The following is a 112,270-nucleotide window of genomic DNA, read 5'->3' as shown; positions in this document are numbered from 1 at the left end:
CGATCAGGAATTCGGCAGGCACCACGCGGGTACCCTGATGCAGCAGCTGGTAGAAGGCGTGCTGGCCATTGGTGCCGGGTTCGCCCCAGACGATGGGACCGGAGTTGCGTGGCAGCGGGCTGCCATCCAGTGCGACGCTCTTGCCGTTGCTCTCCATGTCCAGCTGCTGGAGATAGGCCGGGAAGCGGGACAGGCGCTGGTCGTAGGGCAGAATGGCGCGGCTGCTGTAACCGCAGGTATTGTGGTGCCAGATCCCTGTGGCGGCCAGCATCACCGGCAGGTTCTCGCGAAACGGTGCGGTGCGGAAATGGCGGTCCATCGCCGCCCCGCCCGACAGGAACTCGCGGAAATTCGTGGCCCCGATGGCGATCATGATCGGCAGGCCAACCGGCCCCCAGAGCGAATAACGCCCGCCCACCCAATCGGCAAAGCCAAAGACCCGTTCGGGAGCAATGCCAAAGGCACCGGTTTTGTCCAGCGCGGTGGAAACGGCCGCCAGATGCGCAGAGGTGTCATCCCCCAGTGCGGCCCGCAGCCAGTCCTGCGCGGTGCGGGCATTGGTCATCGTCTCGATGGTGGTGAAGGTTTTGGAGGCGATGATCACCAATGTGGTCTGCGGATCCAGAGCTTTCAGCGTGTCGGCGATATGGGCACCATCGACGTTGGAGACGAAATGGCAGCGCGGACCGTCGTGGTAGGGCGCCAGCGCCAGCGTGGCCATCGCCGGGCCAAGGTCGGAGCCGCCGATGCCGATATTGATCACATCGGTGAATTTGGCGCCGGTGCTGGAGCGCAGGCTGCCATCGCGCAGCGCCTCGGCAAAGCTTTCCATCTGTTGCAGGGTCTGACGCACCGGCGGCAGGATATCCTCGCCATCGACCAGGATCGGCGCGTCAGTCTGTGCCCGCAGGGCGGTATGCAGAACGGCGCGGTCTTCGGTGGTGTTGATCTTCTCGCCCCGGAACATCTGGCTGATGCGATCGGCAAGACCGGCCTCGGCGGTGAGACGCTCCAGCAGCGAGAGCGCGGTGGCGTCCAGCGCGGTTTTGGAATAGTCCAGCAGCAGCCCGTCGGTTTCGGCGGAGAAGCTCTGAAACCGGTCTGGCGTCTCGAAGAGCGACAGGAGCGGGATATCGGCGGTCTCTGTCCGGTGCTGTTCCAGAAGCTGCCAGATCTGCGTCCGGGTCTGCGTCATCGTCGGTCTCCCTCGGTTGTCCTTGCCCCGTTGCGAATCACTCAAGGGCACCGCTGCCGATTAGTTAGCGCTAACATGTGCATTTGTAACGCCCTAATATAGCAGGCCGCGCGAATAGGCCCAAATCGGGCTGTCACGGGTGAACACGGGAGCCGGAATGAGGGGCGTGCCGGATCAGACCCGCTGACCCGCAGCATCAAAGGCGAGGCAGTTGGCGGGATCAAAGTCAAAGGTCAGCGTTTCGCCCACATGGGTGTCATGCTGACCAAAGAGGCGGGCGGTAAAGGTCAGATCCTCGCCCATGTCGACCAGAATATTGGTGTCGCCGCCCAGTTTTTCCACGTGAATCACCTCGCCTGTGAGTGGGCCATCCGGGCTGATGCGGGCATATTCCGGGCGAATGCCGATGAACTGTCCGGGGTTGCCGCCGAGACGCGGGGCGGGGACAAAATTCATGGCTGGTGCGCCAATGAATTCCGCCACAAAACGGTTGGCAGGATTGTTGTAAAGCTCCATCGGGGTGCCGACCTGTTCGATACGGCCGTCGCGCAGCACGACGATTTTATCCGCAAGGGTCATCGCTTCGATCTGGTCGTGGGTGACGTAGATCATGCTGGCCGACAGCTGACGGTGCAGGCGGGCGATTTCCAGACGGGTGTTCATGCGCAGGGCGGCATCGAGGTTGGAGAGCGGTTCGTCAAACAGGAACAGCTTGGGTTCGCGCACCACGGCGCGGCCAATGGCGACGCGCTGCCGCTGACCGCCCGACAGTTCCGAGGGGCGGCGATCAAGGTAGTCCTCCAGCGACAGCATCCGGCTGGCTTCGGCGACGCGGGCGGCGATTTCCTCCTTGGGCTGGCGTTCCTGTTTCAGGGCGAGCGCCATGTTTTCGCGCACGGTGAGATGCGGATAAAGCGCATAGGACTGGAACACCATGGCGATGCCGCGTTTGGCGGGGGGCGTGGTGGTGACGGTCTGGTCGCCGATGGTGATCTCACCCGCCGTGGCGTCCTCAAGCCCAGAGATCACCCGCAGAAGGGTGGATTTGCCACATCCCGACGGGCCGACAAAGACCACGAATTCGCCGTCCTCCACGGTGAGGTTGATATCTTTCAGCACCTCGACCGGGCCGAAGGATTTGCAGACATTGGTAAGCTGTAGGGCGGTCATGGCGGGGATCCTTCAGGTCTTCGGGTTCGCAGAGGGCGAGGTGGGCGCTGTCGCCGCGGCCTCGGTCCGTTCTGTCTGTACTGTGGTCAGGTCAACGGGCGCGCCGCTGCGGATGCTCTGGTCGGCGGCCAGGCAGATTGCCAGCGAGGCAACGGCGTCCTGCATGTGCCGCTCCATGTCGATGTCCTCGGCAATGACCCGCAGCATATGGGTCTGTTCGGCAGCGCAGAGCGCCTGATGGTCGGGTTCCTCGGGCAGGTCGATGCGGCGGTCCGGGGTGTCTTGCGTGCTGCGATGCACGATCAGGCTGCCGACGGCGGTATGGCCATCGACATCGTCCGAGCCAGCCTTGTCTGTTTCGGTGATCGAGACGGATCCGTTGGGGGAAATCACGTCTTTTACGAAATACGCGGTTTCGGACATCATCGGTCCCCAGCCTGCCTCGTACCAGCCGACGGACCCGTCAGAGAAGGTCACCTGAAACTGGCCGTAATTATACATATCCTCGGCAATTTCATCCGACAGGCGCAGGCCGATGCCATGGACGCGCTGGGGTACGGCATCGGTGATCTGGCACATCACATCGACATAATGCACGCCGCAGTCCACGATTGGCGAAGTGGTCTGCATCAGTGCCTTGTGGGTCTGCCATGTAGGGCCATCGGACTGCTGGTTGAGGTTCATGCGGAACACATACGGGGGCCCGAGATCGCGGGCCTCGGCAATCAGGCGCTGCCAGCTGGGATGGTGACGCAGGATATAGCCCACCATCAGCTTGCGCCCCAGACGGCGGGCGGCGTCGGTCACTGCGCGGGCATCGGCAACCGTGGTGGCCAGCGGCTTTTCGACGAAGACATCCGCGCCGGCCTCCATTGCGGCAATGGCATAGGCGGCATGGCTGTCGGAATAGGTGGCGATGACCACCAGATCGGGTTTGGTCTGCGCCAGCGCCTGATGGAAATCGCTATAAACCGGATAGTCCTGCAAGGGGGCCTGTGCAGGCGCGCCGGAGCGGTTGACGAGGCCGACGATCTGCGCGGTTTCGTCATTGTGGTGAGCCAGCGCATGGGCAAAGCCCATATTGCCAAGGCCTGCGATCAGTACGCGGGTCATTTGAGGCCTCCGCTGTGGTGAGGATGGCTGCTGTGACGATGGCGAGAGGACAGGCTGAGCGCCGGGCCAACAAGCGGCTGAAGACTGCCGCTCCGGGGGGCTGGCCCGACGCAGCCCGGCACTGCTGCCGGACGAGCGCATAGCGTGATATGTCGGATCATTTCACCGCTCCTGAGGTGATACCGCGGATCAGCTGGCGCGAGAAGATCACATAGAGCACCATGACCGGCAGGATCGCCATCGACAGCGCCGAGAGCACGGCGTTCCAGTCTGTCACGAACTGGCCGATGAAGACCTGGCTGCCCAGTGTCAGCGTCTTGGTTTCCTCGGCCGGGGCCAGGATCAGCGGGAACCAGAGATCGTTCCAGATCGGGATCATGTTGAAGACGGCGACGGTGGCCATGGCCGGGCGCACCAGCGGCAGCACCAGGCGGAAGAAGATGGTGTATTCCGAAAGCCCGTCGATGCGGCCTGCGTTCTTCAGATCATCGCTCACCTGTTTCATGAATTCCGACAGGATGAACACCGCCAGCGGCAGGCCCTGCGCGGTATAGACGAGGATCAGCGCAGTCAGCGTATTGACCAGCCCGGTGTCCACCATCAGCTCCAGAATGGCGACGGTGCCGATGCGGATCGGGATCATGATGCCAAGGGCGAGGTACAGGCCGAGCAGCATATTGCCCTTGAAACGGTATTCGGCGAGGGCGAAGGCGGCCATGGCGCCAAACAGCAGCACCAGCGCCAGCGACACCACGGTGACAATCATCGAGTTCTGAAAGTAGAGGAAGAAATCCCCCTGCTTCAGGACGGTCTGATAGCCGACCAGCGAGAATGTGTCGGATGTCGGCAGGCCGAGAGGGTCGCGAAAGATCGCTTTGCGGGTTTTGAAGCTGTTCACCAGGATCACAAACACCGGAAACAGGGCGATCAGCGTGTAGGTGATCAGCGCACCGTGGGCGAGGATGCTGTTGAACGGGTTTGAGCGGGATTTATGCATCATCGGATCCTCAGAACTGGTAGCGGCGCAGACGGGTCTGGATGCCGAAGAGATAGATGCAGACACCGATCAGGATGATCGCGAACATGGCGGTGGCAATGGCGGACCCCATATGCGGATCGCCCAGTTGCAGCTGAAAGCCGAAGAAGGTGCGATACATGAAGGTGCCGAGAATATCGGTGGAGAAATCCGGCCCGGCAAGCGCGCCTTGGGTGGTGTAGATCAGGTCGAAGGCGTTGAAGTTGCCTACAAATGTCAGGATCGAGATGATCCCGATGGAGGGTAGGATCAGCGGCAGTTTGATTTTCCAGAAGGCGGACATGCCGGTGATGCCATCAACCTCGCCGGCTTCGATCACCTCTTCGGGGATCGACAGCAGGGCTGCGTAGATCAGCATCATCGGGATGCCGACAAACTGCCAGACAGAGATCAGCGCCAGCGTGGTCAGCGCGTAGTCTTCCTTGCCCAGCCAGGGGGCAAACAGCCACTTCAGGCCAATGGCGTCGAGGAGGTCGGGGGTGATGCCCCAGATCGGCGAGAGGATCAGTTTCCAGGCGAAGCCGACGATGACAAAGCTGAGGATGGTCGGCACGAAGATCGCGGTGCGATAGAGTGCGGCAAACCGGAGCCGGGGATGGCTGAGGATCGCCGCCAGCGCCACCCCGATTGGGTTCTGCACCAGCATATGCACGATGAAGAACCAGAAATTATTGCCAAGCGCATTCCAGAACTGTTCCGACCAGTTGGGGTCGCCGAACAGGGTCTGAAAATTGGCGAGGCCGACGAACTGGCGGATCTGGTCGCTTTCGCTATAGAGCGCGAGCCGCAGGGTATTGAACAGCGGGAAGATCATGATGGCCGTATAGACCAGCACAGCGGGCGCCAGAAAAACGGCGATATGCCAGCGTCTGCGCGGTTTATGAGGGGTGTTTTGCATGATGTGTCCCATCTGTCGACGGGTCCGGGCCGCGTGAGGCCGCCCGGACGCCTGAGTCTGTGGTCAGTCAGATCGCGGCGCGCTTATTTCTGCGGCTCGTACCAGCTGGCCAGACCCTCTTGCAGTTCAGCGCCGAGATCAGCAGCGGCCTTGGTGCCCTTGATTGCGGCAACGGAGGCCCCCCAGGTTTCGTTTTCGAGGTTCGGCGTACCGCGCGACAGGATCTGATAGGTGGAGCGGATGGTGCTCTCACACTCGCCACGCCAGGAGACGAATTCCTGCGCCAGCGGATCATCCATCGCGACCTCATGGTTTGACAGCGAGAAGAAGCCCGGCAGCGCGTTGGCGTAGATTGCGGCGAATTCAGGCGAGCCGACCCAGTTCAGGAAGGTCTTGGCAGCTTCTGCATTGGGGGAGGCGGCATTCAGGCCCACCGCGATATCGGTGTGATCCGAGATGTAGCAGGTGTCGCCCGCCGCTTTGACTGGCGGTTTGAAGGCGCCCATGGCGAAATCGGCCTGGGTGTTGAAGCCGGAGATTTCCCAGCTGCCTGCCGGATAGATCGCGGCGCGGCCCAGGGTGAAGATGTTCTGGCTGTCGGGATAGGTCTGGGCTTCATAGCCGTCGCCCATGTAGGCACCCCATTTCGACAGGGTCTCATAGGGGGCAACCCACTGCTCGTCGGTCAGTTTCTGCTCGCCTGCGATCAGGGCAAGACGGCCTTCCTCGCCTTTCCAGTAGTTCGGGCCGATGTTGTTATAGCCCATGGTGGCGGCTTCCCACTGGTCGTTTGTGCCCATCGCCAGCGGAATGTAATTGCCGTCCTGTTTGATTTTCTCCAGCGCCGCGAAGAACTCGTCTTCGGTTTCCGGTACGTCCACGCCCAGCTCGGCAAAGGCGTCCTTGTTGTAGATGAAGCCGTGGATCACCGAAGCAATCGGCACGCAGAAGGTGGCGGAGCCGTCATCTGTCTGCCAGGCGGATTTGGCCACATCGGAGAAGCTGCTCATCGCCTCAAGATCGGACAGATCGGCCAGCTGGCCCTTGTCATACAGACCAAGCGAGGCATCAAAGGGGCGGCAGGTGATCAGATCGCCGGCGCTGCCCGCATCCAGTTTGGAGTTCAGCACGGCGTTATATTCCGCCGGGGCAGAGGGGGTGAACTTCAGCTTGATGCCGGGGTTGGCGGCCTCAAAGGCGGGGATGATCTTGTCCTGCCAGAGGGCGAGGTCATCGTTGCGCCAGCTCTCAATCGTCAGCGTGACGTCTTCGGCAGCGGCTGCGCCGCCGAGCACGGTCGAGCCGAGCAGCGCGAGGGTAAAGAGTTTGCGTGTCATTCTGTATCTCCCAGTTTGCATGTTTGGTATTTGAAATCAGGGTCTTGGTGACCTCTTGGGTGGCGCGTGGCCGACCGTTACACCTGTGCGAGCGCGGCTCGCAGGTTGTCCTTGTTATGGCGCAGCAGCGTGTCCGCCGCAGTGGGGGAGGCCGCACCCTGCAACAGCAGAATGGCGGCTTTCACCGCGCCGCCGGTCTGATCCAGCGCGCGGGCGGCGGCCTCGGCGTCCTGCTGTGTGAGGGTGCAGACTATGCGGATCGCGCGTTGGCGCAGCTTGGCGTTATCTGCGATCAGATTGACCATCATGCCGTCCATCACATGCCCCAACCGGATGCCTGCCAGCGTCGACATCATGTTGAGCGCGGCCTTCTGCGCGGTTCCGGCGCCCATGCGGGTGGAGCCTGCGATGACCTCCGGCGGTGTTGGCAGGCAGATTGCCACATCGGCCAGTTGCAGCAGTGGCGTGTCGGCGTTGTTGGCAATCGCGATGACCTTGGCGCCGGCGGCCTGTGCGGTTTTTGCAAAGCCGATCGGGAATGGCGTGGTGCCGCTGGCGGAAAGGGTGATCGCCACATCACCTGCGGTCACTGCGGCGGCAGCCTTGCTGCCGGCCGCGCTGTCATCTTCAGTATGGCCGGGCATCCGCCCGTCGGATGGGATGCCGCCGGCCATGTGAATGGAGATCTGATCGGCGCTGATGCCGAATGTGCCGGGCAGTTCGGCGCCATCAGCCAGCGCCATAAGGGCCGAGGAACCTGCCGCCGCATAGTGCAGGTGACCAGCGTTGCGCAGGCATTCCGTCAGCAGAGCGGCGCCTGCGGCGATGGCGGGGCGGGCGCTGTCTACAGCTGCCAGTGCGCGCGATTGCCCGTCGAGAAGCGTGTCGAGGATATCGGCATCGGCGCGCAGATCGAGCCCCCTGGCGCGGGGGTGCAGCGTTTCCGTCTGCGCATCGGTGGGCGCCGATATACGTGCTGCGGACGGTTGTTGGCTGGTCGATGCCATGTGATTCCTCCCCCTCAGGTGAATGAGAAGTATTTAATACCTATACAATACCACTTGTCTACCATTTAATTATTTTCTTGGTCTGGTGTAGGTTTTTCAAGGAGTTATCTACTGTGGCGCCAATACTTGCGGCCGATAGGTCTTTCTTTTGGTTAAAAGGTATCTTATAGGTATTGCATGACTGACTCGTGCTTTCCATATCTGATCGCCGTGGATGGAGGGGGGACCTCCTGTCGCTTTGTCCTGCTGGGGGCGGGCGATCCCGCGGCTGATCTGCCTGATACCTCCGCGCCCAAGAGCTGCGGGGCGTCGCCGCGCCGGCTGGTGGTCACCGGGGGAAGCGCCAATGTCTATACCGCGCCCGAGCTTGCGGTTGAGACGCTGCGCGCGGGATTGAGCGATCTGCAACGTCAGGCGGGCCTTGACGATGAGGCTTTTCACCAGATCCCGGTCTATGCAGGACTGGCAGGGGTGATTGATGCCGGGTCGGCAGCCTTTGTCGCCTCGGCCCTGCCGCATCGGCATATCCGGGTCGAAGATGACCGGATGCCTGCGGTTGTCGGGGCGCTTGGCGAGGGCACTGCCTGTCTGATCGGTGTCGGCACCGGGTCATTTCTGGGCCGTCAGGTGGCGGGGCAGGTCACGCTTATTGGTGGTCACGGGGCGGTTCTTGGCGATGAGGCCTCGGGCGGCTGGCTGGGGCGGCGTGTGTTGCAGCTGACGCTACAGGCGGCCGAAGGGATCGAGCCGATGACGCCGCTGCTGCGCAGCTGTCTCAGGGATTTTTCCAATCAGACTGCCGAGATTGTCCGGTTTGCCCAGACCGCGCGTCCGGCGGCCTTTGGCGCCTATGCGCCGCGGGTGGCGCAGGCTGCCGCTGCGGGCGATTCCGTAGGGCGGCGGCTGATGGCCGAAGGCGCGGAGTATCTGTGCCACGGGTTGCAGGCGCTGGGACGTCGGCCGGAGGAACCGGTTTATCATATCGGCGGTGTGGCGGCGCAATACGCCGCCTATCTGCCTGCTGATGTGGCGGAGTACCTGCAGGCGCCGGAGGGCTCGCCGCTGGACGGGGCGCTGGAGCTGGCGCGCCGCTTTGCCCGCGAGATCCGGCAGGAGGCGCTATGACGGTCGAGGAATTCCTGAAACCGGCCGCCTGGCTGGAGGACGCCGCCGGGCCACGCTATGTGCGGCTGCGCCAGCGTATCGAGGACGGCATCGAGACCGGGCTGCTGCCCAAGAGCGCGCCCTTGCCCGCCGAACGAGAGATTGCAACGCTGACCGGACTGTCGCGCGTCACCGTGCGCCGCGCCATGCAGGATCTGGTGGATCGGGGCATCGTGGTGCAGCGGCAGGGCTCGGGGAGTTTTGTGTCCGATGGCACGCCCAAGGTGGAGCAATCGCTGTCGCAGCTCACCTCGTTTACCGAGGACATGGAGCGGCGCGGCTATGACACCAGCGTCGAATGGCTGGAACGCGGCATCCATACCCCTTCGCCGGAGGAGGTGATGGCGCTGGCGCTGACCTCGGGGGAGGCGGTTGCGCGTATTGCCCGTCTGCGGCGTGCCAATGGGCGTCCGATGGCGATCGAGCGGGCCTCGCTTCCGGTGGATATCCTGCCCAATCCGCAGGCAGTCCGGGGGTCGCTTTATGAGGTGCTGGAGCAGACCGGCAGCCGCCCGGTGCGGGCCTTGCAGCGGATTTCGGCGATCAACCTGCCGGAGTATGAGGCGCAGCTGCTGGGGGTGGAGCCGGGAATGGCGGGCCTAAGCATCGTGCGGACGTCTTACTTGCGCAACCGTCGCGTGGTGGAGTTCACCCGCTCGATCTATCGCGGCGATGCTTATGATTTTGTCGCCGAGCTGCGGCTCGGGACGAGCTAACCTGGCGACCCTGAGGAGGGAACCATGACAGATATCACCAAGATGCGTCGCGAGATCGACGAGATCCCGACCGCCGTGGATCGGCTGCTGAGCCAGGGCGAGGCGGATATTGACGCGGTGGCCGAGGCGGTGCGCCGCCTTGATCCGAATATTATGGTGACGGTGGCACGCGGATCGTCCGACCATGTCTGCACCTATCTGAAATATGCCAGCGAGATCCTGCTGGGAGTGCCTGTTGCCTCGGTCGGGCCGTCGGTTGCGTCGATCTACAAGGCGCCGTTGCGGCTGCAGGGGGCGCTGAGCCTGGCGGTGTCGCAGTCGGGCAAAAGCCCGGACATCGTGGCGATGGCGGAAAGCGCGCGCCGTGACGGGGCGCTGGCGGTGGCGCTGACCAATGATCCCGCCTCGCCGCTGGCGGCTGCGTCGGACCATGCGCTGGATATTCACGCAGGGCCCGAGTTGAGCGTGGCCGCGACGAAGACCTTTGTCACCTCGGCGGTGGCGGGGCTGTGGCTGCTGGCCAAATGGGATCGCAACCAAGCGGTGCTTGCGGCGCTGCACGCCTTGCCGGAGCAGTTGGAGCGCGCCTGCCGCATTGACTGGCCCGAGGTGCGCGAGGCCATCGGCGCGCGGTCATCGCTGTTCACGCTGGGGCGTGGTCAGGCGCTGGCGGTGTCGAATGAGGCGGCGCTGAAGTTCAAGGAAACCTGCCAGCTTCATGCGGAGAGCTATTCCTCGGCGGAGGTGCTGCATGGGCCGGTGTCTATTGTGGAAGAGGGGTTCCCGGTGCTGGGCTTTGCGGCGGCGGATGCCGCTGAGGACGCGCTGGCGGGTATCGCCGATCAGATCGCGGGCAAGGGCGCGCAGGTCTTTGCCACCAGCGACAAGGTGACGGCGGCGCGGCGTGTGGATCATATCCGCACGGACCATGCGCTGACTGATCCGATCAGCCTGATCGTGTCCTTTTATGCGATGGTTGAAGCCTTTGCCGCCTCGCGCGGGATTGACCCCGATGCGCCCCGCCACCTGAAAAAAGTGACGGAAACGGTATGACCGGCGACCGGCAACCGCTGCGTGCGCTGACCGGTGCCCGCATCCTGACCCCGGTGGGCTGGGAGGAGGACAGCGCGCTGGTCCTGCGCGGCGACCAGATCGCGGCCGTCCTGCCCGTCGGCAAACTGCCCGAGGGGGCGGAGGTGACGGAGCTGACCGGTGGGATCCTGACGGCGGGGTTTGTCGACCTGCAGGTCAACGGTGGCGGCGGGGTGATGTTCAACGACGCGCCCGAGCTGGAGCAGTTGCAGGTCATTGCGGCGGCCCATGCGCAGATTGGCGCGACCTCGATCCTGCCGACGCTGATTACCGATACGCCGGATTTCGTCGCCCGCGCCATCGACGCCGTGGACGCCGCGATTGCCGCCGGGGTTCCGGGCATCATCGGGCTGCATCTGGAGGGGCCGCATCTGGCGGTGTCGCGCAAGGGCGCGCATGATGCGTCTTTGATACGCCCGATGAGCGAGACCGATCTGGAGATGTTATGCGCAGCGGCCACCCGGTTGCCGGTGCTGAAGGTGACCCTGGCTTGCGAAGCGGCGACCCCGACGCAGATCCGGCGGTTGAGCGAGGCGGGCGTGCTGGTGTCGCTGGGTCATACCGATGCGAGCCACGCCGATTGCGTGGCGGCGGTTGCGGCAGGCGCGCGCTGCGTCACCCATCTGTTCAACGCCCAGAGCCAGCTTGGCAATCGCGAACCCGGTGTTGTCGGCGCCGCCCTTGATCTTGGCGGGCTGTCAGCGGGGCTGATTGCGGACGCGGTGCATGTGCATCCGGCATCCATGCGGGCGGCGCTGGCGGCCAAGACCGGGCCCGGGCAACTGTTTCTGGTCAGCGATTCCATGGCCACCGGCGGCTCCGATATCGACCGCTTTACCCTGAATGGTCGCGAAATCCGCCGTGACGGCAATCGGTTGACGCTGGCTGATGGCACCCTTGCGGGCGCCCATCTGGAGCTGGCAACGGCGGTGCAGATCCTGGTCGAGACCTGCGATCTGCCGTTGGAGACGGCGCTGGAGATGGCCACGAGCCGGCCGGCGGATTTGATCAGGCGGCCCGATCTGGGGCGCTTGCAACCCGGCGCGCGCGCCGATGTGCTGCATCTGAACGACGCGCTGGAGCTGCAGCAGGTCTGGCAGGGCGGCCTGGCGCTGTAGCTGCTGTTGCATCGTGTCGCTCAGCGATGCCTCATACGGTGAAACTTGGCGCCAACTGTTCTGCTGGGGCAGGAAGTCCTGCTGGTCTGCTCTGAGGTCATGCTGACCGATCCTGCACGACCCACGAACGGCAGAAAAGCGCGGATAGTGTGCGTTGCAAAGTCGGTCATTTGACGCAACCAGCCGAGGGTTTCTGCTGCGCCGCAGCCGGCCGTTCGCTGCGACTGCGAGGTTTTGCAGCCGGTGAGCTGACACAATGCGGGACGGACCCGACTTTTGCTAATGCAGCCAGTGCTTACACAGCAATCTCTCGCGGTTGCAGCAAAAATAATTCTGCGATGCGGCCCGTGTTGGACCTGTCACGTTTTAGTGCCGCCCCAGGTGCTCGTTTAAGCCACCTTCCGTTCGAATGCGACTGGGATCGGAATATCGCATTCATCGTGCAGCGCCTCTGCTCCATCTGGGGCATAGGTGCCGCCTTCAATCCCGCTGCCCCCCAGGGGTTTGTCGGTATCACAGGCCAGGCCGTTGATATCTTCGGGATTCTGGCGCCGGTATTCATCGGCGATCCACATCATGGTCAGTTCATTGGTGTCCCTATCGGGTGCCGGAACATTCATGCCTGAGTTCAGGAACCCATGGCGGATCAATTCCTGGGCAAAGCGCCGGGTGATTTTTTCCAGCTCATGTTCTTCCCGGTGGCGTGGGTCGATCCGCAGGGCGCCCTTGGAGCCGCCGAACGGCGGCCCCAACAAAGCACATTTATGAGTCATAAGCGCCGCCAGCGCCTCAACCTCTTCCTGATCGGTATCCGGAGAATATCGGATGCCGCCCTTTGCCGGAGGGTTTTGGGTGGAATGCACCGCGCGCCACCCTGTAAAGGAGTGCATTTTGCCACGCAGCCGCACACCGAAGCGGGTCACATAGGTCGCGTGGCAGATGCGGATTATTTCTCATCCAGCCCTTCTGGCAAATCGATTGTGGATGCTATGTCGTTAAACATGGCATTCACATCAGGCAAGAACGCACGACTCATCGGATGGCCCCCAGCAGGCGGGACATCAAAGATGCCTTTGCGATGCCAAAGCCGCCTCCGCCTGGGGTTTTCATGATGAAGACGTCATCGACCCCCATTTGAGTTTCATCATTCCCTTTCAGCATTTCGACATCCCCGTTGCTGCGCTTAACCGAGTTTTCACCGGGTTTGCCCGGTTCACCACCTGCTGCGCCATGGGGCACGGTTTCCCGATGCGAAGACAGCACCGTGACGGTCATCGGAGTGAGGAACCGCAGCTTGCGGATAATCCCGTTGCCGCCCGTGGTTTCTCCCGCGCCGCCAGAGTCCTGCCGGATCGAGAATTCATCCACGCGCACCGGGAACCGAGTTTCCAGAACCTCCGGGTCCGTCATGCGGGTGTTTGTCATATGGCTGTGCACCGCACTGGCCCCGTCAAAACCATCCCCTGCGCCTGTGCCACCGCAGATCGTTTCATAGTTTTGATACTCATCGTTCCCGTAAACGAAGTTGTTCATAGTGCCCTGCGAGCCGGCGATAACACCCAAAGCACCATAAAGCGTATCGGCAATGGCCTGGCTGACTTCGGTATTACCGGAGATCACCGCAGCTGGGAATTCCGGGTTGATCATTGATCCCTTTGGCGTTCGAACCTCCAGCGGCTTCATGCAACCTTCGTTCATCGGAATATCGGACCCGACCAGCGTGCGGAAAACGTAAAGAACAACTGCGCGGCAAATCGAGTAAGGAGCATTGTAATTCAAAGGACTCTGATCAGAGGTGCCTTCAAAATCGATGATCGCCTTGCGCTCGACTCGGTCCACCGAAATGCTGACACAGATCTTTGCACCACCGTCCAGTGGATATTCAAACGAGCAATCCTTTAGAACATCCAGAACCCGGCGTACGCTTTCTTCGGCGTTGTCTTGCACATGGCCCATATAGGCGTGCACGACACCAAGCCCAAACTGCTCTACGATATTCTGCAACTCTTTGACGCCCGTGGCATTTGCAGCCACCTGCGCTGCCAGATCAGCCATATTCTGATCGATGTTCCGGCAGGGATATGGTCCGCTGCCCAGCAAAGCGCGCGCTTCTGCTTCGCGCAAAGTGCCGCGATCCACCAGCAGGAAGTTGTCGATCAGGATACCTTCCTCATCAATGGTCTTGCTGTCTGGCGGGGCTGAACCCGGGGTTTTGCCACCAATATCTGCATGGTGACCGCGGGATGCTGTGACGAAGATGATGTTTTTCCCATCGGCATCAAACACCGGAGTGATGACTGTGACATCCGGCAGGTGTGTGCCGCCATTAAAGGGATTGTTCATCATGAACACATCGCCCGGGCGGATCTTGTCTGTGTTTTCGCTGAGGATAGATTTGACGCTGCCGCTCATGGACCCAAGGTGGACAGGCACGTGTGGTGCATTGGCCACCAGGTCGCCGTTGGCATCAAAGATCGCACAGGAAAAATCAAAACGTTCCTTGATGTTTACCGAATAAGCGGTGTTGGCTAAAGTTGCCCCCATTTGTTCGGCAATCGACATGAGCAGGTTGTTAAACACCTCAAGCATTACTGGATCGACCGTCGTGCCAATCGCCTCTTTGCGTTCCAATGGCACAATCCGCGTCAGCACAAGGTTGCCACCTTCGCGGCATTCTGCTTGCCAACCATCTTCGATGGCATTGGTCCCAGTGGGCTCAAAAATGATTGCTGGTCCGGTGACCTTGTCACCAATGGTCAAGCCGGTTCGATCCACCATTGGAACATCTTGCCAACGGCCATTGTTATACATGGAGGCGTTCAGGTTCTTACCACGCCCTTCTTCATTGACAGGAAGCGTTACATCTTCGCCAGTGGATCCGATGGATTCTGATGTCAGAAGGTCGATGATTAGCTGATTGTAGTCCGGCACAAAGCCGAAGCGCTGCTCGTGCGCTTCCTCAAATCCTTTACGCATCTCCTCGACGGTTCCAAAAGGAACGTCCAGGGTCTGATGTGAGCCATCGGTCCTAATATGAGCTGTGCGAACAATTTGAATCGCCTCTTTGGATACACCCTGTTCCAGAACTTCGTTATGCGTTTCAGCATCCAGCCCTTTCAGAACAGTTTCCGCTTCAGAGACATTATTGATGGGCTGCGCAAACTGGTATTCCCGCAGGGCACGTACATCCGCCAACCCCATACCGAATGCTGAGAGAACGCCCGCAAACGGGTGAATGAAGATACTCTCCATGCCCAGGACATCCGCAACCTGACAGGCGTGCTGCCCCCCCGCACCACCAAAACAGTTCATGGTGTATTGGGTCACATCATAGCCGCGCTGAACACTGATCTGCTTGATCGCATTTGCCATGTTTTCCACGGCGATGCGCAGGAAACCTTCGGCAAGTTGTTCCGGGCTGCGCTCTGGTTCCCCGGTTTCTGCCGATATTTCTTTGGCAAGCGCTGTAAATTTCTCACGCACGACCGCCACGTCCAGCGGCTCGTCGCCATTGAGGCCAAACACATGCGGGAAGTGATCTGGTTGAAGCTTGCCAAGCAAAACGTTGCAGTCGGTTACGGCAAGCGGGCCGCCACGGCGGTATGAAGCCGGGCCTGGGTTTGCACCGGCGCTCTCGGGACCCACTTGCATGCGTCCGTTTGAGAAGCTGAGGATCGAGCCACCGCCAGCTGCAACAGTGTGGATGCTCATCATCGGTGCTCGCATCCGCACGCCTGCGACCTCGGTTTCAAAGGAACGTTCGAATTCTCCCGCATAGTGGCACACATCGGTAGAAGTGCCGCCCATGTCAAAACCGATGAGTTTGTTAAAACCAAGGGCTTCTGCACTGCGCACCATGCCGACCACGCCGCCAGCAGGGCCAGATAGGATTGCATCCTTACCTTGGAACAGGTTTGCATCGGTCAACCCACCATTGGACTGCATGAACATCAAGGACCTACATCCACCGCGTGTGGCACCAAGCGCATCGCTGACTTGCTGAACATATCGGCGAAGGATTGGCGACAGATAGGCATCCACAACGGTTGTATCCCCACGGGAGACAAGCTTGATCAGCGGGCTAACCTTGTGGCTAAGCGAGACCTGGGTGAAGCCGGATTGCTTTGCCATCTCGCCGATCTTTAGCTCGTTGTCGTGGAATCTGTAGCCATGCATCAGTGCCACCGCGACAGAGCGGTACCCGCGCCCGTAGGCCTGAGACAGCGCGTCGCGGACTTGACGCAGGTTCAAGGGTTCGATGACATTGCCATCGGCATCGACGCGCTCTTCAACTTCAATGACTTCTTCATAGAGCAGCTCAGGCAGCTGAATGTTCAGATCAAATAGGCGCGGCCGGTTCTGGTAGCCGATGCGCAGCAAGTCTCTCATTCCTTTGGTGATGAGCAGGATTGTCCGATCGCCTTTGCGTTCCAGAAGCGCATTGGTTGCGACGGTTGTCCCCATCTTGACTGCATCGATCGTGCCTTCGGGGATAGGGCTGTCCGCGTCCAAGCCTAGAATTTCTCGGACCCCTTGAACTGCCGCGTCTTTGTAACGCTCGGGGTTTTCGGAAAGTAGTTTATGGGACTGAAGCGTTCCGTCCGGTTTTCGTGCGACGATGTCGGTAAACGTACCGCCTCGGTCGACCCAAAATTGCCACATGGCATAGCTCCTTTGTTTGCCGGGCAACTGCCCGGCATGTTTTCTTTGGTGAAATGCGGCCCCTTAGGGCCGCGGTTATCGCTGGATGGATTCCGGAAGGTAGAGAGCGATCTGAGGGAACGCGAGTAAGGCCGCTACCATAAGCAGCATCACAAAGACGAACGGGATGGTACCCAGCATCACGTCGCTCAGTTTCCCGCTCTTACGTGCGCCTTGCACGACATAGAGGTTCAAGCCGACCGGGGGTGAGATAAGAGCCATTTCAACGAGAACGATCATCATTATCCCAAACCAAATCACATCGTACCCAAGCGCCGTGACCAGGGGCACGATGATCGGGATCGTTACAACCATCAGCGACAAGGTCTCGATGAAAAATCCGAGTACAATGTACATGCAGACAATCACCAGCATGGTCATCAATGGTGAAAACCCAAGCCCATTGAGCAGAGCCTGAAGTTCCGCGCCCAGACCGGCCGAGGCCAGTGTGAAGTTCAGGAAAGACGCCCCAATGATAACCAGCATGATCATGGAGGTGATCTTGATGGTGCCAACGATGCTCTCACTGATCATCTTGATTGAAACGCCACCAAAGGCTGCTGCGATGAGCACTGCGCCTGCAACACCAACTGCCGCTGCCTCTGTCGGAGTGGCCCACCCCATGTAGATGGTCCCGATGATAGCACCGAAAAGGATGACGATGGGGATGAGCTGAAAAAGTCCGCGGATCATCTCAGAGATCGGGAACACCCGTCGAACACCGCCCAATTCGGGTCGGATCATACAAATGAGCACAGTGATGAGCATGAAGCCCACCGCAAGCAAAAGACCTGGCATGAGACCCGCGAGAAAAAGTTGCGGGATAGATGACTGCGTCAGGAAACCGTAGACGATAAGGTTGATTGATGGCGGGATCATGATGCCAAGTGTACCGCCAGCGGCGATAGCCCCTGAGAAGAGCTTTGGGTCATACCCGAGCTTTTCAGCCTGTGGCATGGCGACCGTTGCGACGGTCGCGGCCGTCGCGACAGACGAGCCCGAAATGGCCGAAAACATCGTCGAGGTAGCCACATTCGCGTGGACCAGCCCCCCTGGCATCCAAGACACCCAACGGTCCAGCGCGGCGTAAGTTCTGTTGGCGATACCGCTGCGGACCAGGACCTCACCGAGCAAGACAAAGAATGGAATGGCGATCAATGTGGCATTGTTTGATGTCGACCAGACCAAGTTTCCGAGTCCTTTGGTCAGCGGAAAAGGGCTGAAGAATGCGTCGATTCCGAATCCAAGGAGGAATAACACGATCCCAACAGGGATTGAGAGCGAAAGCAGGGCCAGCAGGCCGACTGAAATTGACCAAATCATGTGTGGATCTCCGCGTCTTCTTCGCCGACGATCCCGACAGCAGCTTCGGATTTTTCAAATTCACCGCGCAAGACCAGCATGACTGCGGCGACCAACGTGAGCCATGCGATGACGGCAAACCAAAGCCAGCCCGCAAACCACGGTAGTTGAACCAGTGCCAGAGGTGTCTCCAGCGGTGTATTGGCGCGCGAACTGTTTATGATTGACCGCTCAACGACAGGCCAGGACCTGATGGCAATCACGGTGACGGTGCTCGACAAGACGAACAGAGAGAACAGGTCAAAGAGGGACCGTCCGAGGGCGTTGACACGCCCCCGGAGAATATCGATCCGAATGTGACTGAGTTCGAGCAGGGCAAATCCCATACCCCAGGACGTAACAACAGCCATGACGTAGCCACTTATTTCATCAGTTCCGCCGAGAGTGCCTCCCAACTGCCTGATCATGATTTCAGCGATGATGAACACGACACATGTCAAGAGCAGAACACCAATCAGCATTGCTACTGCTCGATTGAGCCGCTTCATCGTCGCAAGTATTTTCTCGGGCATTGGAAGCACTCCCAGGGAACTATCTGTTATTCTACGGCAACAGACACGCCGACGACTTGACCGACGCTAGTGTTCCACCGCTCGGCCCAATCAGCACCGGCGCGTTCAGCCCACGCCGGGAGAACTTCGCTGACCAGGGTTTCCCTCGCGTTGTTGAAGTCTTCTTCCGAAACTTCGACAAGCTTCATGTTACGCGTTTCGCCAGATGGGCACTCGCCATTCCCTGTCAAGCAGGCGATGTCATTGACCAGCGCGTCTTGAGCGACTTCCCATGCAGGCTCCTCAAATTCGGCTGACACCTGGGTTTGGATCAATTCCTGAGTTTCGGTGCTTAGAGAATTCCATTTGTCCAGATTGATGGCGGTGACCACCGGATCCCAACCACCCAAGGGGATGGCCAAAAGATTGGTAGATACTTCCCACCACCCAGAGCTGTAGCCAGATCCGGCACCAGTTACCGCGCAATCGACCACCCCTTTCTGGAGAGCACCAGGTACTTCGGCAAAGCTGACGTTGACACCCTCAGCTCCAAGGGCTTCGAGGAACTTGGCGGTCATACGCCCAGAGGCACGGACCTTTAGGCCTTTGAGGTCAGCAAGAGAGTTCACGTCACCATTGCAGAATACGACCTGTGGTGGGTAGGGCGCGATCGCCAGAACGTGACTGTTGAAGCGGTCCCGATAGATGTCGCTAACCATCGGACGTGCAGCATCGACCATCGCGCGGGCTTCGTCGGCCGTAAGTGCAAGCAGCGGGACATCCAGACCTTCGAGTTCTGGCGCATCGGCCACTGCATAGTCGCCAACTGTCATTGCAACGTCATAAACGCCGTCCCCGAGCAGACGGAAAACGTCTCCAACCCCAAGGTTCATTTGGTTGTGCGTGGTCAGGCTTACGTTGATTGATCCACCGGAAGCTGTTGGAAGGGTTTCCGACCAGAAAGGTGCTTCAAATTGTTTGTGAAGTGGCAAGCCGGACCAACTGCCGACGACAGCCAAATCTTCTGCGATTACAGGCGATGCAAGCAATGCGGTTGCCGCCAGATATGCAGTGAATTTTCTCATCTTAGTTCTCCTGTTTGGACTTAGTTTGATTGATGATTGTCGGGTGCTAAGATCGGATTCTCTGCATCCTGCGGTATATCGGTAATCAGCATATGACCCGGCTTATGTGTGATGCAGAGAGGGAGTTTGGCCTGCTCGATAGCTGCCTGTGGAGTAACGCCGCAGGCCCAGAAAACGGGTATAAACCCGGCTTCCACTGGCGCTGGATCGCCCCAATCAGGGAGGTTAACGTCTTGAATCCCGATTTCCGCAGGATCGCCCCAATGCACTGGTGCCCCATGCGCAAGGGGGTAGTTCTTAGAAATGGCGATTGCGGTTTTTAGCTGATCTTCAGGAATTGCCCGCATGCTGACGACCATCGGACCGCCAAACGGGCCCGATGGAACGGTTTCGATTGATGTGCGGAACATTGGCACTGTTTTGTTATTATTAATGTGCCACAGTTGGATGCCTGCATCATTGAGTGCATGCTCGAATGTGAAAGAGCAACCCAGAGCAAATGCGACCAAGTCGTTGTGCCAGATGTCTCGAATGTTCCCGACAGTGCTTTCCAGCTTCCCGTCACGATAAATATTGTAAGCCGGAACATCAGTACGAATATCGATGTCCCTGCCCATGGTGAACATCTTTGGATTCCCAGTGTCGGAGACACCGGTCAACGGACATGGCTTGGGGTTGCGTTGGCAGTAGCGCATGAAGTCCAGGGCGGACTCTGAGGGCATGATTGCGATGTTGGCTTGAAGAAATCCGTTACCCAGCCCAGCTGTGTGAGAGTGGTAGCTGTCGCGGCGAATAACGTCTCGAATTTCTGCTAGAGGTTTTTGGACAAGTTCTGCATGTGAGATTGGCAAAGTACGATTCCTCCCAGTGGTGGGAGTATCGATCTGGGCTAACATAAAAACAAATTAAAAAGATCTTCGCAATCCCATTAAAGTTTTTTATCGTCGAAGCTTTGTGCAGTGGCGCTTGCGATGGCCGCTGCGGTTTCTAGTAGATGGCTCTTTGGTTCACCGAGGAAAGACGCTGAGAATTTCAGGGGGTTTGGGCGCCACCCAGGATCGAACTCGCAAATTCGCCCTTCAGATACGAAGCGCTGCCCCAAGACACGCGGCAATGCAGCGACGCCCAAGCCAGATTCAACTAAGCGAAAGCAAGCTGACAGCGAAGAGGAGGGGAAGAGTGAGTAGTTTGGACCCAAATGTTCAAGAAGTTCAGAGCGCAATTCCCGAAAAGGACGCGTATTTCTTGCATATGTAAATATGGGCTTTTCTAGGTATCGAGACGGGTGGTCGTTGGAGCTTTGGTCACTTTCGGCTCGGTACCAGGCAAGATCCACTTCTGGTAACTCGACGTTGTCGACAGAGTACTCAGAAATTGGCCCTAGTAAGACGGCAAGGTCGATCTCTCTATCAAGCAACATTGTACGGAGGTTGACCGATATATCGACGTTGATCTCGATTTCGAGGGCAGGATACATTCGATGAAGCTCTTCAATGAATAACGGTAACCAGCATTGAACGATAGTTTCGGAAACTCCTAGGCGAAGATGGCCCTCGATACCTGAGGGATCCATAACATCTCGTTGCACGAGCTCTGAAAGCTGTTCGAACTGTTTTGCATAGCGGGCGAGAATATCCCCTCTCTTGGTCAAAAGAACGCCTCCACTCGTTCTTTCAAACAACTCCACGCCCAAGGTGTTTTCTAGGTTTTTGATCCGCGTAGTCACGGCTGGTTGTGTCAAGCCTAGCTCATCGGCTGCCTTGCTAAATCCACCGAGGCGCACGACGGTCAGAAATGCCCGTATTTGTTCTAAGTTGAGACGAGTGTTCATTTGGTTCTGTTCCTGTCTTCTCCGATAGAGGTCGTTCGGAAAATGCTTCATTGAGGCTTACTGTGTTCGCCGCGCAAGGTATCGTATAAATTTCATTTATGAAATTTGAGATTTTTTTTGATTTTTATTGATGTTCGGCAACGTCGATAGGTTCGAGGGGCAGTCATCTAACCTTCGTCACAGCAAAGGATCACATTCATGCCCCGGAAAATACTAGTACCGATCGCACCGGATCACCCGACCTCCAGTGACGAAGTGCTCAGTCGGGCCAAAAAGCTTGTTAAAGAGTGGGGGAAACATTGCCTTGACCGTGATGGAGATGTGGCCCGAGATATATGAACAGTTGAGCTAGGTGGATTTCCCGTTCCTCATCCGGCAGTGTGCCGGGACGAAGGAACAACGATGGCAAGACGACCCAGACGGAACCACAGCCCTGCATTCAAGGTGAAAGTCGTATTGGCAGCTTTGAAGGCGTTGTTGCAGAACTCTGAGTGTTAAGGATTCACATCACGAATCCATGCGGTTAGACGGGGCAGATGAGCAAGCCCGCACCTGCCCGCTACCGTACGACGAATTGGTTCAGCTACAACGATGCGCTCAGAAAGCGCGGGTCGCTTCTGATCTGGTTGGACAAAGAGATGACCTGGCTCGCGCCGCATGATGGCAGCCCCGGTCGCCCATCTGGAGCTGGCCACGGCGGTGCAGATCCTGGTCGAGACCTGCGATCTGCCGTTGGAGACGGCGCTGGAGATGGCCACGAGCCGACCGACGGATTTGATCAGGCGGCCCGATCTGGGGCGCTTGTAACCCGGCGCGCGCGCCGATGTGCTGCATCTGAACGACGCGCTGGAGCTGCAGCAGGTCTGGCAGGGCGGCTTGGCGCTGTAGCTGCTGTTGCATCGTGTCGCTCAGCGATGCCTCATACGGTGAAATTTGGCGCCGATTGTTTTGCTGGGGCTGGAAGTCCTGCTGGTCGGCTGTGAACCTAGAGTCACCGATTCTGCACTGCAATCGAATGTCGGCCTATAAATTAGTCAAATGTGCCGCGAACAAGTTAGCAAATTACTCGCCTAGCAGCGGGGAGTTCGTGAAGGTTTTGCCGTCGAATTCCACAAGCAAAACTCCTTGGAACGACAAAGGTAATCTTGCTGTGACCAACATTGATGTGGTGCCGTCTTCGCAGACCCAAAGTTTGGAAGCTTCTTTGAGTGCACAGAGATAGTTGCCGAGCCCTCCGGCCCAGCATAGGTAATAATATCACGGTTGAGGGCGAAAGTTGATCCATCTTGCGATGTCATTTCGGGAATTGATGAGCAACCTGCCAGAAAAACGGCCGCCATTCCTATACGAAGCGTTTTCGACTTGAGCATCTTATGGCGCTAGCACGTGAGTAGGCGTGAAGGTACCAGAAATGAACGGCAAGTTTGTCGGCCTGGCCACTCTCTTCTTAAGACACTCCGCATGTTTTGATCAAATTATTTGCCCGCAGAGGAATGGATAGGCTAAGTCTCTGTCAGAACACTCTGCCGTGCCTTGGCAGGGGGATGTCCCGCAGATCGCGGGCGGACTGACAGGAGTGCCCATGACACCGCTTGCAGGTTTGAAGGTGGTCGAGCTGGCCCGTATTCTTGCGGGGCCATGGATTGGCCAGTCGCTTGCCGATCTGGGGGCGGAGGTCATCAAGGTCGAGAGCCCCGAGGGGGATGATACCCGTCGCTGGGGCCCGCCTTTTATCGAGCGCGACGGTGATAAAACAGCGGCCTATTACTATGCGGCGAACCGGGGCAAGTCCTGCGTCACTGCGGATTTTCGCACTGAAGACGGCAAACAGACGGTGCTGGAGCTGATCCGGGATGCCGATATCCTGATCGAGAATTTCAAGGTCGGCGGGCTGGCGAAATACGGGCTGGACTATGGCAGCCTGAAAGCGGTCAATCCACGTCTGATCTACTGTTCGGTGACCGGCTTTGGGCAGGATGGGCCTTATGCGACGCGGGCGGGCTATGATTTCCTGTTGCAGGGCATGTCCGGGCTGATGTCGATCACCGGCACGCCGGATGGTGAGCCGCAGAAGGTTGGGGTGGCGATCACCGATATTGTCACCGGGCTTTATGGCACCATCGGCATTCTGGCAGCGGTGGAGCAGCGCCATAGAACCGGGCGGGGGCAGCATATCGACATGTCTCTGCTGGATTGCGCCACCGCCATGCTGGCCAATCAGAACATGAACTATCTGGCAACCGGCACCAGCCCGACCCGGATGGGCAATGAGCATCCCAATATTGCGCCCTATCAGGTGATGGCGGTGCGCGACGGGCATGTGATCCTTGCCGTTGGCAATGACGGCCAGTTTGCGCGGCTCTGCGAGGTTTTGAACATGGCGGCGCTTGCGGTTGATCCGCGCTTTACCTCCAACCAGCTGCGGGTGGCCAACCGGGGCGAATTGACACCGATGCTGGCGGCAGCGCTGGCGCAATGGGGGCAGGCGGATCTGTTGGCGGCGCTGGAGGCCGCGACCGTGCCTGCGGGGCCGATCAACACCATTGGGCAGGCGTTTGACGATCCGCAGATCAAGCACCGCCAGATGCAGATTGCGCCGGAGGATGTGCCGGGCGTGCGTGGTCCTTGGGTGTTTTCCGATGCGGAGCTGGCGCTGGCGAAATCCGCGCCAATCCTGCCGGTGGCGCAGGATATGTCGCAGGGAGACTAGACCTCCGGATCGCCGACCGTTTGGGTGGGCGGCAACAGCTTGAGATTGAACCAGACAGGAAGAGGGCGCGCCATGGCGATGGAGATCACCGGAGTTGAACATCTGTGGATCCCGCTGCCAGATGGGCGTCGGCTGGCGGCGCGGATGTGGCGGCCAGCGGCAGAGGGGTGTTATCCTGGGATCCTCGAATATCTGCCCTATCGCAAACGAGACGGCACCGCGCCGCGCGATGCCACTACGCATCCGGTCTTTGCGGCTGAGGGCTATGTCTGCCTGCGGGTGGATATCGCCGGCACGGGCGATAGCGAGGGGGTGTTTGACGATGAGTATTCCGAACAGGAGCTGAGCGACGGCGAGGCGGTGCTGGCCTGGCTTGCGGCGCAGGCCTGTTGCGATGGGAATATCGGCATGATCGGGATTTCCTGGGGCGGCTTCAACGGCTTGCAGCTGGCCGCGCGTCAGCCAGAGGCGTTGAAGGCGGTGGTCAGCGTGGCCTCAACCGTGGATCGCTATGCCGATGATATCCATTTCATGGGGGGCTGCCTGCTTAGCGATAATGCCAATTGGGCGTCGCAGATGTTTGCCTATCAAACCCGCCCGCTGGATCCCGAGCTGCGCCCGGATTGGCGCGAGGCCTGGGTGGAGCGGATCGAGACGCTGCCGTTTATGGCCGCAGACTGGCTGCGTCACAGTCGGCGGGATGATTTCTGGAAACATGGATCGGTCTGCGAGGATTGGTCTGCGATCAAGGTGCCAGTGCTGGCGATCACCGGCTGGGCCGATGCCTATGTGAATGCACCACCTGCACTGGCGGCCCATATGCAGGCGCCCGCCAAGGCGCTGATCGGCCCGTGGGAGCACCGCTATGCCCATATTTCCAAGCTGGAAGGGCATGATTTCCACGGCGAGGTGCTGCGCTGGTTTGATCGCTGGCTGAAGGGCGTAGACAGCGGCGCGGAGGATCTGCCGGATTATCGCACCTACATGCAGGAGCATTTCAATCCGACCAAGGAAAACAAACCCCGGCAGGGGCGCTGGATTGCTGAGACTGCATGGCCCTCCCCGAATGTGCGCGAGGTGGCGCATCATCTGGGACAGCAGGGTACGTTGCAGGCGGTGCCGGGTGCGGGGGAGGTTGTGGTATCCAATCCAGCAACCCTGGGCATGGGGAGCGGGTATTTCTGCGCAGGTATGCGGATCGACAATGAACTGCCGGGCGATCAGGCGGGTGATGATGCGCTGTCGGCCTATTTCGATACGGCGCCGCTTGAGACCCCGCTGGAGTTGCTGGGTCGGGCGCGGCTGCGGCTGGCGTTCTCTGTCGACAGACCGGTGGCGCAGGTGATGGCGCGGCTGTGTGATGTGGCCCCGAATGGGGTGTCGCAGCGCATCACCTATCGGGGACGCAACCTATGCCATGATGAGAGCCATGAGAACGCGGCGCGGCTGGTTCCCGGCAGGCGCTATGAGGTGGAGTTTGCGCTTAATGAATGCGCGCATCGTCTGAGGGCTGGGCATAAGCTGCGGCTGGCGCTGTCGACCTCCTATTGGCCGATCATCTGGCCCGCGCCCGAGCCTGTGGCGCTGACCCTGCATCTGGTGGGCTGCGCGTTGATCCTGCCGGAACGTTTGGTCGCTGAGGAGGTCGAGGCGCAGGCGCCAAGCGCCGCGCGGGATTATCCGACCTATCAGGCAGAGGTCACCCGCGCGCCCTCCGGCACATCGAACACCTATGAAGAGGCCGACGGCACGCTGGTGCTGGAAACTTTTGATGACTATGGCGCGGCCATTGACCCGGTGCATGGGATGGAGGTCGGCAGCCATGTCGCCATGCGCTATGCGGTGCATCCGGATGATCCGGCCAGCGCCACCTTTACCAGCCAGTGGCGGTTTACATTCGCGCGCGGTGACTGGCAGGTGCAGGTCGATACCGACAATGAGATGCGCGGTGATCGGGAGAATTTCCATCTCTGGCGCAGGGTTGTCGCCTGCGAAGGTGCCGGGCAGACCGAAGTCTGCGTTAAGGAATGGAGCGAGAGCCTGCCGCGCGATTGTTTGTGATTTCGCATCAAATCCTGTTAAAAATCGCTGTTTTTCCCCGGATTGACCCCCAGTTCGCCACGGTTTGGCCACGTTCTGTGACCAAAAACGGAACTGCGCGTTAACCATTTCGGGTGAGAATACCCCCCTTGAGATGTTTTCATCGCGCTGGAATGCCGGGCGGGTGGTCCCCCGGTTGTGAGCAGACGATAAACAGAATTGGGGCGAGAAGGTGCATCTATCCGTTGTTGTACCCTGCTATAATGAGGAAGAGTCCATCCCCCTGCTGGTGGATCGGTTGGTGCAGGCAATCGAACCCTGGGCGGAGCGGGCCGAGATCATTTTGGTCGATGATGGTTCCAGCGATGAAACCTGGGCCGCTATGGAAGCGGCGCATAAGCGTCATCCGGTGGTGCGGGGCATCCGTCTGTCGGCCAATCGCGGCCATCAGGTTGCGTTGACGGCTGGGCTGGAGGCGGCGACCGGCGCGCGGATTTTCATGCTGGATGCCGATCTTCAGGATCCGCCGGAAATTCTGCCCGACATGATGATGATGATGGATCGCGGCTATGACGTGGTCTACGGCCGCCGCGCCGAGCGCCAGGGGGAAACCCTGTTCAAGAAGGCGACGGCCTATCTGTTCTACCGTTTTCTCAATACGCTGTCGGATGTGGATATCCCCAAAGACACAGGCGATTTCCGCCTGGTCAGCCGTCGCTCGCTGGATGCGGTGCTGAAAATGCCGGAACGCGCGCGGTTTATCCGCGGCATGTTTGCCTGGGCCGGATTTCACCAGATTGGTCTCGAATACATCCGCGAAGCCCGTGTCGCGGGGGAAACCAAATATCCGTTCAAGGCGATGCTGCGCTTTGCCACCGATGCGCTGACCGGGTTCTCCACCAAACCGCTGAAAATGGCCACACGGCTGGCGTTTTTCAGCCTGTTGGTGACCGTGCTGATGGCGATTTATGTCTTTGGCTCGCTGATCCTGTTCAACACCGTTGCCGGTTGGGCCTCGGTTCTGCTGGCGATCTCTTTCTTCTCCGCGATCCAGCTGCTGACGCTGGGGATCCTCGGCGAATATGTCGGACGGCTTTATATGGAGAGCAAACAGCGCCCGCTGTATTTCCTGTCGCAGCAGACCGGGCATCCCGCCGCCCATGCGGTCGATTTCATCGGCGACAGCCGCGCCGTAGCGGCGCCACTGGCTGAACCGGACCAAAAAGAAGCGTCATGATCCGCGCTGCCGTTCAGAAAGATCTCGGCCAGTTGATCCGCTTTGCTATTGTCGGCGTCTCGGTTGCAGCGCTCTATGTGCTGGCGTTCCTGGGGTTCCTGCATATCGGTCTGGCGGCGGGGCTGGCCAATGCGCTGGCTTTTGGCCTGGCGGTTCTGGCGCAATATGTCGGCCAGACCGTCTGGACGTTCCGCCAGAAGCTGGGCCAGCCGGACCAGGCGCTGCGGTTTGGCTGCACGGTCGGCCTTGGGTTTGTGACTTCGGCGCTGCTGACGGGTGTCATCGGTCCGATGCTGGGCTGGCCGGAGTGGCTGGCGGCAACCACCGCCGCAGTCTGGCTGCCGGTTCAGAACTACCTGTTTTTCAAGATCTGGGTCTACGCCGGACACGGCGCGTAAAGAGGAGTGGCAAGAAATGTCGCATGTGTATTCAAATGAATTCTACGATTACATCGAGGCCGGCGCGCGCAGCTCGGCGAAGGCGCTGATCGCGGCGGTGCAGCCCTGGCTTGGCGCGCGGAGCGTGCTGGATCTGGGCAGCGGTCGCGGTGTCTGGCTCAGTGAATGGGCGAATTCCGGCGTTGCTGACATCGCCGGGGTGGACGGCGATTATGTGGATCGTAACCGTCTGGCGATCCCGGCGGCGTGTTACCATGCGGCGGATCTGACTGGCGAGTTTGATCTGGGTCGGCGGTTCGAGCTGGCGCAGAGCCTGGAGGTTGGTGAACATCTGCCGACGGCGGCCTCCGCAACCTTGGTTGCGGGGCTGACGCGCCATGCCGATCGGGTGCTGTTTTCGGCGGCTGTTCCGGGGCAGGGCGGCGAGTTTCATATCAATGAACAGCCGCTGTCCTTCTGGCAGGATCTCTTTGCCGCGCGGGGCTATCGGGCGTTTGACTGCGTACGCCCGGCGCTGAGAGAGGCCGAGGGGGTAGAACCCTGGTATCGCTACAATACCTTGCTCTATGTGAATGAAGCGGGGCGTGCGGGTCTGCCGGAGGAGGTTCTGGCAACGGAGCTTTTGGCGGGGCAGCCGGTGCCGCCTGCGGGCAGTCTTGGCTGGCGGCTGCGCCGGGGTGTGGTGTCGCTGATGCCGCAATTGATGGTGACCCGGATCGCACAGATCCGCGCTGCGATCATCGCGCGGCAGGCGCGGGCGGCAGGGCTGGTGGGTGCGGATACGGCAAAGGGCACGATATAATGACACTGGTGATGGACAGCCCGGTTGTGGCGCGCCGGGACGCTGCAACGCCCCTGCTGGCGACAATTGCGGTGGCCTTTTTCGGGCTGCTGATCGCGGCGGTGTTCCAGCTGCCGGATCCGCTGATCCGTCACGATGATTACCCTGCGCTGTTTGGCGATGCAGAGACCTATTATGTCAAAACCCTGATGGAGGGGCGCTGGGTCAATTACCTGTGGCACCTGCGCGAGACACTGTTACCGAGCTGGGCCAACTATCTGATCTACAACGGGTTATGGGCGGTGGTGCTGGGCTGTCTGGCGCATAATGCGCTGGGGGCCGGGGCGGCGCTGTGGCGCAAGGGCGCGGTGGCGCTGATTGCGGGGCTGTCGGCGCCTGCGCTGCTGATTTCACTGTGGTTCAACACGCTGATCCCGGGCATGGCGATCCTTGCCATCTATGCGCTGGCGACCACGCAACTGTCGGATCGGGCCTGCCGCTGGCTGCTGGTGCCCTTTGTGCCGCTGGCGCTGACCGCCTATACGACCTATCCGTTCTTTCTGCTGGCGCTCTGTCTGACCCGTGCGGACACGCAGCGCTCTGCCCGGGATCTGGCATCGCTGCTGGGGCTGTTTATCCTGTGTTTTGCGCTGGCGATGGCGTCGATCTATACGCTGAACTACCTGTTTCACGGTGTCTTCGGGATCCCGATGGCGGAGTGGCGGATGCCGAAGCCGGCGCATGATCTGGCATCGCTGCTGGCAAATATCGGGCTGATTGGTGATTTCCTCGGCAGCTCGGCCTCGCTGGTCTCGTTCCACTTCCTGCCGCTGACCGTATTTCAGGTGGCGCTGTTTGGCTGGGCCGTCTGGCTGGTCGGCAGATCCGACCCCTGGCGCGCGATCTATCCGCTGGCGGGGATCTGCCTCGGGATGGGGCTGATCTTTGTGCAGACGATCAAGACCGGCATCACCCTGCCGCCGCGTGTCTCCGGCTTTGTATGGCTGTATTACGCGGTGCTGCTGGGGCTGCTTTCGCAGGAATTGGCGGCGCGGGGCGGCGTCTGGGACCGCATCGGACGCAATCTCCTGGCCTTTGTGGCGCTGATCTACCTGGCGTTCAACCTGCTCCAGCATCGCGATGTGACCGCCTGGCAAGCCGACAGCCGCAGGATGGCCGATCAGATCCTCCCGGTGGAAGGTCCGATCTATGTCACCGGCACCTATCTGTCGCTGCCATCGGGCAAGAAATCCGGCTTGCAGCACGATCTGTCGGTGGCCTTTCGCCTGACGCAACTGACCGGGCGTGATGTGGTGATCTGCGCGATGACACCGACGGCCTGCGCCCATCTGCCGACGGAGGTCCAGGCCGGTGCCAAGGGGCCCGACTATGAGGTGCGCAATCTGGACGTGGGCAGCGTGGTGATGTTGTCGGCAACGCCGATCCGTGCGGCGGCGCATAACGTGCCTGCGGGCGGCTGAGGACGGCGCAAAGAACATCGAACGAGAAACGGGGGCGTGCAGGCCCCCGTTTTTCTGATCAGGTCTGGTCAAGAAACCAGAAGGTGCGAAGACCTCAGAAATCGAGACCGAGATCCAGCGTCTGCGCCGAATGGGTCAGCGCGCCGGAGGAGATATAATCAACCCCCGTGGCTGACACCTCGGCAATGCGGTCGCGGCGCATATTGCCGGAGGCTTCGGTGACCAGATGACCTTTGGCCATCGCCACGGCCTTCGTCAGGGTTGGCGTGTCCATATTGTCGAGCAGCACCACATCGGCGCCGCCCGTCTCCAGCACCTCCTGCAACTGTTGGAGGGTGTCCACCTCGATCTCGACCTTCATCATGTGGCTGACGTTGGCCGTGGCTGCGCGCAGGACGGCGGCGACACCGCCTGCGGCGGCGATGTGATTGTCCTTGATCAGGATCGCATCGGAGAGACCGTAGCGGTGGTTGTAGCCGCCCCCATGCAGCACGGCCTGCTTTTCGACCATACGCAGACCGGGTGTGGTCTTGCGGGTGCAGGTGATGCGGGTGGCGGTCCCCTTGGTCTCTGCCACGAAGGAGGCCGTCAGGCTGGCGATGCCAGAGAGGCGGCCTGCAAAATTCAGCGCCACACGTTCGCCCGAGAGGATCGACGCGGCTGATCCTGCGATGGTCATCAGGGTCTGACCGGGAGTGCAGGGGCTGCCGTCAGCCACGCGCGTTTCGATCTTCAGCGAGGGATCAACCAGATGAAAAGCGATACGGGCAATCTGCATACCGGAGATAACGCCGGTATCGCGCGCATTGAGCCGGGCCTCATAGGTGGTGCCTGCCGGGATCACCGCGCGGGTGGTGATATCCCCGCTCTGGCCGAGGTCTTCCAGCAAGGCAGCGCGGACCAGCGGTTCCAGGATCAGGTCGGGCAGAGTGGCAAAGGACGGGGTCATAGCGGATCCTTGACGGCGGCGGCGCGGATCGCACGCGCCTCGGTGAGGGTAATACGAGTGCGATGGGCCTGCGCCGGGTCGGCCTCAGGATAATCGTCGCGGAAATGGCCGCCCCGGCTTTCGCGGCGGTCCAGCGCGGCGGCAGCAATCAGGGTGGCGGTGGCGCACATATTGGCAAAGCTCTCGTCGTCGCCGAACTCTGCCAGCAGCTCCTCGATCGTTCTGAGGGCGGTTTTCAGCCCGGCTTCGTCGCGGCGAACGCCGACATGGGCAGTCATGGTTTCGCGCAGGCGGGCGATGGCGCTGGCCGGGGCGGCGGGCGTTGTGGCAGGGGCGAAACTGAGGGACAGTGCAGGCGACGTGCGCATCTGGTCCGGTTGCGGGCCAAGTGTTGCGGCAATGTCCCGGGCAGCGGTGCGGGCATAGACCAGAGCCTCCAGAAGCCCGTTGGAGGCAAGCCGATTGGCGCCATGCAGCCCGGTCGAGGAGGCTTCGCCACAGACCCAGAGACGGCCGAGGCTGGCCCGCCCCTGCATGTCGGTGTCGATCCCGCCCATGTGATAATGGGCGGCAACCGCCACCGGGATCGGGTCCGCAACGGGATCAATACCGGCGCGGGCGCAGGTCTCAGCCACGGTTGGAAAGCGGGTCAGCACCTCGGCGCCAAGAGCTTCGCGGGTGTCCAGCATCGGGCGGCGGCCGGCCTGGGTTTCGGCAAAGATTGCGCGGGCGACGATGTCACGGGGGGCCAGTTCAGCGTCCGGGTGCGCGGCCAGCATGAAGCGGATGCCATCCTTGTTGATCAGCGTGGCGCCATCGCCGCGCAGCGCCTCGGTGGCGAGGGGCGCGGGGTCTTCGCCGATGTCAAAGGCGGTGGGGTGAAACTGGACAAATTCAGGATCGGCAATGCGGGCACCGGCGCGGGCGGCAAATCCGATCACTTGGCCCCGGATGCGGGGCGGGTTGGTGGTATGCGCAAACAGCCCCCCGGAACCGCCCCCCGCCAGAAGGATTGCAGGGGCGCGGATCAGCACGGGCACCGAGGTGCCGCCAGCATCGCTGACCCAGACGCCGGTGACGCGGTCGTCTGCCACCTCCAGCCGCACGGCCTGGGTGCCTTCGTGGACCTGAACCGAGGCTGTGGCGCGCACGGCGGCAATCAGCGTTTCCATGATCTGCCGACCGGCCTGATCGCCTTTCACCCGGACGACACGAGCCATGGAATGGGCGGCCTCGCGGCTCATGACAAAGCCGCCGTCAGCGGTGCGATCAAAGGGTGTGCCAAGGTCGGTCAGATCGAGAATATGATCCTGGGCAACCTGTGTGACCATGGCGGCGACCTCGGCGTCGACAGTGCCAGCACCGGCGCGCACCGTATCGGTGGCGTGGGCGGCAGGGCTGTCGGCCTGATCCATCGCAGCGGCAACGCCGCCCTGCGCCCAAGCCGAGCTGGCGCCCTCGCCAAGTGTTTCGGGTGAGATCATCAGCACCGGCCGCGGGGCCAGTTCGAGGGCGGCATAGAGCGCGGCCATCCCCGCGCCAACGATCACCACGCGATCAGTGTCACAGGCGGCGGTGGCTTCGGTCAGAGCCTGCACATCCAGCTGGGCCTCTGCCGTGTTGTCGGCCTGATGGTCAGAGACGACCTTGGCGCCGGGGGTGTCCAATGATCAGATTCCCAGTTTCTGGCTGAGATCAATCATCCGCTGCACCGCCACACGGGCCTTTTCGGCGACCTCGGGATCGACTTCGACCGGTTCGGACATCGTGTGCAGCGACCAGAGGATTTTCTCCAGCGTGATTTTCTTCATGTAGGGGCACATGTTGCAGGGGCCGACGAATTCAACCTCCGGCAATTGGTCGGCAATGTTCGAGGCCATCGAACACTCGGTGATCAACATCGCCTTTTCGGGCTTTTCGTCGGTCACATATTTGATGATGCCACTGGTGGAGCCGGAGAAATCGGCCTCATTCACCACATCCGGCGGGCATTCGGGATGCGCAATCAGCCGGGTGCCGGGGTTCCATTCGCGGAAATCGCGCAGGTCCTTGGCGGTGTATTGCTCGTGCACGATGCAGGAGCCTTCCCACCAGACCACGTTCTTTTCCGGCACCTGCTGAGCGATGTTCTGCGCCAGATACTGGTCCGGGGTCATGATCACCGTGTCGGCGTCCTGTGTGGCCACGATCTGGGCCGCGTTGGAGGAGGTGCAGCAGATATCGGAGGCGGCTTTGACCTCGGCCGTGGTGTTCACATAGGTGACAACCGGCGCGCCGGGATATTTAGCCCGCATCTGGGCAATGCCCTCTGCGGTGATCGATTCCGCCAGCGAACAGCCGGCCTCCATATCGGGGATCAGCACGATCTTGTCGGGGCTGAGGATCTTGGAGGTTTCAGCCATGAAATGCACACCGCATTGCACGATGACGTCGGCCTCCACCTTGGTGGCCTCCATGGCGAGCTGGAGGCTGTCGCCCACCACGTCGGCGACCCCGTGGTAGATTTCAGGCGTCATGTAGTTATGTGCCAGAATCACAGCGTTGCGTTCTTTTTTCAAGGCGAGGATGGCGGCGACATAGGGCGCGTAGGTGGCCCAGTCGACGGGGTTCACCACCCGGTCCATCTTGGCGTAGATCTCTGACATCTCTGCGGCCAGAGCAGGATTTGGCGCAAGGTCATAGTGATTGGCGAGCTGATCGCGCATGGTTTGCAGATCGAACATGGCATTTCCTCAAAGCTGCGCCTGACGTGGCACTTTGGGGAATTCTTGTTTCATGTTCACATTTAGCACGCAAGCGAGTGCAGCCGCTTTGTTGCGTAAAAACCGGAAATCCTGGTGCAAATCGGTGGCAATCGGGGCGCATCGGCAACCTGACGCTGGGGGCGGCGCCAAGACCATCTGACCATCGGGCGATGTCAGCGCAAACAGTGCGCGGTCAATTTGTCCAATTTTCACACCCGGTGTCGTTTTTGTCTATTGGGCGGGCTGATATTGTGGTTTGCAGATAGCGTTCACATAGTATCGGGAAGCGGTAAGACCGGTCCCGCAAGGGAGAAAATCCGCCTCCATGTCTGATCTCTGGGAAGGATTGGTCCAGGCCTTTTGGCTGGTGGTCACGCTGGATGGCGATCTGGTCGAGATCACGCTGCGTTCGTTGCGGGTCACTTTGACCGCGTTGCTGGTTGCCTCGGTGATTGCGCTGCCGCTGGCGGCGCTGCTGTCGGTGCGCCGGTTTCGCCTGCGTCGGGTCACTATTGCGGTGCTCAACGCCCTGATGGGGCTGCCGCCGGTGGTCGTGGGGCTGGTGGTCTATGTGCTGCTGTCGCGGGCCGGTCCGTTCGGGGTACTGGGGCTGCTGTTCACCCCGACCGCGATGATCATTGCGCAGGTGATCATCATCGTGCCGCTCATCGCCTCGATCGCGCATCAGTCGCTGCGCGATCTGTGGAGCGATTACCACGATCTGCTGATTTCGCTGAATGCCAGCCAGAGCCAGCGCATTGCCACGCTGCTGTGGGACGGGCGGCGGGCGCTGCTCACGGCGGCGCTGGCCGGGTTTGGTCGCGCGATCGGTGAGGTTGGGGCGATCATGATCGTTGGCGGCAATATCGACCATGCCACCCGGGTGCTGACGACGGCGATTGCGCTGGAGACCGGCAAAGGGGATTTTGCCATGGCGCTGGGGCTTGGCTTTGTGCTGATCGCATTGGCGGTGGCGGTGAATCTGACCATCCACTGGCTGGGTCAGACCGAGAGCGAGGGCCGCTGGTGAGCAAGGTGAGCAGTCTTTTTCCGCTGGTTGTCGAGGCGGCGCAGGTGCGCCGCCGTGGCAAGACACTGATCGGTCCGGTGGATCTGCGGCTGGACGGGCAGGGGACGACCATCGTGATCGGGCCGAATGGTTCGGGCAAGACCTCCCTGCTGAAGATGCTGCATGGCATCCTGCGACTGGGGCAGGGGCGGATCAGCTGGGGCTGCGCCATGGCCGAAGCCCAGCGGCGCCAGGCCTTTGTGTTTCAGACGCCGGTGATGATGCGCCGCTCTGTGGTGGAAAATATCGCCTATCCGCTGCGGCTGAACCGGGTGCCCCGCAAGGTGGCGCTGGCCGAGGCCGAGATCTGGGCTGAGCGGATCGGTCTGGGCGGCGATGCGCTGCACCGGCCTGCGGTGCTGCTGTCGGGCGGTGAGCGGCAGAAACTGGCGCTGGCACGGGCCCTGATCCGCAAGCCGCAGCTGCTGTTCCTGGATGAGCCTTGCGCCTCGCTCGACGGGCGCGCCACTCGCGAAATCGAGGAGATCCTGACCGAAGCGGCAGCGGCAGGCACCCGGCTGATCATGTCGACCCACAATATGGGTCAGGCGCAGCGTCTGGCGGATGAGGTGCTGTTTGTTCTGCACGGTCAGATTGCCGAGTTTTCAGCGGCGGAGGCATTTTTTACCCGGCCCCATACCGAACAGGGCCGCGCATTTCTAAGAGGAGATATTGTCGAATGAAACGGATTGTGCTGGGGGCACTGGCTGCGCTGACAATGGGGACGGCGACGCTGGCGGAGGAGATGAAGCTGGCGGTGACCACATCCTTCCACAACTCCGGTCTGGCAGAGGTTCTGCTGCCGCAGATCAAGTCGGATCTGGGGCTGGAGGTGCAGCTGTTGGTGGTAGGCACCGGTCAGGCGATCCGTCTGGGCGAGGCGGGCGATGTGGATGCGATTCTGGTGCATTCGAAGAAGGCCGAGGAGGCGTTTTTGGCAGGCGGCAACGGCACCCATCGCCGCGAGATCATGTATAATGATTTCGTCTTTGTAGGCCCCAAGGCGGACCCGGCGGGCATTGGCCGCGCGCAGTCGGCAGCGGAGGCACTGCAAAAAGTGGCCGTATCCGAGGTGGCTTTTGTCAGTCGCGGCGATGACAGCGGCACCCACAAGAAAGAGCTGAGCCTGTGGGCCGCGGCGGATCTGTCACCTGACGGATTTGGCGGCTGGTACAACGCTGTTGGCGCAGGCATGGGGGCAGCGCTGAATACAGCCTCTGGCATGGGGGGCTACATCATGTCGGACCGCGCAAGCTGGCTCAATTTCGCCAACAAGGGCGATCTGGCGCTGCTCTATGCGGGGGATCCGGTGTTGTTCAACCAATATGCCTATCTGCCGGTCAACCCGCAGAAACACCCCCATGTGAAGGCAGAATCCGCAGCCCGGCTGGAAGGCTGGCTGGTGTCGGATACCGCCAAGGAGCTGATCAACGGCTACCAGATCAATGGCGAGGCGCTGTTTGTGTTCAACGCGGCGCCATAGGCGATAGCGGCATCCACAGCGGTTGCAATGTGCAGACGCCGCGCCTGAGCGCGGCGCCTGGCCCAACGGGAGCGGGGGGCTTTGACCCGCCGCACTCCGGGCGGGAGGGGCCGGTTGCGGGCTTCGCGCCGTGCGTGGTCAATCAGTCGTCGGTCACATGGATGGCGAATTGTTCCAGGCCCGCCTCCTGCGGCTCGATGCTGCGATAGCTTTCCTTGACGCCCGCCGCTGTCAGCTCGCGCATCACCGTCAGCAGCGTATTGGGCGCGTGATCGGCGCAGAGTTCCGCCATATGTGCCAGCTCTTCCGCAGCCACCGGGTGGGCGGCGGCCAGATCCGGGGCGCCGTAGTAGCTGACGAAATGCGCGGCCAGCAGATCGGTGAGGCCTGCCAGCTCGCTCTCCTCGATCCGCGTCACCGCAACAAAGGTGACACGCCCGCCGGTTTCCAGCCCCATCCAGCCATTGGCAAAGGCCTGGCGTTGCTTGCCGATCAGGTCGGCCTCTTCCCAGTTGGAAAACTCAAACCCGCCCGAAATACACCATTCGCCGGTGCGGGCCGGGCTGGCAAAGACGTTCTGATCGCTCTCGTCGAAATGAATGGCGCGGGCAAGCTGCATCACGGTGTCTCCAGTAGGGTGGTCAGGGGGATCAGATGGGTTGTCGCCTCGTCCCGCAACAGCAGGCCGAAATCTTCGTCCACGCCGAGGAAGGTGCCATTCAGGCCCGCATGGGTGACGGTTTCGCCAATATCCTGGGCAAGGCCGCGCCAGGTCGTGTGCACCGGCTCCGTGCCGTCCTCTTCCCAGCGGTTGATCCAGTGCAGCGCGTGGCGGGCCCAGCTTTCCAGCAACTGGCCTGCATCCACATCGGCGCAGCCCTCGGCATAAAGCGCGGTATCCTCGGGACGATCGCCGGTTTCCCCGTCGCTCGGCGGCCAGAGCGGCAGGTCGAGGCCGATGACCAGCCAGTCTGGCACCTCTGATGGCGCGGTTGTACTGGCGGCGGCACGCAGCCGGCCGCAGCGCCCGCCGTTGATGCGCAGACCGCCGTCCCATTGCAGATGCACCGCCACCTCGGGCGGGGCCAGCGCGCCAAGGGCGTTTTGCAGTGCAATACCGCAGACCGGAAGCATGGTCATGGCCTGCCGCAGGGCAACCTCGGGTGCAAAGACAAAGGCCGCCTGAAGCCGGTCATGCAGCAGGTTATGCACCACCAGACCTGCGTCGCAGCCCAGAACCGCCTTCTGACAGGCGATGGCAAAGGGATCGTCGGCCCCGCTGAGCGCGAGCCCCTCCATCAGGGGGGGGAAGCTGAGGTCGCTCATTTCGGCCATCGGATCAGGCCTGACCCTTGGCGATCAGATCTGCCGCCAGATCGTGGAACGCCTTGGCCTGCGCGCTGTCGGGTTTGCTGACCGCAATCGGCGCGCCACCGTCGGCGGCAACGCGCACATCCAGATGCAGCGGGATCTCCGCCAGCAGCGGCACATTCAGTTTCTCAGCCTCGGCAGCAACGCCGCCATGGCCAAAGACATGTTCCTCATGCCCGCAGTTGGAGCAGATATGCGTGGACATGTTTTCCACCATGCCGATGATCGGCACGTTGAGTTTCTGGAACATGTCGATGCCCTTGCGGGCGTCGATCAACGCCACGTCCTGCGGGGTGGACACCACGATGGCGCCGTCCACATGCGCCTTTTGCGCCAGCGTCATCTGCACATCACCGGTGCCCGGCGGCAGGTCCACGATCAGCACGTCCAGCGCGCCCCATTGCACCTGCATCATCATCTGCTGGAGGGCCCCCATCAGCATCGGGCCGCGCCAGACAACCGCCTGATCCTCGTTGGTCATCAGGCCGATCGACATCATGGTGACCCCGTGGTTGCGCATCGGCAGGATGGTTTTGCCATCCGGGCTGGCGGGGCGACCGGAGACCCCCAGCATCCTGGGCTGCGAAGGGCCGTAGACATCAGCATCAAGCAGGCCGACACGGCGGCCCTGAGCGGCCAGGGCACAGGCGATATTCGCCGAAACCGTGGACTTGCCGACGCCGCCCTTGCCGGAGGCAACCGCGATGATCCGGTCGACGCCGGGAATTTTCTGCGGCCCCTGCGGCTGGGCGGCCGGTTTGGGCTTCAGGTCCGGCGGCGCCTTTTCGGAATGGGCCGTCAGCATGGCCGAAACCTTGCCCGCGCCGGGCAGCGCCGTCACCTTTGCGTCGGCTTCATCGCGCACGGGCGCGTAGATATCGGATTTGGCCGGGTCGATTTCCAGCACAAAGCGGACTGTGCCCTCTTCGATATTGAGCGCGCGGACGATGCCGGCGGCGACGATATCGCTGCCGGACACCGGGTCTTTGATGGTCTTGAGCGCCTCTAGGACAGTTTCACGAGTGAGGGACACGCCGGGGTTGCTCCTTATTGGGGCGAGCTTGGTCTAAGCTGGCTTGATTGTTTTTGATGGCCTGCGGGGCTTTTGGCCCCGGCTGTAACGGCTCTTGACGGGGATGTAGGTGGTTTCCTAGCATTTCATATGGTCTGGGTATGTACTCTTTTGCGCGGTTACGCGGGAATACTGGCGATAATTCTGCTTGCGCTGATCCTGCGACCGGCCAGCGGACAGGCCGAGAGCGATCCGGCAAAGCTGCGACTGGCCGTGCCTGCGCCACTGGTGGAGACCGGGGTGCTGGGGTTTCTGTTGCCGCGGTTTTCGCTGAAGACGCAGGTGCGGATCGAACTGGTCGACAGCAATGATGTCGCCGAGATGATGCTGGGCACGACCGGCCAGCCCGTGATGGAGGGGGACGGGACCGTCTGGCATCTGGAGCTGATCGCGCCGGATCACGCCGGGGCGCGGCGCTTTGCAGACTGGCTGACCTCTGATGTGGGCGCGCGCACGATTGCCGCCTTTGCCCCCGAGGGGCGCCAGATGTTCCGGGTGCCGAAGCATGCACAGGCCGCGGTGGCTGTGACCACATGGGACGGCGACGCCGGACGCGGATACGATCTGTCCAAATCCCACTGCGGGCGCTGTCACGCGGTGGAGGAGGCCGGACGGATCAACAGTATCGGCTCGACCCCGTCGTTCTATGTGTTGCGCAGCCTTGCCAATTGGGAGGAGCGGTTTCAGGCCTTCTACGCGCTGAACCCGCATCCCGCCTTTACCCAGATTGCCGAGATCACGCCGCCCTTCGACGAGGCACGCCCCTCGCCGATTGTTCCGGTCGAACTCACGCTGGACGAGCTGGAGAATATCCTCGCCTATGTGGCCGTGCTCAGCCCCGCGGATCTGGGGGCGCCGTTGGAGCATAAGTAGCGTCATCATCTTATCGCGGCATTTCGGGATCAGTGATCCTTGCGTTTGCTGAGGTAGTCCTCGGTGGTGCGGACACGGGGGCGCTCCGCGCCTGCAAAGGGCGAGTTCTTTTGATGGAACTGCGCGTTGACCCGGCAGTTGTCACACATCTGGATCATCCGGGCGGCATCCGGGTTGGCGAACATCGAATGTTTCCCGGCCAGTTTCTCGGTGATCTTGTCGATGGTGGATTTGACGCCGAAGAGCGAACCGCATTCGACGCAGGCAAAGGGTTCTTCCTCGTGCAGGACCACCTGTGACAGCGCGTCGGATGTCAGGTTCAGGCGTGGCTCGTAGCGGATCGCGTCCTCCGGGCAGACATTGGCGCAGAGACCGCATTGCAGACAGGCATCCTCCTGAAAGCGCAGCTGCGGCAGGTCCGGGTTGTCCCCCAGCGCGCCGGAGGGGCAGAGCGAGACACAGGAGAGGCAGAGCGTGCATTTGTCGGCGGCGACCAGAACAGCGCCATAGGGGGCGCCTTCGGGCAGGGGCAGCGTTTCGGCTTCGGGCAGCAGAGCCTTGGCGGCCTGACGGGTGATCTGGCGCCGGGTGCCCATCGGGCGCTGCGGGGTTTCCACCCGCGCCTGAGCGCCGCTGCGGTCAAAGAGGCGGTCGCTCAGCTGATCCGGGTCGTTCAGCTCCAGCAGATGCAGGTAGGGCCCGGCAATCGCCGTGGCCAGAGCCAGCTCGTGGTCCTGCACGTCGCGCTCAGCCCTAGGCGAGAGCAGCACCGAAACCTCGGCGAAACCGGCAGCGAGGGCGGCGAGGGCTTCGGCGTGACCAAAACTGTTGAGCGCCTCAACCGACAGGGGGATCACATCCGCCGGCAGGCCGCGGCCGTGGCGGGCGGCCAGCTCGACCATCTGATCACCGTGCTGATCGACCACCAGCAGGCGGGGGGCGCTGCCACCAGCCTCTGCATATGCCTTGGCCAGGGTCTGGATCCGGCGCATCAGCGCATCGGTTGGCGGCGCGTCATAGGTGATTGCGCCGGAGGGGCAGAGCACGGCGCAGGAGCCACATCCGGCGCAGATCATCGGGTCAATGCTGACATGATCGCCGGCCGGGCTGATGGCACCGGTCGGGCAGACATCGAGGCAGCGGGTGCAACCGGTCTGCTCGGCGCGCGAATGGGCGCAAAGCAACGGCTCGCTGCGCACGTAGAGGGGTTTTTCGAAAGTGCCGACCAGCTGGCTAGCGCTCAGCGTGGCCTCGGCGACGGCCGGGGCGGACTTTGGATCGGCGCGCAGGTAGCCGTCACGTTTTTCGGGCGCGGGAAACAACGGCTGGACGCCGCGCAGGTCGAGAATGATATCGCAGACCGACTGCCCGCCGTCGCGGGCCTCGTCCCAGGTCCAGCTGCGCCCAGTGACGTCCAGCTGTTGCAGCCGGTCGATGGTGACGGAAAACTGTCCCAAGGCGCCCCGCGCGTGGCGCAGCTGGCCGGAAATCACATCGTAGGCGCGGCTATGAGGGGGGGCGCTCGGCGTCTCGAGAAGCACGGTCACCGCGAGGCTCTCCTGCAGCCGCTCGGCTGCGGCATAGGCCACCTCCGGCGCGCCAAGGATCAGGCAGAGCCCCTCCGAATGCAGGTCTATGGTCTTTGACAGGGGCGGTGTCAGCGTTGCCTCAGCAATCAGCGCGGTCATTTTGGGCAGCGTCGAGGCCGTATCGGCGGTCCATCCGGCCCGGTCGCGCAGGTCGACAAAGGCCGGGGCCGGCTGGTCGATTTCCTGTGCCAGCGCCTCGAAAATCCGGTGCTCTTGGGCGCAGCAAATAATTGCGTCCCCCTGCGAGATGGCCTGTGCCGCCTGTTCGATCTGATCGGTACAAAGCGCTGAATGCAGCTTTGAACAGGGCAGGCCTGTGCTACGCGACAATGCCTCGGAATCGATTGATTGCGTTCCGGCACAATCACATAGAATCAATTGCTTAGACATGTTTTCTCCGCGTGTTTCTCGCTTGGTGAAAGCAGCAAAAATCCGCCGCTCCGGGCTTAGACTAGGCATGTTTGCGCAAGCAGGTAAACCGCAATTTGCCGGTCAGCCGTGCCGCCGGGTGGCTTAGATGAGGCAAGTGATTCGCCGTGGCAAGGCATCGCGCTTCCCCTGCGTTAAGCCTGAGTGAATTAGTCGAATTAGACTTTTCGTCCGCACTGTCCAAAGGGGGCATATCGGGCTGGTCAAATTGACCTTTGATGTTGATTTAACGCGCCATCAGCAAAAGTTATCTTCCCGTGTGGTCGCAGAATGCGGCACTGTTTTGTCAACCGAACTGACCAAATAGGGCGTTGACGTGTCTGAGACCGGGGATCGCAGTGCAAAGACGGATGTGATGCCGCTGGGTATCGTCCTGCGGCGTCAGCCGGGGGTGACCCGTTGGGCGCGCTGGTCGTGGAAGGCAACCTCGGTGCTACCGGGCGCGGCGCAGGCGGACTGGCAGCTGTTACGCGAAGCGGGCGAGGTGCGGGAGTACCACGCCGCCACCCTGCCGCTGGAGCTGCACCGGAGCGAGGCCGAGGCCTATCTGCACGGGCTGACCGCGGAACCACCCTGCATCTATGTGGTCCTGCGCGACGGCGTGTCGGACGATCGGCCGCTTGAGGTGCTCTTGGTGACGGCCTCGCCCTATGAGGCGCAGGATTACGCCGACAACGGCGAGGATCTGGTGGAAAAAGTACCGATGCCGGACGGGCTGATTGCCTGGGTCCGCGATTTTGCGCAGCTGCATTTTCACGACGAGCCGTTCAAGAAACGGCGCCGGGACCGGGTCAAGACCGACGCCAGCGAGGACGGAATCGGCGATCCGCGCATCTCGCAGATGACCGATGTCTATCGCTCGCCCGCCCTGAAGAAGGCGCGCCTGTCATGAGCCGGGATGATTTCTGGTCCCGCCGCCGCGCCCGTGTTGCGGCCGAACAGGAGGCCGAGGCTGCCGAGGTCGCTGCTGCCGCACGTCAGGCCGCCGAAGAGGCGCTGGAGGAGAAAAGTGACGCCGAGATCCTGCAAGAGCTGAACCTGCCGGACCCCGATGAGATGCAACAGGGCGATGACTTCAGCGTGTTCCTGAAAGAGACCATTCCGGCGCGGATCCGTACCCGCGCCCTTCGCCGTTTGTGGACCAGTAATCCGGTTCTGGCCAATGTCGACGGGCTGTTGGATTACGGCGAGGATTTCACCGACAGCGCCATGGTGATCGAGAATCTTCAGACCGCATATCAGGTCGGCAAGGGCATGACCGCGCATGTAGAGGAGCTGGCGCGGCAGGCAGAAGAGGCCGCAGCCACGACCGCTGACGCCGAGCAGGAGGCCGAAGCGCTGGCCGCTGAGGAGACGGTCGCGGCGGTCGCGCCGCATGAGGCAGCCTCATGCGACTCTTTGCAGGCCGGTGCTGGGCAGGCCGAGACAGCGCCGCTCGAATCCGTGCGCCGCCCGACCATGGGCTTGCAGTCGCCGTCAGATGGTGCCGGTCCAGACCATGCACAGGAGGCGGCGGCCCGGATGCCGTCAATGCCGACAGCGGCTGATCCCGTCTTTGCCGCTGTTGCTGATCCCGTTCCCGATCCGGTGGCGTCAGCGCCGAGGCGTATGCGCTTCACCTTTGCCGCTGACACCAACGCACCCGTCACCTGATCCGCCCGAAACCCAGACCAAGACCCCTGCGAGGAGACACATATGACCGCCGAGCACGCCCAGACAGAGACAGCCGAACAGACGGCCGGTCCTGCCATTCCGCAGGATGAAGACCGTCTGCGTGCGGATCTCTACAATTTTCTGGGCCTGATGCTGTCGGGGCCGCCGGATGAGATGCTGTTGGCGCAGGTGGCCGGTTTATCCGGGGATGACACCGACTTGGGCACGGCGATCAACGCGCTGGCGAAAATCGCGCGGCTGACCAAACCTGCGGCCGCTGAGCGGGAGTTCAACAAGCTGTTCATCGGTCTGGGCCGTGGCGAGCTGCTGCCCTATGCCAGCTACTATCTGACCGGATTTCTGAACGAGAAACCGCTGGCAGCCCTGCGGCAGGACATGGCCGCGCGGGGCATGACACGGGCCCAGAATGTCTATGAGCCGGAGGATAATATCGCCTCCCTTATGGAGATGATGGGGGCGCTGATTGCCGGACGTTTCGGCACGGCAGCACCGCTGGGTGACCAGAAACAGTTCTTCAACAAACACATAGGCCCCTGGGCCGGGCATTTCTATTCCGATCTGGAGGCGGCGAAGAACTCGGTTCTTTATGCCGCCGTCGGTGCCGTGGGCCGGGTCTTCATGGAGATCGAGGCCGAAGGATTTCGAATGAGTGCGGAGCAATCCGCCTGAGCCGGGACGGCGTGCCGTCCTTAACCCACGTGAGCCAACCAACTGAGGAGGAGGATCACATGACCAGAAAGACCGAGGAGGCCCAGAGCCGCCGCGACTTTCTCAAGCTGGCAGCGACCACAACGCCGATTGCGGCGATTGCGGTGGCGACGACCGGCGGCACGGCCGAGGCGGCCGAGCCTAACCTGACATCGGAAGTGATGCAGGATACCGCGCACACCCGCGCCTATTACGACAGTCTCCGGTTCTGACCGACCGGTGATGTTTTGAACGCCCACGGCGACTGGTTGCGTGACGCCCGACTGCCAAAGGCCCCCGATAACCCAGCGAACCCGTAAGGGAAGCAAGGGAGGAACACATGCTTAGGAAAAAGACCAACGGGGTTGCGCGACGCCCCCAGCGGACCAGTATCCTGTCCAAGGTTGCAGAAAGCTCCGTTGACCGCCGCGCGTTTCTGCGCGGATCCGGCCTCGCGATTGGTGGGCTTGCCGCCATCAGCGCCACCGGTGGATCCGTCACCAAGGCCAATGCCGCCACGGCTGCGGCTGGCGCGGTGGAAACCGTCAAATCCGTCTGCACGCACTGCTCGGTCGGCTGTACCGTCGTAGCAGAGGTGCAGAATGGCGTCTGGACCGGTCAGGAACCCGGTTGGGACAGCCCGTTCAACCTCGGCGCCCATTGTGCCAAGGGGGCCTCCGTGCGCGAACACGCCCACGGTGAACGCCGTCTGAAGTACCCGATGAAGAAAGAAGGCGGGGAATGGAAGCGCATCAGCTGGGAACAGGCGATCAATGAGATCGGCGACGGCATGATGCAGATCCGCGAAGAGAGCGGACCCGACAGCGTCTATTGGCTTGGCTCGGCCAAGCATAACAACGAACAGGCCTATCTGTTCCGCAAGTTCGCCGCCTATTGGGGCACCAATAACGTCGACCACCAGGCGCGGATCTGTCACTCGACCACGGTTGCGGGTGTTGCGAATACATGGGGCTACGGCGCCATGACCAACAGCTACAACGATATCCATAACTCCAAGGCGATCTTCATCATCGGCGGCAACCCGGCAGAGGCGCATCCTGTCTCGCTGCTGCATGTTCTGAAGGCCAAGGAGCAGAACAACGCGCCGCTTATCGTCTGCGATCCGCGTTTCACCCGCACGGCAGCCCATGCCGATGAATATGTGCGTTTCCGCCCCGGCACCGATGTGGCGCTGGTCTGGGGGATCCTGTGGCATATCTTCGAGAACAGCTGGGAAGATAAAGAATTCATCCGCACCCGTGTCTGGGGCATGGATCAGATCCGCGAAGAAGTGGCCAAGTGGACGCCCGAGGAGGTCGAGCGTGTGACCGGCACCCCCGGCAGCCAGCTGAAGCGCGTGGCGCGGACAATGGCCAACAACCGCCCCGGCACCGTGATCTGGTGTATGGGTGGCACCCAGCACACCACCGGCAACAACAACACCCGTGCCTACTGCATTCTGCAGCTTGCGCTGGGCAACATGGGCACATCGGGCGGCGGCACCAATATCTTCCGTGGCCACGACAACGTGCAGGGAGCAACCGACCTTGGCGTTCTGAGCCATACATTGCCGGGTTACTATGGCCTGTCGGCGGGCGCATGGGCGCATTGGGGCCGTGTCTGGGGTGAGGATAGCGAATGGCTTGCCGGTCAGTTCGATACCACCAAAGGGGCCGATGGCAAGGACAAGTCGATGCAGAACCTGACGGGTATTCCGGTCAGCCGCTGGATCGACGGCATTCTGGAAGACAAGGCGAACATAGACCAGCCCAATAACGTGCGGGCCATGGTCCTGTGGGGCCATGCGCCGAACTCTCAGACCCGTATGACGGAGATGAAGACGGCGATGGAGAAGCTGGACATGCTGGTCGTTGTCGACCCGTATCCCACCGTCTCTGCGGTGCTGCATGATCGCACCGATGGTGTCTATCTGCTGCCCGCCTGTACCCAGTTCGAGACCCGGGGTTCGGTCACCGCGTCCAACCGGTCCTTGCAGTGGCGCGACAAGATCGTCGATCCGCTGTTCGAAAGCCTGCCGGACCATGTGATCATCGCCAAATTCGCCAATAAATTCGGCTGGGGCGACCGGTTCTTCCGCAATATCGAGATGGAAGATGCCGAGACCCCGAATGTCGAAAGCGTCACCCGCGAATTCAACCGTGGTATGTGGACGATCGGCTATACCGGCCAGTCGCCGGAGCGGATGAAAACGCATATGGCCAATCAGCACACCTTTGACCGCACCACGCTGCGGGCGGTGGGTGGTCCTGCTGACGGCGATTACTACGGGATGCCCTGGCCCTGCTGGGGAACCGCTGAAATGGGTCACCCGGGCACGCCAAACCTCTATGACATGTCAAAACCGGTCTCCGAGGGCGGCCTGACCTTCCGCGCGCGCTTTGGTGTGGAACGGGATGGCGACAACCTGCTGGCAGAAGGTGTCTATTCCGCAGGCTCCGACATTCAGGATGGTTATCCTGAGTTCACCTATCAGATGCTGAAGGATCTGGGCTGGCACACCGAGCTGACCGCGTCCGAGCGGGCCTTTATCGCCAAGGCTGCCGGGGTGGATGGGTTTGCCGATTACACCCACGAAGTCGGCGAGCAGAGCATGTCGCCCTTCCCGTCGGACTATGACGACAAGGTGGCCAAGGTGAACTGGAAAACTGACCTGTCGGGCGGCATCCAGCGGGTTGCCATCGCGCATGAATGTGCGCCCTTCGGCAACGCCAAGGCGCGTGCCGTGGTCTGGACCTTCCCGGATCCGGTGCCAATCCATCGCGAGCCGCTCTATACCAACCGCCGGGATCTGGTCGAAGACTACCCGACATATGAGGACCGTCACGCCTACCGGCTGCCGACCCTCTATGCGTCGATCCAGAAGAACGACGTCTCCAAGGAATATCCGATCATCCTGACCTCAGGTCGTCTGGTCGAATATGAAGGCGGCGGCGAAGAAACCCGGTCCAACCCGTGGCTTGCGGAATTGCAGCAGGACATGTTCGTCGAGATCCACCCGCGCGATGCCAACAATATCGGCATTCGCGATGGCTCTCAGGTCTGGGTCGAAGGCCCGGAAGGCGGCAAGGTCAAAGTCATGGCAATGGTCACAGAGCGGGTCGGAGAGGGCGTTGCCTTCATGCCGTTCCACTTTGGCGGTCACTACCAGGGCACGGATCTGCGCGACAAATACCCGGATGGGGCTGACCCCTATGTTCTGGGCGAAAGCTGCAATGTCGCACAGACCTATGGCTACGACAGCGTGACCCAGATGCAGGAGACCAAATGTACTCTCTGCAAAATCAGCGCAGCATAAGGAGAAAGAGATATGGCAAGAGCGAAGTTTCTCTGTGACGCCGAACGCTGCATTGAATGCAACGCCTGCGTGACGGCCTGTAAGAACGAGCACGAGGTGCCCTGGGGCATCAACCGGCGTCGGGTGGTGACCATCAATGATGGCAAACCCGGCGAGCGGTCGATCTCGGTCGCCTGTATGCATTGCTCGGACGCACCCTGTATGGCGGTGTGCCCGGTCGATTGCTTCTACCAGAACGAAGAAGGCGTGGTCCTGCACTCCAAGGATCTCTGCATTGGCTGTGGCTATTGCTTCTACGCGTGCCCCTTTGGTGCGCCGCAGTATCCGCAGGCAGGCAACTTTGGCAGCCGCGGCAAGATGGACAAATGCACCTTCTGCGCCGGTGGTCCCGAGGAGACGCATTCCAATGCGGAATTCTCCAAATACGGGCGCAACCGGATTGCAGAGGGTAAGCTGCCCATCTGCGCCGAGATGTGCTCAACCAAGGCGCTGTTGGCCGGTGACGGCGATGTCGTGTCTGCGGTCTACCGCGAACGCGTTGTCGCCCGTGGCTTTGGCTCGGGTGCCTGGGGCTGGGGGACAGCCTATGACCAGAAGGGCGGCTGATCAGCCCTCTTTGACATGAAGGGATGGCCCGCCCGCGCGGGCCGTCCTGTTTTCCTGTTCAGTTTCCAAGACAACCCATGAAGGAGTGTGGCCCATGCTGCGCATCGCCTTTGCAATTCTGATGCAACTGACGCTGATGGCGGGGATCGCTGCGGCGCAGGACACCCAGGGTGCCCCTGCGGCGGAGGCGGTGCCGGATCGCAGTGCCACGGGTGGGGCGCAGACGCTGGAGGATATCCTGGCCCGTCAGCGCGGCGAAAAAATCGACGACAGTTTCCGCAGCGACGATACCGGTGCGGGCGCGATTGGCGCCGGGATCACGCAACAGCTGGGCACGCTCGGTGGGGCCTCCGATCCCGAACTCTGGCGCGCAATCCGCTACAACGCGGCAGATCTGCGGGTCTCGGCGGGGGGCGATGTTGCCACTGTTCTGGTGCAGGATGGCGGTATGCGCTGGCTGACTTTCCGCGATGGGCCGCTTCGCACCTATGGTGGCTGGCTATTGCTGGGCACGATAGGCTTTCTGGCGCTGTTCTATCTGCTGCGCGGCCGTATTCGCATAGACGAGCCCTCCACCGGACGCACTGTCACCCGCTTTCAGTTCATCGAACGCTTTGCCCATTGGATGCTGGCGGGATCCTTCATTCTGCTGGGCGTTACCGGACTGGCCAGCCTGTTTGGCCGGATGGTGATCGCCCCCTATCTGGGCAAGGAGATCAACGCGGGCCTGCTGATCTGGAGCAAATGGGTCCACAACAATGTTTCCTGGGCGTTCATGCTGGCGCTGATCATGGTGTTTGTCATGTGGGTGGCCCACAATATCCCCAACCGTACGGATCTGGTGTGGATCCGCCAGATGGGCGGCATTGTCGGCAAGGCCCATCCGCCCGCTAAGAAGTTCAACTTTGGCCAGAAGCTGATTTTCTGGTCGGTGATTGTTCTTGGAACCTCCATTTCGGTTTCGGGCCTGTCGCTCCTGTTCCCGTTTGAGATGCCGCTCTTTGCCAAGACCTTTGCCATCTTGAATGATCTAGGCCTGCCGCAGTTGGTGGGTTATGGCACCCTGCCGGTTGACCTTGCACCGCAGGAAGAAATGCAGCTGGCCCAGAGCTGGCACGCCATTATCAGCTTTGTGCTGATGGCGATTATTCTGGCGCATATCTACATCGGCTCGCTGGGCATGGAAGGTGCCTTTGACGCGATGGGAACCGGCGACGTGGATGAGGCTTGGGCGCATCAGCACCACTCCATCTGGTTGGAGGAAATGCGCGAAAAGGGCGAAGTCACGCCAGAGGGCAGCAGCGGCAGCGCCAAGGGCGCAACACCGGCGGAGTGACCGGCGGTGTGGTGCCGCCTGTCAGCGCTGGTCCTGCGGATGGGCTATCTGTGGGCCGCCTGCGCTGCGACTGTTCTGGCGCTGCCCGCAGGTGCCGATCCGGCCGACGGGGATGAGTTCACCACGTTGAAAGGCCACGGCGGCCCGGTGATGGCCTTGGCGGTGTCGCCTGAGGGTCAGGTGGCCACCGGCAGTTTCGACAATGCCGTGGGCCTGTGGAGCGATCGCACGCCACGCTGGCTTGAGGCCCATGATGCAGCGGTCACCGCTCTGGCCTTTGTGGATGCCGGTCGTCTGGTCACGGCGGGGGATGATTTCGCGCTCTACCTGTGGCCGAAGGGCGGCCAGCAGGCCGAGCTGATCGGCCGCCATCTGGGCAAGATCCGGGCGCTGGCCATTGCCCCTGACCGCGAAATGCTGGTGTCGGCGAGCTGGGACGGCAATATCGGCCTCTGGCCATTTGACGGAGGAGCGGAACAGCGCATAGCGGTTGGCAGCGGCATCAATGACGTGGCAATCGGACCAGGGGGGGCGATTTATGCCGCGACGATGGAGGGGCAGATACTGGTCTACGAGGACGCAGGCCAACCGCCCCGGCGCCTGGTCGATCAGGGCTTTGGCATCAACCAGCTGGCGCTTGACCCCGGTGGCGACTGGCTGGCCTATGGGGCTGTGGATGGTGCGACGCGCGTTGTCGACACACAGACCGGCGAGCCTGTAGCCGATTTCACGCTGGAGCGACGGCCTATCCTTGCAATGGCCCATCATGAGGGCACTGCGCGGCTCGCCGTCGGGGACGGGCAGGGCTATATCATGATGGTGGACACCGAGACCTGGCGCATCAGTGCCGATTTTCGCGCCACCCGCGACGGGCCTGTCTGGGCGCTGGAGTTTGCGCCGGACGGGCAGACCATCTGGGCCGCCGGGCTGGATGATCTGGCCTATGGCTGGCCGGTTGCCCTGATGGGAGAGGCCGAGGCACAGATGGCAGGCAACCGCGGGTTCCTGAAGGACCCCGAAACGATGCCCAACGGCGAACGGCAGTTCATGCGGAAATGCTCGATCTGCCACGCGCTCGGCCCCGGTGAGAGTCGCAAGGCGGGACCGAGCCTATATGATGTTTTTGGTCGCTCGGCGGGCACGCTGGCGGGTTATCGCTATTCGCAGGTCCTTGATGGATCTGATATAATCTGGGGAGAGGCGACAATTGATGCCCTCTTCGATCTGGGGCCGGATCACTATATCCCCGGCTCCAAGATGCCGATGCAGCGGATTACCGATCCGCAGGACCGGCGCGATCTGATTGCGTTTCTGAAACGCGCAACCAAGGTGGAGAAGTAACACAATGAAAGCCATGTTGACGGGGTTTGCCGCCATCATCGTGATCGCCGCCGGCGCCAATCTGGCACTGGATCAGGCGGGGTTCGCCTCTTATGAGGTGCATTCCGGGCCGGCCGTCCGACTGGATTGACCGTGCTGACAACCGCGCCGCCGCCCCGCGATGAATATGGGGAAAACCTTGCCGGTGCGTCGATCCTGGTGATCGATGATGAACCAGGTATGCGCAATTTCATGACCAAGATCCTGACCCCCCGCTGCAAGCGGGTGGAGCAGGCGGCGTCTGCCGCGGAGGCGTCCAATATTCTGGATCAGGCGCATTTCGACCTGATCATCCTCGACAATATCATGCCCGGCAAAACCGGGCTGGAATGGGTACAGGAACAGCATAAGGTCGGCCTGTTTGCCGATACGGTGCTGGTCACCGCCTATGCGGATCTGGAAACTGCCATTCAGGCGCTGCGGGTCGGGGTGGCGGATTTCGTGCTGAAACCGTTTCGCGCCAATCAGATCCTCAATTCCGTGGCACGGGCCCTGGACCGCAAGCATCTGCGGCGGGAAAACTACCTGCTGAAACATGCGCTATCGGCGGAGGGCACCGCTGCGCGGGGGCGTTTGCTGGGGAAATCTCCTGCGATTCAGACCGCGCGTGACATGATTACCCGGCTGGCGCCGCTGCCGACGCCTGTGTTGTTCACCGGCGCCAGTGGTACCGGCAAGGAAATCGCGGCGCGGACGCTGCATTCGCTGTCGGACCGCGCGGAGAAGCCGTTTGTGGCGGTGAACTGCGCGGCCATCGCGCCTGATCGCATCGCGCATGAGCTGTTCGGTATGGTGGATTCGCAGGACCGCCGACAGGACGGGCTGTTTCTTTATGCTGATGGCGGCACGCTGTTTCTGGACGAGGTGGCCCAGATGCCCGAACAGGTGCAGGCCGCGCTGCTCCGCGTGCTGGAGGACCAGCGCATCCGGCCGGTCGGCGCAGAGCGCGACATCCCGCTGAACCTGCGGTTCCTGTTTGCCACCAATGCCGATCTGGAACAGGCCGTGGCCGAGGGCCGTTTCCGTGCCGATCTCTATCACCGGATCAATATCGTCAACATCCAGATGCCACCGCTGCGTGAACGGGTTGAGGATATCGTGGAGCTGGCGGCGCTGTTTATGGAGCAGTTCTCTACCACGCTGGCCATGCCTGCGCTGGAGCTCGACGCTGAGACCCTGCTGAAATTCAGCCGCTACGACTGGCCCGGTAATGTGCGTGAGCTGCGCAACCTGATTGAACGGTCGGTCATTCTCGGCGCCTTTCCTGAGGAGTTCGCAGGCACCGGCGGGATCACGGGCAGTGCTGCGATGGATACGCTCGATCTGGTGATGCAGCGCCATATCGTGCATGTGCTGGATGCCTGTGACGGCAATCGCGCCGAGGCCGCCCGACGGTTGGGGGTTTCGCGGAAAACGATTGATCGAAAATGCGCCAGTTGGGGGCTGTGATATCATCCGAGCGATAGGTGGATGGACGGCCAGCGTGTCGCGGGCTGTGGCTCAGTCCCCGGCCTTGACCGCAGGCAGCCAGATCGAAAAGACGGCGCCTTTGATCTCCCCGTTCTCAATCCGGGTGTCGGCCGAAATCACCCCGCCGGCGCGCTGAATCAGGGTCTGGCTGATCGACAGCCCCAGCCCGGTGCCTTCGCCCAGTTTGGTGGTGTAGAACGGGTTGAACACCGACGGCAGATCTTCGGCAGCGATGCCCGGCCCGGTGTCCGAAACCTCAAGACAGGCGCCGCTGACACCGTCGCGCTCCATCGGCCTCAGGGCCAGCAGGAGCCTGCCGCAGCCCTCCATGGCCTGCGCCGCGTTGAGGATCAGGTTGATCACCACCTGCTGCAATTCGCCCGGGTCTATGCGAACCGGTGGCGTTGCGGCGAACTGTTTTTCAACGGTAATGGCCTGTTTGGTGATCACGTGATCGACCAGCACCAGACAGTCGGAGACAACCGGGGCCAGATCCAGGCTTTCCTCGAAGGTGCCAAATTCGGTGGGGCGCGCAAATTGCAGCAGTTTGCCTACGATGGCGCTGATCCGCAGGATCTGATCGTCAATCAGCGCCAGCTCGGTGTCCACCTCCTCGGCGGCGGCGCCCAGGGTCATCCGCATCACATCGACGTTGCCCTGGATCACGGCGACAGGATTGTTGATCTCATGCGCCACACCGGCTGTAATCTCGCCGATGGAGGCGAGTTTCTCACTCATCACCAGCTGCTTATAGGTTGCCTCCAGTTTTTCGTTGGCGGCGCGCAGTTCGGCGGTGCGCTGGTCGACACGCGCGTTCAGCTCCTCTGCCCAGTCGCGCAGTTTCTGGTCACGATCCTGAACCTGATCAAGCAGGCTGTCGAGATGGGCCGCAACCTGTCCGATCTCGTCACGGCGCCCGACATTGCCGTTGCGCGCGGTCAGATCGCCACGTTCGACACGGGCCATGGTGTGGCTCATCTGCTCCAGCGGCGCAAAGATCCCTTTGGCCAGCCACAGGAACAGGGGCGCGGACAACAGCAGAACGGACAGGAATGACAGCACCACAGTCCAATAAGCGGAGAGTTTGGCCGCCGCAAAGGGCGCCTCAAGGAAGCCGACATAGAGCATCCCAACGCGACGCCCGAAGCTGTCGGTGAGCGGCAGATAGCCGGAGATATACCAGTCGTTCACCACAAAGGCACGGTCGAGCCAGGTCTGCCCCTCACCCAGCACCGCATCGCGCACCGCCTGCGAAACCCTGGTGCCAAGGGCGCGGACGTCTTCAAACAGGCGAACGTTTGTGGAGATACGGGTATCTTCCAAAAACAGTGTCGCAGTGCCCTTGCGGCTGATGCGATGACTGTCGCCCAGATAGACCAGGGCATTGATCGTATCGATGAAATCAAGATCCCGGTTCAGAAGCCGGCCCGCCACCAGCACGCCTTCACTGCCGTTATTGGTCACCGGCGCGGCGGAATGGATCACCATGCCGCGATCTTCCGCCGGTCGGGTTGTCGGCGCGGCGGCCTCGGTCTCGATCAGGGAAATACGGGCCCGGTCACGCAGGTCGGCAGAGATCTCATCCAGGTCCGCAGCGGAGAAAATGTCGATTTCCGAGGCCAGCCTGCCCTGCGCGGCGCGGTCGATCACCGGCCAGCGGCGCGCCTCGCGGTCAATATTGCGCAATGGCAGATAATAGAGGAAATCAAGCTGGAGGGATTGCCGCTGCTGGTCAAGAAACCGCAACTGATCCTGCAACGGTGCGCGCAGGACCTCGGCAAACCGGGCCGAGCTGGCGATTGCTGCCAGATCATCGCCGGTATTGGCCTGCAACTGGCGCAAATACTGGTCGGCGATTTTCAGATCGCTTTCCACATTGACGATCAGAACATTGTCGTAATCCGCGTTCCAGCGCGCCATGGCCACGACCAGCAGCAGCGGCATCACCACGCTGAGCGGCAGAAGTGCGAGCAATAGGAGGCGGAGCCGGACGGATTTCAAGGCGGCAAGGTCCTGTAGGCAGCTGGCACATCGGGTGAGTCCGCAGAGCGCATGGCTGCGTGCGGTGTTCACCCACTGTCGCATGGGGCCTGCTGGATGAGCAAGTCCGGCGCTGTGTTTGATGACACGGTCGCCACGATCTGGTGGCGATCAGCCCATCATCAGGCTGGGATTTCCTTGCCTGCCCAGTCGAACACCCGCCCGCTGTCCTTGGCCGATAACCGGTCGATCACCTGGGCGAGGTAGGCCGCGGCCTGTTGTGGCTCGAACAGAGCGTCGTCGGGGACGTTCTTTGAAAAAGGTTCCGACAGCGGTGTTTTTACGGTGCCGGGATGCAGGCCGACACAGATCATCTCCTCGTTGCTGCGCGCGGTTTCGATGGCGTAGTTGCGGATCAGCATGTTCAGTGCCGCTTTGGAGGCGCGATAGGCATGCCAGCCGCCGAGGCCATTGTCGCTGATCGAGCCGACCCGCGCGGACAGGGCGGCAAAGACCGCGCGCCCCTTGCGAGGCATGATCGGCAGCAGATGTTTGGCAATGATGGCGGGGGCAAAGGTGTTTATTTCAAATACCTTGCGGAACGCGACCGGGTCCTGCTGACGATAGGATTTCTCAGGCTTAAGCCCGGCCTCGTCCGAGAGAACCCCGGTTGCAACGACGACCAGATCAGGGGCGATCCCTCTGCGGCGCAGATCATCGGCAAACCCGGCCAGCTGGTCCTCATCCGTGATATCGGCGCGGTAGCTGTCGACGTCGGCCTTCGGTGGCAATGCGCCGCGCGCGACCGCCGTCAGGCTGGCGGGGTTTCGCGCCGCAAAATGGTCAACCAGCGCCGACCCGATGCCACCGGAGGCACCGATAATGACGATGTGGCGCGGCGAATGGGGGCTCATTTTCCCGCCCCCATCAGGCGCAGGAACAGTTTGCGGGGAAGATGTTTGCCGATGGTGAAGACCCAGGCGAAGGGGGCGGGGAAACTGGTGCTGAAGCGCCCGCTTCGCATCGCTTTCAGGCAGGCATCTGCGGCCTCATCCGGGGTCTGGATCATCGGCATCTTGAAATCGTTCTTGTCGGTCAGACGGGTTTTGATGAAACCCGGATTGATCACCTGAACCTTTATGGGGGTCTGGATCAGATCGGCCTGGAGGTTTTCGGCCATGTGTATAACGGCCGATTTCGACGCGCCATAGCCGGTCGCTCCGGGCAGGCCCGTGTGACCGGCGAGTGAGCCGATCAGCACGATATGCCCTTCGTTGGCAGCGACCATCTGCGGTATGACGCGGCCAACCACACGAATTGCGCCCATGAAGTTCACGTCGCAGATCAGCTCGACCTTCTCTGCGTCCCAGTCCTGCGCAGGCATCGGGTCATAGGCCCCGGCACAGTAAAGGAGGCCATCCACCTTGCCGATCTGCTCCACGGCCCGGCTGATGGCGTCGGGATCGGTCACATCCAGTGGCAGGGCAGTGGCATTGCTCAGCGTGCCCGCCAGCTCCTGCAGGCGCTCTTCGCTGCGCGCTGACAGCACCAGCCGCGCGCCTGCGGCATCCAGCTTCTCGGCGATTGCACGCCCCAGCCCCTCGCTCGCGCCGACGATCCACCAGGTCTGTCCTGCAAACATCTCACTCTCCCTTCGGTCGCATGGTGGCGATCAGCTCGGCCACCTTGATGCCGAATTTGCGCATTTCGGAGCGGTTCATGATCGTGCCGTTCTCCATCAGATACATCCAGTCGGTGACATCCAGCACATGGCCACCGGCGCTTTCTGGCAGGCGGATGCGATAGGTCAGGCGCACGGCGGCTCCCATCTGCTGACCCTGTCCGGTGCCGATGATGTCATCTGCGGTGGCGGTGAAGCTGCCGTTTTCGCCCATGGTGAGGAACCATTTCCGCATTTGCGTGCCGCCGCTGGCGTAGGAAAAATTCTCGCTCAACGTGCCGGTGTCGCCCTCCCATTCGCCCGTCATCGTGGCGACAAACCGCGAGGAGACGCGCCCCATCGGGCCGTAAATCATACCTTCGGAGATCATCTCGCCGCTCAGATGTGTGCGAATGTCGAAGGCGGGACTGGTATTGGCATAGTGTTCGGGGTGCTGGCTGCGAAATCCCAGCCCAGGGCGAAGGAGCGCAAGCAGCAGCAGCAGAATGATGGCAACAAGCAGGAGTTTCATGACGCGGTTACCTTTCCAGGGAGGCGGATCACCATCGCGATGGCGATAAGTTTGATGCAGCAGGGAATGATTGCGTAGGCCCATGTCAGCGTCTGCAGGGCGGCGGCGCTGTTTTCGCCACCGGGGGTGAAGCCGCTCATCTGCAGAAGCGGCAGCAGGAGCACAGCAGCGGCGGCAAGCGCGAGTTTGGCAGCAAAGGACCACAGCCCGAAGGCCTGCCCCGCCTGCAACCCGGCGCGCGCCAATGCGCGTGAAAACAGCACCGGCAGGATCACCATATCCGCGCCGAGCGCGGCCCCCGAACCAATGCAGATGGCGGCAAAGCCAAGGCTGGCGCCGGGCGGAAGAAAGGCTGCGGAGACAAAGGCAAGGATCGCCAGTGCCATCGCCGGAAACAACACCTCGCGCGCGCCGAACCGCTCTGCCGCGCGGGTCCATAGCGGCACCGATAGTCCCGCTGCGAGAAAGAACAGGACCAGAAAGGGGCCGGCCATATCGGCAAGCGCCAGCTTGTCCTCAACGAAGAACAGAAACAGTGTCGATGTCATGGCGACCGGCAGGCTGTTCACGAGGGCCAGCGCCAGAAGGCGAAGGCCACCCGCTGCACGCAGTGCGGTGATGGACAGCGGGTGTTCGGGGCGCGGTGCCGCTGTCCAGAGGCCGCGGGTCAGCCACCAGACCACACCGCAGAGTGCGGCCAGCATCCAGCCAAAAGCGGGGTAGCCGCCGTGGCCTGCGCCGACGGCAACCAGCGCGCCCGGCGCCAGGGCTGCCAGGATGATACCGGCCAATGTGCCGCCCTCGCGAAACCCGGCCAGACGGATCAGCGCCTCCGGGCTGCCTGCAAGCGCGGTGCTTTGCCCGTAGAACAAAACACTTCCGAGACTATAGGCCGTGAACAGAAGCACCAGGGCGATGACGAACCATGGCAGCACGCCCCCCGCCGCCGGGCGGTAGGTGTAGAGCAGGATGAACCCCACCGCCATGCCAAAGGCCGCCAGAGCTGCAAAGGTTGCGCGTTCCTGAGGCCAGCGGTCGGTGACCCAGCCCAGCAGGGGGTCCTGCACGAAATCCAGCACCCGTATCGCCGCCAGCACCGCTGCGAGGGTTGCCAGGCTCAGTCCCAGTCCCGCCGTCGCAAAGCGCGGCAGATGGATATAGAGCGGCAGACCGGCGGCGGCCAGCATCAGCGCAAATAGGGAGATACGGGTGGCTTGCATCAGTTGCCCCGCAGCTCGCTGGACAAACGCGCAGCGCGGCTGTTGGGCGACAGCCAGATATTCAGAAACCGCTTGCGGGCGTCTGCATGGCGCAGATCGCAGGTCTGTTTTCCGTTCAGATAGAGCGCCACCTGATCAGGCGCGCGGGTTGTTGCCACGAAGCTGTCGCCCGGTCTCACATCGCGAAAACAGCGATCCAGCTTGCCGACCAGCTGATCGTGATCGGCGCGCCTGCCTTCCAGCCGCAGCAGTTCCGCGACCGTGGCCTGCATCAGCTGGGATCTGCTGAAACCGCGCCGATAGCTGAGCTTGAGCGCCATCGGGTTCTGCCAGTCAAAGCGGGTCTGCCCTTCGGTGTAAAGGCTGGCATCATAGAGCGGCAGGCCAAACCAGCGGAAGGTGACCTCTCCCAGTTTGGTCGGGGAGCTGAGGCCGGTGTTTGCGGTTGCAGCGCTGGCGAGACCCACTCCGAGACTGACGGCAAATGCGGCGATGGCGGAGCGCAGGTGGTTTTGGCGGATCTCAGGCATGGGCCAGCTCCACCTGAATCACGTCCGTCTGGCCGACCTCGAAGGAGGCAGCGCAGGTTTCCAGATAGTAGCGCCAGTTGCGCAGGAAGGCCTCGCCATAGCCCAGAGAGTGGATTTTGGGGGTCATCGCGACAAGGCGCGCCGCCCATTCCCGGCAGGTGCGCGCGTAATCCTGGCCAAAGGCGAAATTATCCGTAACCTTCAGACCTGCGGTGCGCGCCTGATGTGAGATCACCGCATCAGAGAGCAACATGCCGCCCGGAAAAGTATACTGGCGGATATAGTCCGACGACTGCCGATAGATGTCGAAATAGCTGTCCTGAACGGTGATCGCCTGCACCACGGCGCGGCCGTCATCGGCCAGACGGTCTTTCAGCGTGGCGAAATAGCTGGGCCAATAGCGTTCGCCCACGGCCTCAACCATTTCGATGGAAACGATATTGTCGAATTTTCCCTCCGATTTGCGATAATCGCAAAGGCGGATATCGGCGCGCCCATCGAGCCTCGCGTCGGCATAACCAAACTGACTGGGGGAGATGGTCAGCCCGGTGACATGGCGCCCCTGTTCGGCGGCGCGGTCGGCAAATCCGCCCCAGCCGCAGCCAACCTCCAGGACGCGATCACCGGCGGTGAGGCGGCTCAGCACCCGGTCGTATTTGCGGGTCTGCGCACGCGCGAGGTCATTGTCACCCGGCGCAAAGAGGGCCGAGGAATAGGTCATGCTTTCGTCCAGCCACAGCTGGTAGAATTCATTGCCGACGTCGTAATGGGCCTTGATGTTGCGCGCCGCGCCCTTGATCGAATTGGCGCGCAGCATCCGGTCCACGACCCGGAACTTCAGACTGGCCCAGAAACTCGGGTAGGCGTAATCGGTGAGATGATCGAGGTTGAGCAGCGCCACCTTGATGACGTCTTCGATGCTGGGCGTCTCCCAAAGTCCGGCGACATAGGCCTCGCCGAGGCCGATATCGCCGCGGGCGGCCATGGCGGTTATGGCGCTCCAGTCACGCAGATGGATTTCGGCGCGTGGTTCACCGGTGCCGAAATCATGGGTGTCGCCCTCTGGGGTCAGCAGGCGCAGACTGCCCTTGCGGATGCGCGCGCAGCTGTCGAGAAAGTCGTGTTTTACGCGTTTGGTAAGGAAAATCATCAGCTGACCTCATGTTCCGGTGGGGTAGGGCGGGGGCGATAGCTGGCGCCCTTGAGTTTCAATTTCAGCGCCTGCCAGTAAATCAGCGCGACCGTGCGCAGCGTGCCGGCCGGGCGGCGCAGGCTGGAGCATATGAGTGCGGCGTTGCTTAGCGGCTGGCGCGGGCCGGTCAGCGTGGCGACCACCCCTTCGCCATCGTTCTTGTGGTCGATCCGGATGGCGATCCGCCGGGGGTCGATGTCGAAGTTGAACCAGTAGTCCCCGGCAATGTCCTGAAATGGAGAGACGTGAAAGATCTTCTTGGCCTGAAGCTTGTCGGAGGGGGCGATGGCGGTGAAGCCGGGTTTGTGACAGACATAGCTGTGGCGGTCGCCAAAGGTATTGCTGACCTCTGCGATGACCGCATGTAGCGCCTTGCCGCGAAAGGCCAGCCAGAAGCTGACCGGGTTGAAAATATGGCCCAGATAGCTCGGTTGAGTGAGCAGCCGAATGGTGATCCCCTCCATATCCAGCCCGGCGTGGGCGAACACGTCCTGCGCCCATGGCAGGCCGATCCCCTGTTTTGGTGCGCCACCATGGTTGCGATCATGGACCGCAGCCAGATTGAAGCGATTGCGCGAAAACAGCAGCGGGCCGCTCTCGGAGCGCGGGTCAATCAGCACATAGTCCACGCCGTAGCGAAAGCTGTTGGAGATGGCGCCATGGCGGGCATGGGTGGTCTGTCCGGCGATATGCTCGGGCCACAGGGTCATCCGATCACCCGTTCCCGCGCGCTGATGCCACGTGCGACGCGCACCGCGCTGGCAAAGCCGTCTTCGTGAAACCCATGCCGCAGATAGGCACCGGCAAACCAGGTGTTGTTCTGCCCCTGGATATCGGCAATCCGGCTTTGAGCACGCAGCGCGGCGGTGTCAAACACCGGATGGCGGAAAGTTTTTTGATCGTAGATCAGATCCGACCGCACATCCTTTACCGGGTTCAGCGAAACGAACAGAGGATCGTTTTCGTCGATATTCTGGAGCCGGTTCATCCAGTAGGTGACGCCGATGGCGGCCCGGTTGTCGCGGGTGTCAGCCTTGTAGACCCAGGACGACCAGCAGGCACGGCGGCGCGGCATCTGGTCGGTGTCGCGGTGCAGGATCATCTCGTTATCCTGATAGCGCATGACCCCCAGCGTTGCCTGCTCTGCCGCTGTCGGCTGCGCCAGCAAGCGCAGGCTGTCATCGGAATGGCAGGCCATCACCACCTGATCAAAGTTTTCGGAGGTGCCATCGGGGAGGTGGATGCGTACCCCCTCGGATGTCCGTTCGACGCTGCTCACCGGGGTGCTCGGACGCAATTGGCAGCCCATCTGGTCCAATCGGGCGGTCAGACGCCGGACATATTCGATGCTGCCGCCTTTGACCGTCCACCATTGATGCTGTCCAGAAGCGCTGAGCAATGCGTGATTGCGAAAGAAGCGGACCAGCGACTGCGCCGGAAAACCGCGGATTTCATCCGGCGGCGTCGACCAGATCGCGCCACAGATGGGCATCAGGTAATAGCGCTGGAACCAGTCGCCGAGCTTCAGATCATTGACCAGTTCGCCGATAGTGACGCTGTCACTCTTGGCGACCTCTTCGGCGTTGGCGTTGAAGCGCAGGATATCACGTACCATGCGGAAAAAGGCGGGCCGCGCGATGTTGCGACGCTGCCCGAGCAGCGCCCCAAGATCTCGCAGACCGTATTCGACGCGGCCATCCCCGATGCTGGCACCGAAACTCATGTCGCTTTTGACCACGGGCACATCCAGATCGCGGAACATCGACGTCAGATGCGGATAGTTCACATAGTTGAAGACGATGAAGCCGGTATCCACGGGCTGGTCGCCATTACGACCGGCGACGACGGTCCGCGCGTGCCCACCCAGTCGCGGCGCGGCTTCATAAAGCGTGACGTTGTGGCTTTTTGCGAGCAGCCAGGCGGTGGCAAGCCCGGAGATGCCACCACCGACAACGGCGATACGCTGGCGAGCGGATGATAATGCGTCGAAGGACATGCTGTCTCCATCTGTGATTTCAACTTGTTACGGGCCGCTCGCCCGGGCGGATCAAAAAAGATGGTGATTAAGATGACGGGCCTCTCCGGACGAATGGAAAAAACTGAAATTAATTGCGCTCAGAGTGATCCAGCACCGTGAAAGATGCGTAATCCGTACATGTTGACCATGCTGAGCCATCCAACTCTTGCAGCGCCTGCGCCGCCCGTTACGGTAGACCGTGACACAAGTGTAATGCGCGAAAGGAAAAAAGTGGAACGGGAAAGCCTGTCGGATCAGACAGTCTGGATGCTGGCCGTGCGCGACAACCGCTGCAAGGTGGCGTTTGGTCGTCTGTTCGACTATTTCGCGCCGCGTCTGAAGGGGGTGATCTGCCGATCCGGCATGCCGCCCAGCCAGGCCGAAGAGGTCGTTCAGGAGGTGATGCTGACCGTATGGCGAAAGGCGGCCATGTTCGATCCTGAACGTGCTCAGGTCTCGGCGTGGATCTACCAGATCGCCCGCAACAGGCAGATCGACGTGATCCGCAAGGAACGGCGGCCAATACCGGAGGAGCTGAAGCTTCCCGAGGAAACACAAGAAGATGCAGCCCAGATTCTGGCGCTGGATCAGGAAACAACAAAGCTGCGCGCAGCCCTGGCCCGGTTGAAACCGGCACAGCGAGAGATGGTCGAAAAGGCCTATCTGGGCGAGCTGACCCATGCGGACATCCGGGAACAGACCGGATTGCCCCTGGGGACAATCAAATCCCGCATCCGCCTCGGACTTGAGCGGTTGCGTCATGAGTTGAAGGAACAAGGACTATCATGACCGGCGTACGCCATCATATCCCTGACCCGTTGCTGGTGGCCTATGCCTCCGGCAATTTGCCCTATGCCTACTCTCTGGTTATGGCGACCCATCTGTCGATGTGTGACGACTGCCGCGCCCGGTTGAATGCGCATCAGGCGGTCGGCGGGTCGGTACTGGAAACCTGTGGAACCCGGGATGTCTCGGATGATCTGCGGGAGCGCGTGTTTGCCGAGTTGGATTCACCCTTTGAGGACGCACCGAAGTTCAACCGCTCGGGCATCTTTCCGGCGCCGGTGATGCAGGCGCTGGGTGGGCTGCCGCCAAAGTGGAAGTCGCTCGGCATGGGTGTGCGTCAGTCAATCCTCAGCCATGACGAGGAGGGCAGCGTGCGGCTGCTCTATATTCCTGCGGGACAGGCGGTCCCTGACCATGGCCACAACGGGCTGGAGCTGACGCTGGTTTTGCAGGGCGCGTTTCGCGATGAAACCGGGCGCTTCGGTGTCGGGGATCTGGAAGTTGCGGACGATCGCCTGGAACATACGCCGATTGCCGAGGACGGTGAGACCTGCATCTGCCTTGCCGCGACTGATGCTGCACTGCGGTTCCGGTCCTTTGTCCCGCGCCTGCTGCAACCGATTTTCCGCATCTAGCGGCACAAGGGCCTTCCCGCGAGGGGTGGGCAAGGCCTGAGAGTTCAACGCAAAAAGGGCTGCCAGTGGCAGCCCTTTCCTGTTCTGTCAGCGCATCTTCCGCGCGCTTAGCCGTTCATCACCTTGCCCATGTGGCGGCCGGTGTCGACCATCCGGTTGGAGAAGCCCCATTCGTTGTCATACCAGCTGACAACGCGGACCAGCCCCTCGGCGGTAACCGCGGTCTGTGGTGCCGCAAAACAGGAGGAATGCGGGTCGTGGTTGAAGTCGATGGAGACCAGCGGGTCCGTCTCATAGGACAGGATCCCTGCCAGATCGCCCGCCGCGGCAGCCTTCATCGCCTCGTTGATTGTCTCAACAGTGGCAGGTTTTTCAGGAATGAAGCTGAGATCAACCACCGAAACATTCGGGGTCGGCACGCGGATTGCTGAACCCTCCAGGCGGCCTTTCAGATGCGGCAGGACCTCCGAGATCGCGCGGGCTGCGCCTGTTGAGGTCGGGATCATCGACAGCGCCGCAGCACGGGCGCGGTAAAGATCCTTGTGGCTGGTGTCATGGGTCGGCTGATCACCGGTATAGGCATGGATCGTGGTCATATACCCGGTCTTAATGCCGAATGTATCGTCCAGAACCTTTGCCACCGGGGCCAGACAATTGGTGGTGCAGGAGGCGTTGGAGACAATGACGTCGTCCTTGGTCAGATCCTTGTGATTGACCCCGAACACCACGGTGCGATCGACCTCCTTGCCGGGGGCGGAGATCAGGACACGTTTGGAGCCGTTTTGCAGATGCTTGGCAGCAGTCTCGCGGCTGGTGAACAGGCCGGTGCATTCATAGGCGATATCAACGTCCTGCCAGGGCAGATCCTCGGGATTACGGATCGCCGTCAGGCGGATGCTGTGATTGCCGACAGTCATCGTATCGCCGTCGACGGTCACCTCGTTCCGCAGGCGGCCATGGACACTGTCGTATTTCAACAGATGCGCCAGGGTTTCCGCAGGCGACAGATCGTTGATCGCCACAACCGAGATATCGTCGGCGTTGCTCTCCAGCAAGGCGCGCAAAACGCCACGGCCAATTCGTCCAAATCCATTGATCGCAATTTTCAAGGTCATCTGTGCAACTCCGATGGTGATAGGGGTTCAGCCTTCGACGGGCGCGCCCGGTGGCCTGACAATTGCCGCATCGTTATCGCTAACAGTTGCAAAAATCAAGCCCGTTCGCCGGTCAGCGGATTGGCGCGTAATGCCGCTGCCCGAAGCATCAGTGTAGCACATCAGCGCAGGAGGGGATGCGTTTACACGGCAAGCCAGAAAGGGGGCCTGCGCAGGTGCCGCTGTGCGCGATCTGTCTGCGCCTCTCACGCCGCTGCTGCCGGTCCTGAACGACAGCCGATCCGGCGGGGCTGGAAGCCGCGGCTCTAGACCCTGCGCTGAGGAAACTGAAATGATACACGTTTTGGTAGCATATGGTAAACGATTTATCCCTATAATTGTTCCAACGGTGTCTCATCCGATTGGGGAAATCATGCCGCTCAGGCTTGCCATATTGCTGGTTGTTGCGCCGCTTTTCCTGCTGGCAGGGTATCTCGCTGCGAGCGCGCTTGTGGCGCAGCGCGCTCGCCACCTCCTTGCGGAATACGCCGCGCAGACCGCGCAGGAGGAAAGCGCGATCAGCGATATGATCCATGAGCTGCAGCGCGAGCGCGGGTATTCCGTCGGATATGTTTCCTCAGATGGGCGGGTTTTTCCAGATGCGTTGATACGTCAGCGCGGCCAGACTGATGCGGTGGTCGCCTCGGCACTTTCGCGCATCACCCTGATGGCCGACGATCATAGCCTGGCCTTTGATCGCGTTGTTCACGGGGTGGAACGGCTGGCGGAACTGCGCCAGCATGTCGATGGCCTCGGCTTTGATAGGCCGGTCATCGTTTCGGATGTCGCTGGGCCCTACACGGAACTCATCAGCACCATCATGGCTCTTACCCGACAAAGCGTCGGGCTGGACAGTTCCACCGAATACCAAGCGCTGCGACAGGCGCGTTTCCTGATCGGCGAAGCCAAGGAAAAGGCCGGACTTGAGCGGGCAACTGGCGCTGCGGTCATCGAAACGGGAAATTCTTCTGCGCTGCGGGAGCATTTTGCCGCCCTCGGCGGCGCGCAGATCATCCTGTTGACCGAAGCAGCGGTCGTCAAGGGAAGTGGAAGCTGGCTGCCATCGCTGCAAAGGACGGACCAATATCTCACCTTAAGCGACCTGCGTGATACCATCAGGTCAGCAAAAGCGGCCTCCGGGCCGGCGGCTCTCAACAGCGAGCGCTGGGTTGCGGCGTCGACGGAATGGATCGACTTTCTGCGCAGGGAAGAGACGAATGTCACCGCTGAAATCATCTCGCTGGCCAACCAGCTTGAAGCGGAAAGCACGACCGAGCTGGTGGGGCTCATTTGGCTCACCATCTTTGCAGGGATTGCGGGGACGCTGTTTGTTGTGCTGACGCTGAAATGATGCCCGCGTCTGGGCAGGCGTGGTTCTGGGGCGTCCCGGATGGCCGGTCATGCCCTTGGCGCCGTCCATGGCGCGCACGCGGGGTTTTGCTGGCCCATGGCGGGGAGGCAAATGTAGGGTTAGGCTGGGTCACGTCACCCCAGTTAAGAGGTTGATCCTGCTGGAAAAGAGGGCTGACCAGACTGGTTCTGCGCTGAACTTGCTGCGCGGGATCTGATGGTTGGTGCGAACTGGGGCAAACCGTCGAAGACTGATATCCCGCGCCAGCTGGCGCGGGTCGGTTTCACCGGTATGATTGCATTGGAATAGGTTGAGTGACTGGTTGAGTGGCTGACGGTGATGTAGGGGCTGCGGTCCGCAGACTTGTGCGACAACCGTGGGGCGGGCAACCGGCTGCACGCGCAGAGCAGCGCTGTTGACCGGCGCGCAGGTTGGTTCAGAGTTGACCGGAAGACCACGCAGGCGTTGGGGCTGAGGGTGCAGCGGGCGATCCCGCTCTGCCATGCGGCCAATCTGTATGGTCGCAATCTAGAACGATTGCAGGTTTGAGCACAGGGCCCGACCCGTTTTCCAATCTTGCGCGTCTTTCGAATGCGCGCGTTCCAACATGGGATGTGTCGCGCAGATTTGAGCGTCTCTGGATCGGAAAATCTTCCCGATCATCGATGTCAGGCCGCAAGCTGTCGATCCGTGGTCAGAATTCGGACTGGAATGCGCGGCCTCCGAATGGACGGAGCCCGCATCCCGGAGACCATTCAGGTGCATCTGGTCCAGCGACAGCTTGGTATTGCCATATGCCTTGAGGGGCGGGGGCAACCACGGGGGCATCGGGGCTAGATATCGCCATGAAGAAACAGCGCCGCCGCGAGAGTAGCTACGCCATTAGCGTTCAGTCGCGCCGGGGCATCGACCATACGAATGCTGCCATCGATGGCGCCGGGAATATCAGTCTTCTCCCGCCGTTGCGTTCATGGACCGCACAGATTGTAAGGGCCCGCCTTTTCGGCAAGCTGGCGCCAACAGCATTGATCCGCTGACCGGCGTCATCTCAGCTTGTTTTCAAGCGACACAATCTCGACATAGGCGCCCAGCATTTCAACGGCCGATTTGACGGCGTCATAGGCGTTTTCTTTCACGATATAGCCTGCGATTTTGTGCTCATAAGCGACCGCGATATCGGAAGGCGCATCGGAGGTTGTCAGAACAAAGATCACGGAATTTGCCAGTTCCTTGTCTTCCCGGACCTCTGACAGGAATTCCAGACCACCCATGCGCGGCATATTCAGATCAAGCAGGATGATATAGGGGCGCTCCAGCGCGGCAGCGTTCACGCCGCGCAACAGGTCCAGCGCTTCCTGCCCGTCGCCCACGACCTCTACCGGGTTCACGAGACGCAGCTTTTTCAAGGCGCGTTTGATGGCCATGACAGCCACTTCATCGTCATCGACAATCAGGAATGTAACGGATTCTTTATTGGTCATGCGGCCAATCCTTGGATGTCATTCAGCGGTTTCTTTGATTTGGAGTTGAGCGGGATCCGGACCGTGAACACGGTGCCGCGCGCCACCTCCGGATTGGAAACTACAGAAACGCTGCCACCCAGTGATCTGGCAAGTTTTTGCACAAGAGCCAGACCCAGGCCGGACCCTTCGACTTCATCACGGGATTTCAGCGTTTGAAACAGCACGAAAATCTGCTCCTGGTATTGTTTCGGGATGCCCGGACCATCGTCGGCAACGGTTATTTCCACATAGTTCGGGTAGAGTTCGCTGCTGATGCGGATGGTGCCCGATGATCTGTCGTGATGCTTGCTGGCATTGCTGACAAGATTGATCAGGATGGTTTTCAACGGTGTCAGATATGCACCGAAGGGACCGCAATCCTGCTCGACCTTGATTTCGAATTCCGGGTTGGAATTGAAATAGAGCCGCAGCTCATCTGCAAAATGCGTCAGGCTGAATGCGCCGTGTTCGCCCTCGATCTGTCCTGCACGTGCATAATCCAGCAGCGCCGACAGATGGCTGGATAGTCTGTCCGTGCGATTGCGGATCAATCCGATATTCTTTTGCGCATCGGCCGGCATCTCATCGGCAAAGTCTTCTTCGGTCCATTCGATCAGATTTGAAATCGCCCGCAATGGCGCACGCAGGTCATGTGCGGCCACATAGGCAAATCTCTCCAGCTCCTCGTTCGAGCGCTTCAGCGCAGCGGCGGTGAGGCGTGATTTCTCGACAGCCTTTGCGATCTCCGAGATTTCGTCCGAGCCGCTGGTGTTGATCGGGTCGTCGAGCTCGCCGCGGGACATGCGCTGGATATGGCGGGTCAGGCGGTGGATGCGCGAGATCATGCGAACCTCGATCATGAACCACAAGAGCGCCAGAGAAATCAACAGCATACACATGTTGAAAGCGACATCGACAAAGCGAATGCGTTCCACGATTCGCGTGGTTTCTGCCGCGCTTTGTCGAAACTCCATCGCCGCACGCTGCGTGTTCGACCTGCTCCAGGTGCCAATGCGGTTCAGGACGGCTTCAGCCTCTTTGTAAAGACGATCCTGTTGCGCTTCGCTGATCTGTAACTGCGACAATCCTTCGACGACGCCATCCGGGCCAAGCATTATCTTGCGATAGTCGACCAGCACACCGGCAATCTCGTGACGCGCATCGATGTTTTTGAGCCGGGCAAGGCGGGAGGCAAGAGTATTGATCTGGGCGACGAGGCGCTGACTTTCCGCGCTGTGTTTTTCGCCCGTATCAATGGAGAAATCCTTGGTCAGGATGGCAAGCGATGCAACGCTGCCGGAGATCTCCCCAAGGGTTTTGGCGGTGTCGATTGCCCAGGAATACGACTGGCTCGAACTCCCGGTGTCACGCTGTTGATTGCCGAACTCGATCTGCGCGACAATGATGGATTTCTCCAGGGCCAGGATCTTGGAGGCCGCCTGTGAGATAAGCACCTCCAGCCGGTCATACTGGGCGACGAGGTCTTGCCGACCTTTGACAACCTTTTGGAAGACATCGGCATCTGCAGGGGACGGACCGTTGGTGACTGTATCTGTCTGATCGCTGAAATTGTCGCGAAAGAGCTGTGCAAGCGTGTCGAGCCGCTGTCCAAGCGCCTTTAGCCCATCCGGTTCGTCGACGAGCCGGATCCTCGCCAATGTCACCTCCAGCCCATGTTGCAGGTCGCCAAGATCGGCGATCCTGTCCAGTAGGGGGATGGTGCGGTCCGACAGGTTTTCCGTCTTGCGCTCAATACGGCTAAGGTCGTTCCACTCCGTATACATCGCGACACAGATCGACGCGAGGCAGATGACGACACAGGATCTTAGGCGTGCGGTTAGCGACACTGCGGGTCCCTTTTGCTGTTTGCGAGACTCAACATAAGGTTGAGAGGTTTACCAGCCGTTAACTGGGCGACGATAGGTTTGACGACATATAGCCAACCGCGAGGATCCCCATGTTCACAAGACGCGCCTTTACCACGCATGCGCTGGCGTTGGGGGTGGGCGGTGGCCTGCCTGCAGCCGGACGTGCTGCGACTGATCCCCAGTCTCCCAACCTGTTGCGTATTCTGACCCCTCATGGGGCAGAGGCGAATCTGGCCCCGGTTGCCAAGAGTTTCGAAGCGTTATGTGGCTGCCGCACGGAATTGGTCGTTGTCGGTGTGGGAGAGATTAATGCGGTGTTGACGCTGGAGGCAATGCTCAATGACGTCGGTGTCGATGTGGCGCTGCCTGCAACGTTTGGAATCCCCGATCTTGTCGAGGCAGAGGCGATCCTGCCCCTGGACGGGCTGGCGCAGCAATACGCGCCGCAGGATCTGACCGACGCGATGATGTATACCAGCGGTGATGTTTTCGATGACCGGCTCTGGGGGTATCAAACCGACGGTGACGTGTTCTTAATGTTTTATAACAAAAGGTTTATGGAGAACCCTGAGTTAAGACAGAAATATGCGGATCAGACCGGGACAGACCTGACAACACCGGCGACGTGGGAAGAGCTGGACCGCCAGATGGCGTTCTTTCACGACCCGGATGCGGGACGCTATGGCGGCTGCCTGTTCCGCGCTGCCGACAAGGTGGCCTGGGAATGGTGGGCCCGGTTCCACGCCAAGGGGGCCTGGCCGTTTTCACCCACGATGGAGCCGCAGATTGCCGGTGCCCAGGGCGTCGCCGCATTGGAAGAGATGATCGCCTCGAGCGCCCATCTGGTTGGGGCCGACCTGGGCCTCTTTGCCAATTGGGCACGGTACCGGGAGGGTGACATCTACGCCAATATCGGTTGGGGGGGGACACAGAAAAGCCTCTATGCGCCGGACTCGGCGATGCGCGATAATCTGGTCAACGCCTCGCTGCCCGGTGGGCGCATCAATGGGGCGTTGGTGCCCATGTCGTATTTCAACTGGGGGTGGAGTTACGTCGTCGCCAAAAATTCAAGGCAGCCCGAGCTCGCATATCAGTTTTGCGTGAATGCCGTTTCGCAGAAAGTCGGCGCCGAGGCGATCGCGCAGACGGGTGGTTTTTTTGACCCTTTCCGGACCGATCAATATCAGGATCCCGCAATCGTCGATGCCTATGGCGCACAGTTCCTGAGGGTGCATGAACAGGCAATGCGCTCGTCTATGCCCGATCTCTATCTGGCGCGGCGGGGGGAGTATTTCGACGCTTTGTCCTATTGGCTTCAGCTTGCGCTGGCGGGTGACGCCACGCCGGAGGTCGCGCTCAACAATGTGGCCCAGTCCTGGCGTGCGACAACGGATCGTGCGGGTGCCACGTTGCAGGCACGCCGCTGGATGGCCCTGCGTGACACCTATCCTGCCGAACTTCGAAAGGCGCTCCGCGATGAAACATGATACCCCCGACCAGGCGGCTGGCCAGACCACGCGCGATCAGGCGATGATGGAAGTGGTCTACAAAATCGTGCATGATCTGCGGGGGTCGGTGAGGGCGCTTGCCGAACTGCCGAACTGGATTGGGGAGGATCTGGAGGACGCAGGCCTGACCCTGCCGGAAGCCCCGGCGCAATCCCTTGATCTGATGCGGCAGCACGCTGAGAAGCTCAACATGATGCTTGACCAGCTGTCGCGATATTCCAAGACCGGATACCGGGAGACGGAGAACGTGTCGGTTCAAGCTTGCCTTGATCGTGCGATTGCGGCGCTGAATCTGCCAGATGGCCTGCGGGTGCGGGCGCGGTTCGATCCGCCTGAGATTGACATGAACCCCGATGCCCTGATGTCGATGTTCCTGATCCTGCTGGGAAATGCGGCCGGTCATAACCCGGAGCCGGTGCGCATTGCCGTGGTTGGCCGCTGCCACGACGGCATGTGGGAGATGCTGGTGCGAGACGATGGTGTCGGAATTCCAGCAGGCAAGCTGGAACGGATTTTTGATCCGATGAGCAAATTCTCGATCGCCGACACCGGAGGGGCAGGCATGGGGTTGGCGATCCTGCGGCGCCTTGCCGATAGCTATGGCGGTCTTGTAGACGCGTTGTCGCCCCGGACCAATCGGCACGGGGCGACTATTCGGGTGCGTCTGAAGCAACCTCACCGTGGCTGAGCCGCGGTGAGGTGATCCACCTAGTGGCGAACTTCGTTGAAGCTATTGCTGTAGTGTTCGATCTCGTCGAAGAACCGCCAGATGTTCAGGCAATGGGTTTCGATCTCATCCAGCGCCTCAGGGGAGGGGGTCAGGCCCTGATTGTGGCAGCCGCGAATAAAGGAGATCTGACGGTACATGCGCCGCAGTTTGGGTTGCAGCTCGCTGATGCAGCCTTCAGCCATGCCACGGATCACATTACGGGTTGCTTCCTGCACCTCGGCTTTCATGGCCGGGTTGGAGAAGGTTTCAGCGATGGAATTGTAGATCACACCATGAAGTTTTTCAGCCGTCAGATTGCCCTTGCCGATGTAGTCGACACAGCCGGCGCGGATCGAACTGACAACCGCTTCTGTATCTTCACGACCGGAGATCATGACCACCGGGACCTCCGCGGTCTCCAGTTGCTGTTTGACCACGGCGACGGCATCCAGCCCCGAGGCGTCGCGCAGCTGATGGTCAATCAGGCAGAGGTCGACGATATTCTCGTCCAGTGCTCTTTCAAAGTCCTTGATATCCGAACAGGTGATCACATTCACAGATCTGTCCGCTTGGGCAATCAGCCTTCGCATCCGTGTTCTGTCAAACTCACTGTCATCCAGCACCAGGACACATAGGTTGCCGGAGGGCAGTGTCGCGTGGTTGGTTTGTGTCGTAACCTCAGTACCATTCTTGATAACGCCCTTTCCAAAGACTGGCCTGAGACTGTCATTTTGCCGCTAACAAATGATTAATATGCCCGCCTAGTGTCGTTAAGACTTTAACCAGACAGCTATGAGTTGAGCGCGCGCCTGCCCTGAAGGCGGCCGATTCATGAGCTGTTAAGGGTGTTTTTGGTGGTTTTCTATGAGGAACAGGCTCAATGCCCACAAGATGTCGGGTAATCAACAGAAGATATTTTATCTATGAAATACTATTGGCCAACTGTTTGACCTCGTCTCAGGTTGGGCCGCCATCTCGCGGCCCATACCGATACTTGCGTGGTTATCGTGCCTGACAGGTGTCAGATCATCAGGCCGACGAGACCGGACAGAGTGACGGGGACAAACAGGAACCCCTGGGGAATATCCTTGTAGCGCTGGCCGTTCAGAACCGGCAAGGCCAGCCCCCAGAGGGCATATGAGGCGGCCAGAGCGGTGGCGATGATCGCGGCGACGACTGGCCCGTTCAGCAGCGCAGGCCATAAAAAGAGCGCAGCCACCGCAGCGAGGTTAATGCTCACCAGGTGCCAACAGTAGTAGTTTACATATCGTACCTCGGCAGACAGCTCGCGCGCGTTCAGCAGGGGGCGTGCAACGCTCTTACCGCCGGCGAAGATGTGCAACAGCGTGTTCGCGACCATCAGGCCGCCGGCTGCCAGTAACCACATGTTCATGGGCGTCAATGCTCCTAATTGGGTTTGCATGAATGGATGCAGCTAAGCACCGGCCCCCATCAATGGCCCATAAGACAGATTGCCATTGCGACAATTCGCGTGGCCCAATCGTTTGCCGCGGCTCACTGCATGATGCGTGTCAGCTCGCTCCATTGCGTGTGGGTTACCGCGTCTTTTCCGGCGATCATCCAATAGGTAGCATGGTGTTTCAGCCGGTTCCGATCAAGGCGAACCAGCCGCCCCTCGGCCAGGGGCACGCGGCACAGGGGAAGCGACCCTAGCAGAACGCCGGCCCCGGCCTGTGCCGCGCCAAGTGCCGACAGGAATGTGTCAAAACGCAGATGCGGTACTGGCGTTGTCCCGCCGCCGTGGCGGGCAACCCAATCGGGCCAGCCCGGGCGTGGACCGGAACAGGCAATGCGGGGCCAGTCGGTCCAGTCCTGCGCAGCCTTGATCAGAGCGGGCGCCGCCATCGGCGCGATTTCCTCGGAATAGAGCGGCAGCTTATAGGGGTGGGGCCAGTCCCCGGCGCCGTAGCGAATGCGCAGCACATCATCCTCGGGCGCGTCATGGGCGCCCAGCACCATGGTCTGGATCGCAAGCTGACCACCCGAAATCTCGCTCAGGGCTGCCAGCCTTGGCGTGAGCCACAGATCAATGACCGACTGGCTGGCGGAGATCGTCAGCTGGCGCCGCCCGGTGCCGAACAGCGCCTCTGAGCTGTCGCGCATCGTGTCCAGCGCCGACTGGATATGGGGCAGCCAGGCCTCGCCCTCCACAGTCAGGGAAATGGCACGAGGGTGACGGTGGAACAGCGCCACCCCCAGCCGTTTCTCCAGCTGGGCGATGCGCTGCGAGATGGCGGATTGGGTGATCCCGGTTTCGCCTGCGGCTGCGGTAAAGCTGCCGCAGCGCGCCGCCGCTTCAAAGGCGCGGATCCATTCCAGCGGGGGCAGGGTTGAGCGCTGTTTTTGCATTAGCTGACCTTGGCCTAAGTGCAGAAATTCCTAATTTGAGATTATCCAGGACCGGTGGCAACATACAGGCAAAAGTCATCTTCCGCATTGCGGACCCTTTCTTGAGGACATCATGCCGTCAGTTACCGTTGCCCCAGCGGGCGATTATCTCACCCTGTCTCTTGGGACGTCTGAACTGCGGTTCCACGCGATCTGGCTGCGCGACAATGCGGGCGATCCCGAGACCCGTGCGACGGCCAATGGTCAGCGTCTGATCGCCCTGCGCGATATTCCGGCCGACACGGCAATTGCGGAGGCGACGCTTGATGGCGGCCACCTCCGGGTGCGGTTCGTCCCGGAAGAGAAGACCGTGGATTACGATCTGTCCTGGCTTGGGGATCATGCCTATGACCGGGCGCGTCAGGACGCGCGCGGCTGGCTCGCGGAGGGGGTCGAGCCCTGGGACGCGGGGTTGATGGCGGCCGTGCCCACCGGGGATTTTGCCGCGCTGCAAGCCGGTGGTGCGGCGTTGGGCGATTGGCTTGGCGCGGTGACACGCTACGGGTTTGGCAAAATCGTCAACGGTCCGGTTGAGGACGGTGCACTGTTCCGGGTTGTGGATCTTTTTGGTCATGTCCGGGAGACCAACTATGGGCGTCACTTTGAGGTCCGTACCGAGGTGAATCCGACCAATCTGGCCTTTACCGGGCTTGGCTTGCAGGCCCATACCGACAACCCCTATCGCGATCCCGTGCCGACGATCCAGGTGCTCTACTGTCTCGAAAGCTCGGCTGCCGGCGGCGAGAACATGGTGGTTGACGGCTTTGCCGCGGCGCTGCGGCTCAAGGCGGAAAACGAAGCCTATTTCAACGTTCTGGCCGAGCATTGCGCGCGCTTTGAATATGCTGGCGAAGCCGCGGTCTGCCTGACCTCGCGCCGTCCGATGATCGAGCTGGCGCCGGATGGCGAGCTGATTGCTGTGCGTTTCAACAATCGCTCCCTTGCGGCGGTTCAGGATGTCCCCTTCGACAAAATGGCGCTCTATTATGCGGCCTATCGCCGGTTCGGCGAGATTATCGACGACACGGCAATGGAGGTGACCTTTCGCCTGAACCCCGGTGAGGCATTTGTGGTCGACAACACCCGTGTCCTTCATGCGCGCAAGGGCTATTCCGGCGAAGGAACGCGGTGGTTGCAGGGCTGCTATGCCGACAAGGACGGGCTGCGCTCTGCCTATGAGGCCCGGCGGCGTCAGGCCCTGGGGGAGGCGGCGGAATGACCAGCCGCAAACCGCAGCCAGCGCCGCATCGCCCGCCTGAGACACTCGACCACAACACAATCGTTGCGTTCCTCGGCTCCATCTTCGATCGCCGCGGCGGTGAGGAATATCTGGGCGAGCCGGTGACCATGGGAGAGCATATGCTGCAGGGCGCCACAATCGCCGAAGAGAATGGCCAGCCGGAGGAAATCATCGTCGGCGCCCTCCTGCATGATATCGGTCATTTCACATCGGAGTTTGGCACCTATCACCCCGATGATACCGAAGACCGCCACCATGAGGACGCCGGGGCCGAGGTGCTGGAGCGCTTCTTTCCCAGCGTGATCACCGATTGCTGTCGCTACCACGTTGCTGCGAAACGCTATCTCTGTGCGACGAAGCCCGAGTATTTTAAACGCCTTTCGCCTGCCTCGGTCCATACGCTGGAGCTGCAGGGGGGACCGATGACCGCGCAGGAAGTGGTGGAGTTCGAGGCCAATCCGAACCTCAAGGAGATCATCGCGGTGCGTTATCTGGACGAGGCGGGCAAGCGTGAGGGGATGAAGACGCCCGATTTCTGGCACTTTGCCCCGATGGTGCAGCGCATGGTCGATCGACACTGCGGCGCGGCGAAATAGGGACCGACCCGGATCATTGCGAATAAAAATGCGGCCCCTCTCAAGCCAGAGAGGGGCCGCAATCACGACACCTGAGCCAGACGTCAGACAGCTCGGTCAGGGCTCAGTATTCTGTGGCCCTCAACCGGAGATCACATCGCGTCCTTGAACAGCTGCGTAAGATTGGCTTCATCCAGAACGACAGGGTTGCCGCCGCAGGAGGGGTCGATCAGGGCGCCTCGGACCAGCTCGGGGATGGCGTCTTCGGTGACGCCGAGGTCCGCGAGGCCACGTGGGATGCCGAGACTGTCGTTCAGCTCCTGCACATAGGCGCAGAAACCGTCAAAGCCGCAGTCGATGCCCAGATAGGCAGCTGCGGTGTTGAACCGCTCACGGATTTCCGGCGCGTTGAAGGCCAGAACCGCAGGCATGCAGACCGCATTCGTGGTGCCGTGGTGGGTGTTGAACACTGCGCCGATCGGATGGCTCATGGCGTGGATCGCGCCGAGGCCTTTCTGGAAGGCGGTGGCACCCATGGCCGCAGCCGACATCATCTGCGCGCGCGCCTCGATATCGGTACCATCGGCATAGGCGCGCGGCAGGAAATCCTTTACCAGGCGCATGCCTTCCAGCGCGATGCCCTGCGACATCGGGTGGTAATGCGGGCTGGAGAACGCCTCGACGCAATGGGCAAAGGCATCCAGCCCGGTGCCTGCGGTGATGAACTTCGGCATGCCCACGGTCAGCTCGGGATCACAGATCACCACGGTTGGCAGCACCTTGGGGTGGAAGATGATCTTTTTCTGATGGGTCACACTGTCGGTGATCACAGAGGCGCGGCCGACCTCGGAGCCGGTGCCCGCGGTGGTCGGCACGGCGATGATTGGCGCGATTGCATCGGCATCGGCGCGGGTCCACCAGTCGCCGATGTCTTCAAAATCCCAAACCGGTCGGGTCTGGCCGCACATGAAGGCGACCATCTTGCCCAGATCGAGGCCAGAGCCGCCGCCAAAAGCGATAACCCCGTCATGGCCGCCCGCCTTGTAGGCGGCAACACCGGCTTCGAGGTTCTTCTCGTTCGGGTTCGGGTCAACCTCGCAGAACATCGCCCGGCCAAGGCCCGCAGCATCCAGGATGTCGAGGGTGGCTTGGGTGACAGGCAGTTCGGCCAGGCCTTTGTCGGTGACCAGCAGAGGTTTCTTCATGCCGACAGCAGCGCAGGCCTCCGCCAGTTCCTTGATCCGGCCTGCGCCGAATTTGATTGCGGTCGGGTAGGACCAGTTTCCAACAAGAGTCATAGGTGTGTTCCTGTGATGAAGCCGGGGAGGGGGCGCTGCCCCCGCTTGCCCTGCGGCAAGCCCCCCGGAGTATTTTTTGGAAAGATGACGGGCTCAGCCCGTGACTTTTTTCAGGTGATAGGATTTCGGGCGGGTGAGGTTATGGAAGCCGATGATCGACAGACCCCCACCGCGGCCGGTGTTCTTGCAGCCGGTCCAGCACAGGCCCGGATCCAGATAATCGGCGCGGTTCATAAACACGGTGCCGGTTTCGATCTGATCGCCAACACGCGCGGCGCGCTCGACATCACGGGTCCATAGCGACGCGGTGAGGCCAAATTCGCTGTCATTCATCAGCGCAATCGCCTCCTCGTCAGAGGTGACTTTCATGATGCCCACGACAGGGCCAAAGCTCTCGTCGCGCATCACCCGCATGTCATGTGTCACATTGGTCAGGATCTGCGGTGTGAGATAGGCACCGCCGTCATCCTCGGCGAAGGGCGCGATATGGGCGACAGCACCCGCCGCTACCGCCTCGGCGATCTGGTCGCGCACCTCCTGTGCAAAGCGCACATTGGCCATCGGGCCAATGGTGGTTTCGGCCTCCAGCGGATTGCCCAGCTTGTAGCCTTTCACGATGGCCACTGCCTTCTCGACAAAGGCGTCGTAAAGGCTCTCATGGACATAGATCCGCTCGATGCCGCAGCAGCACTGGCCTGCGTTGAACATGGCGCCGTCAATCAGCGTGTCCACCGCCGCATCAAGATCGGCGTCTTCCATCACATAACCCGGATCCTTGCCGCCCAGCTCGGAGCCGACGCCGGTAAAGGTGCCGGCCGCTGCGCGCTCTATCGCCTGGCCGCCACCGACGGAGCCTGTGAAGTTCACGAAGTCAAAGGCCTTTGAGGCAATTAGCGAGGATGTGGTGTCATGGTCGAGGAATACATTCTGGAACACATCTGCCGGAACGCCCGCCGACTGGAAGGCCTGCGCCATGCGCTCGCCCACCAGAAGTGTCTGGGTGGCATGTTTCAGCACCACGGTATTGCCCGCAATCAGCGCTGGCGCCACGGTGTTGATTGCGGTCATATAGGGGTAGTTCCAGGGCGCGACCACCAACACAACCCCATGGGGCACGCGCTTGATGTAGCGTTTGAAGGTGGCGTCCTCTCCAACCTCGATATCCGCAAGCGACTCTGCCGCAATCGCGGCCATGTGGCTGGCACGTTCGTTGAAGCCGCCAAACTCGCCGCCATAGCGCACCGGACGCCCCATCATGTGGGCCAGCTCCGGCACGATCTCGTCATTCATGGCCCCCACGGCGGCGACGCCGGCCATCACCAGGTCAATCCGCTCCTGCAGGGGGCGGGCGGCCCAGGCCGCCTGGGCCACACGTGCTGCCTTTGCACGCTCTGCTGCGGCCTCCGGCGACAGCGTCTCGCGCTCGGCATAGACCGATCCGTCGATCGGTGAGATACATTTCAGGGTCTGGCCCATGGTCTTCCTCATGTGGTTTGACGGGGGCCACGCCCCCATCGTCATCTTTCCAAAAATACTCTCGCCGAAGGCTGCGCGTCTCAGACGCGCTCAAACCCGCGGGCAATCTCGTAGTCGGTCACGATCCGCTCGAAATCCTCGATCTCAACTTCCGCCGCGCGGACATAGTGGTCAACCACCGCATCGCCCATGGTGGCCCGCAACATGGCCGAGCTTTTGAGTGCCGCCGCCGCCTCACGCAGCGTGCCGGGGATCATGCCGGTGTCGCCCTGATAGACATCGCCCTTGGTGGGGGCCTGCAGCTCAAGCCCTTCCTCGATGCCCGCAATACCCGCCGCCAGCATGCCGGCGATCGCGAGATAGGGGTTCATGTCCGAGCCGGGTATCCGGCATTCCACGCGGATTGCCTTGCTGCCGACACCGCAGAGGCGATAGCCTGCGGTGCGGTTGTCCACCGACCAGATGATACGGGTCGGGGCAAAGGTGCCCTTCATGAAGCGTTTGTAGCTGTTGATATAGGGCGCCATGAAGGCGGTGTAATCCGGCGCGTATTTCAGCAGACCCGCCATGTAGGCCTTCATCAGCGATGACATGCCCAGCGCGTCGCTCTCGTCATAGAAGGCAGGTTTGCCGTCCTGCCACAGCGACTGGTGGACATGGGAGGAGGAGCCGACCTTCTCGTGATGCCATTTCGGCAGGAAGGTGACGGCATGGCCCTGCTGCTGGGCGATCTCTTTCACCGCATGTTTGGCAATGGTGTGATATTCAGCCGTATCCATCGCGGCGGCATATTTGATGTTCAACTCTTCCTGACCGGTCTCGGCCTCGCCCTTGGAATTCTCGATCGGCAGCCCTGCATCCCACAGATGGTTGCGGATCGGGCGCAGGATATGTTCCTCACGCGAGGTCTGCAGAATGCTGTAGTCCTCATTGTAGCCCGAGATCGGCTGCAAATCGCGGAAACCGGATTTGCGGATTTCGTCAAAGCTCTTCTCGAACAGGAAGAATTCCAGTTCGGTGGCGCACATCGCGTCAAAACCCATCTCTTTGAGACGGTTCACCTGACGTTTCAGGATGGCGCGGGGAGAATGGGGGACTTCCTCATGGCTGTGGTGATCCAGCACATCACAGAGCACCATCACCGTGCCAGCCAGCCAGGGCACCGGGCGCAGCGTGGCCAGATCCGGCTTCATGACATAATCGCCATAGCCGTTTTCCCAGCTGGTCGAGGCATAGCCTTCCGGCGTCGCCATCGCCAGATCGGTGGCGAGGAGATAGTTGCAGCAATGGGTCTCTTCCCAGGCGCCGTTCACAAAATGCTTGGCGTGAAAGCGTTTGCCCATCAGCCGACCCTGCATGTCCACAAGGCACACAAGAACTGTATCAACGGTGCCGTCGGCAACCTGGTCTTTGAGCGTATCGAAGGAGAGCATGAGCAGCCCTTTGTGTTCTGAGGCCACAACTTTCTGACTAAAAAAGTTGAGCAAATTCCTTGGGAAGGAATTTGGCCCACCGCACGCGGGCCAAATTCGGTTTTCTGTGGCAGCCTTAGCCGTAGCGATAGGGGCGGCCGGCCTTCTGCATGTCGGCGTTGTACTTCTTGATGATCTCGACAACGCGCGCTTTGGTCGGGCTTTCGGCGGCGATCTCGTCCCAGAATTTGACGGCGGCGTCTTCGACCTGCTGCCATTCGTTGTCCGGAATCGTGGTCAGTTTCATCTTGTCGCCGTTCACGCGCAAGGAGGCTTCGCCACCCCAGTACCACCACTGGCGATAATAATGCGACTGATCACAGCAGACACGGAACAGGGTCTGCAGGTCTTCGGGCAGCTCGTTCCAGCGGCCCTGGTTGGCAAAGAAAGAGCCAGCCCAGGCGCCGGAGATGTTGTTGGTCAGGAAGTAGTTGGTCACATCCGCCCAGCCGACGGTGTAATCCTCGGTGATGCCGGACCAGGCGATGCCGTCCAGCTCGCCAGTCTGCATGGCAACTTCGATGTCTTCCCACGGCAGGGTGACCGGCACCACGCCGAACTGGCTCAGGAAACGGCCGGCGGTCGGGAAGGTGAAGACGCGTTTCCCATTGAGGTCGGCCAGCGAGTTGATCGGATCCTTGGTGGCGAAATGGCAGGGGTCCCAGGCGCCTGCCGAGATATGCTTGACGCCGACCTTGGAGTATTCCTCGTCCCAGATCTCGTTCAGACCATATTGGTTGAACAGCACAGGCACATCGAGCGAGTAGCGCGAGGCGAAGGGGAAATAGCCGCCAAAGACAGTGACTTCTGTGGGCGAGGCCATCGAGTCGTCATCCGACTGCACCGCGTCGATCGTGCCGCGCTGCATGGCGCGGAACAGCTCGCCGGTGGGGACCAGCTGGTCGGCATAGTAGAGCTCGATCTGCATGCGGTCGCCTGCGATCTTGTTGAACATGTCGATGGCGGGTTTCACCACATGCTCGGCCAGTGCCGCACCGGCATAGGTCTGCATACGCCAGGTGATTTTCGACTGAGCCAGCGCAGGTGTGGCCAGCGGTGCGGCCAGGGCGCCGACACCGGCGGTCTGTATAAACTTACGTCTTGTCGTCATGTCTCTTCTCCATGTTGAATGTCCGGCCCCCTTGCGGAGCTCTTCTGAGGGTTATTTTCCGTAAACATAGTCCGGCAGCCACAGGGCAATCTGCGGGAACATCATGACCAGGGCGAGTGCGACCACCATGACAGCGGCAAAGGGGATGATTGAGACGTAGATGTCTTTCAGCCCGATTTCCGGTGGCGCCATCGCCCGCATCAGGAACAGGTTGTAGCCAAAGGGCGGCGTCATATAGGCGATCTGGGTGGTGATGGTATAAAGCACACCGTACCAGATCAGATCGAACCCCAGCGCCCCCACAAGCGGCACATAAAGCGGCGCCACGATCACCAGCATCGCGGTGTCATCAAGGAAGGTGCCCATCACGATAAAGCTCAGCTGCATCAGGATCAGGATCATCCAGGGGCTGAGACCCAGCTGCGTGGTGAACAGATCCTCGATCGCCTTCACCGCGCCCAGACCATCAAAAATTGCGCCAAAGCCAAGCGCGGCGAGGATGATCCACATGAACATGCAGGAAATCCCCAGGGTGGAGCGCACCGAAGTTTCAAACACCTCCTTGTTCATCCGACCTTTGAGAATGGCCGCGACAAAGGCGGTCATCGCACCAATGGCGGAGCTTTCCACCAGCGAGGTCCAGCCATTCACAAAGGGCACCATCATCGCGGCAAAGATCGCCAAGGGCAGCACGCCGGAGAACAGCAGGCGGTATTTTTCCTTCATGAAGACATCATGATAGAAGATCGGAATGCCTCTGGTGACAAAGGCCAGAACGGCACCGGCAAGAGCCACGCCCATTGCGGGTTTTGCCTCGATGATGCCCATCTTGACCACCAGCGGCACCAGCACCAGAAGGGCCAGAACGATGTAGTTCAGGCGCAGCGGATGATCGCTGATGCGCTCATATTCGGCGAGATCCTCGGGGCTCATGGCGGGGCCGAGTTCGGGCTGCATCCGGGCGCGCAGATAGATGTAGATGATGAACATGGCCGCCATCAGCAGACCCGGAACAACACCGGCGAGCCAGAGCTGACCAACCGGCTGGCGCGCGATCATCGCATAGAGCACCAGCACGACGGAGGGCGGCACCAGAATGCCGAGGGAGGATCCGGCCTGAATGGTGCCGGTGACCAGCGTCTTGTCATAGCCACGGCGCAAAAGCTCGGGCAGGGCGATGGTGGCGCCGATGGCCATACCAGCCACTGACAGACCGTTCATCGCCGAGATCAGGACCATCAGACCAATGGTACCAATCGCCAGCCCGCCTTTGACCGGTCCCATCCACACGTGAAACATCCGGTAGAGATCATCTGCGATCTTCGATTCCGACAGCACGTACCCCATGAAGATGAACATTGGCAGCGTGAGCAGAGGATACCATTTCATCAGCTTCATGGCCGCGGAGAAGGGGATTTCACTGCCGCCAGTGCCCCAGAGCAGCAGACCGGCCACAGCGCCGACGAAACCGATTGCGCCAAACACACGCTGACCGGTCATCAGCATCAGCATCATGCCGGCAAACATCATAATGGCGATGAGTTCATAGGACATTAGAAGTCGTCTCCGCGAAGGCGTCCGAGATCACGGAACAATTCAGCAAGGCATTGCAGCAGCATCAGAAAGACGCCGAAACAGAGGATGGTTTTGATCGGCCACATGAAGGGGCGCCACGCGGTGGAACTGCGTTCCAGATAGCCGAGTTTGGCGCTGGCGGCATCGACGCCTTCGCTCACAAGGATTGTCAGCAGCTCTCCGAAGAACTGAAACGGCTCAAGCCCGAAATACCCCAGCGAATAGGCGGTGGAGCTGACGGCGCCATAAAACAGGATCCCCAGGTAGAACATCAGGAACAGCACGGTGACAGCATCGACCATGGCCTTGGTCTTGAGCGACCATGCGCCATAGAACAGATCCATCCGTACATTGCTGCCCATCTGGATCGAGTAGGGACCACCCAGAATATAGTAGGCGACCATGACAAACTGCGCGGTCTCCAGCGTCCAGAGTGACGGGTTGAAAAAGGTCTTTGACACCGAGGACCACAGAAGCACCCCAACCAGCACAAAGATCAGATACATGGCGAAACGGCCAATCACGCGGTTCATCGCGTCGATGGCGCGTACATAGCTCTTGATGGCACTAGGCATTGGCTGCCTCCTTACTGGTCAGCGCGCTCAGGGCCGGGCGCAGCAGACACAGCAATTCGTCTGTCATGGCGGCTTCCTGTTCCGGGGTCTGCAACAGATCGTTACGCACTTCGATCATCACATTGGCCAAACCATTGTTCTGACCATGTAGCACCAGCGAATGTGTGACACCGTCCTGCGGGCCATAGGGCGCGTTGCGCTCGATCTGGCGGTCGGGCAGGGCCGGGGTGGCCTCCAGCATCGCATCGGCCAAGCGGCTGTCCGCATCGTGCAGGATGCCGATTTCGACGCTGCGCGGGGTGCCGTAAAAGATCGGGGTAAAGCTATGGACCGTCACCAGCATCGTCTCGCGACCTGCGGCCCTGCGATCAGCGATCACCTGCGCCACGGCCGCGCAGAAGGGGGTGTAGACGCTGTCGACCCGTTCGGCCCGCGCCGCCGCATCCAGATCACGGTTGCCGGGGACGTCGATCAGTTCCGATTTCGCGGGCATGGCACTGGCAGCTTCGGGCGGGCGGTTGCAGTCATAGACCAGCCGCGACACCCGGCTTGCGACCAGCGGCGCGTCCAGAGCCACCGATAGACCCTTGGCCACCGCCAATGCGCCGGGATCCCAGGCGGCATGGCTGGCGCGGTCATCCTCCGACAGGCCAAGCCCCTCATACCGCGCCGGAATGTGGTTGCTGGCATGTTCGCACAGCACCAGCACATCGCCGGTGCCCGCTGCATTCCAGATCTCTACTGCCTCGTTGGGCAGTTCCGGTGCGGCGGCAGATGGAGCGTTGGAATCGCTCAGTGACATTGGGTACTCCCTGATTTTGGAAAAATGTTTTCACGTACGACTTTTTGTGTCAATATATTTTCAGCATCAGTTTGATCCCCTCGTGTCGGGGATGGCCCTGTCTTTGGGGCAGTGCATAAATTGTAGGCAAACCAGAGGGATAGCCGGACAGTGACAAAACCGCCCGCCGCCGTGCGCGAACTCATCCGGGAGCAATATGCAACCCTGACCCAGGCAGAGCGCAAATTCGCAAATGCCCTGCTGGCCAATTATCCGGCGGCTGGTCTGGCCTCTATCACCATTGTTGCCGCCAATGCCGATGTGTCGACACCCACCGTGGCGCGCATGGTGCAGAAGCTTGGTTTCAAAGGATATCCGCAGTTCCATCAGGCCCTGCTGAAAGAGCTGGAGGCAAAGGGATCCGGCCCGACCCAGCGCCGGGCCAACTGGGCGTCGGAGGCGCCGGAGGGGCATCTTCTGAACAGATTTGCACAGGCGGTGACCGACAACCTCAGTCAGACCTTTTCCAACGTCGATTCAGAGCAGTTCGATGCGGCGGTCCGGCAGCTGGCCGATACTGAGGGTCGGCTCTATGTGGTTGGCGGGCGCATCACCCGTGCGCTTGCGGATTATGCCTTCACGCATTTTCAGGCCATTCGCCAGCGGGTCACACATATGACCTCCTCCTCGGCGACCTGGCCGCATTACGTGCTGGATATGGTGGAAGGCGACACGCTGCTGATGTTCGACGTCCGCCGCTATGAGACCAACCTGCAACGGCTGGCCGAACTGGCCTCGGAACGGGGGGTGCGGGTGATCTTGATCACCGACCAATGGTCCAGCCCCATCGGATCTGTGGCGGCGCATACCTTCAATTGCTGGGTGGAAATCCCCTCGGCCTGGGACTCAAACATCTCAACCATGATGCTGCTGGAGGCGATGATCTCGGCCGCACAGGAGGAGCGCTGGGACGAGACGCGCGCGCGCTACGAGAAACTCGATACAATCTTCGACACCACGCGGCTGTTTCGCAAATTCACCTGAATCCCCTCGCAGCCGTGGTTGTTCATAGTCAGAGAAACGTGTCCAACAGATACAAAAAAGGGAGGCCGCTGGCCTCCCTTTTTTGTATCTCGGAATTTAAGTGTTTCAGTAGCGGTTGCGGACCGCAAGGCCGATCAGCACGCCCAGCCCCAGCGCGCCAGCTACGGCAAGCGCCGGATTCTTCTTCACGAATTCCTCACTCTGGGAGGCAAGCTCATTGACGGTCTGGGACGCGGTTTTTGCACCCTCGGTCGCCATCTCACGGACCGCCTGAGCATTGCGTACCGCCATATCCTCCAGCTGTTCGCCAACCTCTTTGGCTTTTGCCGCAATCGGTTGGGACGCCTCTGTCAGGGTGTCCTGCTTGCGTCGCGCAGCGGTCGATTTCTTCGGTTCAGTCTGTGTCTGAGTTGCAGCCATGATGAAGTCTCCTTTCCACCACTCAACGTGCGCCGAGCCGCGAAAGTTCCATGGAACCATCGCCGCGCGGTCTGAGTTGGGACGGTATCACAGCACGACATGATATGAAGGAGAGGACCATGCTCTACTGGGCTTTGCTATTCTTTGTTGTCGCAGTCATCGCTGGCCTCTTCGGCTTTGGCGGTGTGGCGTCTGCCTCTGCCGGGATCGCGCAGATTTTGTTCTTCGTGTTCCTTGTACTCTTTGCCATCGCCATGGTGGTTCGGGTGGTAAAGGGCAGATAGCGTGGAGACGACAATGCGAAAGCGATGAGGGGCGGATGCTGTGGCGTCCGCCCATTTTCGTTGCTCATCTGTCCCCGGCGCCTGCGCGTCTGACATCGGTGAGAAGGTCTGACACCGGCGAGAAATATGGGAACCTCTGTCAGGAGCACACGTTGGGGTGGTGAGACCGACATAGACAAAGGAGATGATAAGATGAGCGAAGCGCTTTCAGTTGTGCCCAGCCGTGATGACGTTAGCACCGGTGTCCGTGACACCTCGGTGATCGCCAGCGGGCTGGCCGATGTGCTGGCCGATACCTATCGCCTCGTGTTCAAGACCCATGCCTATCACTGGAACGTCGAAGGGCCGGCCTTCTACTCGGTCCATAAGCTGACCGAAGAGCAGTATGAGAATATGTTTGCAGCGACCGACGAGCTGGCGGAACGGATCCGCGCGCTGGGGCATCTGGCGCCGTCGAGCCTTGCCGATATCGTCAGCCGTTCGAAGCTTGAAGACAAAACCGGCTCGCTGACGGCTGCGGATATGGTTGAGGATCTCGCTCATTGTCATGAACGCGTCGCGCACCGCCTTCATGCGCTGACCGAGCTGGCGGGCGATCGAAAGGATATCGTTACCGAGGATCTGGCGACGGCGCGCTCCGCCTTTCACGAGCAGGCCGCCTGGATGCTGCGCGCCATCGCCAAGGGCTGAGGCCTGACGAAAGCTTAGGCACCGCCTGACAGGATGATCCGGCACGAGAGACGCGCGCGGCGGTGATCCCGGCGCGGCGGCGATCTCAAGCGAAAGAGCGGAAAACATCCGCAACAGCCGTCCAGACACAAAAATAGCCGCCTAATCACAGGCGGCTATTTGATCGAAACAGGTTTGCGCCTGGTTCAGGCCTTCAACGTCTCGGTTGAGGAGAAGAACATCGCCTGGCTGACCGCCGAGCGAACCTGATCCTCGGTATAGGGCTTCGAGATCAGGAAGGCAGGTTCCGGCCCTTCGCCGGTCAGCAGCCTTTCGGGGAAGGCAGTGATAAAGATCACGGGGCAGTCGAAATGATTTTCAAGGATCTTGTTCACCGCATCAATGCCGCTGGAGTTATCCGCAAGCTGGATATCCGACAGGATCAGATCCGGTGTCTCTTCCCTCGCGAGTTTCAGCGCGGCATCTTCAGTCCGGGCAATGCCGGTCACCCGATGTCCCATTTCGCTGACGATCCCTTCAAGATCCATCGAAATGATCGCCTCATCCTCGATGATCATGATGCGACCCGATGTGGATTTCGACATCTCCTGATAGGCGATCTTCACCAGCTCACTTGCTTCATCGGCGCCGATTTCCATGATCTGCGCCACCTCTGCGGTGCTGAAATCCTCAATCGTGTGAAGCAGAAGCGCCTCGCGGGTATTCGGGGTAAGCGCACGCAGATGCTTCTGCGCCTGGGTCTCCAGCCCGCTGTCGGGCATATCCAGCTCAACCGGGGCACCGCTGGAACTCCAGATAACATGGAAAGCGCGGAACAAAGCCACCTTTGCTTTCAGCTCAGCCTCATAGCGGTCCGGCTCGGCCAGGATCGCCTCCAGAGTTGCAAGGGCATAGGTGTCACCGCTGGTCTGGCTACCTGTCAGCGCCCGCGCATAACGGCGCAGGAACGGCAGGTTAGACCCGATCTGATTAGCAAGAATTTCTCCTGTCGGGGCGGTCATTTGATATGTCCCTTTTTTTCTGAATACATATGGAACCATACGTCTGGTCACTGCGTTTGGTTCCAGAGTGTGCGTAAAAAAATATAGTTGGATCGTATGGAAAAGCACAAGGCAACAGAAAAACGCGGCGACGCGATCGAGCGAGAGATCGACAGCAACCTGAAAAAGGCGTTTGATACGCTTGCGTCGGAGCCTATCCCCGACCGGTTCGCAAATCTTCTCGACCAGTTGAAAGCCAAGGGCGCAGCGCCGATCGAAAGCGCCAATCGTGATGAGGATGACTCCTGATGGGCGATCCCAGAGACGAGCTGGTGGACCACCTTGGTGCCATGCGTGCGTTTGCCATCAGTCTGACCCGGAATACGGCCATGGCCGATGATCTGGTGCAGGATACCTTGGTGAAAGCCTGGACCAATATCGACAAATTTGAGGAAGGCTCCAATATGCGGGCCTGGCTCTTTACGATCCTGCGCAACACGTATTACTCTCTACGCCGTAAACGCCGCCGCGAGGTGGAGGACGGCGATGGCGTCCTGTCCGAGCAGCTTTCGCAGAAACCTGATCATGACGGGCGCTTGAACATGCGCGATTTCAACAAAGCTTTCGAACAGCTGAACGATGAACAGCGCGAGGCGCTGATCCTGGTTGGCGCCGGCGGGTTCTCTTATGAGGAGGCCGCAGAAACCTGCGGCGTCAAGGTCGGCACGATCAAGAGCCGGGTGAACAGAGGCCGGGCGCGGTTGGCCGAGCTGATGAATCTGAGCGAAAACGAGCCGCTGGAGCTAACCGACACCGTAACTGCAGGCATCGTGTCGCAGCAAAGCGTGGCCTGATATGAAACTGGGGCGGGCACTGGCTGGCGGGCTGTTTTTTCGGCTCGCCGCTCTCATGACCTTGGCATTGCTGCCATTGGGCATGATTGCCATCTATCAGACCTACACGGTGATAGATGAGGCCGCGCGCCTGTCCCGGATGGCCATTCTTGCCCGCACCGAACGGGCCGCTATGGGAGAGCGGGAGCTGTTGCAACGCACCGGCGGCGCCGCTGACGCCCTGGCGGCGGCCACCCTGCCGCTGCGCAATCAGCCAGCGGCCTGCAACCTCGCCCTGGCCACCTTTGTCAAAGCGCAGCCGACCTATTCCTTTGCAGGCCTTGTCACGCCCGAGGGGCAGCCGGTATGCAGTTCCAAGGATGTGGGCGCCGCGATCGCCGAAACAGCATTTTTTGCAAAAGCGGTCGCGCGCGGCGCGCTGACCTATGGGGTGGGGCGCAGCCTTGATGGAAATGGGGATTTCGAACTCTCATTGACAACGCCGGTTCGCGAAGGTGGCGAAATCGTCGGCTATCTGACCCTCGCCATTCCGAAAAGATTGACCAGCGCGTTTTTCACCGAGAGCTGGCAGCTGGAAGGCATCCGTTTTGCCACAATTGATCGGGACGGCGATATCCTGTCCTCTTCGGAGCCGCTGCCTCAGGCCGGGTTGATGCTGCCCCAGACACCCGCGCAGTCGGATCTGATCAGGCGGTCTGGCGACACGTTCTTTGCAACGTCAAAATCCCAGGAAGAACGGTTCTTCGCGGTGAGCGACATCGTTCCGGGCCAGGTCGCCGTTGTGGGAAGCTGGCCAGCTGCACAGGCGCAGATGGCAACAGGCATGGGCGGCTGGGCCTTCACCCTGGCCTTTCCGGTGTTGATGTGGCTCGCAGGCATGGTCGTCGGCGTATTTGGCCTGCATCGTCTTGTTATCCGCCATCTCAGTGACCTGCGCGCAGCCATGCGGCGCTATGCGCTAGGCGAGCGGAAACAGGCCCAGCTGGATCTTCTGAACCCGCCGCGCGAATTTGCCGAGGCCCAGCAGTCCTTCAACCGCATGGTGATGATCCTCAGCAAGGCCGAAGAACGCCGGGAGATCGACCTGCGCGAGAAAACCGTGCTCCTGCGCGAAGTGCATCACCGGGTAAAGAACAACCTCCAGCTCATCGCCTCGATCATGAACATGCAGGCAAGATCGGCGCGCTCGGACGAGGCGCGCAACGTGCTTGCCCAGCTTCAGCGCCGGGTGCGTGGGCTGGCGGCGATTCACCGGTCCCTGAACACCAATCCAGATGTCACCACCGTGGATGCGGCCGAGCTTATTACGGCTCTGGCCAAGGAGATTGCCTCCCTGTCGCATGGGCGCGACGGCGCGGTCGCCATCGAAACCGATCTGGCCTCGGTCCAGCTTAATCAGGACGATGCGGTGAATCTGTCGATGCTGGTGGCCGAAACGCTGACCAATGCTGTCAGATTTGCGGGTGTAGACGGCGACGGGCGACGCGTTGTTGGTGTCTCCTTTGCCGAACAGGAAGGCGGCTACTGTCGTCTTACCATCCGCAACGCGCTGGACCCGCAGAACGGGGCCGAAAGCGAAGAGCGCCAGTTCACCAGCGGGCTCGGCGCACGGCTCATCAAGGCCTTCGTCGCACAGCTCGAGGGTGAGGCCAAGACGACGGAAACAGAAACAGAATTTACCTATGAGGTCGTCTTTCCGCATAGCGACGACACGGCGGCACAGGGGCTTGCGGAAAAAAGGGGTGCGAACGACAATGCCGACCTGCGAAACACAGGATGACGCGGCGACGGATCCAGAGGTCTTTGAGGTTCTGGTGACCGCTGCCGAGGCATGGCCTGCGTTTGAGCGGGCGGTGCTCAGCGCCAAAACAGAGGTGCGTGCCAGTTTCCGTATTTTCGACTTCTCTACCGCATTGCTGAGCGACGAGGCGCGCGCCATCGGCGAGACATGGGCGGATCTGGTCGAACATGTGGTTGCCCGAGGTGTCCATTTTCATCTGGTTGTCAGCGATTTCGACCCGGTGATGGGCCAGGAACTGCATCAGAAAACCAAACGCACCGTGGCGCAGGCGCAGGAAATCGCCGTGCGCCTCGCGCGCCGCGCGACCGATGATCCGGTCGGTGACCTTCATGTCGAGGGCGCGCTGCATCCGGCGCGGGCAGGTCTGTTGCCACGGTTGGCCTTTGGCCCGTTCATCAAGATGAAGAAGAACAAGATCTCGGACCGCAGGCCAACCGGACCAGCAGGCGCCACCGGGTTCCCCAGTCGTGGCCTGTCCGATACCCCCGACGATGGTCTTCTTCCCGAAGTGCGCCCGGTCACCCACCATCAGAAACTGGCGGTGATTGACGAATCCCTACTCTATGTCGGCGGGCTGGATCTCAACGAGCGCCGCCGCGATACGCTGGAGCATGATGAGCCGTCACAGCAGACCTGGGCGGATGTCCAGGTGCTGGTCAGCGGCCCCGAGGCCCGCGAGGCCGCGCAGCATTTGCGGCATTTTCAACGCTATGTCGCGGGCAAGGAACACCCGCCCGAAGGCAAATTGATCCGCCGGACGATTTCCGCGCCGCGTCGTTTCGGATTCTGGGCGCTGTCCCCCCGCACGGTATTGCGCGAGATCGAAGAGGATTATCTCGCCGCCTTCGAACGCGCTGAACATCTGATCTATCTCGAAACCCAGTTTCTGCGCTCCAGCGTACTGGCCGACGGGCTCGCCGCTGCCGCCAGACGCAACCCGGACCTCTCTCTTATTCTGGTGCTGCCCGCGCTGCCCGATGATGTGGCTTTTGAGGGCAACCGGGATCTGGATGCGCGCTATGGTATGGCCTTACAGGGGCAGGCGCTGGACACATTGCAAGCAGCTTTTGGCAGCCGCGCGACCATCGCCAGCCCGGTACAGCCGATCCTGGCCGATCGCGAAGCGCCCTCGGTGCTGGCAGGCTCACCGGTGATCTATGTCCACAGCAAGGTGCTGATCGTTGACGATAGTTTTGCGATGGTCGGGTCTGCGAACATGAACGGGCGGTCGATGCGCTGGGACACCGAGGTGGCGCTGCGCATCACCCGCAAGGACCGCGTGGCCGAAACCTGGCGCGCGATGTGCAACCACTGGTGGGATCAGGGCCAGATGCCGGATGAGGCGCGCAGGCTGGAGACAGCGTCGGACTGGTGGCGCGCAGAGGTCGCACGCAATGGCCTGCGCCTGCCGGAGTCGCGCAACGGCTTTCTGGTGCCCCATGATCCGGACAAAATGGCCGATCTTCAGCAGCCCCTTCCGGGCGCGACCGAGGATGTGGTCTGACCCGACGGGATGACAGGGCCTGATGGCGCGACTGGGGCGCGCATGCGGCGGCCCGGCGGCCCGGTGGTCTGGCTCAACTTGGCTGGGTATCGGGGCCTTGTGACCGGCGTGCCTCTGAGGAGGCGCGCAGCAGCTGACCGGCCCACAGCAACGTCGGCAGCGCCACGATCGCGCCCACCGGACCCCAGATCCACAGGCCAAAGACAATCGCGAGAAACACCACCAGCGGGCTCAGATGCAGCTGATGACCGACAAAAGCCGGGGTGACAAACTGCGCCTCGATAAGGTTCAGCCCAAGGAACAATGCCGGCGGCAGCAGCGCCGCCGCACCGCCAAGCTGGGTCATCCCGACGAATGTCAGGCCGGTGATCATCATCAACGGGCCGAGATACAGGATGAAGTTCAGCAGCATGGCTGCCAGCCCCCAGATCAGCGCGCTGTCGATGCCGATCACGGCAAGGCCGATTGCGGTGGCGACACCAAGCCCTGCGTTGACGATCGTCACAGCAGCGAAGTAGCGCGCCACCTCATGTTCCGCGCGGTAGAGCCGTTTGCCCAATGCCCCCGCAGCAGCATAGATATCCGTACGTGTCAGCACGAAGAAGAACAGCGTGCCGATGAAGATAAACACCTGCGCACCAAAGTTGGGCGCCACCCAGAGCGCATCCATTAGCGTCGGAAACCCGCTGGCCACATCCGCCTCGGCGCCGCGTGTCCCGACGGTTTGTTCAATCTCTTGGCTGATGGCTTCGATGCCGCGCAGAAGGCCGGACATCATGTAGACCCAGCTTTTGATTTCACGTTTGATTTTGGGGAGATCTTCAACAACGCCCGAGATCAGAGGCTCCAGCGACAGGAATAGCAGCACGATGATGGCGCAGGAGAACAGCAGAAGGCTGCTCGCGACGATCACGCGGGCCACGCCAATGCCCTGTAGCCGGTCGGCAATGGGTGAGACGACAATCCCCACCACCACGGCAAATATGATAGGCGCAAGGATCGGTTTGGATACATAGAGTGCAAGGCCGAGGGCAAGTGCCGTCAGAATGAGCAGCATCATGCGCGCCGCACGGTCGGACAGCATCGAATTGAGCATGGCGAATGGCCTTGTCTGAGAGAAAACCCTCCGGCCCGGTCGGGCCAGAGGGGAGGTTAGCGTCAGTTCAGCGAGGCTTCCAGCGCCTCGCGGCCTTGGCTGAGCTGGTCGTGCAGCGCGGTCTCGCCTTTGTTGGCCAGCTTGCGTAACTCCTGTTGCAGGGTGTCGCGCGCCTCAGCCATCAGGGCGTCGCGTTTGGCGCCCAGCAGTTCATCTTCCTGCCGGGTTTGCGGCAGCAGGGCCGCGACAATCGCACCAAGGCCAAAGGCGAGACCGCCGGCAACCAGTGGCTGCGCTGCGATGCCATCCTGTGACGCGCGGCTGAGCTTTGCGGCTCTGCGTTCCAGTTCTTCCTGGATCTGGATCGCTGAAAGACGTGCCTTTCGCACCTGCTTGCGCGCTTTGGGAGGCAGTTTGTCCAGCCCGTGGTCCAGCGCCGCACGCAGACGCCTGGCGCTGGGGCTTTTGCGCTGGCCCGCATCGGGGCTGGGCACGTGAGCCATCTCAGCGCTGGTCGACGCGGCCACCGGTCCCGCCGGTTGCGCCTGTCCTTCCGGATCACGTCGCTTGCCGGCTCCCGACATCAGCAGCGCGATGCCGGTGCCGACGAGCGCCAGCGCGGCCGGGTTCGCACGCGCGGTCGACCACAGCTGCTGCGAAATCTCACCGCCATATTGCGATGCGGTTGCAGAAACTTCCGTCGCGATGCGCTCCGGCGACAGGCTCGCCGCCAATGTGTCGAGGGATTTGGACAGCGCCACCCGGTCACGGGCGATTTCGGTCTCAAGCTCGGTCAGATCGGTATCATCAGACATGGCGTGTGGTCTCCTTCAAGGTCTTGAGGTCGCGTTGCACGTTCCGCAGGCTGCGATCCGGCATAAGGGCTGAGGGTGACAGGCGGTTGACGCCCAGCATAACCAGCCCCACGGCAAGGGCGATCAACGGCCCGCCGACGATCAGCGCGGCGGTCCCGACGCTAAGGCCCATAGCGGTGATCGCGGCGACAAGCGCGGCTGCAAGGACATGCAGCCCCACAATGGCCAGCACGGCACCCACCGCGATCATCGCGATGGCAACACCGGCGCGCGACAGGTTGCGCGACAGTTCTGCCCGCGCCAGTCGCAACTCGTCCTGAACCAGCTGCGACATCTGTTTGAGCACGGTCACCAGCAGTCCCGGCGCCTGTGACGGGCTGGCAGAGGTGTTCTGATCTTCCATCACGAAACCCTCCGCGTCGGGCTCTGCGTCATGCCGCCACGGCTGTAGTCACTGTCGCTGGCCGGGGAGCCGTCACCGGCCTCATAGGCGGTCCATGGGTCGCCTGTCGCGTCATCGGCGACGGCGCGGTCCGACGTGGCGTCCGGCGCTGTCGACTTCAGGAACCGGGTTGCGGCAAAGCCGAGAAGCGCAGCCCCCCCCAGAAACAGCATCGGGTTCTTGCGGGCAAAAGCGCCGGTATCGCGCAGTACTTTTTCCAGATCGGCTGTCCGGATGGTATCCGCAACCTGCTCCAGCCCCTGAGCCAGCTGCTGGGCGGCCTGAGCCTGAAGCGAGCCTTGCGGCAGCTCGGAGGCAGCGGCATCAGCAGCACGCGCAACGGCGGCGGCCTCACCTGCGGCTTTGCTCTGGGCTTTCTCCGCGCGTGCTCTGGCCTCGCTGCGCAGCGTCTCCTGCGCCTGTTCCGCGAGTTCCGTCGCATGTGTCTTGGCGCGCTCGATGTGGCGTGAAGTCGTGTGTTGATCGGTCATGTGCCTCTCCCGTTCTGTTTGGATGGCTTGTGATCCCAACGCGGCCTGCGACGGTTGGTTCCCGATCTCTCTGGACTTCTGTCTGTTCCACCTCGCGGTGCCCAACGCGCGATCATGAACGCCGACATGGCAGCGCCCTCTGGGACGCGGACTCCAGAGCAGTCTTCGCGATCGGCGATAGCGCACCGGCTGAGATTTCGGGGAACCAAGCCGATACCGGCACGTTGACTAGGCGACGATACCCAAATGACAGGAGCCAAGACATGAATGAGCAACAGATCAAAGGGAACTGGGCAACCCTGAAAGGCAAATTCCATGAGGCCTATGGCGATTTGACAGATGATGATGTCGAGAAGGCCAAGGGCGACCGCGAGCAGCTGCTTGGCCTGTTGCAAACGAAATATGGCAAGGCCCGCGAAGAAGCTGAGCGCGCGTTGGATAAGTTCTTCGCCTCAGTCTGACCCCTCCATCTGATGTCCTGTGGTTTGGCTGCCGGACAGGCGGCCGCAAACTGCGCGGGGTGACACTCCGACCCCGCCTATCGAATTGAGACGAAAGGAATTTTGATATGGCACGACAGACCGAAACCCAGCAGGAGGCGATCTCTCAACTGTGGCACCAGTTGGAGAAACGCCGCACTTCGATGCTGGCTGTGCGTGACAGCGACCAGCATCCGCAGCCGATGACGCATTTCGCGGATGCAGAGAATGGCGCGATCTGGTTCATCAGCTCCTCCGACAGCGATCTGGTCCGGGCAATCGGCCTTGGTGCCGACGCCCAGTTGACCCTTGTCTCTGACGGTCAGGATTACCACGCAAGCGCGCGCGGACCGCTGGAGGTCACCAATGACCCCGATAAGCTCGACGAGTTGTGGAGCTTTGCCGTCGGCGCCTGGTTTGAAAAGGGCCGTGACGACCCCAAGGTGACATTGCTCAAGATGACCCCGCGTGAAGCAGCGGTCTGGGCCTCGCAGGGCAACGCCGTTCTGGTCGGCCTGAAGCTGCTGCGCGCCAGCCTGAGCGAGACCGAGGGCCACCCGGATGTCGGCGTGCACCACGTGCTTCAGCTCAATACCTGATCGTCAGCACATCGCGCGATCACGAAAAATGGCGCTGTCCCGTGTTGGGGCAGCGCCATTTTTTAACGTTTCAGCCTTCGGTCAGATGTGTTTATGCCTTTCGCGAGCGGGGGCCGAAGAGCAGCCAGCAGATGAAGCCAAGGATCGGCAGGATCAGCACGAAAACAACCCAGATGACTTTCTTTCCGGTGCCTGCGTTGGACCCGACAATCGACACGATTGCCCAGATGGATAGCAGCAGGACGATCAGCCCGCCGATGCCAGCATATTCTACCATATATAATCTCTCCTTGTCGGGGTATGGTCGCGGTCAGGCGCTGCGCAGCGCCTCGATCAGCGCGTCCTTGTTCATAGTCGAGCGCCCGTCGATATCCAGCTCGCGGGCGCGGTCCATCAGCTCGTCTTTGGTCCAATCCTCATATGGGGGCGCCTTACCGCCCTTTTCAGATGGGGACATGTCATCATTTGCCTGCGCGTTGGCTATGGCGGCAGCCTTCGACTTGCCATAGCCCTTGTCGCGCAGGGCCTTATAGGTGTCTTCCTTCTTGATGGATGCGCTGTGGTCGTCGGCCATGGGGTGCTCCTCTTTTCCAAGCGCAACGCAGAACCTGAATAATTTGTTCCGCCCTCCCATATTGCCGCATTGCCATCTGGTCGTGGCGATTGGCGTCATCACTCCGCGTTCTGCCCGTCGCTCAGCAGGTCGCCGCCACCATCGGGGGCGTTGCGTTCGCGGGCGGCGGCCTCCTCATTGGCGTCCTCGACACGGGCTGGATCCGACGCTGCCGGCAGGGGGGTCTCGGCCGGGGCGGCGGCAGGTTTAGGTGCCGGGGCCTTCTGCGATTGCTGCTGGGCCACGGGTAGCAGGCTCGCGGCGTCCCGAGCATCAACACGCAGGCGGTAGATCGGCTCCGGCAGGCCAAACCCATTGCTTTCCAGCGCGGTCTTGGCAATCCGAATGGCCTCGCCACGGGCTTTTTGAAAACTGCTCTGGGTCTGATCGACCCAGCCGGTGAAGGTCAGGATCACATTTGAATCGCCAACCTCCTTGACCCAGGCACCAACCGATGGATCCCGCAGGACAAAGGGCAGCGATTGCAGGGCATCAACCGCCGTCGACAGGGCCGCGGCCAGATCGGCGTCGGCATCAACACCCAGTTCAAACTCGAACCGCCGGTTGGCATCGCGGGTGTAGTTGACGATCCGGCCCTTGAAGACGGTCGCATTGGGGATGCGGATATGGTTGCCTTCGGGTGAGATCAGGATGGTCGCGCGTGAGGTCAGCCGGGCAACGGTCCCCATATCGCCTGCAATCTCGACAAAATCATTCGGCCGAAACGGTTGCCGCAGGCTGAGCAGAATAGAGGCGATGAAATTCTCCACCGTGTCGCGCACCGCAAAACCAACCGCCAGACCAGCAACACCAGCGGCCCCCAATACGGCCCCCAGCAGCGCTGTTGCGTTGAGGATATCCAGCGCCACCACCAGCCCAAGGACGATAAAGGCAATGCGCGCCACACCGCTATAGACCTCCGCGATAAAGGAGTTTGGCGCCAGACGCTTCCAGATCCGCAGCCGCGTCGTAAGCAGCCAGCCAAAGGCGGAAATCATCACGAAAACCAGCATCGCGACAAAGAAAATCGGTGCATTGGCAATGATATTTCGGGTCCGCTCCTTCAGCCGGGAAAAGGCCGAGTCGAGCCGCTCATCAAGCCGCCCATTGATCGCGGTCCGGTTTTCGATCGCCACGACACCGTCAATGCGTTCGACCATCGTGGTCAGCTGGGTCTGGCGCGGATTGTCCAGAACCTCGCCCGACAGGGTCACAACGCCACTCGACACAGAGACCCTCACCTTGTCGAAGCCGTCGATCTCTCCCAGCAGCTGGACAATCCTGCGGCGGATCTGGGCGTCCGGGGCGGCTTTGCTATCGAGCTGGATTGCGCTGTCGGTCTGCACCGGATCGCTGGTCGCCTGAGCGGCGCCGGGATGCGGCAACAACAGGCAGAATGTCAGCGCCATGACACTCAGAAGCAGCGCAAGCCGGGATTGACGGAATGCCCGGGCCAGGGGCCGGGCGGCGGCGCCGACGGGATGGGGGGAGCGGCGGGCAGGGCGGTGGGGCATTGGCATCCTCGGTCTGGAACGCATCGAAAAGGGGCGCGTGGCCCGCTGGTTGTAATACCCGTCAGGCCATTGATCGCGTTGCAATGGTTCTTCGAGTTACGGGGAACGTCAACCGCCGACCGCCATCAGCACCGCAATATCCGGATACGCGCGGGATCGGACAGAAAAACCCCGCCAGAACTGGTCTGACGGGGCATGAATCGGGCGGCGCTTTACTGTGCTTCCTGAGATTCCTCGGTGATCGCGTCGCCAAGGTCGGAGACGTCACGGCCAAAGCCCTCGGTTGTTTCGCAGGCAGCCAGACCGGCCAGGGCAAGAGCGGCAATAATCAGTCGCATGTCAAATTCCTTTTGTTTCGCGGCGCGAACGCCGGTGTCAGATCCAAGTATCAGTCCCGAAAAATCGGGGCCGGTGTCGCACCGGCGGAGTATGGGGCGCGGGCAAAGCCCAGTCGCGGCCCCGGGTGGCCCCGATCTGGCGGGGCCTGCCCCGTCTCGTCACGGGGTTGCGCTGGGCTAACGCCTCTGCTGCCGGATCGGTTCCCGCCGAAGCTGCTGGCAGTCAAAGAAAAACACCTGACCTGCCTCGGGGGCGAGCGGTGTTGTCGTGCGCATTGTCCCGCGCTCGCCGGAACCGCAGGCGCGTCGAAACGTTTGCTCTCCAGAGACACAGAACAGACACGGAACCCGACGCGTGACAGGTCGGACAGAGCGCCGAAGCGCGCACCGCAGGCCAGACAGGAGGCAGATCACAATGACAGCGCAGGACCATCCCGTCGGCGAGATAATCGAGGCGACGACCGAATTGCTGGAAGAGGACAGCATTAGCGTTGCCGAGGTTGTCGAGGATCTTGGCCATTCCTCGATGGCGGCGACCCTGTTGCTGCCCGCGATGGCGGTGGTGTCGCCGCTCAGTGGCGTGCCGCTGTTCTCGACTGTCTGCGGGCTGCTGATCTTTCTCATCGCCGGGCAAATGGCGCTTGGCCGGGATCACCTGTGGCTGCCGGATTGGCTCCGCCGACAGCGGATCTCCTCGGAGCGGGCGCGCAGGGTGCTGGGGCCTATGCGCCGGATGGCCCGATTTCTCGATCGCCATACCGAGGCGCGGGTGAAGATCCTGCTGCGCCAGCCCTTTGTCACAGTGCCGCGTATCCTGTGCGCCCTTTCTGGGCTGGCGATGCCGTTTCTTGAACTGGTGCCCTTCAGCTCTTCCACTCTGGGGGCGGTGGTCAGCAGCCTTGCCGTCGCGATGCTGACCCGCGACGGGCTGGTAATGCTGGTGGCGCTGGCGCTGCTGGCGGTAGCGGGCGTCGGCCTGCCTTACCTGCTGCTATGACGGGGATCAGCCCGGCAGGGTGTGGCGGCGCCGGACCTGTGCAGGGCGACCGGGCAGCGACAGCGCAGCATCGCCGCGTGCGCTGCGGCTGATCACCTTGCCCTTTGCCACCACTGCCAGACGGGCAGGCCGCAGGCGCAGTGCCTCGGTCGGGGTCGCCGCATCCAGCACCACCAGCGAGGCGCAATCGCCTTTCTTCAGCCCATAGCCGTCCAGCCCCATGATCGCGGCATTGTTCTCGGTCACCATGGTGAAACACTGCGCCATCTCGTCCGGGTGGGTCATCTGCGCCACATGCATCCCCATGAAAGCCACGTCCAGCATGTCGCCGGTGCCAAGGCTATACCAGGGATCCAGTACGCAATCCTGCCCCCAGCCCACCGTTACGCCATGGGCCAGCAATTCCTTCACGCGGGTCAGGCCACGCCGCTTGGGAAAGCTGTCGTGGCGACCTTGCAAGACGATGTTGATCAGTGGATTGGGGATGGCGGCAATCCCGGCTTCGGCAATCAGCGGCAACAGCTTGGAGACGTAGTAGTTGTCCATCGAGTGCATGGAGGTGAGATGGCTGCCGGCCACGCGCCCCTGCAAGCCGTGGCGCAGCGTCTCCTGCGCCAGTGTCTCGATGTGTCGCGACAGCGGATCATCGGTTTCGTCACAATGGATGTCGACCTGCAATCCACGATCCGCAGCGATCTTGCATAGATCGCCCAGAGACTCCGCACCATCCTGCATACTGCGTTCGAAATGCGGAATGCCGCCCACCACATCGACGCCCATATCCAGCGCGCGGATCAGGTTCTCGCGACCATTCGGCGCCCGGTACAACCCATCCTGCGGAAAGGCGACCAATTGCAGGTCGATGTACTCCTTGACCGCCTCGCGGACCTCCAGCATCGCGGTCACGCCCCGCAGGTGGTCGGGCGTGGTATCGACATGGGTGCGGATCGCCAGCAGTCCCATGCTGGCCGCCCAGTCGCAATAGGTCAGGGCGCGGCTGACCATATCCTCGACACTGGCCTCCTCGCGCAGCTCTCCCCAAAGGCTGATGCCCTCCAGGAGTGTGCCAGAGGCATTGACCCGCGGCAGCCCGTAGGAGAGCGTCGCATCCATGTGGAAATGCGGATCGACAAAGGGGGGCGTGACCAGATCGCCGCTGGCCTCGATGGTTTCTCTGGCCGCCGCGTCAATGGACGGCGCCACCTCGGTGATGATGTCACCGGTGATGCCGATATCCGCGACCGAGCCATCGGGCAGCGTGCCGCCCTTGATCAACAGATCCAACATCATCTTTCTCCCTTGTTGAATGGCACCATCAATGCGGCAGGCACCTCGGCGCGGCGCGACATCACGATCAACGCCAGTATCGACAGAATATAGGGCATCATCAGGAACAGCTGGTAGGGCACGACCGCGCCGATCCCGGTCTGTTGCAGGCGGATCTGCAAGGCATCAAAGGCGGCAAAGAGGATGGCGCCCAACACTGCCTTGCCCGGTCGCCACGCGCCAAAGACCACCAGCGCAATGCAGATCCAGCCGCGCCCGTTCACCATATCGAAAAAGAAACTGTCAAAGGCCGAAAGCGTCAGGAACGCGCCTCCCACGGCCATCAGGCCGCTGCCCACCACCACCGCCCCCATGCGGATCGCGGTCACTGACAGCCCCTGTGCGGCCACTGCCGATGGGTTCTCACCCGCCGCGCGCACCGCCAGCCCCAGCGGCGTTCGGTAGAGCACATAGGCACAGAGCGCCCCCAGCACAAAGGCGGCATAGGTCAGTGGTGTCTGTGAAAACAGGGCCGGGCCGACCAGCGGCAGATCCGACAGCAGCGGGATTTCATAGGGCTGAAACGCCTCGATCTTGGGGGGCGAGGACACCTCCGGCAGCACCACGCGGTAGGTGTAGAAGGTCAGCGACGTCGCCAGCAGTGTCAGCCCGATGCCCACCACATGCTGCGACAGCCCGAAAGGCACGCTGAGCGTCGCATGCAGCAGGCCAAAGGCCATGCCGGTCAGCAGCGCCACACCAACCCCGCCCCAAAGGGGCAGCCCGGCCCAGACCGCGATCCAGCCGGAGAAGGCACCCGCGACCATGATCCCCTCGATCCCGAGATTGAGCACGCCGGCCCGTTCGCAGATCAGCTCCCCCAGCGTGGCAAAGATCAGCGGCGAGGCGATGCGGATCGCAGCGGCCCAGAAGCTGGCGGAAAGCAGGATTTCGAGAATGTCCATCTCAGTCCCTCCGCAGCCGGAATTTGCTGAGCAGGATCGCCAGCACCATCAGCAGCAGAGCCGAGGCCAGCATGATATCGGCCAGATAGCTGGGAACACCTGCGGCGCGGCTCATACTGTCGGCCCCGACAAAGATCGCGGCGACAAACAGCGCTGCAAAAACCACGCCAATCGGATGCAGCAGCGCCAGCATGGCCACAACGATGCCCGTGTAGCCAAAACCGGGGCTGAGATCGAGCGTCAGCGCCCCCTTGAGGCCGGCCACCTCCGAATAACCCGCCAGCCCGGCCAGCCCGCCGGACAACAGCGCGGTTTTCAGGATCACCTTTGTAACCGGAATGCCCGCAAATCGCGCGGCTTCGGCGTTCTGGCCAACTGCGCGCATCTCATAGCCCAGCGTGGTGCGGGTGTTGATCACCCAGATCACCAGCGCTGAAATCAGCGCCAGCGCAAACCCCCAGTGCAGCCGCAGCCCGTCCACCACCCGGGGCAGCCGCGCGTCGGCGCTTAGCCGGGGTGATTTTGGCCAACCCATGCCCATCGGATCCTTCAGCGGCCCTTCCAGCAGGTAGGAGACGAACAACAGGAATATGAAGTTGAACAGCAGCGTGGTGACCACCTCATCCACCCCCAGCCGCGTTTTGAGCAGCGCAGGCCCCAGCAGCAGCACCGCCCCCGCGATCAGAGCCGCCGCACCAAGCAGGGGCAGCAACAGCGGTGCAGGCAGGTTCAGCGCGCCGGTGCCCAGAACAACGGTGATCACAGCCCCAGCATAGAGCTGCGCCTCGGCTCCGATATTCCAGAGCTTGGCACGAAAGGCGACCGCAACCGCCAGACCGGTGAAAATCAGCGGGGTTGCGCGGTTCAACGTCTCAAGCAGCGCAAATTTCGACCCGAATGCCCCGCTCAGGATCAGGCCAAAGATCGACAGCGGTTCCCCCCCGGCGACCTGTGCAAGCGCGGCAGCAATGACAAATGTCGCCAGCAGTGCAAGGGCAGGCGGCAGCAGCCGCCGCTGCCAGCTTGGCGCGGCAATCGGTTCAAGCCGCATGGCCATCCTCCGTCTGTGGGGCATCCGACCGATCGTCAAACCCATGGCCGGCCATCCAGGCGCCCAGTTCCTCGGGCTGTTTGCTGCCACGGGCAAAACCGGGGCTCAGACGCCCTTCGCTGATCACATGGATCACATCGGAAAGCTGCATGATTTCGTCCAGATCCTCGGAAATCAGCAGAACCGCCGCCCCGCGCGCGCAGGCTTTGGCCAATTGTTCATGCACATAGGTGACCGCGCCGATATCCAGCCCGCGCACCGGCTGGTTGGCCAGAATGATCTGCGGGGCCTGCTCCAGCACACGGCCAAGGATCAGCTTTTGCATATTGCCGCCCGACAGCAGCCGGATGCGCGTGTCGGGGCCGGGACAGCGCACGTCATAGCCTGCGATCACCGTCTTGGCGAAGTCACGCGCGGCCCGCCAGTCGAGCCAGCCACGGCGGCTGAAGCGGGTCGCATAGGTTTCAAGGATCGCGTTTTCGGTCAGGTCAAAATCGGCAATCGTGCCGGTCTTGTGCCGGTCTTCGGGGATGCGGGCGATCCCGCTGTTGATCGCCTCACGCGGGGACCAGCCTGCCGGGGCGGCGCCGTTCAGGGTCAGCCTGCCGGACTGCGGCGTGATCAGCCCCGAGACCAGATCAGAAAGCGCGGCCTGACCATTGCCGGACACCCCGGCCAATCCGGTGATCTGACCCGCCGCCAGTTCCAGTGACACGCGCTGCAATCCGGGTGTTGCCCCGATGCTGGGGGTGGAGACCTTATGCAGCTGCAACAAGGCAGGGCCGGGGGCGTTGGCGGTGAAATCCGCCGGCGTCACTTCTGCCCCCACCATCAGCGCCGCCAGTTCGTCACGGCTGGTCTCGGCGGTACGCCGCTCGGCCACCAGCCGGCCATGGCGCAGCACCAGCACGCGGTCGGAGATTGCCATCACCTCATGCAGCTTATGCGAGATGAAGATCACCGACAGACCACGGGCGATGGCTTCGCGCAGCGTGGCAAACAGCGCATCGGTCTCCTGCGGTGTCAGAACCGCTGTGGGCTCGTCCAGAATAAGGATCCGGGCATCGCGGTACAGCGCCTTCAGGATTTCCACCCGCTGGCGTTCGCCGACGGTGAGTCGCGAGACCTTGGCGTTGGGATCGACTTTCAGATGAAACTGCTTCGCCAGCGCGCGGATACGGGCCTTTGCGGGTCCTGCCCGCAGGCCCAGACCCAGCAGCGGCTCCACGCCAAGGGTGATATTCTCCCAGACCGTCAGATTATCCGCCAGCGTGAAATGCTGATGCACCATGCCGACGCCGCCATCCAGCGCGGCGCGCGGTGCACCGGGGGGCAGGGCCGTGCCGAACAGTTCCACGCCGCCAGCGTCCGCCGTGTATTGTCCGAACAGAATATTCATCAGCGTGGTCTTGCCCGCGCCATTCTCTCCCAGCAGGGCGATCACCTCGCCTGCAAACAGGTCAAAGCTCACGTCATCATTTGCGGTGACGCTGCCAAAATGCTTGGTGATGTGTTGCAGGCGCAGCACCGGGCCACTGCCCGATGCCTGCGCCGTCTGGTCCGGCGTCATGCGCAGCTGCTCAGGAGGAGCCGGGCTCGGTGTCGTTGATCTCCACCACAAAAGAGCCATCCTTGATCGCTGCGCTGCGGCTGGCGATCAGATCCAGTGCCTCCTGCGGGATCTTGCCCTCAAAGGTGCCAAAAGGCGCCAGCGAGGCTCCGCCCTCCTTCATGAAGGAATAGATGCCATAGTCGGCAGCGGTGAAATTGCCGTCCCGCACCTTGGCGATGGCCGCATCCAGCGTCGGCTCAAAATGCCACAGCGCCGAGGCCGCCACCGTGTCAGGATAGTCGCTCTGGGTGTCGATCACATTGCCGATGGCCAGCACGCCCTTCTCCTTGGCCGCGTCGGAGACGCCAAAGCGTTCCGCATAGAGCATATCGGCACCGTTCTCGATCATGGCGAATGCGGTTTCCTTGGCCTTGGGCGGATCAAACCAGCTGCCGATGAACGAGACCTGGAATTTGATATCGGGGTTCATCTCCCGCGCGCCCGCCATAAAGGCGTGCATCAGACGGTTCACCTCAGGAATGGGAAAACCGCCGACCATGCCGATATTGCCGCTCTCCGACATGGCCCCGGCCACGATCCCCGACAGGTAGGAGGCATCCTGAATGTAGTTGTCGAAGACCGCCAGATTGGGCAGCGCCGGATCCTCCTTGAAGGAAGAGCCCATCAGGAAGGCCACATCGGGATAATCTGCCGCCACCTCGCGGGCCTCCGCCTCAACGCCGAAGATCTCACCGATGATCAGCTTGTGCCCCTGTTCGGCATATTCGCGCATCACGCGCGGATAATCGGTGTTCGAGGTGTTTTCGGAAAACGTATAGGTGATGTCGCCACGGTTCTCTGCGGCGAGGGCGGCAACATGGATCCGGCTGACCCATTGCTGTTCGACGGGCACGGTGTAGATGCCTGCAACCTTGATCGGCTCGGCCGCTGTGGCCCGAAGCGGCAGCGAGGCGGCAAGCCCGACGGTCAGCGCCCCGGCGGCACAGCTGAGCAGAAAGTGGCGGCGCGACATCCGCGCGCTGGTCTTGGTCTGTGTCATGTCATTTCCCCCTGTCGATGGCCCTGCGTTGGTGCAGGCTCTTTGGAACGTCGCCGGTCATGCCCGCGTGGTGTCGACGCTAGGGGGCTGGTCGTGACCCCGGCAATACGCGCCCTGTGTTCCGCAGGGGAAACTATAGGGGCGCGCTTCTCTTTTGGGCAAGGATGAATTCAGATATCGAAATTTGTGCGGTATTTGAACCGCTTGCCCTGCGCATTGCCTTGCTTTCGATGGGGCGGTATCCATGGTGCGGACCCGCCCTGTCGGCGCGGCCGACACCGAACGAGGATCACATGACACAGATTGAACGCAGCCACACCGGCCCCCGCATGAGCCAGATCGTCAAACATGGCGATACCATCTATCTGGCCGGTCAGGTCGGCACCGCCGGGGCCAGCGTCGCGCAGCAGACGCAGGATTGCCTCGACAATATCGACCGGCTGCTGGCAGAGGCGGGCAGCGACAAAACGCGTATCCTGCAATGCACCATCTGGCTGTCTGACATGGCTGATTTTGCTGCGATGAACGAGGTGTGGGACGCCTGGGTGCCCGAGGGGCATACCCCGGCCCGGGCCTGCGGCGAGGCAAAGCTGGCGCGCCCCGAGTTTCTGGTGGAGATGATCGTCGTTGCCGCGGCCTGAGGCTGATAATTGCAAAAGGCCCCCGTCAGCGATGGGGGCCTTCTTTGGGATCGGGCGACCTTAGCGCCGCCGCAGCAGCCAGATAAAGAAGACGCCGCCGACCAGCCCGGTGACCAGCCCGATCGGCATGTCCTCTGGCGCCATCAGGGTGCGGGCGGCGATATCGGCAGAGACCAGAAACAGCCCGCCGAATAGTGCCGAGACCGGCAGCACCCAGCGGTGATCACCGCCAACGATCAGCCGTGCCACATGCGGGACGATCAGCCCGACAAAGCCGATCATTCCGGAAAAGGCCACCATCACCCCGGTGACCAGCGCGCCGACGCAAAAGGTCATCAGCCGGAACCGCGCCACCGGTATGCCCAGGGTTGTTGCCGTTTCGTCACCGACGGTCATCGCATTGAGATCGCCAGAGCGGGACCAGAGCCACCCCCCGCAGAGCAGCAGCACCACCAGCGGATAGGCCAGGTGGCTCCACTGCGCGAGGCCAAGCCCGCCCAGCATCCAGAACACCACGGTATGGGTGGCGCGCGGATCTCCAAGGAAAATCAGAATATTGGCGCCTGCCATGATCACAAAGGAGACCGCCACGCCAACCAGAACCAGCCGGTCAGCGGTTGTCGCCTCGGCAAAGCGGGAGACCGCAAGGACCAGCGCGGTTGCGCCCAATGCGCCGACAAAGGCCAGCAAGGGCACTGTGAGAAGCCCGAGAAACAACCCGGTGTGCAGCAGCGCCAGAATGGCACCAAAGGCACCGCCGGCCGAAATGCCCAGCAGATGCGGATCTGCCAGCGGGTTGCGGGTCACCGCCTGAAGGCTGGCACCCACCATGGCCAGACCGGCCCCGACCATCATCGCAAGCAGCGCGCGGGGAAACCGGATATCCCAGACGATGGCCGCCTGCCCCTTGGTCCAGCCTGCGGCGAAATCGGCGCCCGATCCGCCGCCCAGCTTGTCGGCGATGATCCCCCAGACGGAGGTCAGCGGGACGCCGACCGCGCCCACGGAGACCGCAATCGACAGGGTCAGGGCCGTCAACAAGGCCCCGCCCAGGATCCAGGCCAGCCGCCCGCGCAGGCGCCGCCGGGCACGCGCGCTCAGGCGCGGCTCAGATGCGTGATGTGCGTCGGCTGTGGACATATCAGTTGCTTACCGCATCCGCGCGGGCGGCGTCAAAACCGGTGGCAAGTGTCTTGATCGCGCGGATATTGCGCGGACCCGGTGTGGCTTCGACATATTCCAGCGTCACGAAACGGTCGTTCTTCACCGCGTCGATCTCGGCAAAGGCCGGGTTGCCCCGCATGAAGGCGCGTTTTTCCTCGGCGGTGACCGAGCCGTAGTTGACGATGACAATCACTTCGGGGTTGCGCTCGACCACGGCTTCCCAGGTGACGGTGGCCCAGCTTTTCTCCAGATCATCCATCACATTGCTGCCGCCCGCGGCCTCGATCAGCGCGGTGGGCATGGCGTATTTCCCGGCGGTAAAGGGCGAATCCTCGCCGCTGTCATAGACAAAGACCCGCAGCGGCTCACCCGTCTCGGGGCGGTCCTTGGCAAAGGCGGCAAGCTCGTCCTTATAGCCGGCCACCAGCGCCTCGGCGGTGTCCTCGACCGCAAAGATCCGGCCCAGATTCAGCAGGTCATTATACATGTCATCCATGCTGACCTTGGCTTTTTCGCCGATGTGAATGCAGCTCTCGGTCAGCTCATAGACCTTGATGTCAAACGGCGCGAGTGTCTCGGGTGTGACCTCTCCGCCCACTTTCATGCCGTAGTTCCAGCCGGCAAAGTAGAAATCCGCACCGGCGCCGATCAGCACTTCCTTGGAGGGGTATTTGGCCGATAGTTCCGGCAGCTCCGCCACGCCTGCGCGCATGACCGGATCCAGCGTTTTCCAGCCGGAAATACCGGTGTAGCCGACCATGCGGTCAGCCAGACCCAGTGCCAGCATCATTTCGGTGAGATTGACGTCGTTGGAGACCGCGCGTTTTGGCGGTGTCGCAAAACTGACACTGCGGTTGCAGCTCTGCACGGTGGTCTCGGCCTGCGCCGCCGGGGCCAGGGAGGCACCAAGTAGGGTGGCGGCAAGCAGCGGCATCACAGTGGAAAGGCGGGCAAACATGATCAGGTGGTGTCCTTATGAAACAGGGAGATGAAAGGTAAGGTGATCCTGCCCGGAGGGGGCAAGTGTCTCGCGCCTCGCAGCGACGTTGAAGACCTCGCTAACGGTATCTTCGCTCAGAACGTCGCGCGGTGCGCCAAAGGCCAGCGTGCGGCCCTGCGCCATCAGCAGGATGTCGTCGCAGACCCCGGCTGCTATGTTCAGATCATGCAGGCTGGTGATGATGGTCACGTCGAGATCCCGGATCAGCTCCAGCACATCAAGCTGATGGCGAATGTCCAGATGGTTGGTGGGTTCGTCCAGCACCAGCAGGGCCGGCTCCTGCGCCAGCGCACGCGCCACCATGACCCGCTGACGTTCGCCGCCCGACAGGGTGCCAAAGGCACGATCGGCCATCTCGCCCAGTTCCAGACGATGGAGCATCCGGTCGACAATCGCCGCATCGCGGGCGCCCGGCGTGGCAAAACCGGACCGGTAGGGCGCGCGCCCCAGCGCGACAATCTCGGCCACGGTCAGGGCAAAATCGGTGGGTTGCTCCTGCAAGACAGCGGCAACGCGCTGCGCTGCGGCCTTGGGTGGAAGGGCCCAGATGTCGCTGTCGCCGACCTCAACCCTGCCACTGCGCGGCTGGTTGAACCGGTAGATCACCCGCAGCAGGCTGGATTTGCCGGCCCCATTCGGCCCCACCACGCCCAGCACCCGGCCCGCATCCAGATGAAAACTCGTCGGATGCAAGATCAGCGGAGCCATGCGGCCCGGCCCCCAGCTGACATCGGTCACGGTTACGGCAGCTGCGGTCATTCGGCAGGCTCCACCTGTTGCAGCGCCGCAGGGGCGTCGATGGCGGGCGCCGGGATCGCAGCGGCCGGGGCGGCCGGAACCAGGGCCGGGATGCGCGACAATGTGCAACGGCGCAGTTTTCCGGGGCGGTCAACCGAACTGCACCAGCCGTCAGCCAGCATCTGGTAGAGATCGGTGAAACTCAGGATATCGGCGAGATCCTCCTCGGGGCTGAGATCGCCAAAGACATAGCTTGCCTTGCCATCCGCCTGAAATCCGACGGTACAGGGATGGCTGCATCCGGCCATACAGGCCACGCCGGCAACCTCGATCGCCGCGCTGCCACGCCGGTCGAGTTCACGGCGCAGGGCCGCAATCAGCTCCGGCCCCGGACGGCTGCCCGGGGTCGCGCCCTTGCAGGATGTGCACACCAGAATACGGTGCCGTGCTGTCCCGTCCATAGCGCCCTCCGCGCAATCCGGTCAGGTGAAGAGGGGGAAGGGGATCAGCAATGCCTCAGCACCACGCAAAATCGTCCTGCCCGCCGGAACACCCCGCCCGGTCAATAGGTTTCCAGTCGATGGCAGGTCTCCTGACTTGCGGGTTGCTGCGGGCCTCGGCCTTCCCGGCGCCAGCGCCAGTGGTCAATCGAGGTCGCTCACCGCTCACAGTTGCGGGGGCAGTCGCGGATTCGGCGCCTGATGGCTACACCACACCGCGTTCCCTTTTCATCCCGTGACCGCTTTTGGGTCTTGGGAACCATCTCCGGTTTTGGGTAGATTTCTCGCCGGGGTTTGTAAAGGGGAAACCGTCTGCCAATGCGTGTGCCGCCAGGGCGGAGGTGGCGCAAATGCGCGCCTCAGGGCTCTTCGGGCTGAAGCAGTTCACCACCGGCGCCAAGCCGGGGGCGCGGCAGGTGCTGCAACAGGGTTGCTACGCGCTGGCGGCAATGCTCCCCGGTCCAGTCTGCGGGGTGAAACCGGGGCGGCAGGTCGGGGTGGCGCAGCACCACACGCCGCCAGCGGTGCACGATCAGGGTCCGAAGCGTGGCAATCTGCGCCGGATCAAGCGCGCCTGCCTCGGTCATCTTTGGCGGTGTCAGACCGCTCAACGTGGTGTCGAGCCGGGCGCAGGCCTGTCTCAGGTCATCGGGAAACAGCCGGTCCCGCAGCCAATCGGGCACGGTCAATTCCGGCTGTTCCACCACAAGGAAATTGTCCCGACCCTGCGGCAGCGGACCGTGACCCAGCAGGGTCGAACGGTTGATCGCGACATAATTGGGCTGCTGCACCAGCGCATCCAGCGCGCTGTTCTGCCCATCCGCAGCCACCAGCAGGTGCCAGTCGGCGGGGGGCACGGTGGTTGGCGCATAGATGCGCGGGGTGACGGCGGCGGACTGACTGCGCCCCATCGGCGTCAGGAAATGGACCGACGCCCGGCCCGAGCGTGTGCTGTCGATCCAGCCATCCTTGCGCAGCCGGTGCAGCGCCACGCGGATCGCTTCGGGCTTGATGCCCATAGGCGTGATGATCCGGGTGAGGGCGCTGCCGCCGATCTGATCCCCCTCGCGCTGCGCCAGATCGCCAAACAGCGAGACAATAATCGACCACACCCGCTGGTTCTGCGGATCGCTGAGGGCGGTTACGGCGGTGTCAAACCAGAGGGTCTGCGTGTCGGTCATATAGAATAGATAAATCGCCCGGGCCGGTTAGGCCAGACCGGGCGAGTGTTTCACTGCAAACACCTGTCAGAAGGCATTCATCGTCAGCAGCTCATATTCGGCGGCAATCTCGTCGTCCTGATTGGTCAGGGTGACATGCCAGCGCACTTCGCCGTAGTCCTCGTTGCGGGGAGTTTTTTTCTTCACCGTCAGGCGCACCCTGATGCTGTCACCTGCCGAAACCGGCTTCATGAAGCGCAGGGAGTCGAGGCCGGTATTGGCCAGAACTGGGCCTTCGTCAGGCTGCACGAACATGCCCGCCGCAAACGACAACAGCAGGTAGCCATGCGCCACGCGGCCCGGGAAGAACGGGTTCCGCTTGGCGGCGGCGTCGTCCATGTGGGCATAGAAGGTGTCGCCGGTGAAATGGGCGAAGGTCTCGATATCCTCCAGCGTCACGGTGCGCGGCGCGGTGTGCAGGGTCTCGCCAATCGCCAGCTCGCCGAATTTGCGGGTGAACGGATGTGCCGGGCCCTTGATCTCGGTGCCGCCGGGGACCCATGTCTTGCCAATCGCAGACAGGATATCGGGCGAGCCCTGGATAGCGGTGCGCTGCATGTAGTGTTTGACGCCGCGCACGCCGCCCAGCTCCTCGCCACCGCCGGCACGGCCCGGGCCGCCATGCACCATGTGGGGCAGGGGGGAACCATGGCCGGTCGATTCCTTCATCGAGTCGCGGTTGTTGAAATAAAGCCGCCCGTGGTAGGCGCCAGCCCCCAGCGCGACCTCGCGGGCCACCTCAGTATCATGGGTGATGACCGAGGCGACCAGCGAGCCTTCACCGCGATTGGCGAGAGCAATCGCATGGCTCAGATCGCGGTAGCCCATGATGGTGGAGACGGGGCCGAAGGCCTCGGTGTCATGGATCCGCTGGGCATGGTCCGGGTCGGCGCAGTGGAACAGCATCGGCGGCACAAAGGCGCCTTTGTCGGCGTCTGCACCATCGACGGTGAAGTTCTCGGGATCACCGAAGACACGCTCAGCTTCCTGGCCGATGATCGCCGCCTTTTCCAGCACGTCACGCTTCTGGCTGTTGGAGACCAGCGCGCCCATGCGGGTGGTTTCCAGACGCGGGTCGCCGATCTGGGTTTTGGCCAGGCGGGCAGAGAGCGCCTCGATCACCGCGTCCACCTGCGCCTGCGGCGCGATGATGCGGCGGATGGCGGTGCATTTCTGACCTGCCTTGGTGGTCATCTCACGGCTGACCTCCTTGACGAACAGGTCAAACTCCGGCGTTCCGGGCTGCGCGTCCGGGCCCAGGATCGACGCGTTGAGGCTGTCCTGTTCGGCCACAAAACGGACCGAGTTTTCCAGGATCACCGGGTTCGCCCGCAGCTTCAGCGCGGTCTGCGCCGAGCCGGTGAAACTGACCACATCCTGCATGGTCAGATGGTCCAGCATGTCACTGAGGCCGCCGGACACCAGCTGTAGTGCCCCGTCGGGCAGGAGGCCCGAGTCCAGCATCAGCCGCACCGCCAGCTCGGTGACATAGCAGGTGGCGGTCGCCGGTTTCACGATGGCCGGAACCCCCGCGAGCAGGGTCGGCGCCAGCTTCTCCAGCATCCCCCAGACCGGGAAGTTGAAGGCGTTGATATGCACTGCAACCCCTTGCAAAGGCGTGCAGATATGCTGACCGAGGAAGGTGCCGTTGCGGGAGAGCTGCTCCACATCGCCGTCCAGATAAACATGCCCGTCCGGCATTTCGCGGCGCCCCTTGGAGGCGAAGACGAACATGGTGCCGATGCCGCCGTCGATGTCGATCATGTGGTCGGACTGGGTGGCACCGGTGTTGAACGACAGATCGTAAAGCGCCTGCTTGTGCTGGTTCAGGTGGCCTGCCAGCGCCTTCAGCATCCGGGCGCGGTCGTGGAATGTCAGCTTGCGTAAAGAGGGACCGCCCACCGTGCGGGCATGGTCGAGCATTGCCTGCACATCCAGCGCATCATTGCCGGCCTGGGCGAGAGGTGCGCCGGTAATGGCGCTGGCGATGTTGCGCGCGCCAGCCCCCGGTGCAACCCATTGGCCCGCAACAAAGCTGGAAACATCAAGAAGGCTCATGAGCGCGATCCTTTGCATCTGAACCAATGTGGTTCGGTCTGAGGTGAGAAGCTCCAAATATATTGACCAACCGGTCGGTTTATGCAAGATCTTTGTTAACACATGTACGAGGGAGGCGCTGTGATGTCTGAGACGCTGCTGGTGAAGGACCACGAAAACTGGGTGGAAATCACCCTGAACCGCCCGGACCGGCTGAACTCTTTCAACGAAGAGATGCACCATGCCTTGCGCGCCGCCCTTGAAGCCGCGCGTGACAGCCGCGCCCGTGCAGTGCTGCTGACCGGCGCTGGCCGTGGCTTTTGTGCAGGTCAGGATCTTGGCGACCGCGACCCCCGCAAGATGGATGGTCCCCCCGATCTCGGGCACACGGTGCGGACCTTTTACGCGCCACTTGTGAACCTCATCCGCGCGCTGGACGTTCCGGTGATCTGTGCCGTCAATGGCGTGGCGGCCGGGGCAGGGGCCAATCTGGCGCTGGCCTGCGACGTGGTGCTGGCGGCGGAAAGCGCCAAGTTCATCCAGTCGTTCTCCAAGGTAGGCCTGATCCCGGATACCGGCGGCAGCTGGCATCTGCCGCGCCTGCTGGGCGAGGCCCGCGCCAAGGGGCTGGCACTGACCGCCGAACCGCTGCCTGCGAAGAAGGCCGAGGACTGGGGCCTGATCTGGAAGGCGCTGCCGGACGGCGAGCTATTGGCCGAGGCCCGAGCGATGGCGGAAAAATTCGCAAATGGCCCGACGCTGGGCCTCGGCCTGACCAAACATTGCATTCAGGCGGCGGCGGTCAACACGCTGTCTGACCAGCTGGAGATCGAGGCGGACGCCATGAAAACCTGCGGCGAAAGCGCGGACTACGCCGAGGGCGTCGCCAGCTTCCTGGAAAAACGCGCACCTGTGTTCAAGGGCAAATGACCATGACCCCGAAAGAAC

Annotated in this window: 109 protein-coding genes, 2 pseudogenes and 1 riboswitch (2 of these 112 running past the window's edge); of the genes and pseudogenes, 47 read left to right on the top strand and 64 right to left on the bottom strand. The window is 61.5% G+C overall.

Annotation, left to right across the window (positions count from 1 at the left end):
• The 7 genes from pgi to VWZ85_RS07170 all read right to left on the bottom strand — a co-directional run.
• Positions 1-1,195: the 5' portion of a glucose-6-phosphate isomerase gene (gene pgi, locus VWZ85_RS07200; protein ID WP_416587565.1), read on the bottom strand. The gene continues 446 nt to the left of window position 1, outside the view; only the first 1,195 of its 1,641 coding nucleotides appear in the window; the start codon lies at positions 1,193-1,195; its stop codon lies off the left edge, out of view.
• A 174-nt stretch (positions 1,196-1,369) separates the two neighbouring features.
• Positions 1,370-2,365, bottom strand: coding sequence for an ABC transporter ATP-binding protein (locus tag VWZ85_RS07195; protein ID WP_416587563.1), 996 nt, complete (start codon positions 2,363-2,365; stop codon positions 1,370-1,372).
• 12 nt (positions 2,366-2,377) lie between these two features.
• On the bottom strand, positions 2,378-3,478 hold the full coding sequence (locus tag VWZ85_RS07190; protein ID WP_416537530.1) for a Gfo/Idh/MocA family protein: 1,101 nt from the start codon (positions 3,476-3,478) through the stop codon (positions 2,378-2,380).
• A 157-nt stretch (positions 3,479-3,635) separates the two neighbouring features.
• Positions 3,636-4,475 carry a carbohydrate ABC transporter permease gene (locus tag VWZ85_RS07185; RefSeq protein WP_044040979.1) on the bottom strand — a complete coding sequence of 280 codons (840 nt, stop codon included), beginning with the start codon at positions 4,473-4,475 and terminating at the stop codon, positions 3,636-3,638.
• A 10-nt stretch (positions 4,476-4,485) separates the two neighbouring features.
• Complete coding sequence (locus VWZ85_RS07180) at positions 4,486-5,412, bottom strand: carbohydrate ABC transporter permease (protein WP_416587560.1); 927 nt, start codon at positions 5,410-5,412, stop codon at positions 4,486-4,488.
• A gap of 83 nt (positions 5,413-5,495) precedes the next feature.
• Entirely contained in the window at positions 5,496-6,749 is a 1,254-nt protein-coding gene (locus VWZ85_RS07175; protein WP_416536596.1) for an ABC transporter substrate-binding protein, read from the bottom strand.
• A gap of 77 nt (positions 6,750-6,826) precedes the next feature.
• Entirely contained in the window at positions 6,827-7,756 is a 930-nt protein-coding gene (locus VWZ85_RS07170; RefSeq protein ID WP_340547442.1) for an N-acetylmuramic acid 6-phosphate etherase, read from the bottom strand.
• A 177-nt stretch (positions 7,757-7,933) separates the two neighbouring features.
• On the opposite strand from VWZ85_RS07170, the gene VWZ85_RS07165 reads away from it, so the two are divergent.
• From VWZ85_RS07165 to nagA, 4 genes are read left to right on the top strand one after another with little or no spacing between them, the layout of a single operon-like run.
• The gene (locus VWZ85_RS07165; protein WP_416587558.1) at positions 7,934-8,881 is read left to right on the top strand and encodes a BadF/BadG/BcrA/BcrD ATPase family protein; all 948 of its coding nucleotides are present in this window, start codon (positions 7,934-7,936) and stop codon (positions 8,879-8,881) included.
• The gene (locus VWZ85_RS07160) at positions 8,878-9,636 is read left to right on the top strand and encodes a GntR family transcriptional regulator (RefSeq protein ID WP_340547440.1); all 759 of its coding nucleotides are present in this window, start codon (positions 8,878-8,880) and stop codon (positions 9,634-9,636) included. Before VWZ85_RS07165 ends, VWZ85_RS07160 begins: the two co-directional genes overlap by 4 nt.
• 24 nt (positions 9,637-9,660) lie before the next feature.
• Positions 9,661-10,689, top strand: coding sequence for an SIS domain-containing protein (locus VWZ85_RS07155; protein WP_416536599.1), 1,029 nt, complete (start codon positions 9,661-9,663; stop codon positions 10,687-10,689).
• Positions 10,686-11,846, top strand: a complete 1,161-nt coding sequence (nagA, locus tag VWZ85_RS07150; RefSeq protein WP_416587556.1) for an N-acetylglucosamine-6-phosphate deacetylase — start codon at positions 10,686-10,688, stop codon at positions 11,844-11,846. The genes VWZ85_RS07155 and nagA overlap by 4 nt, the downstream gene beginning before the upstream one ends.
• A gap of 464 nt (positions 11,847-12,310) precedes the next feature.
• Here nagA and VWZ85_RS07145 read toward each other — a convergent pair.
• From VWZ85_RS07145 to VWZ85_RS07115, 7 genes and pseudogenes are all read right to left on the bottom strand, one after another.
• Positions 12,311-12,882: pseudogene (locus VWZ85_RS07145) on the bottom strand (Glu/Leu/Phe/Val dehydrogenase dimerization domain-containing protein); the annotation flags it as partial.
• On the bottom strand, positions 12,879-16,508 hold the full coding sequence (locus VWZ85_RS07140) for a hydantoinase B/oxoprolinase family protein (RefSeq protein ID WP_416587554.1): 3,630 nt from the start codon (positions 16,506-16,508) through the stop codon (positions 12,879-12,881). The gene VWZ85_RS07140 and the pseudogene VWZ85_RS07145, both read right to left, overlap by 4 nt.
• Positions 16,509-16,583: 75 nt before the next feature.
• Positions 16,584-17,870 carry a TRAP transporter large permease gene (locus VWZ85_RS07135; RefSeq protein WP_416554437.1) on the bottom strand — a complete coding sequence of 429 codons (1,287 nt, stop codon included), beginning with the start codon at positions 17,868-17,870 and terminating at the stop codon, positions 16,584-16,586.
• Positions 17,867-18,421 carry a TRAP transporter small permease subunit gene (locus VWZ85_RS07130; protein ID WP_416536603.1) on the bottom strand — a complete coding sequence of 185 codons (555 nt, stop codon included), beginning with the start codon at positions 18,419-18,421 and terminating at the stop codon, positions 17,867-17,869. Before VWZ85_RS07130 ends, VWZ85_RS07135 begins: the two co-directional genes overlap by 4 nt.
• Positions 18,422-18,447: 26 nt before the next feature.
• The gene (locus tag VWZ85_RS07125) at positions 18,448-19,485 is read right to left on the bottom strand and encodes a TRAP transporter substrate-binding protein (RefSeq protein ID WP_416544670.1); all 1,038 of its coding nucleotides are present in this window, start codon (positions 19,483-19,485) and stop codon (positions 18,448-18,450) included.
• A 20-nt stretch (positions 19,486-19,505) separates the two neighbouring features.
• Entirely contained in the window at positions 19,506-20,336 is an 831-nt protein-coding gene (locus tag VWZ85_RS07120; RefSeq protein WP_416595446.1) for a putative hydro-lyase, read from the bottom strand.
• 77 nt (positions 20,337-20,413) lie between these two features.
• Entirely contained in the window at positions 20,414-21,316 is a 903-nt protein-coding gene (locus VWZ85_RS07115; RefSeq protein WP_416587550.1) for a LysR family transcriptional regulator, read from the bottom strand.
• A 536-nt stretch (positions 21,317-21,852) separates the two neighbouring features.
• Between VWZ85_RS07115 and VWZ85_RS07110 the strand changes: the two are divergent.
• The 8 genes and pseudogenes from VWZ85_RS07110 to VWZ85_RS07075 form a co-directional block, all read left to right on the top strand.
• Positions 21,853-21,996 (top strand): annotated as a pseudogene (locus tag VWZ85_RS07110) (IS5/IS1182 family transposase); the annotation flags it as partial.
• A complete protein-coding gene (locus tag VWZ85_RS07105; RefSeq protein WP_340547540.1) occupies positions 21,974-22,123 on the top strand; it encodes a hypothetical protein in 150 nt (49 codons plus the stop codon). The pseudogene VWZ85_RS07110 and the gene VWZ85_RS07105, both read left to right, overlap by 23 nt.
• Before the next feature lie 775 nt (positions 22,124-22,898).
• Positions 22,899-24,026, top strand: coding sequence for a CaiB/BaiF CoA transferase family protein (locus tag VWZ85_RS07100; RefSeq protein WP_416587548.1), 1,128 nt, complete (start codon positions 22,899-22,901; stop codon positions 24,024-24,026).
• Between the two features lie 72 nt (positions 24,027-24,098).
• Positions 24,099-26,087, top strand: a complete 1,989-nt coding sequence (locus VWZ85_RS07095) for a CocE/NonD family hydrolase (protein WP_416587546.1) — start codon at positions 24,099-24,101, stop codon at positions 26,085-26,087.
• A gap of 211 nt (positions 26,088-26,298) precedes the next feature.
• Entirely contained in the window at positions 26,299-27,303 is a 1,005-nt protein-coding gene (locus VWZ85_RS07090; protein ID WP_416544666.1) for a glycosyltransferase family 2 protein, read from the top strand.
• The gene (locus VWZ85_RS07085; protein ID WP_340547428.1) at positions 27,300-27,701 is read left to right on the top strand and encodes a GtrA family protein; all 402 of its coding nucleotides are present in this window, start codon (positions 27,300-27,302) and stop codon (positions 27,699-27,701) included. The genes VWZ85_RS07090 and VWZ85_RS07085 overlap by 4 nt, the downstream gene beginning before the upstream one ends.
• A gap of 16 nt (positions 27,702-27,717) precedes the next feature.
• Positions 27,718-28,503, top strand: a complete 786-nt coding sequence (locus VWZ85_RS07080; protein WP_416587544.1) for a hypothetical protein — start codon at positions 27,718-27,720, stop codon at positions 28,501-28,503.
• Positions 28,503-29,963, top strand: coding sequence for a hypothetical protein (locus VWZ85_RS07075; protein ID WP_416587543.1), 1,461 nt, complete (start codon positions 28,503-28,505; stop codon positions 29,961-29,963). The genes VWZ85_RS07080 and VWZ85_RS07075 overlap by 1 nt, the downstream gene beginning before the upstream one ends.
• Positions 29,964-30,057: 94 nt before the next feature.
• Here the strand turns inward: VWZ85_RS07075 and nadC are convergent, their stop codons facing one another.
• From nadC to nadA, 3 genes are read right to left on the bottom strand one after another with little or no spacing between them, the layout of a single operon-like run.
• The gene (nadC, locus tag VWZ85_RS07070; RefSeq protein ID WP_416587541.1) at positions 30,058-30,912 is read right to left on the bottom strand and encodes a carboxylating nicotinate-nucleotide diphosphorylase; all 855 of its coding nucleotides are present in this window, start codon (positions 30,910-30,912) and stop codon (positions 30,058-30,060) included.
• Positions 30,909-32,579, bottom strand: coding sequence for an L-aspartate oxidase (locus VWZ85_RS07065; protein WP_416544664.1), 1,671 nt, complete (start codon positions 32,577-32,579; stop codon positions 30,909-30,911). Before VWZ85_RS07065 ends, nadC begins: the two co-directional genes overlap by 4 nt.
• Before the next feature lie 3 nt (positions 32,580-32,582).
• Positions 32,583-33,635, bottom strand: coding sequence for a quinolinate synthase NadA (nadA, locus tag VWZ85_RS07060; protein ID WP_416587539.1), 1,053 nt, complete (start codon positions 33,633-33,635; stop codon positions 32,583-32,585).
• Positions 33,636-33,981: 346 nt separating this feature from the next.
• Here nadA and VWZ85_RS07055 point away from each other — a divergent pair, with 346 nt between their 5' ends.
• From VWZ85_RS07055 to VWZ85_RS07045, 3 genes are read left to right on the top strand one after another with little or no spacing between them, the layout of a single operon-like run.
• A complete protein-coding gene (locus VWZ85_RS07055) occupies positions 33,982-34,686 on the top strand; it encodes an ABC transporter permease (protein WP_340547422.1) in 705 nt (234 codons plus the stop codon).
• Positions 34,687-34,691: 5 nt separating this feature from the next.
• Complete coding sequence (locus VWZ85_RS07050) at positions 34,692-35,408, top strand: ATP-binding cassette domain-containing protein (protein ID WP_416540009.1); 717 nt, start codon at positions 34,692-34,694, stop codon at positions 35,406-35,408.
• A complete protein-coding gene (locus VWZ85_RS07045) occupies positions 35,405-36,208 on the top strand; it encodes a substrate-binding domain-containing protein (RefSeq protein ID WP_340547420.1) in 804 nt (267 codons plus the stop codon). The genes VWZ85_RS07050 and VWZ85_RS07045 overlap by 4 nt, the downstream gene beginning before the upstream one ends.
• Positions 36,209-36,350: 142 nt before the next feature.
• Here VWZ85_RS07045 and VWZ85_RS07040 read toward each other — a convergent pair whose 3' ends face one another.
• From VWZ85_RS07040 to apbC, 3 genes are read right to left on the bottom strand one after another with little or no spacing between them, the layout of a single operon-like run.
• Positions 36,351-36,827 carry a DUF6505 family protein gene (locus VWZ85_RS07040; RefSeq protein WP_416587538.1) on the bottom strand — a complete coding sequence of 159 codons (477 nt, stop codon included), beginning with the start codon at positions 36,825-36,827 and terminating at the stop codon, positions 36,351-36,353.
• Positions 36,827-37,534 (bottom strand): DUF4444 domain-containing protein, encoded by a 708-nt coding sequence (locus VWZ85_RS07035; protein ID WP_340547535.1) that lies wholly within the window; start codon positions 37,532-37,534, stop codon positions 36,827-36,829. Before VWZ85_RS07035 ends, VWZ85_RS07040 begins: the two co-directional genes overlap by 1 nt.
• A gap of 13 nt (positions 37,535-37,547) precedes the next feature.
• Entirely contained in the window at positions 37,548-38,612 is a 1,065-nt protein-coding gene (gene apbC, locus VWZ85_RS07030; protein WP_340547418.1) for an iron-sulfur cluster carrier protein ApbC, read from the bottom strand.
• 129 nt (positions 38,613-38,741) lie between these two features.
• Between apbC and VWZ85_RS07025 the strand changes: the two genes are divergently transcribed.
• Positions 38,742-39,524: a hypothetical protein gene (locus VWZ85_RS07025; RefSeq protein WP_416587536.1), complete on the top strand. Its 783-nt coding sequence runs from the start codon at positions 38,742-38,744 to the stop codon at positions 39,522-39,524.
• 29 nt (positions 39,525-39,553) lie between these two features.
• On the opposite strand, the gene VWZ85_RS07020 is transcribed toward VWZ85_RS07025, so the two are convergent.
• Complete coding sequence (locus VWZ85_RS07020) at positions 39,554-41,503, bottom strand: 4Fe-4S binding protein (protein ID WP_416587534.1); 1,950 nt, start codon at positions 41,501-41,503, stop codon at positions 39,554-39,556.
• A 394-nt stretch (positions 41,504-41,897) separates the two neighbouring features.
• Here VWZ85_RS07020 and VWZ85_RS07015 point away from each other — a divergent pair, with 394 nt between their 5' ends.
• The 10 genes from VWZ85_RS07015 to VWZ85_RS06970 all read left to right on the top strand — a co-directional run bounded on the left by VWZ85_RS07015 (position 41,898) and on the right by VWZ85_RS06970 (position 51,990).
• Positions 41,898-42,434: a DUF3305 domain-containing protein gene (locus VWZ85_RS07015; protein ID WP_416587631.1), complete on the top strand. Its 537-nt coding sequence runs from the start codon at positions 41,898-41,900 to the stop codon at positions 42,432-42,434.
• Positions 42,431-43,195, top strand: a complete 765-nt coding sequence (locus tag VWZ85_RS07010; RefSeq protein ID WP_416587532.1) for a DUF3306 domain-containing protein — start codon at positions 42,431-42,433, stop codon at positions 43,193-43,195. The genes VWZ85_RS07015 and VWZ85_RS07010 overlap by 4 nt, the downstream gene beginning before the upstream one ends.
• Before the next feature lie 42 nt (positions 43,196-43,237).
• Complete coding sequence (locus tag VWZ85_RS07005) at positions 43,238-43,885, top strand: TorD/DmsD family molecular chaperone (RefSeq protein ID WP_416537509.1); 648 nt, start codon at positions 43,238-43,240, stop codon at positions 43,883-43,885.
• A 59-nt stretch (positions 43,886-43,944) separates the two neighbouring features.
• Positions 43,945-44,136, top strand: a complete 192-nt coding sequence (locus VWZ85_RS07000; protein ID WP_416587531.1) for a twin-arginine translocation pathway signal protein — start codon at positions 43,945-43,947, stop codon at positions 44,134-44,136.
• Positions 44,137-44,243: 107 nt separating this feature from the next.
• Positions 44,244-47,219, top strand: coding sequence for a formate dehydrogenase subunit alpha (locus VWZ85_RS06995; RefSeq protein WP_340547412.1), 2,976 nt, complete (start codon positions 44,244-44,246; stop codon positions 47,217-47,219).
• A gap of 12 nt (positions 47,220-47,231) precedes the next feature.
• Positions 47,232-47,825, top strand: coding sequence for a formate dehydrogenase FDH3 subunit beta (gene fdh3B, locus VWZ85_RS06990; protein ID WP_014875661.1), 594 nt, complete (start codon positions 47,232-47,234; stop codon positions 47,823-47,825).
• A gap of 94 nt (positions 47,826-47,919) precedes the next feature.
• A complete protein-coding gene (locus VWZ85_RS06985) occupies positions 47,920-49,161 on the top strand; it encodes a formate dehydrogenase subunit gamma (RefSeq protein ID WP_416540003.1) in 1,242 nt (413 codons plus the stop codon).
• 39 nt (positions 49,162-49,200) lie between these two features.
• Positions 49,201-50,502 carry a c-type cytochrome gene (locus VWZ85_RS06980; protein ID WP_416587529.1) on the top strand — a complete coding sequence of 434 codons (1,302 nt, stop codon included), beginning with the start codon at positions 49,201-49,203 and terminating at the stop codon, positions 50,500-50,502.
• A gap of 4 nt (positions 50,503-50,506) precedes the next feature.
• Positions 50,507-50,632: a hypothetical protein gene (locus VWZ85_RS06975; protein WP_340547409.1), complete on the top strand. Its 126-nt coding sequence runs from the start codon at positions 50,507-50,509 to the stop codon at positions 50,630-50,632.
• Complete coding sequence (locus VWZ85_RS06970) at positions 50,629-51,990, top strand: sigma-54 dependent transcriptional regulator (protein WP_340547408.1); 1,362 nt, start codon at positions 50,629-50,631, stop codon at positions 51,988-51,990. Before VWZ85_RS06975 ends, VWZ85_RS06970 begins: the two co-directional genes overlap by 4 nt.
• A gap of 51 nt (positions 51,991-52,041) precedes the next feature.
• Here the strand turns inward: VWZ85_RS06970 and VWZ85_RS06965 are convergent, their stop codons facing one another.
• The 9 genes from VWZ85_RS06965 to VWZ85_RS06925 form a co-directional block, all read right to left on the bottom strand.
• Positions 52,042-54,012 (bottom strand): cache domain-containing protein, encoded by a 1,971-nt coding sequence (locus VWZ85_RS06965; protein ID WP_416537583.1) that lies wholly within the window; start codon positions 54,010-54,012, stop codon positions 52,042-52,044.
• Positions 54,013-54,173: 161 nt separating this feature from the next.
• On the bottom strand, positions 54,174-54,905 hold the full coding sequence (locus tag VWZ85_RS06960) for an SDR family NAD(P)-dependent oxidoreductase (RefSeq protein ID WP_416587527.1): 732 nt from the start codon (positions 54,903-54,905) through the stop codon (positions 54,174-54,176).
• Entirely contained in the window at positions 54,902-55,633 is a 732-nt protein-coding gene (locus tag VWZ85_RS06955) for an SDR family NAD(P)-dependent oxidoreductase (RefSeq protein WP_416536622.1), read from the bottom strand. Before VWZ85_RS06955 ends, VWZ85_RS06960 begins: the two co-directional genes overlap by 4 nt.
• A 1-nt stretch (position 55,634) precedes the next feature.
• Complete coding sequence (locus VWZ85_RS06950; protein ID WP_416539998.1) at positions 55,635-56,183, bottom strand: DUF3833 domain-containing protein; 549 nt, start codon at positions 56,181-56,183, stop codon at positions 55,635-55,637.
• Positions 56,180-57,403, bottom strand: a complete 1,224-nt coding sequence (locus VWZ85_RS06945; RefSeq protein ID WP_416587526.1) for an MFS transporter — start codon at positions 57,401-57,403, stop codon at positions 56,180-56,182. The genes VWZ85_RS06950 and VWZ85_RS06945 overlap by 4 nt, the downstream gene beginning before the upstream one ends.
• The gene (locus VWZ85_RS06940) at positions 57,403-57,933 is read right to left on the bottom strand and encodes a chalcone isomerase family protein (protein WP_416587524.1); all 531 of its coding nucleotides are present in this window, start codon (positions 57,931-57,933) and stop codon (positions 57,403-57,405) included. The genes VWZ85_RS06945 and VWZ85_RS06940 overlap by 1 nt, the downstream gene beginning before the upstream one ends.
• Positions 57,926-59,083 carry a class I SAM-dependent methyltransferase gene (locus VWZ85_RS06935; protein WP_416554479.1) on the bottom strand — a complete coding sequence of 386 codons (1,158 nt, stop codon included), beginning with the start codon at positions 59,081-59,083 and terminating at the stop codon, positions 57,926-57,928. Before VWZ85_RS06935 ends, VWZ85_RS06940 begins: the two co-directional genes overlap by 8 nt.
• Entirely contained in the window at positions 59,083-59,835 is a 753-nt protein-coding gene (locus tag VWZ85_RS06930) for a DUF1365 domain-containing protein (RefSeq protein ID WP_416587523.1), read from the bottom strand. Before VWZ85_RS06930 ends, VWZ85_RS06935 begins: the two co-directional genes overlap by 1 nt.
• Positions 59,832-61,121, bottom strand: a complete 1,290-nt coding sequence (locus VWZ85_RS06925; RefSeq protein WP_416587522.1) for an NAD(P)/FAD-dependent oxidoreductase — start codon at positions 61,119-61,121, stop codon at positions 59,832-59,834. Before VWZ85_RS06925 ends, VWZ85_RS06930 begins: the two co-directional genes overlap by 4 nt.
• A gap of 159 nt (positions 61,122-61,280) precedes the next feature.
• Here VWZ85_RS06925 and VWZ85_RS06920 point away from each other — a divergent pair, with 159 nt between their 5' ends.
• Positions 61,281-61,931, top strand: coding sequence for a sigma-70 family RNA polymerase sigma factor (locus VWZ85_RS06920; protein WP_340547532.1), 651 nt, complete (start codon positions 61,281-61,283; stop codon positions 61,929-61,931).
• Entirely contained in the window at positions 61,928-62,563 is a 636-nt protein-coding gene (locus tag VWZ85_RS06915) for a ChrR family anti-sigma-E factor (RefSeq protein WP_416587521.1), read from the top strand. The genes VWZ85_RS06920 and VWZ85_RS06915 overlap by 4 nt, the downstream gene beginning before the upstream one ends.
• Before the next feature lie 107 nt (positions 62,564-62,670).
• Here VWZ85_RS06915 and gap read toward each other — a convergent pair whose 3' ends face one another.
• Positions 62,671-63,678: a type I glyceraldehyde-3-phosphate dehydrogenase gene (gene gap / locus VWZ85_RS06910; RefSeq protein ID WP_340547398.1), complete on the bottom strand. Its 1,008-nt coding sequence runs from the start codon at positions 63,676-63,678 to the stop codon at positions 62,671-62,673.
• A 412-nt stretch (positions 63,679-64,090) separates the two neighbouring features.
• On the opposite strand from gap, the gene VWZ85_RS06905 reads away from it, so the two are divergent.
• Positions 64,091-65,068, top strand: a complete 978-nt coding sequence (locus VWZ85_RS06905; protein WP_416587519.1) for a nitrate- and nitrite sensing domain-containing protein — start codon at positions 64,091-64,093, stop codon at positions 65,066-65,068.
• An 845-nt stretch (positions 65,069-65,913) separates the two neighbouring features.
• Positions 65,914-66,105, top strand: a complete 192-nt coding sequence (locus VWZ85_RS06900) for a hypothetical protein (RefSeq protein WP_416595444.1) — start codon at positions 65,914-65,916, stop codon at positions 66,103-66,105.
• Between the two features lie 6 nt (positions 66,106-66,111).
• Here the strand turns inward: VWZ85_RS06900 and VWZ85_RS06895 are convergent, their stop codons facing one another.
• On the bottom strand, positions 66,112-66,549 hold the full coding sequence (locus tag VWZ85_RS06895) for a response regulator (RefSeq protein ID WP_416536630.1): 438 nt from the start codon (positions 66,547-66,549) through the stop codon (positions 66,112-66,114).
• Entirely contained in the window at positions 66,546-68,417 is a 1,872-nt protein-coding gene (locus tag VWZ85_RS06890) for a sensor histidine kinase (protein WP_416587518.1), read from the bottom strand. Before VWZ85_RS06890 ends, VWZ85_RS06895 begins: the two co-directional genes overlap by 4 nt.
• 110 nt (positions 68,418-68,527) lie before the next feature.
• Here VWZ85_RS06890 and VWZ85_RS06885 point away from each other — a divergent pair, with 110 nt between their 5' ends.
• Together VWZ85_RS06885 and VWZ85_RS06880 are read left to right on the top strand one after the other, a co-directional pair.
• Positions 68,528-69,925: a sugar ABC transporter substrate-binding protein gene (locus tag VWZ85_RS06885; protein ID WP_416587517.1), complete on the top strand. Its 1,398-nt coding sequence runs from the start codon at positions 68,528-68,530 to the stop codon at positions 69,923-69,925.
• Positions 69,915-70,634, top strand: a complete 720-nt coding sequence (locus tag VWZ85_RS06880; RefSeq protein ID WP_416587516.1) for a sensor histidine kinase — start codon at positions 69,915-69,917, stop codon at positions 70,632-70,634. Before VWZ85_RS06885 ends, VWZ85_RS06880 begins: the two co-directional genes overlap by 11 nt.
• A gap of 20 nt (positions 70,635-70,654) precedes the next feature.
• On the opposite strand, the gene VWZ85_RS06875 is transcribed toward VWZ85_RS06880, so the two are convergent.
• The 3 genes from VWZ85_RS06875 to VWZ85_RS06865 all read right to left on the bottom strand — a co-directional run bounded on the left by VWZ85_RS06875 (position 70,655) and on the right by VWZ85_RS06865 (position 73,025).
• Positions 70,655-71,305 carry a response regulator gene (locus tag VWZ85_RS06875; protein ID WP_416587629.1) on the bottom strand — a complete coding sequence of 217 codons (651 nt, stop codon included), beginning with the start codon at positions 71,303-71,305 and terminating at the stop codon, positions 70,655-70,657.
• A 371-nt stretch (positions 71,306-71,676) separates the two neighbouring features.
• The gene (locus VWZ85_RS06870; protein ID WP_340547391.1) at positions 71,677-72,048 is read right to left on the bottom strand and encodes a hypothetical protein; all 372 of its coding nucleotides are present in this window, start codon (positions 72,046-72,048) and stop codon (positions 71,677-71,679) included.
• A gap of 122 nt (positions 72,049-72,170) precedes the next feature.
• Entirely contained in the window at positions 72,171-73,025 is an 855-nt protein-coding gene (locus tag VWZ85_RS06865) for a LysR family transcriptional regulator (protein ID WP_416539985.1), read from the bottom strand.
• A gap of 112 nt (positions 73,026-73,137) precedes the next feature.
• Between VWZ85_RS06865 and VWZ85_RS06860 the strand changes: the two genes are divergently transcribed.
• Together VWZ85_RS06860 and VWZ85_RS06855 are read left to right on the top strand one after the other, a co-directional pair.
• Positions 73,138-74,283: a TauD/TfdA family dioxygenase gene (locus VWZ85_RS06860; RefSeq protein WP_416539984.1), complete on the top strand. Its 1,146-nt coding sequence runs from the start codon at positions 73,138-73,140 to the stop codon at positions 74,281-74,283.
• Positions 74,280-74,900, top strand: a complete 621-nt coding sequence (locus VWZ85_RS06855; protein WP_416587515.1) for an HD domain-containing protein — start codon at positions 74,280-74,282, stop codon at positions 74,898-74,900. The genes VWZ85_RS06860 and VWZ85_RS06855 overlap by 4 nt, the downstream gene beginning before the upstream one ends.
• Before the next feature lie 131 nt (positions 74,901-75,031).
• On the opposite strand, the gene VWZ85_RS06850 is transcribed toward VWZ85_RS06855, so the two are convergent.
• The 7 genes from VWZ85_RS06850 to VWZ85_RS06820 form a co-directional block, all read right to left on the bottom strand.
• Positions 75,032-76,177 carry an iron-containing alcohol dehydrogenase gene (locus VWZ85_RS06850; RefSeq protein WP_416587513.1) on the bottom strand — a complete coding sequence of 382 codons (1,146 nt, stop codon included), beginning with the start codon at positions 76,175-76,177 and terminating at the stop codon, positions 75,032-75,034.
• A gap of 93 nt (positions 76,178-76,270) precedes the next feature.
• Entirely contained in the window at positions 76,271-77,653 is a 1,383-nt protein-coding gene (locus VWZ85_RS06845) for an aldehyde dehydrogenase family protein (protein WP_416587512.1), read from the bottom strand.
• An 80-nt stretch (positions 77,654-77,733) separates the two neighbouring features.
• Positions 77,734-79,086, bottom strand: a complete 1,353-nt coding sequence (locus VWZ85_RS06840) for a glutamine synthetase family protein (protein WP_340547385.1) — start codon at positions 79,084-79,086, stop codon at positions 77,734-77,736.
• 115 nt (positions 79,087-79,201) lie between these two features.
• The gene (locus VWZ85_RS06835) at positions 79,202-80,236 is read right to left on the bottom strand and encodes a TRAP transporter substrate-binding protein (RefSeq protein ID WP_340547384.1); all 1,035 of its coding nucleotides are present in this window, start codon (positions 80,234-80,236) and stop codon (positions 79,202-79,204) included.
• 51 nt (positions 80,237-80,287) lie between these two features.
• Positions 80,288-81,790, bottom strand: coding sequence for a TRAP transporter large permease (locus VWZ85_RS06830; RefSeq protein ID WP_416542943.1), 1,503 nt, complete (start codon positions 81,788-81,790; stop codon positions 80,288-80,290).
• Entirely contained in the window at positions 81,790-82,386 is a 597-nt protein-coding gene (locus tag VWZ85_RS06825; protein ID WP_340547382.1) for a TRAP transporter small permease subunit, read from the bottom strand. Before VWZ85_RS06825 ends, VWZ85_RS06830 begins: the two co-directional genes overlap by 1 nt.
• Complete coding sequence (locus VWZ85_RS06820; RefSeq protein WP_416587510.1) at positions 82,379-83,188, bottom strand: N-formylglutamate amidohydrolase; 810 nt, start codon at positions 83,186-83,188, stop codon at positions 82,379-82,381. The genes VWZ85_RS06825 and VWZ85_RS06820 overlap by 8 nt, the downstream gene beginning before the upstream one ends.
• 150 nt (positions 83,189-83,338) lie before the next feature.
• Here VWZ85_RS06820 and VWZ85_RS06815 point away from each other — a divergent pair, with 150 nt between their 5' ends.
• Positions 83,339-84,211, top strand: a complete 873-nt coding sequence (locus VWZ85_RS06815) for a MurR/RpiR family transcriptional regulator (protein ID WP_416587509.1) — start codon at positions 83,339-83,341, stop codon at positions 84,209-84,211.
• 105 nt (positions 84,212-84,316) lie between these two features.
• On the opposite strand, the gene VWZ85_RS06810 is transcribed toward VWZ85_RS06815, so the two are convergent.
• A complete protein-coding gene (locus VWZ85_RS06810) occupies positions 84,317-84,631 on the bottom strand; it encodes a hypothetical protein (RefSeq protein WP_340547379.1) in 315 nt (104 codons plus the stop codon).
• 119 nt (positions 84,632-84,750) lie between these two features.
• Between VWZ85_RS06810 and VWZ85_RS06805 the strand changes: the two genes are divergently transcribed.
• Positions 84,751-84,915, top strand: coding sequence for a DUF1328 domain-containing protein (locus tag VWZ85_RS06805; protein WP_340547378.1), 165 nt, complete (start codon positions 84,751-84,753; stop codon positions 84,913-84,915).
• 192 nt (positions 84,916-85,107) lie between these two features.
• Positions 85,108-85,605, top strand: a complete 498-nt coding sequence (locus tag VWZ85_RS06800; RefSeq protein ID WP_416587507.1) for a Dps family protein — start codon at positions 85,108-85,110, stop codon at positions 85,603-85,605.
• Between the two features lie 185 nt (positions 85,606-85,790).
• On the opposite strand, the gene VWZ85_RS06795 is transcribed toward VWZ85_RS06800, so the two are convergent.
• Positions 85,791-86,606: a response regulator gene (locus VWZ85_RS06795; protein ID WP_340547376.1), complete on the bottom strand. Its 816-nt coding sequence runs from the start codon at positions 86,604-86,606 to the stop codon at positions 85,791-85,793.
• A gap of 96 nt (positions 86,607-86,702) precedes the next feature.
• Between VWZ85_RS06795 and VWZ85_RS06790 the strand changes: the two genes are divergently transcribed.
• The 4 genes from VWZ85_RS06790 to VWZ85_RS06775 are packed head-to-tail and all read left to right on the top strand — an operon-like array spanning position 86,703 to position 90,744.
• Positions 86,703-86,894, top strand: a complete 192-nt coding sequence (locus VWZ85_RS06790) for a NepR family anti-sigma factor (protein ID WP_340547375.1) — start codon at positions 86,703-86,705, stop codon at positions 86,892-86,894.
• A complete protein-coding gene (locus VWZ85_RS06785) occupies positions 86,894-87,439 on the top strand; it encodes an RNA polymerase sigma factor (RefSeq protein ID WP_340547374.1) in 546 nt (181 codons plus the stop codon). The genes VWZ85_RS06790 and VWZ85_RS06785 overlap by 1 nt, the downstream gene beginning before the upstream one ends.
• A gap of 1 nt (position 87,440) precedes the next feature.
• Positions 87,441-89,219, top strand: coding sequence for a sensor histidine kinase (locus VWZ85_RS06780; protein WP_416595442.1), 1,779 nt, complete (start codon positions 87,441-87,443; stop codon positions 89,217-89,219).
• Positions 89,194-90,744, top strand: coding sequence for a phospholipase D family protein (locus VWZ85_RS06775; RefSeq protein WP_416587504.1), 1,551 nt, complete (start codon positions 89,194-89,196; stop codon positions 90,742-90,744). The genes VWZ85_RS06780 and VWZ85_RS06775 overlap by 26 nt, the downstream gene beginning before the upstream one ends.
• A 73-nt stretch (positions 90,745-90,817) precedes the next feature.
• Here VWZ85_RS06775 and VWZ85_RS06770 read toward each other — a convergent pair whose 3' ends face one another.
• The 4 genes from VWZ85_RS06770 to VWZ85_RS06755 form a co-directional block, all read right to left on the bottom strand.
• A complete protein-coding gene (locus tag VWZ85_RS06770) occupies positions 90,818-91,840 on the bottom strand; it encodes an AI-2E family transporter (RefSeq protein ID WP_340547371.1) in 1,023 nt (340 codons plus the stop codon).
• Between the two features lie 62 nt (positions 91,841-91,902).
• The gene (locus VWZ85_RS06765) at positions 91,903-92,655 is read right to left on the bottom strand and encodes a hypothetical protein (protein WP_416587503.1); all 753 of its coding nucleotides are present in this window, start codon (positions 92,653-92,655) and stop codon (positions 91,903-91,905) included.
• Positions 92,648-93,058 (bottom strand): phage holin family protein, encoded by a 411-nt coding sequence (locus VWZ85_RS06760; protein WP_340547369.1) that lies wholly within the window; start codon positions 93,056-93,058, stop codon positions 92,648-92,650. The genes VWZ85_RS06765 and VWZ85_RS06760 overlap by 8 nt, the downstream gene beginning before the upstream one ends.
• On the bottom strand, positions 93,058-93,588 hold the full coding sequence (locus tag VWZ85_RS06755; RefSeq protein ID WP_416587502.1) for a hypothetical protein: 531 nt from the start codon (positions 93,586-93,588) through the stop codon (positions 93,058-93,060). Before VWZ85_RS06755 ends, VWZ85_RS06760 begins: the two co-directional genes overlap by 1 nt.
• A 263-nt stretch (positions 93,589-93,851) precedes the next feature.
• Here VWZ85_RS06755 and VWZ85_RS06750 point away from each other — a divergent pair, with 263 nt between their 5' ends.
• Complete coding sequence (locus VWZ85_RS06750; RefSeq protein WP_416587501.1) at positions 93,852-94,049, top strand: CsbD family protein; 198 nt, start codon at positions 93,852-93,854, stop codon at positions 94,047-94,049.
• Positions 94,050-94,156: 107 nt separating this feature from the next.
• Positions 94,157-94,666, top strand: coding sequence for a pyridoxamine 5'-phosphate oxidase family protein (locus VWZ85_RS06745; RefSeq protein ID WP_416587500.1), 510 nt, complete (start codon positions 94,157-94,159; stop codon positions 94,664-94,666).
• A 91-nt stretch (positions 94,667-94,757) separates the two neighbouring features.
• Here the strand turns inward: VWZ85_RS06745 and VWZ85_RS06740 are convergent, their stop codons facing one another.
• The 4 genes from VWZ85_RS06740 to VWZ85_RS06725 all read right to left on the bottom strand — a co-directional run bounded on the left by VWZ85_RS06740 (position 94,758) and on the right by VWZ85_RS06725 (position 97,131).
• On the bottom strand, positions 94,758-94,943 hold the full coding sequence (locus tag VWZ85_RS06740) for a PLD nuclease N-terminal domain-containing protein (protein ID WP_416554516.1): 186 nt from the start codon (positions 94,941-94,943) through the stop codon (positions 94,758-94,760).
• Between the two features lie 33 nt (positions 94,944-94,976).
• Positions 94,977-95,240, bottom strand: a complete 264-nt coding sequence (locus VWZ85_RS06735) for a Rho termination factor (protein WP_416542936.1) — start codon at positions 95,238-95,240, stop codon at positions 94,977-94,979.
• A 98-nt stretch (positions 95,241-95,338) separates the two neighbouring features.
• Positions 95,339-96,793: a mechanosensitive ion channel family protein gene (locus VWZ85_RS06730; protein WP_416554520.1), complete on the bottom strand. Its 1,455-nt coding sequence runs from the start codon at positions 96,791-96,793 to the stop codon at positions 95,339-95,341.
• Positions 96,794-97,005: 212 nt separating this feature from the next.
• Positions 97,006-97,131, bottom strand: coding sequence for an entericidin A/B family lipoprotein (locus VWZ85_RS06725; RefSeq protein WP_072505423.1), 126 nt, complete (start codon positions 97,129-97,131; stop codon positions 97,006-97,008).
• A 415-nt stretch (positions 97,132-97,546) separates the two neighbouring features.
• Here VWZ85_RS06725 and VWZ85_RS06720 point away from each other — a divergent pair, with 415 nt between their 5' ends.
• Positions 97,547-98,128, top strand: a complete 582-nt coding sequence (locus VWZ85_RS06720) for an exopolysaccharide biosynthesis protein (protein ID WP_416536654.1) — start codon at positions 97,547-97,549, stop codon at positions 98,126-98,128.
• Positions 98,129-98,134: 6 nt separating this feature from the next.
• Here the strand turns inward: VWZ85_RS06720 and VWZ85_RS06715 are convergent, their stop codons facing one another.
• Genes VWZ85_RS06715 through VWZ85_RS06695 form a run of 5 tightly spaced genes read right to left on the bottom strand, consistent with a single transcriptional unit; the run spans position 98,135 to position 104,022 of the window.
• Complete coding sequence (locus VWZ85_RS06715) at positions 98,135-99,415, bottom strand: amidohydrolase family protein (protein WP_416587627.1); 1,281 nt, start codon at positions 99,413-99,415, stop codon at positions 98,135-98,137.
• Positions 99,415-100,359 (bottom strand): ABC transporter permease, encoded by a 945-nt coding sequence (locus VWZ85_RS06710; RefSeq protein ID WP_416587499.1) that lies wholly within the window; start codon positions 100,357-100,359, stop codon positions 99,415-99,417. Before VWZ85_RS06710 ends, VWZ85_RS06715 begins: the two co-directional genes overlap by 1 nt.
• Position 100,360: 1 nt before the next feature.
• Positions 100,361-101,410: an ABC transporter permease gene (locus VWZ85_RS06705; protein WP_340547359.1), complete on the bottom strand. Its 1,050-nt coding sequence runs from the start codon at positions 101,408-101,410 to the stop codon at positions 100,361-100,363.
• Positions 101,400-102,980 carry an ABC transporter ATP-binding protein gene (locus tag VWZ85_RS06700; RefSeq protein ID WP_416587497.1) on the bottom strand — a complete coding sequence of 527 codons (1,581 nt, stop codon included), beginning with the start codon at positions 102,978-102,980 and terminating at the stop codon, positions 101,400-101,402. The genes VWZ85_RS06705 and VWZ85_RS06700 overlap by 11 nt, the downstream gene beginning before the upstream one ends.
• Before the next feature lie 10 nt (positions 102,981-102,990).
• A complete protein-coding gene (locus tag VWZ85_RS06695) occupies positions 102,991-104,022 on the bottom strand; it encodes a BMP family protein (RefSeq protein WP_416536659.1) in 1,032 nt (343 codons plus the stop codon).
• Positions 104,023-104,315: 293 nt separating this feature from the next.
• On the opposite strand from VWZ85_RS06695, the gene VWZ85_RS06690 reads away from it, so the two are divergent.
• On the top strand, positions 104,316-104,663 hold the full coding sequence (locus VWZ85_RS06690) for a RidA family protein (protein WP_340547356.1): 348 nt from the start codon (positions 104,316-104,318) through the stop codon (positions 104,661-104,663).
• Between the two features lie 60 nt (positions 104,664-104,723).
• Here VWZ85_RS06690 and VWZ85_RS06685 read toward each other — a convergent pair whose 3' ends face one another.
• The 6 genes from VWZ85_RS06685 to paaZ form a co-directional block, all read right to left on the bottom strand.
• Positions 104,724-105,803, bottom strand: coding sequence for a FecCD family ABC transporter permease (locus VWZ85_RS06685; RefSeq protein WP_416587495.1), 1,080 nt, complete (start codon positions 105,801-105,803; stop codon positions 104,724-104,726).
• Between the two features lies 1 nt (position 105,804).
• Positions 105,805-106,785, bottom strand: coding sequence for an ABC transporter substrate-binding protein (locus VWZ85_RS06680; RefSeq protein ID WP_416544628.1), 981 nt, complete (start codon positions 106,783-106,785; stop codon positions 105,805-105,807).
• A 15-nt stretch (positions 106,786-106,800) separates the two neighbouring features.
• Positions 106,801-107,586, bottom strand: coding sequence for an ABC transporter ATP-binding protein (locus VWZ85_RS06675; RefSeq protein ID WP_340547353.1), 786 nt, complete (start codon positions 107,584-107,586; stop codon positions 106,801-106,803).
• Entirely contained in the window at positions 107,583-108,026 is a 444-nt protein-coding gene (locus tag VWZ85_RS06670; RefSeq protein ID WP_340547352.1) for a DUF1636 domain-containing protein, read from the bottom strand. The genes VWZ85_RS06675 and VWZ85_RS06670 overlap by 4 nt, the downstream gene beginning before the upstream one ends.
• A 103-nt stretch (positions 108,027-108,129) precedes the next feature.
• Positions 108,130-108,344, bottom strand: a riboswitch (cobalamin riboswitch).
• Between the two features lie 80 nt (positions 108,345-108,424).
• Complete coding sequence (locus tag VWZ85_RS06665; protein ID WP_340547351.1) at positions 108,425-109,246, bottom strand: PaaX family transcriptional regulator C-terminal domain-containing protein; 822 nt, start codon at positions 109,244-109,246, stop codon at positions 108,425-108,427.
• Positions 109,247-109,312: 66 nt separating this feature from the next.
• Positions 109,313-111,343, bottom strand: a complete 2,031-nt coding sequence (paaZ, locus tag VWZ85_RS06660; RefSeq protein ID WP_416587494.1) for a phenylacetic acid degradation bifunctional protein PaaZ — start codon at positions 111,341-111,343, stop codon at positions 109,313-109,315.
• 123 nt (positions 111,344-111,466) lie between these two features.
• Here paaZ and paaG point away from each other — a divergent pair, with 123 nt between their 5' ends.
• Positions 111,467-112,252 carry a 2-(1,2-epoxy-1,2-dihydrophenyl)acetyl-CoA isomerase PaaG gene (gene paaG / locus VWZ85_RS06655; RefSeq protein ID WP_416587493.1) on the top strand — a complete coding sequence of 262 codons (786 nt, stop codon included), beginning with the start codon at positions 111,467-111,469 and terminating at the stop codon, positions 112,250-112,252.
• Positions 112,253-112,254: 2 nt separating this feature from the next.
• Positions 112,255-112,270 carry the 5' portion of a hydroxyphenylacetyl-CoA thioesterase PaaI gene (gene paaI / locus VWZ85_RS06650; protein ID WP_416587491.1) on the top strand. Its footprint extends 410 nt past the window's final position, so the window shows 16 of its 426 coding nt (coding positions 1-16); it begins with the start codon at positions 112,255-112,257; its stop codon lies off the right edge, out of view.

This window comes from Phaeobacter sp. JH20_29 (assembly GCF_048056175.1).
GTDB classification, from domain to species: Bacteria; Pseudomonadota; Alphaproteobacteria; order Rhodobacterales; family Rhodobacteraceae; genus Phaeobacter; species Phaeobacter bryozoorum.
This window is presented reverse-complemented; position numbering and strand designations above follow the sequence as displayed.

Coding starts and splice junctions, on each gene's coding strand:
- VWZ85_RS06670 (WP_340547352.1), bottom strand. CDS start 108,026: ATGGACGGGACAGCACGGCACCGTATTCTGGTGTGCACATCCTGCAAG.
- VWZ85_RS07075 (WP_416587543.1), top strand. CDS start 28,503: ATGACACTGGTGATGGACAGCCCGGTTGTGGCGCGCCGGGACGCTGCA.
- VWZ85_RS06755 (WP_416587502.1), bottom strand. CDS start 93,588: ATGACCGATCAACACACGACTTCACGCCACATCGAGCGCGCCAAGACA.
- VWZ85_RS07085 (WP_340547428.1), top strand. CDS start 27,300: ATGATCCGCGCTGCCGTTCAGAAAGATCTCGGCCAGTTGATCCGCTTT.
- VWZ85_RS06945 (WP_416587526.1), bottom strand. CDS start 57,403: ATGCAAGCCACCCGTATCTCCCTATTTGCGCTGATGCTGGCCGCCGCC.
- VWZ85_RS07005 (WP_416537509.1), top strand. CDS start 43,238: ATGACCGCCGAGCACGCCCAGACAGAGACAGCCGAACAGACGGCCGGT.
- VWZ85_RS06830 (WP_416542943.1), bottom strand. CDS start 81,790: ATGTCCTATGAACTCATCGCCATTATGATGTTTGCCGGCATGATGCTG.
- VWZ85_RS06820 (WP_416587510.1), bottom strand. CDS start 83,188: ATGTCACTGAGCGATTCCAACGCTCCATCTGCCGCCGCACCGGAACTG.
- VWZ85_RS06855 (WP_416587515.1), top strand. CDS start 74,280: ATGACCAGCCGCAAACCGCAGCCAGCGCCGCATCGCCCGCCTGAGACA.
- VWZ85_RS06810 (WP_340547379.1), bottom strand. CDS start 84,631: ATGGCTGCAACTCAGACACAGACTGAACCGAAGAAATCGACCGCTGCG.
- VWZ85_RS06880 (WP_416587516.1), top strand. CDS start 69,915: ATGAAACATGATACCCCCGACCAGGCGGCTGGCCAGACCACGCGCGAT.
- VWZ85_RS06800 (WP_416587507.1), top strand. CDS start 85,108: ATGAGCGAAGCGCTTTCAGTTGTGCCCAGCCGTGATGACGTTAGCACC.
- VWZ85_RS07025 (WP_416587536.1), top strand. CDS start 38,742: ATGGTCTGGGTATGTACTCTTTTGCGCGGTTACGCGGGAATACTGGCG.
- VWZ85_RS07155 (WP_416536599.1), top strand. CDS start 9,661: ATGACAGATATCACCAAGATGCGTCGCGAGATCGACGAGATCCCGACC.
- VWZ85_RS06870 (WP_340547391.1), bottom strand. CDS start 72,048: ATGAACATGTGGTTACTGGCAGCCGGCGGCCTGATGGTCGCGAACACG.
- VWZ85_RS07180 (WP_416587560.1), bottom strand. CDS start 5,412: ATGCAAAACACCCCTCATAAACCGCGCAGACGCTGGCATATCGCCGTT.
- VWZ85_RS06950 (WP_416539998.1), bottom strand. CDS start 56,183: ATGAAACTCCTGCTTGTTGCCATCATTCTGCTGCTGCTGCTTGCGCTC.
- VWZ85_RS06885 (WP_416587517.1), top strand. CDS start 68,528: ATGTTCACAAGACGCGCCTTTACCACGCATGCGCTGGCGTTGGGGGTG.
- VWZ85_RS07045 (WP_340547420.1), top strand. CDS start 35,405: ATGAAACGGATTGTGCTGGGGGCACTGGCTGCGCTGACAATGGGGACG.
- VWZ85_RS07015 (WP_416587631.1), top strand. CDS start 41,898: ATGCCGCTGGGTATCGTCCTGCGGCGTCAGCCGGGGGTGACCCGTTGG.
- nadC (WP_416587541.1), bottom strand. CDS start 30,912: ATGACCCCGTCCTTTGCCACTCTGCCCGACCTGATCCTGGAACCGCTG.
- VWZ85_RS07125 (WP_416544670.1), bottom strand. CDS start 19,485: ATGAGAAAATTCACTGCATATCTGGCGGCAACCGCATTGCTTGCATCG.
- VWZ85_RS07095 (WP_416587546.1), top strand. CDS start 24,099: ATGGCGATGGAGATCACCGGAGTTGAACATCTGTGGATCCCGCTGCCA.
- VWZ85_RS06900 (WP_416595444.1), top strand. CDS start 65,914: ATGAAGAAACAGCGCCGCCGCGAGAGTAGCTACGCCATTAGCGTTCAG.
- VWZ85_RS07100 (WP_416587548.1), top strand. CDS start 22,899: ATGACACCGCTTGCAGGTTTGAAGGTGGTCGAGCTGGCCCGTATTCTT.
- VWZ85_RS06765 (WP_416587503.1), bottom strand. CDS start 92,655: ATGTCTGATGATACCGATCTGACCGAGCTTGAGACCGAAATCGCCCGT.
- VWZ85_RS06835 (WP_340547384.1), bottom strand. CDS start 80,236: ATGACGACAAGACGTAAGTTTATACAGACCGCCGGTGTCGGCGCCCTG.
- VWZ85_RS06695 (WP_416536659.1), bottom strand. CDS start 104,022: ATGACACAGACCAAGACCAGCGCGCGGATGTCGCGCCGCCACTTTCTG.
- VWZ85_RS07130 (WP_416536603.1), bottom strand. CDS start 18,421: ATGCCCGAGAAAATACTTGCGACGATGAAGCGGCTCAATCGAGCAGTA.
- VWZ85_RS07165 (WP_416587558.1), top strand. CDS start 7,934: ATGACTGACTCGTGCTTTCCATATCTGATCGCCGTGGATGGAGGGGGG.
- VWZ85_RS07055 (WP_340547422.1), top strand. CDS start 33,982: ATGTCTGATCTCTGGGAAGGATTGGTCCAGGCCTTTTGGCTGGTGGTC.
- VWZ85_RS07185 (WP_044040979.1), bottom strand. CDS start 4,475: ATGCATAAATCCCGCTCAAACCCGTTCAACAGCATCCTCGCCCACGGT.
- VWZ85_RS06935 (WP_416554479.1), bottom strand. CDS start 59,083: ATGATTTTCCTTACCAAACGCGTAAAACACGACTTTCTCGACAGCTGC.
- VWZ85_RS07175 (WP_416536596.1), bottom strand. CDS start 6,749: ATGACACGCAAACTCTTTACCCTCGCGCTGCTCGGCTCGACCGTGCTC.
- VWZ85_RS06680 (WP_416544628.1), bottom strand. CDS start 106,785: ATGTTTGCCCGCCTTTCCACTGTGATGCCGCTGCTTGCCGCCACCCTA.
- VWZ85_RS06895 (WP_416536630.1), bottom strand. CDS start 66,549: ATGACCAATAAAGAATCCGTTACATTCCTGATTGTCGATGACGATGAA.
- VWZ85_RS07020 (WP_416587534.1), bottom strand. CDS start 41,503: ATGTCTAAGCAATTGATTCTATGTGATTGTGCCGGAACGCAATCAATC.
- nagA (WP_416587556.1), top strand. CDS start 10,686: ATGACCGGCGACCGGCAACCGCTGCGTGCGCTGACCGGTGCCCGCATC.
- VWZ85_RS06690 (WP_340547356.1), top strand. CDS start 104,316: ATGACACAGATTGAACGCAGCCACACCGGCCCCCGCATGAGCCAGATC.
- VWZ85_RS06795 (WP_340547376.1), bottom strand. CDS start 86,606: ATGACCGCCCCGACAGGAGAAATTCTTGCTAATCAGATCGGGTCTAAC.
- VWZ85_RS06665 (WP_340547351.1), bottom strand. CDS start 109,246: ATGACCGACACGCAGACCCTCTGGTTTGACACCGCCGTAACCGCCCTC.
- VWZ85_RS06725 (WP_072505423.1), bottom strand. CDS start 97,131: ATGCGACTGATTATTGCCGCTCTTGCCCTGGCCGGTCTGGCTGCCTGC.
- VWZ85_RS06720 (WP_416536654.1), top strand. CDS start 97,547: ATGACAGCGCAGGACCATCCCGTCGGCGAGATAATCGAGGCGACGACC.
- VWZ85_RS07140 (WP_416587554.1), bottom strand. CDS start 16,508: ATGTGGCAATTTTGGGTCGACCGAGGCGGTACGTTTACCGACATCGTC.
- VWZ85_RS06760 (WP_340547369.1), bottom strand. CDS start 93,058: ATGGAAGATCAGAACACCTCTGCCAGCCCGTCACAGGCGCCGGGACTG.
- VWZ85_RS06675 (WP_340547353.1), bottom strand. CDS start 107,586: ATGACCGCAGCTGCCGTAACCGTGACCGATGTCAGCTGGGGGCCGGGC.
- VWZ85_RS06805 (WP_340547378.1), top strand. CDS start 84,751: ATGCTCTACTGGGCTTTGCTATTCTTTGTTGTCGCAGTCATCGCTGGC.
- VWZ85_RS06785 (WP_340547374.1), top strand. CDS start 86,894: ATGGGCGATCCCAGAGACGAGCTGGTGGACCACCTTGGTGCCATGCGT.
- VWZ85_RS06930 (WP_416587523.1), bottom strand. CDS start 59,835: ATGACCCTGTGGCCCGAGCATATCGCCGGACAGACCACCCATGCCCGC.
- VWZ85_RS06825 (WP_340547382.1), bottom strand. CDS start 82,386: ATGCCTAGTGCCATCAAGAGCTATGTACGCGCCATCGACGCGATGAAC.
- VWZ85_RS07195 (WP_416587563.1), bottom strand. CDS start 2,365: ATGACCGCCCTACAGCTTACCAATGTCTGCAAATCCTTCGGCCCGGTC.
- VWZ85_RS06790 (WP_340547375.1), top strand. CDS start 86,703: ATGGAAAAGCACAAGGCAACAGAAAAACGCGGCGACGCGATCGAGCGA.
- VWZ85_RS06745 (WP_416587500.1), top strand. CDS start 94,157: ATGGCACGACAGACCGAAACCCAGCAGGAGGCGATCTCTCAACTGTGG.
- VWZ85_RS06960 (WP_416587527.1), bottom strand. CDS start 54,905: ATGAGCCCCCATTCGCCGCGCCACATCGTCATTATCGGTGCCTCCGGT.
- VWZ85_RS06685 (WP_416587495.1), bottom strand. CDS start 105,803: ATGTCCACAGCCGACGCACATCACGCATCTGAGCCGCGCCTGAGCGCG.
- VWZ85_RS07135 (WP_416554437.1), bottom strand. CDS start 17,870: ATGATTTGGTCAATTTCAGTCGGCCTGCTGGCCCTGCTTTCGCTCTCA.
- VWZ85_RS06735 (WP_416542936.1), bottom strand. CDS start 95,240: ATGGCCGACGACCACAGCGCATCCATCAAGAAGGAAGACACCTATAAG.
- paaZ (WP_416587494.1), bottom strand. CDS start 111,343: ATGAGCCTTCTTGATGTTTCCAGCTTTGTTGCGGGCCAATGGGTTGCA.
- VWZ85_RS06750 (WP_416587501.1), top strand. CDS start 93,852: ATGAATGAGCAACAGATCAAAGGGAACTGGGCAACCCTGAAAGGCAAA.
- VWZ85_RS07000 (WP_416587531.1), top strand. CDS start 43,945: ATGACCAGAAAGACCGAGGAGGCCCAGAGCCGCCGCGACTTTCTCAAG.
- VWZ85_RS06980 (WP_416587529.1), top strand. CDS start 49,201: ATGGGCTATCTGTGGGCCGCCTGCGCTGCGACTGTTCTGGCGCTGCCC.
- VWZ85_RS06845 (WP_416587512.1), bottom strand. CDS start 77,653: ATGGGCCAGACCCTGAAATGTATCTCACCGATCGACGGATCGGTCTAT.
- fdh3B (WP_014875661.1), top strand. CDS start 47,232: ATGGCAAGAGCGAAGTTTCTCTGTGACGCCGAACGCTGCATTGAATGC.
- VWZ85_RS07080 (WP_416587544.1), top strand. CDS start 27,718: ATGTCGCATGTGTATTCAAATGAATTCTACGATTACATCGAGGCCGGC.
- VWZ85_RS06705 (WP_340547359.1), bottom strand. CDS start 101,410: ATGCGGCTTGAACCGATTGCCGCGCCAAGCTGGCAGCGGCGGCTGCTG.
- VWZ85_RS06740 (WP_416554516.1), bottom strand. CDS start 94,943: ATGGTAGAATATGCTGGCATCGGCGGGCTGATCGTCCTGCTGCTATCC.
- VWZ85_RS06775 (WP_416587504.1), top strand. CDS start 89,194: ATGCCGACCTGCGAAACACAGGATGACGCGGCGACGGATCCAGAGGTC.
- VWZ85_RS06865 (WP_416539985.1), bottom strand. CDS start 73,025: ATGCAAAAACAGCGCTCAACCCTGCCCCCGCTGGAATGGATCCGCGCC.
- VWZ85_RS06905 (WP_416587519.1), top strand. CDS start 64,091: ATGCCGCTCAGGCTTGCCATATTGCTGGTTGTTGCGCCGCTTTTCCTG.
- VWZ85_RS06700 (WP_416587497.1), bottom strand. CDS start 102,980: ATGACGCCGGACCAGACGGCGCAGGCATCGGGCAGTGGCCCGGTGCTG.
- VWZ85_RS07040 (WP_416587538.1), bottom strand. CDS start 36,827: ATGCAGCTTGCCCGCGCCATTCATTTCGACGAGAGCGATCAGAACGTC.
- VWZ85_RS06730 (WP_416554520.1), bottom strand. CDS start 96,793: ATGCCCCACCGCCCTGCCCGCCGCTCCCCCCATCCCGTCGGCGCCGCC.
- VWZ85_RS06955 (WP_416536622.1), bottom strand. CDS start 55,633: ATGTTTGCAGGACAGACCTGGTGGATCGTCGGCGCGAGCGAGGGGCTG.
- VWZ85_RS06975 (WP_340547409.1), top strand. CDS start 50,507: ATGAAAGCCATGTTGACGGGGTTTGCCGCCATCATCGTGATCGCCGCC.
- VWZ85_RS06710 (WP_416587499.1), bottom strand. CDS start 100,359: ATGGACATTCTCGAAATCCTGCTTTCCGCCAGCTTCTGGGCCGCTGCG.
- VWZ85_RS06920 (WP_340547532.1), top strand. CDS start 61,281: ATGTTGACCATGCTGAGCCATCCAACTCTTGCAGCGCCTGCGCCGCCC.
- VWZ85_RS06850 (WP_416587513.1), bottom strand. CDS start 76,177: ATGACTCTTGTTGGAAACTGGTCCTACCCGACCGCAATCAAATTCGGC.
- VWZ85_RS07160 (WP_340547440.1), top strand. CDS start 8,878: ATGACGGTCGAGGAATTCCTGAAACCGGCCGCCTGGCTGGAGGACGCC.
- gap (WP_340547398.1), bottom strand. CDS start 63,678: ATGACCTTGAAAATTGCGATCAATGGATTTGGACGAATTGGCCGTGGC.
- VWZ85_RS07170 (WP_340547442.1), bottom strand. CDS start 7,756: ATGGCATCGACCAGCCAACAACCGTCCGCAGCACGTATATCGGCGCCC.
- VWZ85_RS06770 (WP_340547371.1), bottom strand. CDS start 91,840: ATGCTCAATTCGATGCTGTCCGACCGTGCGGCGCGCATGATGCTGCTC.
- VWZ85_RS06780 (WP_416595442.1), top strand. CDS start 87,441: ATGAAACTGGGGCGGGCACTGGCTGGCGGGCTGTTTTTTCGGCTCGCC.
- VWZ85_RS06940 (WP_416587524.1), bottom strand. CDS start 57,933: ATGCCTGAGATCCGCCAAAACCACCTGCGCTCCGCCATCGCCGCATTT.
- nadA (WP_416587539.1), bottom strand. CDS start 33,635: ATGTTCGATCTGCAAACCATGCGCGATCAGCTCGCCAATCACTATGAC.
- VWZ85_RS06925 (WP_416587522.1), bottom strand. CDS start 61,121: ATGTCCTTCGACGCATTATCATCCGCTCGCCAGCGTATCGCCGTTGTC.
- VWZ85_RS06860 (WP_416539984.1), top strand. CDS start 73,138: ATGCCGTCAGTTACCGTTGCCCCAGCGGGCGATTATCTCACCCTGTCT.
- VWZ85_RS07190 (WP_416537530.1), bottom strand. CDS start 3,478: ATGACCCGCGTACTGATCGCAGGCCTTGGCAATATGGGCTTTGCCCAT.
- VWZ85_RS06915 (WP_416587521.1), top strand. CDS start 61,928: ATGACCGGCGTACGCCATCATATCCCTGACCCGTTGCTGGTGGCCTAT.
- VWZ85_RS06995 (WP_340547412.1), top strand. CDS start 44,244: ATGCTTAGGAAAAAGACCAACGGGGTTGCGCGACGCCCCCAGCGGACC.
- VWZ85_RS06715 (WP_416587627.1), bottom strand. CDS start 99,415: ATGTTGGATCTGTTGATCAAGGGCGGCACGCTGCCCGATGGCTCGGTC.
- VWZ85_RS06985 (WP_416540003.1), top strand. CDS start 47,920: ATGCTGCGCATCGCCTTTGCAATTCTGATGCAACTGACGCTGATGGCG.
- VWZ85_RS07115 (WP_416587550.1), bottom strand. CDS start 21,316: ATGAACACTCGTCTCAACTTAGAACAAATACGGGCATTTCTGACCGTC.
- paaG (WP_416587493.1), top strand. CDS start 111,467: ATGTCTGAGACGCTGCTGGTGAAGGACCACGAAAACTGGGTGGAAATC.
- VWZ85_RS06840 (WP_340547385.1), bottom strand. CDS start 79,086: ATGCTCTCCTTCGATACGCTCAAAGACCAGGTTGCCGACGGCACCGTT.
- VWZ85_RS07035 (WP_340547535.1), bottom strand. CDS start 37,534: ATGAGCGACCTCAGCTTCCCCCCCCTGATGGAGGGGCTCGCGCTCAGC.
- VWZ85_RS07010 (WP_416587532.1), top strand. CDS start 42,431: ATGAGCCGGGATGATTTCTGGTCCCGCCGCCGCGCCCGTGTTGCGGCC.
- VWZ85_RS07105 (WP_340547540.1), top strand. CDS start 21,974: ATGATGGCAGCCCCGGTCGCCCATCTGGAGCTGGCCACGGCGGTGCAG.